General features: G+C 41.5%; 113 protein-coding genes and 6 tRNA genes (2 of these 119 running past the window's edge). 60 read left to right on the forward strand and 59 right to left on the reverse strand.

What is annotated here, in order from left to right; all coding sequences use genetic code 11:
* From KA713_11345 to solA, 3 genes are all read left to right on the forward strand, one after another.
* Positions 1-471, forward strand: the 3' portion of a protein-coding gene (locus KA713_11345) for a gluconate 2-dehydrogenase subunit 3 family protein (protein UXE65093.1). 186 nt of this gene lie to the left of the window's left edge; only the last 471 of its 657 coding nucleotides appear in the window; the start codon falls outside the window, past its left edge; the stop codon is at positions 469-471.
* 166 nt (positions 472-637) lie between these two features.
* Positions 638-2,074: a Gfo/Idh/MocA family oxidoreductase gene (locus KA713_11350; protein UXE65094.1), complete on the forward strand. Its 1,437-nt coding sequence runs from the start codon at positions 638-640 to the stop codon at positions 2,072-2,074.
* 404 nt (positions 2,075-2,478) lie between these two features.
* Entirely contained in the window at positions 2,479-3,642 is a 1,164-nt protein-coding gene (gene solA, locus KA713_11355; GenBank protein UXE65095.1) for an N-methyl-L-tryptophan oxidase, read from the forward strand.
* A 35-nt stretch (positions 3,643-3,677) separates the two neighbouring features.
* Here the strand turns inward: solA and KA713_11360 are convergent, their stop codons facing one another.
* From KA713_11360 to KA713_11400, 9 genes are all read right to left on the reverse strand, one after another.
* Positions 3,678-4,685 (reverse strand): alpha/beta fold hydrolase, encoded by a 1,008-nt coding sequence (locus KA713_11360; protein ID UXE65096.1) that lies wholly within the window; start codon positions 4,683-4,685, stop codon positions 3,678-3,680.
* A gap of 9 nt (positions 4,686-4,694) precedes the next feature.
* A complete protein-coding gene (locus KA713_11365) occupies positions 4,695-4,976 on the reverse strand; it encodes an N-acetyltransferase (GenBank protein ID UXE65097.1) in 282 nt (93 codons plus the stop codon).
* Between the two features lie 12 nt (positions 4,977-4,988).
* The gene (locus tag KA713_11370) at positions 4,989-6,116 is read right to left on the reverse strand and encodes an MFS transporter (protein ID UXE65098.1); all 1,128 of its coding nucleotides are present in this window, start codon (positions 6,114-6,116) and stop codon (positions 4,989-4,991) included.
* Between the two features lie 127 nt (positions 6,117-6,243).
* Entirely contained in the window at positions 6,244-6,765 is a 522-nt protein-coding gene (locus KA713_11375; GenBank protein ID UXE65099.1) for a GNAT family N-acetyltransferase, read from the reverse strand.
* 148 nt (positions 6,766-6,913) lie between these two features.
* The gene (locus KA713_11380; protein ID UXE65100.1) at positions 6,914-7,711 is read right to left on the reverse strand and encodes an energy transducer TonB; all 798 of its coding nucleotides are present in this window, start codon (positions 7,709-7,711) and stop codon (positions 6,914-6,916) included.
* A gap of 85 nt (positions 7,712-7,796) precedes the next feature.
* Positions 7,797-9,368: a ribonuclease Y gene (rny, locus tag KA713_11385; protein UXE65101.1), complete on the reverse strand. Its 1,572-nt coding sequence runs from the start codon at positions 9,366-9,368 to the stop codon at positions 7,797-7,799.
* A 119-nt stretch (positions 9,369-9,487) separates the two neighbouring features.
* A complete protein-coding gene (locus tag KA713_11390) occupies positions 9,488-9,772 on the reverse strand; it encodes a cell division protein ZapA (GenBank protein UXE65102.1) in 285 nt (94 codons plus the stop codon).
* 14 nt (positions 9,773-9,786) lie between these two features.
* On the reverse strand, positions 9,787-10,083 hold the full coding sequence (locus KA713_11395) for a hypothetical protein (GenBank protein ID UXE65103.1): 297 nt from the start codon (positions 10,081-10,083) through the stop codon (positions 9,787-9,789).
* Positions 10,084-10,142: 59 nt separating this feature from the next.
* Positions 10,143-12,599: a phenylalanine--tRNA ligase subunit beta gene (locus tag KA713_11400; GenBank protein UXE65104.1), complete on the reverse strand. Its 2,457-nt coding sequence runs from the start codon at positions 12,597-12,599 to the stop codon at positions 10,143-10,145.
* Positions 12,600-12,686: 87 nt separating this feature from the next.
* Between KA713_11400 and KA713_11405 the strand changes: the two genes are divergently transcribed.
* Genes KA713_11405 through KA713_11415 form a run of 3 tightly spaced genes read left to right on the forward strand, consistent with a single transcriptional unit; the run spans position 12,687 to position 15,296 of the window.
* Positions 12,687-13,982 (forward strand): aminopeptidase P family protein, encoded by a 1,296-nt coding sequence (locus tag KA713_11405; protein ID UXE65105.1) that lies wholly within the window; start codon positions 12,687-12,689, stop codon positions 13,980-13,982.
* 52 nt (positions 13,983-14,034) lie between these two features.
* On the forward strand, positions 14,035-14,829 hold the full coding sequence (locus tag KA713_11410) for a DUF4198 domain-containing protein (protein ID UXE65106.1): 795 nt from the start codon (positions 14,035-14,037) through the stop codon (positions 14,827-14,829).
* A 44-nt stretch (positions 14,830-14,873) separates the two neighbouring features.
* Complete coding sequence (locus KA713_11415; GenBank protein ID UXE65107.1) at positions 14,874-15,296, forward strand: RidA family protein; 423 nt, start codon at positions 14,874-14,876, stop codon at positions 15,294-15,296.
* Here the strand turns inward: KA713_11415 and KA713_11420 are convergent.
* Positions 15,293-15,619 (reverse strand): iron-sulfur cluster assembly accessory protein, encoded by a 327-nt coding sequence (locus KA713_11420; GenBank protein ID UXE65108.1) that lies wholly within the window; start codon positions 15,617-15,619, stop codon positions 15,293-15,295. The genes KA713_11415 and KA713_11420 overlap by 4 nt on opposite strands.
* 12 nt (positions 15,620-15,631) lie before the next feature.
* Positions 15,632-16,054 (reverse strand): hypothetical protein, encoded by a 423-nt coding sequence (locus tag KA713_11425; protein UXE65109.1) that lies wholly within the window; start codon positions 16,052-16,054, stop codon positions 15,632-15,634.
* A 157-nt stretch (positions 16,055-16,211) separates the two neighbouring features.
* Between KA713_11425 and KA713_11430 the strand changes: the two genes are divergently transcribed.
* Entirely contained in the window at positions 16,212-17,222 is a 1,011-nt protein-coding gene (locus KA713_11430; GenBank protein ID UXE65110.1) for an NAD(P)/FAD-dependent oxidoreductase, read from the forward strand.
* Between the two features lie 57 nt (positions 17,223-17,279).
* Positions 17,280-17,600, forward strand: coding sequence for a 2Fe-2S iron-sulfur cluster binding domain-containing protein (locus tag KA713_11435; protein ID UXE65111.1), 321 nt, complete (start codon positions 17,280-17,282; stop codon positions 17,598-17,600).
* Positions 17,601-17,655: 55 nt separating this feature from the next.
* On the opposite strand, the gene KA713_11440 is transcribed toward KA713_11435, so the two are convergent.
* The 3 genes from KA713_11440 to KA713_11450 form a co-directional block, all read right to left on the reverse strand.
* Positions 17,656-17,729, reverse strand: a tRNA-Ala gene (locus KA713_11440).
* 46 nt (positions 17,730-17,775) lie between these two features.
* Positions 17,776-18,597 carry a maleylpyruvate isomerase N-terminal domain-containing protein gene (locus KA713_11445; GenBank protein UXE65112.1) on the reverse strand — a complete coding sequence of 274 codons (822 nt, stop codon included), beginning with the start codon at positions 18,595-18,597 and terminating at the stop codon, positions 17,776-17,778.
* A 37-nt stretch (positions 18,598-18,634) separates the two neighbouring features.
* Positions 18,635-19,561 (reverse strand): trypsin-like peptidase domain-containing protein, encoded by a 927-nt coding sequence (locus tag KA713_11450; protein ID UXE65113.1) that lies wholly within the window; start codon positions 19,559-19,561, stop codon positions 18,635-18,637.
* Positions 19,562-19,700: 139 nt separating this feature from the next.
* Between KA713_11450 and KA713_11455 the strand changes: the two genes are divergently transcribed.
* On the forward strand, positions 19,701-21,155 hold the full coding sequence (locus KA713_11455) for a hypothetical protein (GenBank protein ID UXE65114.1): 1,455 nt from the start codon (positions 19,701-19,703) through the stop codon (positions 21,153-21,155).
* 52 nt (positions 21,156-21,207) lie between these two features.
* Here the strand turns inward: KA713_11455 and KA713_11460 are convergent, their stop codons facing one another.
* A complete protein-coding gene (locus tag KA713_11460) occupies positions 21,208-21,615 on the reverse strand; it encodes a response regulator (GenBank protein UXE65115.1) in 408 nt (135 codons plus the stop codon).
* A gap of 55 nt (positions 21,616-21,670) precedes the next feature.
* Positions 21,671-23,212 carry an aldehyde dehydrogenase family protein gene (locus KA713_11465; protein UXE65116.1) on the reverse strand — a complete coding sequence of 514 codons (1,542 nt, stop codon included), beginning with the start codon at positions 23,210-23,212 and terminating at the stop codon, positions 21,671-21,673.
* A gap of 346 nt (positions 23,213-23,558) precedes the next feature.
* Between KA713_11465 and KA713_11470 the strand changes: the two genes are divergently transcribed.
* Complete coding sequence (locus KA713_11470; GenBank protein ID UXE65117.1) at positions 23,559-23,738, forward strand: hypothetical protein; 180 nt, start codon at positions 23,559-23,561, stop codon at positions 23,736-23,738.
* Between the two features lie 37 nt (positions 23,739-23,775).
* Here KA713_11470 and KA713_11475 read toward each other — a convergent pair whose 3' ends face one another.
* The 3 genes from KA713_11475 to KA713_11485 all read right to left on the reverse strand — a co-directional run bounded on the left by KA713_11475 (position 23,776) and on the right by KA713_11485 (position 26,450).
* The gene (locus KA713_11475; protein UXE65118.1) at positions 23,776-25,206 is read right to left on the reverse strand and encodes a trypsin-like peptidase domain-containing protein; all 1,431 of its coding nucleotides are present in this window, start codon (positions 25,204-25,206) and stop codon (positions 23,776-23,778) included.
* A 194-nt stretch (positions 25,207-25,400) separates the two neighbouring features.
* Positions 25,401-25,829, reverse strand: coding sequence for an Hsp20/alpha crystallin family protein (locus tag KA713_11480; protein ID UXE65119.1), 429 nt, complete (start codon positions 25,827-25,829; stop codon positions 25,401-25,403).
* Positions 25,830-25,988: 159 nt separating this feature from the next.
* On the reverse strand, positions 25,989-26,450 hold the full coding sequence (locus KA713_11485) for an ATP-binding cassette domain-containing protein (protein ID UXE65120.1): 462 nt from the start codon (positions 26,448-26,450) through the stop codon (positions 25,989-25,991).
* Between the two features lie 157 nt (positions 26,451-26,607).
* Here KA713_11485 and KA713_11490 point away from each other — a divergent pair, with 157 nt between their 5' ends.
* On the forward strand, positions 26,608-26,790 hold the full coding sequence (locus KA713_11490) for a sodium-dependent bicarbonate transport family permease (protein UXE65121.1): 183 nt from the start codon (positions 26,608-26,610) through the stop codon (positions 26,788-26,790).
* Between the two features lie 273 nt (positions 26,791-27,063).
* Here the strand turns inward: KA713_11490 and KA713_11495 are convergent.
* Positions 27,064-27,135: transfer RNA gene (locus tag KA713_11495), tRNA-Glu, on the reverse strand.
* Positions 27,136-27,284: 149 nt separating this feature from the next.
* Here KA713_11495 and gap point away from each other — a divergent pair.
* Positions 27,285-28,283 carry a type I glyceraldehyde-3-phosphate dehydrogenase gene (gap, locus tag KA713_11500; protein ID UXE65122.1) on the forward strand — a complete coding sequence of 333 codons (999 nt, stop codon included), beginning with the start codon at positions 27,285-27,287 and terminating at the stop codon, positions 28,281-28,283.
* Positions 28,284-28,590: 307 nt separating this feature from the next.
* On the opposite strand, the gene KA713_11505 is transcribed toward gap, so the two are convergent.
* Positions 28,591-28,812, reverse strand: a complete 222-nt coding sequence (locus tag KA713_11505) for a hypothetical protein (protein ID UXE65123.1) — start codon at positions 28,810-28,812, stop codon at positions 28,591-28,593.
* A gap of 139 nt (positions 28,813-28,951) precedes the next feature.
* On the opposite strand from KA713_11505, the gene KA713_11510 reads away from it, so the two are divergent.
* The 6 genes from KA713_11510 to KA713_11535 all read left to right on the forward strand — a co-directional run bounded on the left by KA713_11510 (position 28,952) and on the right by KA713_11535 (position 33,254).
* Positions 28,952-29,371 carry a hypothetical protein gene (locus KA713_11510; GenBank protein ID UXE65124.1) on the forward strand — a complete coding sequence of 140 codons (420 nt, stop codon included), beginning with the start codon at positions 28,952-28,954 and terminating at the stop codon, positions 29,369-29,371.
* Positions 29,372-29,857: 486 nt separating this feature from the next.
* Positions 29,858-31,039: an aspartate aminotransferase family protein gene (locus KA713_11515; GenBank protein UXE65125.1), complete on the forward strand. Its 1,182-nt coding sequence runs from the start codon at positions 29,858-29,860 to the stop codon at positions 31,037-31,039.
* Positions 31,040-31,080: 41 nt separating this feature from the next.
* Complete coding sequence (locus KA713_11520; GenBank protein ID UXE65126.1) at positions 31,081-32,040, forward strand: N(4)-(beta-N-acetylglucosaminyl)-L-asparaginase; 960 nt, start codon at positions 31,081-31,083, stop codon at positions 32,038-32,040.
* Between the two features lie 9 nt (positions 32,041-32,049).
* A complete protein-coding gene (locus tag KA713_11525) occupies positions 32,050-32,247 on the forward strand; it encodes a hypothetical protein (GenBank protein ID UXE65127.1) in 198 nt (65 codons plus the stop codon).
* Positions 32,244-32,510: a type II toxin-antitoxin system RelE/ParE family toxin gene (locus KA713_11530; GenBank protein UXE65128.1), complete on the forward strand. Its 267-nt coding sequence runs from the start codon at positions 32,244-32,246 to the stop codon at positions 32,508-32,510. The genes KA713_11525 and KA713_11530 overlap by 4 nt, the downstream gene beginning before the upstream one ends.
* Positions 32,511-33,254: a copper homeostasis protein CutC gene (locus tag KA713_11535; protein ID UXE65129.1), complete on the forward strand. Its 744-nt coding sequence runs from the start codon at positions 32,511-32,513 to the stop codon at positions 33,252-33,254. It abuts the gene before it with no gap.
* Here KA713_11535 and KA713_11540 read toward each other — a convergent pair.
* The 4 genes from KA713_11540 to KA713_11555 form a co-directional block, all read right to left on the reverse strand.
* Positions 33,238-33,381: a hypothetical protein gene (locus tag KA713_11540; GenBank protein ID UXE65130.1), complete on the reverse strand. Its 144-nt coding sequence runs from the start codon at positions 33,379-33,381 to the stop codon at positions 33,238-33,240. The genes KA713_11535 and KA713_11540 overlap by 17 nt on opposite strands.
* A 79-nt stretch (positions 33,382-33,460) precedes the next feature.
* Positions 33,461-33,739: a GIY-YIG nuclease family protein gene (locus tag KA713_11545; GenBank protein UXE65131.1), complete on the reverse strand. Its 279-nt coding sequence runs from the start codon at positions 33,737-33,739 to the stop codon at positions 33,461-33,463.
* Positions 33,740-33,775: 36 nt separating this feature from the next.
* A tRNA-Pro gene (locus KA713_11550) sits at positions 33,776-33,850 on the reverse strand.
* Between the two features lie 572 nt (positions 33,851-34,422).
* Positions 34,423-35,040, reverse strand: coding sequence for a carboxypeptidase-like regulatory domain-containing protein (locus tag KA713_11555; GenBank protein UXE65132.1), 618 nt, complete (start codon positions 35,038-35,040; stop codon positions 34,423-34,425).
* Positions 35,041-35,207: 167 nt separating this feature from the next.
* On the opposite strand from KA713_11555, the gene KA713_11560 reads away from it, so the two are divergent.
* Entirely contained in the window at positions 35,208-35,600 is a 393-nt protein-coding gene (locus tag KA713_11560) for a hypothetical protein (protein ID UXE65133.1), read from the forward strand.
* 110 nt (positions 35,601-35,710) lie between these two features.
* On the opposite strand, the gene KA713_11565 is transcribed toward KA713_11560, so the two are convergent.
* Positions 35,711-36,151: a cytochrome B gene (locus tag KA713_11565; GenBank protein UXE65134.1), complete on the reverse strand. Its 441-nt coding sequence runs from the start codon at positions 36,149-36,151 to the stop codon at positions 35,711-35,713.
* 102 nt (positions 36,152-36,253) lie between these two features.
* On the opposite strand from KA713_11565, the gene KA713_11570 reads away from it, so the two are divergent.
* Genes KA713_11570 through KA713_11585 form a run of 4 tightly spaced genes read left to right on the forward strand, consistent with a single transcriptional unit; the run spans position 36,254 to position 39,378 of the window.
* On the forward strand, positions 36,254-37,201 hold the full coding sequence (locus tag KA713_11570) for a hypothetical protein (GenBank protein ID UXE69107.1): 948 nt from the start codon (positions 36,254-36,256) through the stop codon (positions 37,199-37,201).
* A gap of 3 nt (positions 37,202-37,204) precedes the next feature.
* Positions 37,205-38,452 carry a competence/damage-inducible protein A gene (locus tag KA713_11575; protein UXE65135.1) on the forward strand — a complete coding sequence of 416 codons (1,248 nt, stop codon included), beginning with the start codon at positions 37,205-37,207 and terminating at the stop codon, positions 38,450-38,452.
* 25 nt (positions 38,453-38,477) lie between these two features.
* A complete protein-coding gene (locus tag KA713_11580; protein ID UXE65136.1) occupies positions 38,478-38,963 on the forward strand; it encodes a hypothetical protein in 486 nt (161 codons plus the stop codon).
* On the forward strand, positions 38,872-39,378 hold the full coding sequence (locus tag KA713_11585) for a hypothetical protein (GenBank protein UXE65137.1): 507 nt from the start codon (positions 38,872-38,874) through the stop codon (positions 39,376-39,378). Before KA713_11580 ends, KA713_11585 begins: the two co-directional genes overlap by 92 nt.
* A gap of 402 nt (positions 39,379-39,780) precedes the next feature.
* On the opposite strand, the gene KA713_11590 is transcribed toward KA713_11585, so the two are convergent.
* Positions 39,781-41,175, reverse strand: a complete 1,395-nt coding sequence (locus KA713_11590) for a Gfo/Idh/MocA family oxidoreductase (GenBank protein UXE65138.1) — start codon at positions 41,173-41,175, stop codon at positions 39,781-39,783.
* A 214-nt stretch (positions 41,176-41,389) separates the two neighbouring features.
* On the opposite strand from KA713_11590, the gene KA713_11595 reads away from it, so the two are divergent.
* From KA713_11595 to KA713_11610, 4 genes are all read left to right on the forward strand, one after another.
* On the forward strand, positions 41,390-44,617 hold the full coding sequence (locus tag KA713_11595; protein UXE65139.1) for a TonB-dependent receptor: 3,228 nt from the start codon (positions 41,390-41,392) through the stop codon (positions 44,615-44,617).
* Between the two features lie 18 nt (positions 44,618-44,635).
* Positions 44,636-46,399 carry a RagB/SusD family nutrient uptake outer membrane protein gene (locus tag KA713_11600; protein UXE65140.1) on the forward strand — a complete coding sequence of 588 codons (1,764 nt, stop codon included), beginning with the start codon at positions 44,636-44,638 and terminating at the stop codon, positions 46,397-46,399.
* A gap of 132 nt (positions 46,400-46,531) precedes the next feature.
* Complete coding sequence (locus KA713_11605; GenBank protein ID UXE65141.1) at positions 46,532-50,050, forward strand: VCBS repeat-containing protein; 3,519 nt, start codon at positions 46,532-46,534, stop codon at positions 50,048-50,050.
* A gap of 139 nt (positions 50,051-50,189) precedes the next feature.
* Positions 50,190-52,493 (forward strand): acyl-CoA dehydrogenase family protein, encoded by a 2,304-nt coding sequence (locus KA713_11610; GenBank protein UXE65142.1) that lies wholly within the window; start codon positions 50,190-50,192, stop codon positions 52,491-52,493.
* A gap of 47 nt (positions 52,494-52,540) precedes the next feature.
* Here KA713_11610 and KA713_11615 read toward each other — a convergent pair whose 3' ends face one another.
* Genes KA713_11615 through gldA form a run of 4 tightly spaced genes read right to left on the reverse strand, consistent with a single transcriptional unit; the run spans position 52,541 to position 56,797 of the window.
* On the reverse strand, positions 52,541-53,464 hold the full coding sequence (locus tag KA713_11615) for a DUF4340 domain-containing protein (GenBank protein ID UXE65143.1): 924 nt from the start codon (positions 53,462-53,464) through the stop codon (positions 52,541-52,543).
* 2 nt (positions 53,465-53,466) lie between these two features.
* Entirely contained in the window at positions 53,467-55,155 is a 1,689-nt protein-coding gene (gene gldG / locus KA713_11620) for a gliding motility-associated ABC transporter substrate-binding protein GldG (GenBank protein UXE69108.1), read from the reverse strand.
* A 5-nt stretch (positions 55,156-55,160) separates the two neighbouring features.
* Positions 55,161-55,883: a gliding motility-associated ABC transporter permease subunit GldF gene (gldF, locus tag KA713_11625; protein UXE65144.1), complete on the reverse strand. Its 723-nt coding sequence runs from the start codon at positions 55,881-55,883 to the stop codon at positions 55,161-55,163.
* The gene (gene gldA, locus KA713_11630; GenBank protein ID UXE65145.1) at positions 55,880-56,797 is read right to left on the reverse strand and encodes a gliding motility-associated ABC transporter ATP-binding subunit GldA; all 918 of its coding nucleotides are present in this window, start codon (positions 56,795-56,797) and stop codon (positions 55,880-55,882) included. Before gldA ends, gldF begins: the two co-directional genes overlap by 4 nt.
* A gap of 318 nt (positions 56,798-57,115) precedes the next feature.
* Between gldA and KA713_11635 the strand changes: the two genes are divergently transcribed.
* The 4 genes from KA713_11635 to KA713_11650 all read left to right on the forward strand — a co-directional run bounded on the left by KA713_11635 (position 57,116) and on the right by KA713_11650 (position 60,259).
* Entirely contained in the window at positions 57,116-57,391 is a 276-nt protein-coding gene (locus KA713_11635; protein UXE65146.1) for a hypothetical protein, read from the forward strand.
* A 70-nt stretch (positions 57,392-57,461) separates the two neighbouring features.
* A complete protein-coding gene (locus KA713_11640; protein ID UXE65147.1) occupies positions 57,462-57,956 on the forward strand; it encodes a Uma2 family endonuclease in 495 nt (164 codons plus the stop codon).
* A 6-nt stretch (positions 57,957-57,962) separates the two neighbouring features.
* Positions 57,963-58,724, forward strand: a complete 762-nt coding sequence (locus KA713_11645) for an MBL fold metallo-hydrolase (GenBank protein ID UXE65148.1) — start codon at positions 57,963-57,965, stop codon at positions 58,722-58,724.
* A complete protein-coding gene (locus KA713_11650; GenBank protein ID UXE65149.1) occupies positions 58,724-60,259 on the forward strand; it encodes a DUF814 domain-containing protein in 1,536 nt (511 codons plus the stop codon). Before KA713_11645 ends, KA713_11650 begins: the two co-directional genes overlap by 1 nt.
* 200 nt (positions 60,260-60,459) lie before the next feature.
* On the opposite strand, the gene KA713_11655 is transcribed toward KA713_11650, so the two are convergent.
* From KA713_11655 to KA713_11675, 5 genes are all read right to left on the reverse strand, one after another.
* Entirely contained in the window at positions 60,460-61,119 is a 660-nt protein-coding gene (locus tag KA713_11655) for a hypothetical protein (GenBank protein ID UXE65150.1), read from the reverse strand.
* Positions 61,116-62,183 carry a hypothetical protein gene (locus KA713_11660; GenBank protein UXE65151.1) on the reverse strand — a complete coding sequence of 356 codons (1,068 nt, stop codon included), beginning with the start codon at positions 62,181-62,183 and terminating at the stop codon, positions 61,116-61,118. The genes KA713_11655 and KA713_11660 overlap by 4 nt, the downstream gene beginning before the upstream one ends.
* Positions 62,183-64,771: an N-6 DNA methylase gene (locus tag KA713_11665; GenBank protein ID UXE65152.1), complete on the reverse strand. Its 2,589-nt coding sequence runs from the start codon at positions 64,769-64,771 to the stop codon at positions 62,183-62,185. Before KA713_11665 ends, KA713_11660 begins: the two co-directional genes overlap by 1 nt.
* A gap of 142 nt (positions 64,772-64,913) precedes the next feature.
* Entirely contained in the window at positions 64,914-66,254 is a 1,341-nt protein-coding gene (locus KA713_11670) for a putative DNA binding domain-containing protein (GenBank protein ID UXE65153.1), read from the reverse strand.
* Positions 66,254-68,824 carry a DEAD/DEAH box helicase family protein gene (locus tag KA713_11675; GenBank protein UXE65154.1) on the reverse strand — a complete coding sequence of 857 codons (2,571 nt, stop codon included), beginning with the start codon at positions 68,822-68,824 and terminating at the stop codon, positions 66,254-66,256. Before KA713_11675 ends, KA713_11670 begins: the two co-directional genes overlap by 1 nt.
* Before the next feature lie 647 nt (positions 68,825-69,471).
* Here KA713_11675 and KA713_11680 point away from each other — a divergent pair.
* Positions 69,472-72,156, forward strand: coding sequence for a valine--tRNA ligase (locus KA713_11680; protein UXE65155.1), 2,685 nt, complete (start codon positions 69,472-69,474; stop codon positions 72,154-72,156).
* A 95-nt stretch (positions 72,157-72,251) separates the two neighbouring features.
* Here the strand turns inward: KA713_11680 and KA713_11685 are convergent, their stop codons facing one another.
* From KA713_11685 to recF, 8 genes are all read right to left on the reverse strand, one after another.
* A complete protein-coding gene (locus KA713_11685; GenBank protein ID UXE65156.1) occupies positions 72,252-72,515 on the reverse strand; it encodes a transposase in 264 nt (87 codons plus the stop codon).
* Positions 72,516-72,710: 195 nt separating this feature from the next.
* A complete protein-coding gene (locus KA713_11690; GenBank protein ID UXE65157.1) occupies positions 72,711-73,244 on the reverse strand; it encodes a hypothetical protein in 534 nt (177 codons plus the stop codon).
* Positions 73,245-73,416: 172 nt separating this feature from the next.
* Entirely contained in the window at positions 73,417-74,604 is a 1,188-nt protein-coding gene (tuf, locus tag KA713_11695; protein UXE65158.1) for an elongation factor Tu, read from the reverse strand.
* Between the two features lie 248 nt (positions 74,605-74,852).
* A tRNA-Thr gene (locus tag KA713_11700) sits at positions 74,853-74,924 on the reverse strand.
* 214 nt (positions 74,925-75,138) lie between these two features.
* Positions 75,139-75,211 (reverse strand) — tRNA-Gly (locus KA713_11705).
* Positions 75,212-75,301: 90 nt separating this feature from the next.
* Positions 75,302-75,384 (reverse strand) — tRNA-Tyr (locus KA713_11710).
* Positions 75,385-75,647: 263 nt separating this feature from the next.
* Positions 75,648-75,953 (reverse strand): DUF721 domain-containing protein, encoded by a 306-nt coding sequence (locus KA713_11715; GenBank protein ID UXE65159.1) that lies wholly within the window; start codon positions 75,951-75,953, stop codon positions 75,648-75,650.
* On the reverse strand, positions 75,946-77,133 hold the full coding sequence (gene recF, locus KA713_11720) for a DNA replication and repair protein RecF (GenBank protein ID UXE69109.1): 1,188 nt from the start codon (positions 77,131-77,133) through the stop codon (positions 75,946-75,948). The genes KA713_11715 and recF overlap by 8 nt, the downstream gene beginning before the upstream one ends.
* Before the next feature lie 303 nt (positions 77,134-77,436).
* Here recF and pdhA point away from each other — a divergent pair, with 303 nt between their 5' ends.
* Positions 77,437-78,459 carry a pyruvate dehydrogenase (acetyl-transferring) E1 component subunit alpha gene (gene pdhA / locus KA713_11725; protein ID UXE65160.1) on the forward strand — a complete coding sequence of 341 codons (1,023 nt, stop codon included), beginning with the start codon at positions 77,437-77,439 and terminating at the stop codon, positions 78,457-78,459.
* Between the two features lie 128 nt (positions 78,460-78,587).
* Here pdhA and KA713_11730 read toward each other — a convergent pair whose 3' ends face one another.
* The gene (locus tag KA713_11730; protein UXE65161.1) at positions 78,588-79,232 is read right to left on the reverse strand and encodes a hypothetical protein; all 645 of its coding nucleotides are present in this window, start codon (positions 79,230-79,232) and stop codon (positions 78,588-78,590) included.
* A gap of 138 nt (positions 79,233-79,370) precedes the next feature.
* Here KA713_11730 and KA713_11735 point away from each other — a divergent pair, with 138 nt between their 5' ends.
* Positions 79,371-80,111 carry a LytTR family transcriptional regulator DNA-binding domain-containing protein gene (locus tag KA713_11735; protein UXE65162.1) on the forward strand — a complete coding sequence of 247 codons (741 nt, stop codon included), beginning with the start codon at positions 79,371-79,373 and terminating at the stop codon, positions 80,109-80,111.
* Between the two features lie 74 nt (positions 80,112-80,185).
* On the opposite strand, the gene KA713_11740 is transcribed toward KA713_11735, so the two are convergent.
* Positions 80,186-81,811: a S41 family peptidase gene (locus KA713_11740; GenBank protein ID UXE65163.1), complete on the reverse strand. Its 1,626-nt coding sequence runs from the start codon at positions 81,809-81,811 to the stop codon at positions 80,186-80,188.
* 134 nt (positions 81,812-81,945) lie between these two features.
* Between KA713_11740 and KA713_11745 the strand changes: the two genes are divergently transcribed.
* On the forward strand, positions 81,946-83,562 hold the full coding sequence (locus KA713_11745) for a D-aminoacylase (GenBank protein UXE65164.1): 1,617 nt from the start codon (positions 81,946-81,948) through the stop codon (positions 83,560-83,562).
* A 10-nt stretch (positions 83,563-83,572) separates the two neighbouring features.
* Here KA713_11745 and KA713_11750 read toward each other — a convergent pair whose 3' ends face one another.
* Positions 83,573-85,093: a hypothetical protein gene (locus tag KA713_11750; GenBank protein ID UXE65165.1), complete on the reverse strand. Its 1,521-nt coding sequence runs from the start codon at positions 85,091-85,093 to the stop codon at positions 83,573-83,575.
* 201 nt (positions 85,094-85,294) lie between these two features.
* Between KA713_11750 and KA713_11755 the strand changes: the two genes are divergently transcribed.
* From KA713_11755 to KA713_11765, 3 genes are all read left to right on the forward strand, one after another.
* The gene (locus KA713_11755) at positions 85,295-85,444 is read left to right on the forward strand and encodes a hypothetical protein (GenBank protein UXE65166.1); all 150 of its coding nucleotides are present in this window, start codon (positions 85,295-85,297) and stop codon (positions 85,442-85,444) included.
* Positions 85,445-85,559: 115 nt separating this feature from the next.
* A complete protein-coding gene (locus tag KA713_11760) occupies positions 85,560-86,078 on the forward strand; it encodes a GNAT family N-acetyltransferase (protein UXE65167.1) in 519 nt (172 codons plus the stop codon).
* 72 nt (positions 86,079-86,150) lie between these two features.
* Complete coding sequence (locus KA713_11765; GenBank protein ID UXE65168.1) at positions 86,151-87,608, forward strand: aminopeptidase P family protein; 1,458 nt, start codon at positions 86,151-86,153, stop codon at positions 87,606-87,608.
* Between the two features lie 218 nt (positions 87,609-87,826).
* Here the strand turns inward: KA713_11765 and KA713_11770 are convergent, their stop codons facing one another.
* Positions 87,827-88,486: a response regulator transcription factor gene (locus KA713_11770; protein ID UXE65169.1), complete on the reverse strand. Its 660-nt coding sequence runs from the start codon at positions 88,484-88,486 to the stop codon at positions 87,827-87,829.
* A 119-nt stretch (positions 88,487-88,605) separates the two neighbouring features.
* On the opposite strand from KA713_11770, the gene KA713_11775 reads away from it, so the two are divergent.
* The 9 genes from KA713_11775 to KA713_11815 all read left to right on the forward strand — a co-directional run bounded on the left by KA713_11775 (position 88,606) and on the right by KA713_11815 (position 94,477).
* Positions 88,606-88,749 (forward strand): hypothetical protein, encoded by a 144-nt coding sequence (locus tag KA713_11775; protein UXE65170.1) that lies wholly within the window; start codon positions 88,606-88,608, stop codon positions 88,747-88,749.
* Between the two features lie 11 nt (positions 88,750-88,760).
* Complete coding sequence (locus KA713_11780; protein ID UXE65171.1) at positions 88,761-89,537, forward strand: hypothetical protein; 777 nt, start codon at positions 88,761-88,763, stop codon at positions 89,535-89,537.
* A gap of 55 nt (positions 89,538-89,592) precedes the next feature.
* A complete protein-coding gene (locus KA713_11785; protein UXE65172.1) occupies positions 89,593-89,886 on the forward strand; it encodes a hypothetical protein in 294 nt (97 codons plus the stop codon).
* 10 nt (positions 89,887-89,896) lie between these two features.
* On the forward strand, positions 89,897-90,055 hold the full coding sequence (locus tag KA713_11790) for a hypothetical protein (GenBank protein ID UXE65173.1): 159 nt from the start codon (positions 89,897-89,899) through the stop codon (positions 90,053-90,055).
* Positions 90,056-90,133: 78 nt separating this feature from the next.
* Positions 90,134-90,832, forward strand: coding sequence for an ATP-binding cassette domain-containing protein (locus tag KA713_11795; GenBank protein ID UXE65174.1), 699 nt, complete (start codon positions 90,134-90,136; stop codon positions 90,830-90,832).
* Between the two features lie 6 nt (positions 90,833-90,838).
* Complete coding sequence (locus KA713_11800; protein UXE65175.1) at positions 90,839-91,612, forward strand: ABC transporter permease; 774 nt, start codon at positions 90,839-90,841, stop codon at positions 91,610-91,612.
* A 5-nt stretch (positions 91,613-91,617) separates the two neighbouring features.
* Positions 91,618-92,403 (forward strand): ABC transporter permease, encoded by a 786-nt coding sequence (locus KA713_11805; protein ID UXE65176.1) that lies wholly within the window; start codon positions 91,618-91,620, stop codon positions 92,401-92,403.
* 229 nt (positions 92,404-92,632) lie between these two features.
* The gene (locus KA713_11810; GenBank protein UXE65177.1) at positions 92,633-93,481 is read left to right on the forward strand and encodes an ATP-binding cassette domain-containing protein; all 849 of its coding nucleotides are present in this window, start codon (positions 92,633-92,635) and stop codon (positions 93,479-93,481) included.
* A gap of 138 nt (positions 93,482-93,619) precedes the next feature.
* Positions 93,620-94,477 (forward strand): bile acid:sodium symporter family protein, encoded by an 858-nt coding sequence (locus KA713_11815; GenBank protein UXE65178.1) that lies wholly within the window; start codon positions 93,620-93,622, stop codon positions 94,475-94,477.
* Positions 94,478-94,553: 76 nt separating this feature from the next.
* Here KA713_11815 and KA713_11820 read toward each other — a convergent pair whose 3' ends face one another.
* Complete coding sequence (locus KA713_11820; GenBank protein UXE65179.1) at positions 94,554-95,249, reverse strand: hypothetical protein; 696 nt, start codon at positions 95,247-95,249, stop codon at positions 94,554-94,556.
* A gap of 41 nt (positions 95,250-95,290) precedes the next feature.
* On the opposite strand from KA713_11820, the gene KA713_11825 reads away from it, so the two are divergent.
* Both KA713_11825 and KA713_11830 read left to right on the forward strand, forming a co-directional pair.
* Entirely contained in the window at positions 95,291-95,551 is a 261-nt protein-coding gene (locus KA713_11825) for a hypothetical protein (GenBank protein ID UXE65180.1), read from the forward strand.
* A 97-nt stretch (positions 95,552-95,648) separates the two neighbouring features.
* Positions 95,649-96,518: a hypothetical protein gene (locus KA713_11830; protein ID UXE65181.1), complete on the forward strand. Its 870-nt coding sequence runs from the start codon at positions 95,649-95,651 to the stop codon at positions 96,516-96,518.
* Between the two features lie 41 nt (positions 96,519-96,559).
* On the opposite strand, the gene KA713_11835 is transcribed toward KA713_11830, so the two are convergent.
* From KA713_11835 to KA713_11850, 4 genes are all read right to left on the reverse strand, one after another.
* Complete coding sequence (locus tag KA713_11835) at positions 96,560-96,979, reverse strand: DUF1223 domain-containing protein (protein UXE65182.1); 420 nt, start codon at positions 96,977-96,979, stop codon at positions 96,560-96,562.
* Entirely contained in the window at positions 96,957-97,283 is a 327-nt protein-coding gene (locus tag KA713_11840; protein UXE65183.1) for a DUF1223 domain-containing protein, read from the reverse strand. The genes KA713_11835 and KA713_11840 overlap by 23 nt, the downstream gene beginning before the upstream one ends.
* Before the next feature lie 69 nt (positions 97,284-97,352).
* A complete protein-coding gene (locus KA713_11845; protein UXE65184.1) occupies positions 97,353-98,768 on the reverse strand; it encodes a glucosylceramidase in 1,416 nt (471 codons plus the stop codon).
* Between the two features lie 16 nt (positions 98,769-98,784).
* Entirely contained in the window at positions 98,785-99,978 is a 1,194-nt protein-coding gene (locus tag KA713_11850; GenBank protein UXE65185.1) for a homogentisate 1,2-dioxygenase, read from the reverse strand.
* A gap of 152 nt (positions 99,979-100,130) precedes the next feature.
* On the opposite strand from KA713_11850, the gene KA713_11855 reads away from it, so the two are divergent.
* A complete protein-coding gene (locus KA713_11855) occupies positions 100,131-100,745 on the forward strand; it encodes a hypothetical protein (GenBank protein ID UXE65186.1) in 615 nt (204 codons plus the stop codon).
* A gap of 197 nt (positions 100,746-100,942) precedes the next feature.
* Here KA713_11855 and KA713_11860 read toward each other — a convergent pair whose 3' ends face one another.
* The 4 genes from KA713_11860 to KA713_11875 form a co-directional block, all read right to left on the reverse strand.
* Positions 100,943-101,290, reverse strand: coding sequence for a hypothetical protein (locus tag KA713_11860; protein ID UXE65187.1), 348 nt, complete (start codon positions 101,288-101,290; stop codon positions 100,943-100,945).
* Between the two features lie 3 nt (positions 101,291-101,293).
* Positions 101,294-101,743: a DUF1569 domain-containing protein gene (locus KA713_11865; protein ID UXE65188.1), complete on the reverse strand. Its 450-nt coding sequence runs from the start codon at positions 101,741-101,743 to the stop codon at positions 101,294-101,296.
* Positions 101,744-101,857: 114 nt separating this feature from the next.
* Positions 101,858-102,670, reverse strand: coding sequence for an SDR family oxidoreductase (locus KA713_11870; protein UXE65189.1), 813 nt, complete (start codon positions 102,668-102,670; stop codon positions 101,858-101,860).
* A 52-nt stretch (positions 102,671-102,722) separates the two neighbouring features.
* Positions 102,723-103,298, reverse strand: coding sequence for a TetR/AcrR family transcriptional regulator (locus KA713_11875; protein UXE65190.1), 576 nt, complete (start codon positions 103,296-103,298; stop codon positions 102,723-102,725).
* Positions 103,299-103,759: 461 nt separating this feature from the next.
* Here KA713_11875 and KA713_11880 point away from each other — a divergent pair, with 461 nt between their 5' ends.
* A complete protein-coding gene (locus tag KA713_11880; GenBank protein ID UXE69110.1) occupies positions 103,760-104,782 on the forward strand; it encodes a porin in 1,023 nt (340 codons plus the stop codon).
* Here the strand turns inward: KA713_11880 and KA713_11885 are convergent.
* Positions 104,766-105,707: an exopolyphosphatase gene (locus KA713_11885; protein UXE65191.1), complete on the reverse strand. Its 942-nt coding sequence runs from the start codon at positions 105,705-105,707 to the stop codon at positions 104,766-104,768. The two genes, KA713_11880 and KA713_11885, sit on opposite strands and share 17 nt — an antisense overlap.
* A gap of 68 nt (positions 105,708-105,775) precedes the next feature.
* On the opposite strand from KA713_11885, the gene KA713_11890 reads away from it, so the two are divergent.
* The 6 genes from KA713_11890 (at position 105,776) to KA713_11915 (ending at position 111,761) form a co-directional block, all read left to right on the forward strand.
* Complete coding sequence (locus KA713_11890) at positions 105,776-107,344, forward strand: acyl-CoA carboxylase subunit beta (protein UXE65192.1); 1,569 nt, start codon at positions 105,776-105,778, stop codon at positions 107,342-107,344.
* Positions 107,345-107,453: 109 nt separating this feature from the next.
* Positions 107,454-108,563, forward strand: a complete 1,110-nt coding sequence (locus KA713_11895; GenBank protein UXE65193.1) for a Fic family protein — start codon at positions 107,454-107,456, stop codon at positions 108,561-108,563.
* 53 nt (positions 108,564-108,616) lie between these two features.
* On the forward strand, positions 108,617-109,687 hold the full coding sequence (locus KA713_11900; GenBank protein ID UXE65194.1) for a M42 family metallopeptidase: 1,071 nt from the start codon (positions 108,617-108,619) through the stop codon (positions 109,685-109,687).
* A gap of 155 nt (positions 109,688-109,842) precedes the next feature.
* Positions 109,843-110,367, forward strand: a complete 525-nt coding sequence (locus KA713_11905; GenBank protein UXE65195.1) for a YfiR family protein — start codon at positions 109,843-109,845, stop codon at positions 110,365-110,367.
* Positions 110,368-110,534: 167 nt separating this feature from the next.
* Positions 110,535-110,975, forward strand: a complete 441-nt coding sequence (locus KA713_11910; protein ID UXE65196.1) for a YfiR family protein — start codon at positions 110,535-110,537, stop codon at positions 110,973-110,975.
* A gap of 75 nt (positions 110,976-111,050) precedes the next feature.
* Positions 111,051-111,761: an ABC transporter substrate-binding protein gene (locus KA713_11915; GenBank protein UXE69111.1), complete on the forward strand. Its 711-nt coding sequence runs from the start codon at positions 111,051-111,053 to the stop codon at positions 111,759-111,761.
* Between the two features lie 25 nt (positions 111,762-111,786).
* On the opposite strand, the gene KA713_11920 is transcribed toward KA713_11915, so the two are convergent.
* A complete protein-coding gene (locus KA713_11920) occupies positions 111,787-112,233 on the reverse strand; it encodes a hypothetical protein (protein UXE65197.1) in 447 nt (148 codons plus the stop codon).
* Positions 112,234-112,574: 341 nt separating this feature from the next.
* On the opposite strand from KA713_11920, the gene KA713_11925 reads away from it, so the two are divergent.
* The 3 genes from KA713_11925 to KA713_11935 all read left to right on the forward strand — a co-directional run.
* Entirely contained in the window at positions 112,575-113,411 is an 837-nt protein-coding gene (locus tag KA713_11925) for a prephenate dehydratase (protein UXE65198.1), read from the forward strand.
* Positions 113,412-113,589: 178 nt separating this feature from the next.
* The gene (locus tag KA713_11930; GenBank protein UXE65199.1) at positions 113,590-114,804 is read left to right on the forward strand and encodes an aminotransferase class I/II-fold pyridoxal phosphate-dependent enzyme; all 1,215 of its coding nucleotides are present in this window, start codon (positions 113,590-113,592) and stop codon (positions 114,802-114,804) included.
* A 1-nt stretch (position 114,805) separates the two neighbouring features.
* Positions 114,806-115,343: the 5' portion of a prephenate dehydrogenase gene (locus KA713_11935; GenBank protein UXE65200.1), read on the forward strand. It continues 305 nt past the right edge of the window; the window shows 538 of its 843 coding nt (coding positions 1-538); the start codon lies at positions 114,806-114,808; its stop codon lies beyond the right edge, outside the window.

The following is a 115,343-nucleotide window of genomic DNA, read 5'->3' on the forward strand; positions in this document are numbered from 1 at the left end:
GAGCATGAGATGAAAACCATTACCATTTTGGTGGCCATCATCATCCCAAAAGATGATGTTTCGGGTAGTGCCACCGAAGCAGGTGTTCCTGACTTCATCGAGTTCATCGTGAAAGACATGCCGCGACATCAGACCCCCATGCGTGGTGGTTTGAAGTGGTTGGACATTCAGTGCATGAAGCTTTACACAAAAGCATTTAGTGATTGCACACCAACTCAACAAATAGAAATGGTAGATGAGATCGCCTTCCCTGAAAAAGCAAAACCTGACATGACGCAAGGCGTGGCCTTCTTCAATTTACTTCGTGATTTAACGGCTACCGGATTTTACACGAGCAAAATCGGATTGGCTGATATGGGCTATGTAGGTAATAAGCCCAATCAGTGGGATGGCGTTCCGCAAGAGGTACTGGATCAATACGGGTTGAAGTACGATGAACGGACGTTAGCGGAGAGTGTGAAGTTTAGTTAGGTAATTTGGGGCTTAGGGTTTAAGGGGAAATTGGGAATTAGTGGTTGGTAAGTGTTACTTGATTTTAAGTCTTACAACTACTATCTCCTACTTCCTAGAATGTCAGACGTTAAAGTTCAGAGTCAAAATTGTAAATCTAAAATTGTAATTCGTAAATCCTTTAATTATGAGCAACTCATCTTCACAAAGTCGCAGGGCATTCTTAAAGTCGTTAGGCCTAGCAGGTGCAGCCTTTACCATATTGCCACGTCACGTATTGGGTGGTAATGGTTTTGTAGCTCCCAGCGATACGCTGTACATAGCTGGCATTGGAGCTGGCGGCAAAGGGTATTCAGACTTAACCGGTTTTGCGGCCAACCCAAAAGCAAAAATTGCCCTTCTTTGTGATGTGGACGATCGCATGGCCGTAAAAGCCCGTGAGAAATTTCCCGAGGCAAAATATTACCGCGATTTTCGCGAGATGCTCGACAAAGAAAAAGGCATCGATGCCGTATCCATATCCACACCCGACCACACGCACGCAGTGGCTACCATGGCGGCCATCAATCGTGGCAAACATGTGTACGTACAAAAACCACTGACGCATACCATCTATGAAGCGCGCATGCTATCTGAAGCGGCTAGAAAAAATAAAGTAGTCACTCAAATGGGAAATCAGTTTTCTTCTCATGAAGATGTGCGCAAAATGAAAGAGATGGTCGATGCCGGATTAATTGGAAAAGTGAAAAGCGCTGTTGCGTGGACCAATCGACCAGTATGGCCACAAGGCATCCCCACTCCCAGTGGCAAGCATGAAGTGCCGAAAGAACTGGATTGGGATTTATGGCTCGGCCCTTCAAAATTTATTGATTTCAATCCAGCTTATGTACCCTTTAATTGGCGCGGTTGGTGGCAATTTGGAACAGGCGCATTAGGCGATATGGCTTGCCACGTGTTAGATCCATTTTTCAGGATTTTACCTGTTGATTTCGCCAATGAGGTAGAGTGCAGCGCCACTACCAATTGGGAGGGAATTTTTAAAGAAGCCAACTATTCAGACTGCGCCCCTTCTTCGTCTATCATCCATTTTAAGTTTCCTAAAAGGGAGGGCAAAGGTGATATCAAATTAACCTGGCTTGATGGTGGTCTGCTGCCCGAGCGACCCGAAGAGTTATTGCCCAACGAACCAATGGGAGATGGAAGCAATGGCATTATTTTAGAAGGAACAAAAGGCAAATTAATGGCTGGCTGTTACGGACTAAAGCCTACACTGCTCCCCACCAAGCGAATGACTGAGGTGACCATGCCAAAGGCGAAATTACCGCGCGTACCGGGCAATGAAGCCGGGCACTACACGCAATGGGTAGATGCCTGCTTGAAGGGTTATGGCCAAATGGAATTGAGCTCTGCCTTCGATTATGCTGGCCCGCTTACCGAAGCCATATTGATGGGTAACCTCGCCATCCGCAGTTATAATCAGCGTAAGATGAATGCCGATGGAAAGGGCTATACTTTCCCTGGTCGTAAAAAACTTTTGTGGGATGCAAAGAATATGAAGATTACCAACTTTGATGAAGCCAACGCCTTTGTAAAAAGTGAATATAGAAGTGGGTGGAGCTTGTAAAAGAGTTTCATGGTGATAATGTCAACGGATTGTTTTACCCGATTGATAGGCTTGTTTTTTTTCAACGTTTCGGTTCACAATATTCTGGATGTCTTCGCGGGTTAAGTTGTTTCCATCATAAAGCAGTTCACGGATTTTGCGGATGATGGAGTCCATTTGGTTGGTCGATAGGGTTAGGGCATCGAACAGTTATTTGTTCTTCCACCGAAGTGACTTCTTTACTAAAGCAAAATCAATCCAGCGCCCAACACATTCAAGGGGTTTAATATGTGAAGGGAAATCGATGGCAAGTCCACAAACGCTTCTTCCAATAAAAAAAAGAGAATTGCGCAGAATGCAAATAGTGCAACCTGAATTCCTATGAGAAACCAATTACCGAACGAAGCAATAATTTAGAATCCATAATGAAAACCAAATATGATGTAATCGTACTCGGAGTGGGCACCATGGGCGCGGCCGCTTGTTATTACCTAAGCAAGCAAGGCGTTTCTGTTTTGGGCATTGAGCAATTTGAAATTCCACACGACCAAGGCTCGCATGCAGGGCAAAGCCGCATTGTCCGCAAAGCATATTTTGAGCATCCCGACTATGTACCACTCTTGCACCAAGCCTATCACAACTGGCAAGCATTGGAAAAAGAAACAGACGTTCAACTGTATTATCAAACAGGTTTGTATTATGCGGGTGCTTCGCAAAATGAATTGATCAAAGGGACGAAACTTGCTGCGCAACTTCATCACATTCCGTTAATTGATATTCTTCATCATCCGGAACAAAAGCACTCTACGTTTCAAGTCCCTCATTACTACGAGCAATGGCTAGAACCCGAAGCAGGTTTTCTTATTCCCGAACGAGCCCTCTCGCTGTTTGCAGAACAAGCCATTCAGCAAGGTGCAACATTACTTACCCGTCAGCGCGTAAAAGAATGGAAAAAAGTGGGTGATGAAATTCACGTTTTCACGGATAAGGAAAAATACGTTGGCAAGAAATTAATCATTTGTGGAGGTGCATGGAATGGACAGCTCATTCCTAACTTATCATCACATTTAAAAGTAACCCGACAAGTAATTGTTTGGCTACAGCCGAAGAGGTGGCAAGATTTCACGTTGGGAAACTTTCCGTGTTGGTTGATTGCCGATGAGAACATGCCCGGTTCGATTTATGGTTTTCCTATTGTGCCTGCCAGCAAATTGGGAGGACCTTTGGGATTAAAGGTTGCCTACCATCATCCTGGACTTCCCTCCAACCCCGATCATGTAAATCGCTTAGATACTGAGACGGAAGTGAATCAATTATTAACAACCGTGCAAAAATATCTACCCTCTGCCATCGGTAATGTGCTAAGTGTAAAAACCTGTCTGTACACTTATTCTCCCGATGAGCATTTCATCATCGACCAATTGCCTGAATACAACAACCAAGTTACTGTTGCAGCGGGCTTTAGCGGACACGGATTTAAATTTGCTTCGGTGGTGGGCGAAGTTTTAAGTGAGCTTTCGCTGGAAGGAAGAACAAAGCAGCCCATCGATTTTTTACGCATGAACCGATTTAAAAAGAACAATTCATGAGTGCAACATTTCACTTATACGATCTAAGGTTGAAGTCATGAAGGCGAAAAGCCTTTTGTTTGCAGCCACCAGTTAGGCGATGAACCCACAGAAATAAACTCAAACGCCCTCACCTCCATCCAATTTTCTTCTTTTCCGGCTAATGAAAACCCTGTGTGGCCTCCGTGTGCGGGCGTTTCTAAGTATACAAAAGGGTGATTTCTAACCATCTCGTAGGGGTAGCATGCATCGGGCAGAAAGGGGTCGTTAAATGCGTTTGCAATCAACACCGGTATAGATATTAAAGGAATGAAATTAAGTGCGGAAGTACGCGTGTAAAAATCTTGGGCATCCGCAAAACCATGCAGCGGTGCCGTGTAACGATCATCGAACTGCCGGAAACTTTTGATTTCATCAAATCCCGCATGGCTTACCTTTTGAGGATAGACCTTTGATTTTGCTTCAATCTTTTTGCTAAGTTTTTTTAAGAAACGTTGTAAATAGAATTTTTTGTTCGGCTTATCGAGTTCAGCAGCACTCGAACCCAAATCGCACGGCACCGAAAAAGTTGCAGCTTTTTTTATGGATGGATGTAGGTTAGTTGCATTCTCGCCCAAATATTTCAGCGTCATGCTGCCGCCCATGCTAATGCCAACCAACGAAACCGTGGTGTATCCACCCAATCGAATGGCATGATCGATAACTGCATTTAAATCTTCGGTAGCACCATGATGATAAAATCGAGGCAACCGATTCATCTCACCACTGCATCCCCGGCAATTCCACGCAAGTGCATCCCAACCCTGTTGAAAAAAATACTTCGCCATACCCTTAGCATAGTGCCGCTCGCTATTGCCTTCCAATCCATGCGAAATGATGACAAGTTTATCACTTTTGCTTTTCAACCAATCCAAATCCAAAAAATCACCATCGTTCAGCTCCAACCGCTCGCGCTGATAGGTTACACCTTTTATTTTTCTGAACGCACTAGGCACAATGGTTTCCCAATGGCCATTGAAAAGATAAAATGGTTTTTGATAGGACGAATGTTGGAGGAAGGGCATAGTCCAAAACTACGAAAGCACATCGGCAATTTCGGGTGTTTTGTCAAACACCGAACGTGCAAACGGACAGAGTGGTAAAATTTTAATTCCTTTGGCACGCGCATATTCCACGGCTTTCATCACCAATTGTTTGCCCGCGCCTTGGCCGCGCAGTTTATCCGACACATCGGTATGGTCAATGATGATGAGCTTATCTCCCGCTTTGGAATACGTCATCTCCGCCAATGGTTCGTTGTTCTCTTCTATAAAAAACGAACCTTTGGAGTTGGTCTCAACTTGTTTTATTTCCATTCTCAAAAATAGTTACTTCGCCTGATATCGCGTGCTCAAATAAGTCATCACCACAAACAGAATGGCCACAAACAATAAAGCAATTCGCAATGTTTGCCAATTGGCAAGCAGTCCAATGATGGGCGGCCCAAACAAAAAACCAGAATAGCCAACTGTGGTAACCATGGCGAGGCCAACTCCCGGTGGCAAATCTTTGGTATTGCCTGCAATGCTATAGGCAATAGGCACAATAGAAGAAAGACCAATGCCGATAATGAACAAACCGAAAATAACGGAGTAGGGATTATTGAATGAAAGCATCAACGCAATGCCCGCAATGGAAATGAGGCCGCAAATAACCATCAATTTTCGATCGCCAAACTTGAGGCGCGCACTGTCGCCAAAAAACCGACCGAGCGTCATCGCCAACGCAAAAGCAGACAAACCAATCGGAGCCAAGGAGTCGCCCGAGATTGCAATGTTTTTCATATAGTTGGTGCTCCAATCGGCCATGGCACCTTCGCCCAACATGCAACAAAAAGCAATCACACCAATACTGACCATGGCCGCATTGGGCAAACGAAAGGCGGGGCCATCTACTTCTTTCTCTTTTGGTTTATCGTGAATAAGATGGTAACGCGCCCATGCGGCACCCATCACACTTAGTGTAACAATAATACTTAAGTGAACAAACAACGTTGTCTCTAGTTTTATAAACAAGGAACCACAACTAGCGCCCGCCACCATTCCAATACTAAAAATAGCGTGGAAGGATGTCATGATGGGCTTTCCTTGGTTTTGCTCCACCATTACCGCTTGCGAGTTCATGGAAACATCGAGCATGCCTGCTGTTAGTCCCATAATAAAAAACAAAACTACCAGGGCAGTCAGGTTGGGCGCAACGGGAATGAGTGGCACAAAAATGCAATACAAGAATACGGAGAAGATGGTGATGCGCCTGCTGCCATTGCGGATGATGAGCCAACCCGTGAAAGGCATGGCAAGCAACGCGCCAACCGAAGAGGAAAGCAAGACAAAACCAAGCGTACCGTCATTGATGGAAAATATTTCTTGCATGCGCGGAAAGCGAGAAGCCATGTTAGCATGAATAAATCCATTGATGAAGAAGATAAGCTTGACGGCAATGCGAGAGGGATGCACGGAAGAATGGATATGGTCGTGTGAAGTAAGGTGTTAACCAACTACGATGGGATGATTTTGACAAAATAATTTACGGAATCGATTGCAGAGTTCGTTTTTATTGTGAAAAGCCAAGTGGGTTACTTACCTAAACTTTGTTGACCCGGAAAATGTACACCTCATTGCCTTTGTACATTGTTTGCTTATCGATGGTCATCCCGTTCTTAATCGCCACTTTTTGTGATGGCAAATTGGAAAGACTGATGATGGAAATAAGCGAGGTAGCCAGATTATTTTCAAAGGCATGGTCCTTGCATTTTTGGGCGGCCTCTATGGCATAGCCCTTGCCCCAAAACTTTGGCAGCAATGAATAACCAATTTCCAATTCTTGAATGTTATCTACCGATTGTACCAATAGCCCCGCGTGGCCTACCAATAACCCATTAGATTTTTCAATCAACGCATTCATGCCGCCTAAATTAATTTGATAACGCTCGTGCTGGCGGGCATACCACTTCTCGCAAGCTATTGTTGGAGATTCTTTTTCTTCTACCCAATGCTTGGAAGTTTCGGGGTCTTCAAAGAAAGGTAGCCACGAATCAAAATCGATTAAGGAGATTTTGCGAAAGAGGAGGCGAGGGGATTGGTGGTTGTTGAGGAGGTAGGACATTAGTCACTTTGAAAGATACTTGTTGTTGAGATCCTTTAAGAATTTATTTCGATTGAAGTTTTCTACAAATCCACTTTTTTCGCCAATTTCTAGAGCTTTCTCAATTAAACTTTTACGTGAGTAATTCCTTGTGGATGAAATCATAATCCTATAATTTAAACATTATTGGTAAAGTAAATTGTACGGCTACTGGTTCACCTTGCTCCTTTCCTGGTATCCATTTGGGCATCGAACTAATCACTCTTAATACCTCAATATCAAAATTTTTTGATTCTCGGACAGATCTAACAATTTTAGGATTGATAATGCTTCCATCAATATCAATGGTGAAAGAAACAAATACTCTTCCTTCAATTTTGTTATTCTTTTCAAAATCTGGGTATTTAATGCTTTCGTTTATATATTTCATCAAAGCTCCAATACCTCCAACGAATTCGGGCATTACCTCTGCAAAAATTCTAATACCATCTGATTGTTGGGTTGAATCAGATCGGTAGTCTATCATAATGTCACCGAGAATTATATCTTCGATGCCAAGAGTATCATTACTACATTTAACATCTATTTTTGTAGCCGAAGTTTCTTTAGTCAGATGAATTGCTGAATCAAGTTTTGTTAGTCTGTGGTCATCATAAGAGCAACTTGTTAGCATTAACGTACCAATTGTCAATAGATAAAATGCAAAATTTGAGTTCTTGTTCTTCTCAATATATGCATTGATTACCACAAGCATCTCATTATACTTGTAGTCCAGCTGAGACTTCTTGATTCGCCCACATACCTTAGAATTTCTATGTGCCAATAAGAATTGGATAACTTCATCTTTGGCCATCAATGTGAAATCTTGAACGTCTCTTTGGCAATTTTCGCAATGTCTAGATATAAGACCTACCTTCATGGTTTCCCATTTCATTGGGCAATTGAAGGTAACTTTTGGATTTATCATGAAGGTGGTAATTTTATTTTAAAATCCCATCAAACATATAAAGTCACATATTTTTATTGCTAATGCTGTATTTTATTTCAGAAATCTACTTCGCATACGCCACACTTCTCATCTCCCGAATCACCGTCACTTTTATCTGCCCAGGATACTGCATGTCTTTTTCAATTTTTTGAGAAATGTCAAAGCTCAATTGGGCTGCGCGCTCGTCCGTTGCTTTTTCGGCATCTACCATCACGCGTAACTCGCGGCCGGCCTGAATGGCATAGCACTTTTCTACACCCTCAAAGCTCAAACCCACTTGTTCCAATTCCTTTAAGCGCTTGATGTATTGCTCCATCACCTCGCGTCTTGCACCAGGGCGCGCACCTGAAATGGCATCGCATGCTTGCACAATGGGCGAAATAATGCTGGTCATTTCAATCTCATCGTGGTGGGCACCAATGGCATTGCAAATAATCGGATGCTCTTTGTACTTCTGAGCCAACTCCATACCCACAATGGCGTGTGGCTTCTCTAATTCTTCTGGCCACACTTTACCAATATCATGTAGCAACCCTGCGCGCTTTGCTTGCTTTACGTTCAGGCCAAGCTCGGCAGCCATAATCGCACACAGGTTGGCTACTTCACGCGAGTGTTGTAACAAATTTTGTCCATACGATGAACGATAACGCATGCGGCCCACCATTTTAATCAGTTCAGGCGCAAGACCGTGAATGCCCAAGTCAATGACGGTGCGCTCGCCAATCTCTACTACTTCGTCTTCGATGTTCTTCGTAGTCTTGGCTACAATTTCTTCAATACGGGCCGGGTGTATGCGTCCGTCCTGCACCAAGCGGTGCAACGATAGTCGTGCAATCTCTCTGCGCACGGGGTCAAAGCCCGAAATGATAATGGCCTCAGGCGTATCATCCACAATAAATTCAACTCCTGTTGCCGCCTCTAACGTGCGGATGTTCCTCCCTTCCCTTCCAATGATTTTTCCTTTGATATCGTCACTTTCAATATTGAAAATCGAAACGCAGTTTTCTACAGCATGCTCAGTGGCCGTTCGCTGAATAGTTTCCACCACAATCTTTTTGGCATCTTTGGTAGCCGTGAGCTTGGCCTGCTCCATAATGTCTTTGATGTATGAGCTGGCCTTGGTTTGCGCTTCTTCCTTTAATGATTCAATCAACTGATCGCGGGCTTGGTCAGCAGTTAATTTGCTGATACCTTCTAAGATGGCCACTTTCTGCGTATTGAATTTATCCAGTTCTTCTTTTCGGCTCTTCACCAATTCATGCTGGCGTGCCAAGCTTTGGCGCTCTTCGTCCACTTCGCCTTCTTTACGCTTCAAGGTTTCGAGTTCTTTGGAAAGCTGGGCTTCGCGTTGCTTTATTTTTTGCTCGTTGGCGATGATTTGGTTTTTCTTGCGGTTGGCTTCTTCTTCAAACTCTTGTTTCATTTTAAAGAGTTTGTCTTTGGCCTCAATAATCTTGTCTTTCTTCAAGTTCTCGGCCTGCAACTCGGCCTCTTTAAGAATCAGCTTTGCTTTTTCGTTGGCCGATTGTTCGTTCTTTTTGATCCTTCTTTTGTATAAAAACGAGCCGAGTAACATGCTCAACAATACGGTAGCCACTAGGGCGATAAGGGCTATAATTGTTATTTGTGCTTCCATGGGTGAAAAAATTTATGGTTAACACCCGCTCAACTGCGAGAATTGGGCAGCAACCGTTGCCAAGGCAATCATTGCTACACAACGAAGCGAAAAAGAATGGAGAAAAAAGGACGATGGATTTAGAGTGCTTGCGAAACCAACTGATTTAAGTGGTTGACCTTCTCGGCCACCGTTTCATCAATTTCTTGTAGGCTTTCTTCTTCTGCGAGTTTATCTACTAAACAGTCGAAGGCCACCATGGCGAGAAGGTCTTGTTTGTCGTCAATACCAAATTGCTCGCGGTAACGCTTTATTTTTTCGTTGATGAGCTTGCCGGCCGCACGCACCTTTTCTTCTTCTTGGCGCTTTACCTTCATGGGGTATTCGCGGTCAGCAATTTTTATCTTTACGGATAGTTCGTCCATCAACTTTTACCGGGTTATCTGCTCAAGTGAGCTATGCACTTATCGATTTCTCGGATATACTCGTCCACTTTTCTTTTCAACTCCGAAACACTTCCGTCTTCCGGGTTTATATGGTCTACAATTTTAGTGATTTTAATCTGATTTTTAAAATTATGGAGCTGATCATCGCGCCTGCTCAGGTCTGTTTTCAGCTCATAGTTCTCTAATTTGAGTCGCTTTACCTCGTCTTTGGTGGCCTTGTGCTCATTCAGCAAAACCAAAATCTTGCGTTCTAGGCCGTTGAGGTTGGTTTTTAATGCTTCTTGGTCCATGCGGGGTGGTTCAAAGTTCTATCAGCAAATTCTATATTCTTACTCCTAAATTCTGACTCCTATTTTCGGATAACCGCCCCCATCTTTCCTTCAAAAGCACTCATCAAGCTGGTCATCGTCTTTTCAATCTCCTCGTCCGTCAAGGTTTTGGTTTCATCCAACAACGTAAAGCCCAGTGCGTATGCTTTTTTTCCTTGCGGGATTTTGTCGCCCTCGTACACATCAAACGCGATGATGTCTTTTATCAATCGCTTCTCCGTCTCCAAAACCAACTGCTTTATTTCTGCGAAAGTAACCTGCTTATCCAATACCAACGACAAATCGCGCCTTACTTCGGGGAACTTGGGTACTTCTGCCACAACGAACTTAGGGTTTGCTGAATTGAAAAGCAAATGGGTTGACAAATCAGCATAAAAAATTTCTTGCTTGACGCCAAAATCTTTTGCCAACGCGGTTTTTACCTTGCCCACCTTCCCAATTTCTTTATTGCCCTTCAAAATCTTTACTCCATAATCAAACAAAGGATCTCTCAAATACTCTTGCTTCACGTTTTCGATATTTGATTTTTTGAGTATATGCGCCACGTGCTGGGCAATATCAAAATAGGTTATCGATTGTGTTTTGCGCTGCCAGCTTTCGGTCTCCTGGTTTCCTGTAAGGTAAACAGCCAGTCGCTCTTCCTCTTGGTATTTTCCTTCTTTGCTGGGTGCAGATGAATTCTTCCAATACACTTTTCCAAACTCAAACAACTTTAAATCTTTTTGCTTGCGATTAATATTGTGTGCCAATACTTCCAATCCGGTAAACAACATCGTTTGCCGCAAAATGCCTTGCTCTTCGCTTAGCTTGTTGAGCATTTCAATTGGCTCACCCCCAAAAGTCAATTGATGTTTTTGTTGATAGGCTAAATTGGTGAGTGAGTTGGTCAAGATTTCGTAAAACCCATTGCCCACCAACAATTCGCCAATCGATTTTTTAAATTTATTGATATCCTTTTCAGGGAAACTGGCAAAAAAATCAGTGCCGGCAATCTCCGTCAACTCAATTTTATTAAAGCCGTAAATGCGCAGCACTTCTTCTACTACATCCGCTTCTTGCAATACATCTACCCGATAAGGCGGAACCGAAACGGTAAATCCTGCCTGTCCGGCAGGCAGGCGATCTTCTTTCTTATCGATTACTGATATGTCCAAACTTTCGAGAATAGAAAATACCTCCTCGCGCGAAAGCGTTTTGCCAATCAACCGATTGATGTTTTTGTCTTTTACTTCAATGGTTTTGTTTTCGATTTTCGTTGGGTAAATATCGACCACCTCCGAAGCGATCTGACCACCTGCTAATTCTTTAATCAACATCGCGGCACGCTTCACGGCATATACGGTTCCATTCGGGTCGGTGCCACGCTCAAACCGAAATGAAGCATCGGTTTTCAATCCATGGAACATGCCTGTTTTGCGAATGGAACTTGGTTGCCAATAAGCGCCTTCCAAAAATACGTCAGTGGTTTTTTCAGTAATGCCAGAATTGATGCCACCAAAAATACCTGCAATGCACATGCCTTGCCCTTCCCCATCACACACCATCAAATCGGTGGCCGACAAGGTTCTTTCTTTTCCATCCAGCGTTTTGAATTTCGTTCCTGCAGGAAGCGTCTTCACCATTATTTTTTTCCCGGTTATCTCGGCCACGTCATAGGCATGCAGCGGTTGACCCAACTCATGACAAACAAAATTGGTGATGTCCACCACATTGTTGATGGGCGTCAATCCAATCGACTTCAATCGGCTCTGGAGCCAATCGGGTGATTCTTTTACTTGCACATTTGAAATAGTGACACCCGAAAAGCGTGGGCACATTTCTTTTTCTTCCACCGTTACCGGAATGGTCAGGTTGGTATTCTCAACTTTGAAATTTTCTACCGATGGCAATTTCAAGTCTCTTTTTTTCGCGGCTTTGATGTCGCGCGCAACGCCAACATGCGAGGCAGCATCGGCACGATTGGGTGTGAGGCCAATTTCCAATACATAGTCAGATTTCACGTTGAAATATTCCGTAGCAAGAGTTCCGTTGGCCACGGTAGTGTTGAGCACTATAATGCCCGCATGGCTTTCGCCCAAGCCAATTTCATCTTCGGCACAAATCATTCCTTCCGATTGCTCGCCACGGATTTTAGCACTTTTAATTAAAAAGGGCTCGCCTTTGGTAGGATGAACCGTGGTGCCTACTGGAGCCACCACAACTTTTTGTCCGGCTGCCACATTGGGTGCGCCACAAACGATTTGCAAATTCGTCAAGCCTCCAATGTTAACTTTTGTGATGGAGAGCTTGTCTGCGTTTGGGTGCTTTGAGCAAGTAATTACTTCGCCAATTACCAAACCCTTCAGTCCGCCTTTTACGGTCTCAAACGGTTCTACACTTTCTACTTCCAGGCCCGTATCGGTAAGTACTTTACCAATTTCCTCAGCCGTTTCGGGAATATCGATGTATTGGGTAAGCCAATTGTATGAGATTTTCATTTTTGCGTAAAATCAAACCTCAAATGTAGTGGTTTAAATTATGTTGGAAAACATAGATTTTTGATAGGAGTTCTTAATTTTGAAGGTATGCGCTACCAATCCATCAGTCCTCAATTATTTATTAACAACCGCAAAAGATTAATACCAGAGCTAAAATCAAATTCGCTTGTTCTCTTCAATGCCAACGACACGATGCCTACCAATGCAGATGGCTCACTGGCCTTCCGGCAAAACAACGATTTGTTTTATTTGACAGGCGTTGACCAAGAAGAATCAATTTTAATTTTGTGCCCTAATTTTCCCGATGAAAAATGGCGGGAGATTCTGTTCCTGAAAGAAACCAGTGAACATATTGCCATTTGGGAAGGGCACAAACTCACCAAAGAAGAAGCCAAACATCGAACAGGCATTGAAACGATCTTATGGTTAAGTGAATTCCCGCGCGTATTTCGCCACCTGATGACCATGGGTAATGTGGAAAATGTATACCTAAACACAAATGAACATTACCGTGCCGAAATCACTGTGCAGACGCGCGATGCACGTTTTATTGAATGGTGCAAGGCAAGTTATCCGCTCCACAACTACCAACGCATCGCACCGATCATCAGCAAATTGCGCAGTGTAAAATCGCAAGAAGAAATTGCTTTGATGCAAGAGGCTTGCAACATTACTGAAACAGCTTTTAGGCGCGTATTGAAATTTGTAAAACCTGGAGTGAAAGAATACGAAATCGAGGCCGAGTTTATTCATGAATTCACGCGGAAAGGTTCCACGGGTTTTGCTTATACACCTATCATCGCAGCGGGCAGCAACTCGTGTGTGTTGCACTACATTGAAAATGACCAAGTTTGCAAAGAGGGTGACGTTTTATTATTGGATGTAGGGGCTGCCTATGCGAACTACAATGCTGATATGACTCGTACTATTCCAGTAAACGGAAAATTTACAACTCGACAAAAAGAAGTTTACAACGCAGTACTGCGAGTGCAAAGGACGGCCATGCAACTATTGAGGCCGGGTGTAGTGTATTTCGATTACCACAAAGAGATAAAGAAAATAATGGAACGCGAATTAATCGATTTGAAATTGCTGAAAAAAGAAGAAGTGGAGAAACAAGACCCCGATAAACCATTGCTGCTAAAATACTTTATGCACGGCACCTCTCATATGCTCGGTTTGGATGTGCACGATGTTGGCAACATGCATGCAAAAGTAGAAGTAGGACAAGTTTGGACGATTGAACCAGGCATTTACATTCGGGAAGAAAACGTGGGCGTCCGGCTGGAGAACAACGTGGTCATTGGTGAAAAAGAAAATTTTGATTTGATGAAAAACATTCCGATTGAGGTGGAGGAGATTGAGGAGTTGATGAACAGCTAATTTGAAAAACTTGTTGATTCCGTAATTTGAAAATGAAGGTAATGATAAATTTATGAAACGATTGAGATGGATTCTGCTGTTAACTTTAATCTCAGTATTGGCCTCCGCGCATGAATTTTGGCTGCAGCCGAGAAAGTACCGATTGGCAATTGGCGAAGAATTGAAATTCAATTTTAAGGTAGGCGAAAATTTTGATGGCGAAGAGTGGGATTTAAAAAAACACAAAGTAGAAAAGCTGGATTGGCACACCAGCACCAAAATCACCGACTTAAAAAAACTAGTGAAAGCAGACGGTCGTGACCGGGTGGCTTTGAAAATGACGGAGGAAGGCACTCAACTAATTGCGATGCAAAGCAATTATGCCTTTATTGAATTGGATGCTGCTAAATTCAACGATTATTTAAAAGAAGATGGCCTTGAAGACATCCATGCACTGCGAACAAAAAATAATACATTAGATAAACCTGCCAAAGAATTTTACGGTCGTTTTGTGAAGCTGCTCGTGCAAGTAGGGAATAAAAAGACAGATTCATTTAAAAAACAGCTAGGGACACCCGTAGAAATTATACCGCTGCAAAATCCTTACACATTGAAATCTGGTGACTACCTAGAATGTAAAGTCCTTTTCCAGGGCAAACCACTTATTGAACAAATGGTAAAGGTTTGGTACAAAATCAACACCACTACTTTTTTGCAAAATATGTACACCGAAAAAGATGGAACAGTAAAGTTTCCACTTAGTAGCACTGGCCCTTGGATGGTGAGCATGGTAAAAATGATACCTTCAGAAAAAGAAGGAGCCGATTACCAAAGTATGTGGAGCAGTTTGGTTTTTGAAGTTGAGTGAGGTTAGCCACAGAATCACAAATTGAATGCAATATATTTTGAAAAATGGACAATACTTTCTCTTCTGATAAAGCTCCCGAACCAGTTGGTGCATACCCGCATGCGCGCAAAGTGGGTAGTCTATTATTTCTATCCGGTGTAGGCCCAAGGCAACGAGGCTCAAAAGAAATTCCGGGCGTAACGTTAGATGCGCAAGGAAATATTATTGCTTATGACATTGCAACCCAGTGCCATTCTGTTTTCAATAATGTAAAACTGATATTGGAATCATCCGGCTCGCGTTGGGAAAACTTGGTAGACGTAACCGTTTTTCTCACCAACATGAAAAGCGACTTCAAAACCTTCAATAAGATTTACGCAGAGTACTTTAAAGAAAACCAACCATGCCGAACCACGGTAGAAGTGAATGCATTGCCAACTCCGATTGCCATTGAACTAAAATGCATTGCAACCGTTGAACCGAGCTAAACAGAAAAACTTTCGCCACACCCGCAGGTGCGAGATGCGTTGGGATTAATGAATTGAAAACCCTTGCCGTTCAACCCATCCGAAAAATCCAGCGTGGTTCCCAACAGATAAAGAAGGCTCTTTTTATCCACCAATATTTTGATTCCTTTGTCTTCGAATACTTGGTCTACTGGTTTGATCTCGGCATCAAAACCCAAATCGTACATCAGGCCAGAGCAGCCACCGCCCTTTACAGAAACGCGAATGTTTTCGTTATCACCACGTTTTTCTTCTTGACGAAGGAGGGTAATGCGTTCTTTGGCTTTATCGGTTACACTAATCATAATTCAAATTTTTTAAGATACGGGATTCAATACAACACTAAATACAGTAATTGTGTTCCTATCTCTGCCATAATATAATTTTTCGAGTACTTCTAAGATATTACTCGCCCTAAAGTACGAAGTATACAACTCGCTATCATTTTTGGTTACCCATTGGATCGTGTAAGAGTTTTCTTTCTCCTTGTAGTTCTGCACATACGCCAACATTTTACGCAAAGCATCCACTTTATCGGCACCTGTTTCAGAGTGAAATAAGAATGACTGGCTATGGCGCGGGTTAATGGTAATCAAGTCCAGTTTTGCCTTTCCTTCTACGTTACTGAACTCAAAAATCAAATCGCTGGTGCGCAAACCTAAATAGTCTTTGATTTGCTGCTGCACTTTAGCAGCCTCTACGTGTGCATCGCTGGTCGTTTCAGTTACTATTTTGGGCATTTTGTAGGTAAACCTTTATGGTTTGACCAGTAAAATTAATAGGTAAGGCATCCTAAACCAAATGACCCAAAAATGGTTAAAAAGGGACTAGTTTGAGCCCAATGATGCTAACATGTAGCATCGGTATTATTTGATTATTTTTGCGCTCCTTTTTACTATGATCCAAACAGATATTATCATCATAGGTGCTGGCCCGGTTGGGTTGTTCACTGTTTTTGAAGCAGGTTTGCTAAAACTCCGTTGTCATTTGATTGACTCTTTGCCTTTGCCAGGCGGCCAATTAACTGAAATCTACCCCAAGAAGCCCATTTATGATATCCCTGGTTTCCCTATCGTAAATGCGGGCGATTTGGTAGACAATCTGATGAAACAGATAGAAGTGTTTAAACCAGAGTTTACGTTAGGTGAAAGTGCTGTCAGTCTAGAGGAAACCCCTGAAAATCATTTCATCGTAACCACTAACAAAGGCACTCAACACAAAGCACCGGTGGTGATTATTGCGGGTGGATTGGGCGTATTTGAACCACGGAAACCACCGATTGAAAACTTGGCCGAATACGAAGACAAAGGAGTGGAATACATCATCCGCGATCCCAAATTTTATCAAGGAAAAAAAGTAGTGATTTCGGGCGGTGGCGATTCTGCGTTGGATTGGTCGATTTATTTAGTTGAGAACAACATTGCAAGCGAACTGGCTTTGGTTCACAGAAGAACTTCTTTCCGTGGTCATTTAGATTCGGTACAAAAAGTAATGAACATGGCCGATCAGGGAAAAATAAAATTGATTACCGATGCGGAGGTGGTGGGTATCACGGGCAATGGCAAGGTAGAATCGGTAACTATTAATCACGCTACACTAGGCAATATTGAAAAACCCACTGACCACTTTGTGCCTTTGTTTGGTTTAACACCAAGTCTTGGCCCTATTGCTGATTGGGGCTTGGAAATTGAAAAGAACGCAGTGAAAGTCAATACCTTTGATTACTCCACCAATCGCAAAGGCATCTTCGCTGTAGGCGACATCAATACCTACCCGGGCAAATTGAAATTGATTTTGTGTGGATTTCACGAGGGTACGCTTGCTGTTCAATCGGCATTTACAAAAATATACCCAAACAAAAAGAACGTGCTAAAGTACACTACTGTAAATGGGGTGAACGGATTTTGAGTTTGGCTTCAAGCCACCAGCTTCAGGTCGCAGTCTTGTTGCCTTTAATCAGAGAATATGGAGAACATGATCAAAGTGAACATCATCGACCGCGAAGGTCAAACCCATGCGCTGGATGCCCCCACCGACATGAACATGAACATCATGGAAATCTGTAAATCATACGAATTGCCTGTGGAAGGAACGTGTGGGGGAATGGCTTTGTGCGCTTCCTGCCAAGTGTATTTAGAATCTGATCATGAGTTGCCTGAGCAAAGCGATGCCGAGCTTGCCATGCTCGATCAAGCCTTTCACGTAAAAGATAATAGCCGGTTGGGTTGCCAGATTCGACTTACCGAAGAAATCGATGGAATTACATTACGGCTTGCACCAAGATAATTCTTTCACCGAGATGGGAGGAAAACAAAAAAATCCACTTACGCGGATTTTTTTGTGGAGAATATCGGATTCGAACCGATGACCTCTTCCATGCCATGGAAGCGCTCTAGCCAGCTGAGCTAATCCCCCAATTGAGGTGCAAATATATTTTAAAATCCAATGCGTCCAAATTGAACTAGGCCATTACCGTCACCATTTTTAGGGCGTATGCAGCCAAGGCGTTATCACCTGATATGCTCACTTCTTTCAATGCCTCTTCAGGGGTGATTCCTTTTGTAAAAATTTTCCACGCATCGGTGCCGCCAATTTCAATCTGAGCTTTGGGTGAATCAGAAAGGGGACAGTGCCTCCAATGTTGTTGCAAAAATTGAATCGACCATTTACCTCCTCCCTCTCCAGTAATGCTTACTTGTACTACATCATTTTCTTCAACACACACCGATTGATACGCATGGGGCAATGCCATCATAAATGTTTGCAAAACCGGGTGATAAAGTTCTGATGAAAGAAGGCCATTTGCTCCCACTGCTTCGCGTATTTGCATTTGATGATGCCATTTCTCAGTGTATTCTCGGGCAATATGAAACCAATTTTTTGAAACTTCCTCACCAGCCCATGCAACCGAAAAAGTCGCTGGAGCCATTGGGTCAAGTTGTTTTAAGTACTCATAATATTCTTTTCCTGATGACTCAAGTTCCTCAATTAGCACCTTGGGGCTAATACGTTTGGCGGCTTTTACCCAACTCTCGTTTAAGTCATTCAAAAAACTTACAATGCCTGGAAAAGATGTATCAGCAAGATGTTCGCCAAAGTAGCCATCACGCAACATTGAAAGTGTGCGGAGGTTGCCATCCCACAAATGGGCTGCAACATCTTTTACACACCATCTCCTTGCCAGCGTAGGCTTCGCCCAATCTTCGGGTTTCAGCGATCGTAGCAAATCAATCAAGGCCGCATCGAGTGTTGGAAAAAGATAAATTGTTTCAATGGGGACCATATTCCAAAGAAAAGAACAGAATCACCTAAATGCAACACTAATTGGGCCGCTGAGTAGGAAAAATATTCACGGTCAAAAGTTCGGTGAACCTCACGATCGATACATCAATCATGGACAGGATCTCTTTTTTCGTCAGTTCTTTGAAAAGTTGATTGAGCGTATTCACCGGTTTGTTGTTGAACGATACAATCAAATCACCTTCTTTTATTTGCGATCTTGAGGCTGGCGAATCTTTTTCAATCCCTACCACAAACAACGCCTTTTCGTTTGGCAAATGGTAATGCCTCTTAATTTTGTTATTGATCGGCACTTCTTGCAACTGAAATCCCAAATACGCCTTAAAGACTTTTCCCGATTGTATCAACTGGCTCGCCACTTCTTTGGCCGTATTAATGTCTACCGAAAAACTCAACCCATTTGCCCCTTGAATAATGGCGGTGTTTACACCCACTACTTCCCCATCGGTAGAAATCAATGGCCCACCCGAATTGCCAGGGTTAAGGGCCGCATCGGACTGAATCACATTATCGACCAACATTCCATTTTGTGAGCGAAGCGTTCTGCCCAGAGCACTCACTACTCCAGTAGTTACAGTGTGTTGATATCCCAGCGGATTCCCAATAGCAATCACAAACTGACCGATTTGGAGCTGAGAGGCATCGCCAAGCTTCGAAACGGAGTAGCCATCCGTAAATATTTTCAACACCGCCAAGTCGGTATCCGGATCTTGGCCGATCAGCGTGGCTTCTATTTCGTTTTCGTTCAGAAGCGAGACCATGATTTTGTCCGCCTTATTCACCACATGGCAATTGGTGAATATCAACCCATCTGATGAAAACACAAATCCAGAGCCCGATCCTGCCCGAGCAAGTTTGCCTTTGTCCTTTTTATACACATCAATCTTCACCACCGCATTCTTTACAAGAGCAACAGCATCAATGATCATCTGCGAAAATGTATCCATATCAAAAATTTCCTCACCTTGCCCAAAAACTATTCCCTAGGCCAATTCGGTAAAAATGTCTTTTGCCACCTGTCAAAGTGTAGGTAATAATATTGCTTGATTTTGTTATTTTCGTAATTTTAAAGAACATACTGTCTATATGGCTAAACTGAAGAACATTGTAAAGCAACTTTCGGAAAAGGATTTCAAGGAGATTCATGACTCCCTGATGGAGGGAAATGCAGAGAAATCGGCCTATTTGCTGAAGGCACTACGCGAACGCCAGCTTTCGGATAGTAAGATCATGGTTGAGTTGGAAGTAAACGCCAACGCTTACTATACGCTACGTTCGCGATTAAACCAAAAGATAGAAGAGCATCTGTTGCAGCAGATGGAAAGCCCGCGCACAGATATTTTGCGCAAAGTGGCTAACCTAAACGAAGTTTTGTTCACCAAAAAGCGAACCATCTCCATTACCACACTTAAAAAACTTGAAAAAGAATTATTGGATTATGATTTGGCCAGCGAACTGACGGTAGTGTACAAATCACTGAAGAAGTTACACGCTCACTCGCCAGATTATTTCACTTACTCTCAACTCTACAACCGCCATGTGGCCTATATGTTGGCCGTTGATAAAGCAGAAGATTTGCTAGCCGATTACTTTAAAAAGTACGGTAACTATTATCTGACAGGCGATGCCACCGAAAAACTTGGCCTCACTTTGTTGATGAAAGAAATGCAGAACGTGGCCAAGTTGTACAAATCGCACCGGCTTTACATTTACCAAAGCTGCATGGGTATTTTTCATAAGTTGTTTGTAGAACCCGATGACAACCTGCAACAAGATGGCGAATCAATTGAAGATATTTTTGCGCACGTACAAAAAATATTTGACACTTATAATCTAGATCCACTTTACTTCCACTTGAATTTAGTGTTTGAATTTTTGCATTTGGAATACTACAATCACTACAAAGTATACCGGCAAGCCGAAAAGTATTATGAAGAAGTAAACGATGCTGCCGGCAGTTTGCTGGTGAACTATCCTACCTACACTTTCCCCGCTCAGTTTTTTGTTTCACGATTGGAAAGAAGTTTACGATTGGGGACGGGAAAAGAACTGATGGCCGATAACGAAAGAGTGTTTGCGGATATTGAGCCCGATCAACAAGATGTGCCCAAGCATTTGATCATTACTATTTATAGGGCGATGAGCTTCTATTGTTCTGATAAATACGAAGAAGCCGCCAAACTCATCAATCATTTGCTCAACGAAGTGAGTTTAAAAAAATATCCATTCTTGCAAATGGAAGTGAAGACTCTATTGGCTTTGTTGTATTGCTTGATGCATGAATTTGATTTGTTTAATCAACATTCTAACAGCATTCAGCGGCAAATACGCTTGTTTGGTAAAGATGAGTGCGAAAATATATTGCACTTTTTGAAAATATTAAAGATTGCCACCAGCGAAGCAAAGAAGGATAAACCAAAAAAGATTGCGGCCATTATACCGAAATACAAAGAAATAAAGGTGAACTACTTCTCCCCCACTTCCTTCATTAAAATGGATGAACAGTTTATAAAGAAACTGGTGGCCTTGGAATCCGATTAAGTAGAAATAGAATCGAAGCTTTGGTGGTAGAAGTAAACCGTTGTAACTATGTCTATACCTCCAACTTGATAATGCTATCGTGCGAAAGTGGCTTGTTCAAATACAATTTTACGTTTGGATATTTCTTTGATCGGCTAAAGTCTTGCGGATTGATGGAAGAAGTTAGCATTACAATACGGCTCTTCTTTTTGGTGAGCTTGGTCAATTTTTCAAACTCATCCAAAAATTGAAAGCCATCCATCAAGGGCATATCAATATCCAAAAATATGATGTCAGGTAGCACTTTATCTGCTACATCCATCTTTTCCATGTTCTTTAAAAACTCAATGGCACTTTTTGCTCCCGTATGGGTATAAATATTCTCGGCAACAGCTGCCGCCTCAATCATTTTTTGGTTAATGAGGTTGTCGATTTCATTATCATCGATCAACATTACGGTTTTGTATTTTTTAGCAGACATACCTTTTGATTAGAAGGTTCAAAGTAACTCTATTGATTTAGTTTTCCAAGGAAATTTAAATATCAAACTTTATTCCCTGTGCCAACGGCAACGAGCTACCAAAATTGATGGTATTGGTTTGCCTTCGCATGTACACTTTCCAGCTATCAGAACCCGACTCACGACCGCCTCCAGTCTCCTTCTCTCCACCAAAAGCTCCGCCTATCTCGGCACCAGACGTGCCAATGTTTACATTAGCAATACCGCAATCTGAACCCGCATGAGACAAAAACTTTTCAGCTTCTTGTAAGTTCGAAGTCATGACGGCTGACGATAGCCCTTGCTTAACTCCATTCTGCAAAGCGATGGCTTCTTCAATGGACTTATATTTTAGTAAGTACAAAATCGGGGCAAATGTTTCTTGCTGCACAATTTCAAAATGATTTTTCACTTCAGCCACCGCTGGCTTTACATAGCAGCCCGATTGAAAACCTTTGCCTTTTAACACGCCACCACTCACTACCATCTTTCCACCCTCTTGCCTAACTTTTCTCAGCGCATTACTGTATGCTTTCACGGCAAGTTTATCAATCAAAGGCCCTACGTGGTTAGTTTGGTCAAGTGGATTGCCGATGTTTAAATTACTATATGCTTTTTTCAATCTGCTCTTCACTTCTTCATACACACTTTCGTGGATGATGAGCCTGCGCGTGGTGGTGCACCGTTGACCGGCTGTACCTACTGCACCAAATAAGGCACCACGAATGGCCATATCTAAATTTGCATTTTCAGAAATGATAATGGCGTTGTTACCTCCAAGCTCTAGTAATGCTCTGCCCAATCGTTCGCTTACCGTTTTGCCCACGGCCTTGCCCATGCGCACCGATCCTGTAGCCGACACCAAAGGAACATTTTCGTTCTCGCACATCAATTGGCCAACTCTATAATCTCCATTCACGATGCACGAAACACCTTCGGGCACATTATTCTTGGCAAAAACTTTCATCACAATATTTTGGCAAGCAATGCTGCACAACGGTGTTTTTTCCGAAGGCTTCCATATACACACATCACCACACACCCACGCGAGCATTGAGTTCCAACTCCAGACCGCCACGGGAAAATTGAAAGCAGAAATAATCCCCACTACCCCTAGCGGATGATATTGCTCATACATGCGATGGGACGGCCGTTCGGAATGCATAGTCATTCCATTCAATTGTCTAGACAACCCCACTGCAAAATCGCAGATATCTATCATCTCTTGCACCTCGCCAAGCCCTTCTTGGTACGATTTGCCCATTTCGTAACTCACCAACTTACCCAATGGCTCTTTATACTTGCGCAACGCCTCCCCAATTTGGCGCACAACCTCACCGCGCTTTGGCGCAGGCAATAAGCGCCATTCCAAAAATGCTCTTTGCGCTTGGTCAATTACTTTTGTGAATGCCTTCTCATCAGTGCTTTGCACTCGACCAATCACTTTTCCGTCTGCAGGCGAATAGCTGGTGATGGATTTGCCCGTAGACCGCAACCATTTTTTTCCAGTTGAAGTGCCCATGTTGCTGCTTTTGATGCCGAGGGTTTTGAGTGCCTCTTTAATTCCGAAGTTTTGCATAAGTATAAGTTAGAAAAGTGGTGCAAAGCTAGTGAAATTGTCACAAGCATATTGTGGCTTTTTCGCAAATCATGCATTCCAAAAGAAAATTAAAAAATGATACCTGTTTTTAAACTTAACCATGCTGTTTTTGATTCCAATGTATGCACATGCGCAAACCACGAGAAAATGTTGTGACAGAGGAACATAGAGACGATTCGAATCCGATTCAACCGTTTATGTTTCCATCATTGCTGATAAATCTCCTTACCCGAAAAATGGATTCTCAGCTTACTACAACTGGATATCAAATAATCTGAATAAAGACTTCAAGTCAGAAAAAGGCACTAAGAAGAAAAGAGTATTTGTGAATTTTATTGTTCACGAAAATGGAACAATAAATGGTTTCTCCGTAATTGAAGGCATTGCAAACAGAGAGAATGAGGAAGCACTCAGGCTAGTGAGAGAAAATCCAGAACCTTGGGTAGCAGGCGAATGCTGTGGAAAAAAAGTAAAATGTATGAATATGGTGGTAGTCTATTTCTAAAGAGCAGAAATCAGATCACGATCTTGCTTGCGCGATTTCACTCTATCTCCACTCCAAACACTCCCATCTCACCACTTTCAAAAATGCCTTCCACTAATACGCCTCCCTTTTTCATTTCCATGATGCGATTAAAATCAGATACATTATCAACTGGAATTTTATCGATATGGGTAATGATGAAATTTTCTTTCAGTCCAGATTTTTTCCAATGGCTTTCCGTCAAACTTTTTACGCGCACTGCTCCATCCAAACTTAGCTTATTCAATTCTCCATACGATAAATCTTCTACCTCAAGACCCGAAACAATCGGGTAATCCATTTTTTTCAATTCGTTGGTGCCATCCAATTTTCTTAGCACCGCCTTTACTTGATGATCTTTACCAGACCTTCGATACGTAACATGAATTACCTGACCCGGCCGATTACGCGCCACCCATTCTTGCATTTCAGAAACGCCCGAAACATGATGTTGATTAATCTCTGTAATTACATCGCCTGTTTCAATACCGGCTTGCTCGGCTGCGCTGCCTTTGTTAACCGAGCGGATGAACACACCCTGCACGACATCCAGTTTTTCTTCGTCTGCCAACGCGGCTGTTACATCTGCAATTTGTACACCCAACAGCCCTCGCTGCACTTCGCCATACTCCAGCAAATCGTCCATGATCTTTTTTACCAAGCTAACGGGTATCGCAAATGAATAACCAGAATAACTTCCGGTTGCTGTGGCAATGGCAGAATTAATACCGATCAGCTCACCTTCTAAATTAACCAATGCACCACCACTGTTGCCCGGATTGACGGCAGCATCCGTCTGAATGAAAGACTCTATTTGGAGGTTATTTTTATCACGCAAGATTCCGATGTTTCTTGCGCGCGCACTTACAATACCTGCGGTTACAGTAGAATTGAGATCGAACGGATTGCCGATGGCCAACACCCATTCGCCCATGGTTACGTTATCTGAATTGCCATACTTTACAAAAGGCAAATTTTTCGCCTTTACCTTTATCAATGCCAAATCGGTGCTGGGATCTCTACCTATTACTTTGGCAAAAAATCGTTGGTTGTTATTCATTACCACTTCAATGGAAGTGGCATCTTCTATTACGTGATGGTTAGTAACAATGTATCCGTCATCAGAAATTACCACACCCGATCCAGAGGATTGTGCATGTGGATTTAAATAATTATCCAGCGCATTCAAACTAAAATTGCCCAAGCCATACACGGTGCGAATATGCACGACAGCAGGCGTAACCATTTTTGCTGCTGCTTCAAAATTTAAACCTGACGGAATGCGGAACGAAGTGTCTCTTAAAAAATTGGCAGTCTGTAGGTTTTGTCTTTCCTCAATCGAATGATAGCTCGGTCGGTCAGCAAAGTATTTTAAGGTAAGCAACGTGCCAAACATAGCGCCAATCAACGCAGACACAATTACCAATGCAAACAATAGCCAACGCTTCATTTTGTTTCAGTTGAGGATGTAAGGTAGGAAAAAAGAAGATAGAAGCTCGGGATTTGATGTCTGAGGATGGATGCCCGAAGTTCGAGTTCAGAATAGATTCTTTCTATTGATATGCTGAAAAGTTCAAAAACAAAAAGCGCCCCGGCTTTCACCGAGACGCTTACCCACACACCTAAACCAAATTTTAAAATTTCTTAGCTTACTTTGATCGTTTGCTTCAAGGCTTTCTTTTCATCTTTTGGCAATGTCAATTCCAAAATGCCGTTGGTGTATTTCGCTTGTGTCTTATCGGCATTCACATTTTCGGGCAACGAGAACGATCGGCTGAATGAACCATAGTTGGTTTCAATCGAGTGGAAGTTTTTGTCTTTTTTCTCGTTGGAGAACTTACGCTCACCACTTACAGTCAAATAATTGTCTTTGATTTCAATGCTGAAATCATCTTTGTTCAGTCCTGGCACGGCAAAGTGAATTTCAAAAGCGTTTTCATTTTCGATGATGTCCACTTTGGGTACAAACTGGCTACCTCCAGAACGTGCAACAGATTCATTGAAGAATCGGTCTACTAAATTGCTGAATGTGGTTGGCACAAAGTCAGCGGGGTTATAACGAATGATGCTCATAGAATTGGTTGTTTATTGATTGAACATGTTTTTTAAAATTACGATTAACACCTTAGGAAAAAATGTGCCGATTCAGTTTAGGGGTAATTTTAAGACATAATGACTGAATTATTGTAAGAAATGGCAAAAAATAAGACTTTTTGTCTTTTTTAAAGCTATTCAGCAGGTCAGAAGTGAAAAGTATCCCGCGTCATGTGTTACCAACAGATTGGTGCGGGGCTGTAGTTTTTGCAGTTGCACTATCTCTTGGTGGATTTCGCTGTGGGTAATTGAATCGAGTGCGCCAAAAGGTTCATCCATTAACGACAGCGTTGGATTTAATACAAAGCACGACAAATGGCCACACGCTGCTGGAAACAAACCACTGCCTTGCACCATAAAATCACAACGCAACCGAACCGTTTGAATGGCTTGGTAGTTCAATCGTTGGCCAAAGACTTGCACTTCTCCTGGTGTAGGTCTCTCTAATCCAATGATCGGCTGGAGCAAGTTGCTTTTGCCGCTACCGCTTTTACCAACGATGGCGGTTGTTTTGTTTTCCGTCACTTCAATGTAGCATACACGAATAGTTAACTGATTACCATATTGCAAACTTGTATTTCGAAAAGAAACGATTGGCACAAAATTTTATTTTCGTATTTATTTCAGGCTAATTCAGTACAATCGCAAGAGCCAACCATACAAAAGTTTTTTTGTTGGTGATTAAAATAAAACTACTTTTCGCTCGAAAATCGAATTCACCAAAAATTGAATTATTCTAACCAGTTTATTGTCGGCCATGGTGCTGGCCTTTTTGTTGGGCATTGTAGCGGCCCGGCTCAAAAGGGATTTAAAATTCCCAGAAGGTTTATTCACATCGTTCACCATTTATTTACCAGTAGCTATTGGCATGAAGGGTGGCTGCAAACTTTCACTCGCTTCGTTTGACGAAGTCATTTACCCAGCCATTGCTGCAGTGTAGTTGTGTTGCGTGATTCCTCTATGGACTTATGAAGAAAAATGTTTGAAAATTATTCAACACTTGAAAGGAAAGTATTTAGAAAAGTATGAGATGATTACATCCTTCCATCTGGTAACGGTGTTACGGATGCAACATTTTTATTGATTGGAACTTATTTCTAATTGAATTTTGAACGCGGTTGAATTTAGTCATTCTTTGCCTTCGTTCACGGCAAACACAAATTCATTAAAACAAAAAAAAACCATCACTTTTACTGATGGCTTTAGTTTTCTGTAGTCCGTACGGGAATCGAACCCGTGTTACCAGAATGAAAATCTGGTGTCCTAACCCCTAGACGAACGGACCGTCTTTCTGTAAAGAGGGCGCAAAGATAGATTCCTGAATTTGATTTGCAAACCGTAGCGGTAAAAAAGTTGGCTAACCTTTACACTTTTCGTTGGTTTTGGCCTTTGAGAACCATATTTTTGACTTCTTAAAATCTAAAACTCAATCGCATGACAAAAGTAGGTATAAACGGTTTTGGGCGCATCGGCCGCCTAGCCTTTCGCGCTGCCATCCATCGCAAAGACATCGAGATTGTGGGCATCAATGATTTGGTTGATCCCGACTATATGGCCTATATGCTGAAGTATGACTCCACTCACGGCAAATTTGAAGGAACGGTAGAAGTAAAAGACAAGCATTTAGTGGTGAATGGAAAAACCATTCGTGTAACCGCAGAAAAGGATCCTGCAAATCTTAAGTGGAATGAAGTAGGTGCAGAAATCATTATCGAATCCACCGGATTGTTTTTGACTATTGCCGATTGCCAAAAGCATATTACTGCTGGCGCAAAGAAAGTAGTCATGTCGGCTCCTGCCAAAGATGACACCCCCACTTTTGTAATGGGTGTAAACCATAAAAAATTAACATCCGCCCACACCATTGTCTCAAACGCATCGTGTACAACCAATTGCTTGGCACCTATCGCCAAAGTATTGAACGATAAGTTTGGTATTGTAGAAGGTTTGATGAGTACGGTGCATGCTGTTACTGCTACCCAAAAAACAGTGGACGGCCCATCGGCCAAAGATTGGAGAGGTGGCCGTGGAGGTTTCTCTAATATTATTCCATCCTCAACGGGTGCTGCCAAAGCGGTTGGCTTGGTATTACCTGAATTGAAAGGAAAATTAACGGGCATGTCGTTCCGAGTACCAGTAGCAGATGTATCGGTAGTCGACTTAACTGTTCGTTTGGAAAAAGCAGCAACCTACGAACAAGTGAAGGCTGCCATGAAAGAAGCCAGTGAAGGCGAACTGAAAGGCATTTTAGGCTACACCGAAGACGATGTAGTATCGCAAGATTTCTTGGGCGATGAGCGTACCTCTATCTTCGATGCGAAAGCAGGCATTGCACTGAACGACCATTTTGTGAAAGTAGTAAGCTGGTATGATAATGAGTGGGGCTATTCCAACAAACTTATCGACTTGGTTTCTGAATTAGCTAAAGTGTAGCTCTTTTTTTGTAAAAGCAGTAAAAGCCATCTGTTAGTAGCAGGTGGCTTTTTTATTTGGCGTGCCCTTGCTTCTACCCCAAGATTGCACGCTTGGGTCGCCTGTCCGATAGGCAGGGCTGTTTGCTAGCATATCTCAAAAAAAAATCTTTATAATAGCTATGTCCCTAGATAGCCCCAACTTAAAATAGCCTTTGCCTTGTGGCTGTGGCCAACCTCCACCCGCTATGCCCGCGGTGGAAATAAAACCAAAATCAAACTAACACCGCCACTTTTCCAGCAATTTATTTTCATATCTAAACAGTTTATTAAACACTTCTAAAATGATCCATTATGGTTTGCTTTTCCCCAATCTTTAGGCTCAAAAATGCGAGTGGCCCTTTATTCACAAGTACTCCATTGCTGTCTTTGATTAGCAATTTACCTGTGGCCAATACGTTGATCGCTTCCTGCCGAACGACCGCATCGCGCACATCTACCCCAATACATGATATGCAAAAAACCAGTGGAAACATTAAAGCCTTCTTCATATTCAATAGTTTTGCCAAAAATCATTAAAAAAAATCCAAACCGCAGTCGGCTGCCCGACAACTCTGGCTAATGTTCACTGAAAAAAGTCTCTTGCAAGAATGAGCGTTTTACGCTGAACTTGCGTACTTTGGTAACCGCATGGAAAATCTACAGTTAATCAAAAAAAGCTATTTCAATTTGCTGGCCATTTTCTTTGAACGCGAAAACATTACTGGCCATCATGTTCGTTGCTTGTTTAAGTGGGGCAGCCACTTAGGCATTAGCAGCCACGATATAGAGAATATTGGTAAAAACCTGACGCAGCAAAAATTTGAGGAACCTGCCGATGAAATTGAAAAACTAGAGTGGGTGTACCATTTGGTACAAATGATTTATCTGGATCATGTGGTGGAAGACGAAGAGTTGGAGGTGGCTACCATTTTTGCTGAACGGTTAGGGTTTCAAAAATCATTGGTCGCAGACCTTTTCAAATCTATTGCCACTGCAGAATTCGACAAACGCCCCGCTGCCGATGTAAGAAAAGAAGTAATGGATTTGTTAAAAGTCCAAAAAAGTTAATCTGACCCATCAAAATTATTTTTGATGAGAGGCCATCACTAGCCTTTTTAGTGCATATCTGAGTGTTTGCAGTTTACTTTACGGATGTACCGTTTGCTTTATTTATGATCAAATAATGCGCTTGAACTGTCGCATTTTTAGATCACTAAAAACAACCATAATGGAAGCTCAAAAGGGATTGGCGAACATCAAAGCAACCATAAATTTAAAAAGTAGGTTAAAGCAAATAGTAATATTGTTCATCATGATTCTTTTTGTCATGACGATTTCACAATCACTTCACGCATAAAACTTCCATCAATCAAAAAGCAAGCATTTTAAAGGCAAATACAAATTACAAATCAAACCGTGATAGCCATCGCGGGATAACAAAAAGGAATCCAAGAAAGACATTAAAGATAGGGTGTTTGGTAAAGTCTCGGCATGTAACGTGCCGGGGCTTTCTTTTTTTTAGCAAACCTTTTTACTTTTTGTACCTTCACGGGAATGACTTCGGAACAAATCTTCCTTCAATACCTCGCACCCACTTCGCCTCATCCGTTTTTGATCGAGGTAGAAAAAGCAGAAGGCGTTTATCTCTATAGCCCCAACGGAAAAAAATACATCGATATGATTTCAGGCATTGCCGTGAGCAACGTGGGCCATCGGCATCCAACCGTAATTCAGGCCATCAAAACACAGTTAGACAAGCACCTGCACGTGATGGTGTATGGCGAATATATTCAATCCGCTTCCAATCAGTTGGCCACGAAACTTGCAAGCCTCCTCCCGCCATCACTCTCTTGCAGTTATTTTGTTAACTCAGGAACCGAAGCCAACGAGGCGGCACTCAAACTGGCGAAGCGAATCACCGGCCGAACCGAAATCATCTCCTGCAAAAAATCATATCACGGAAGTACGCACGGCTCACTCAGTGTTTCCGGCAATGAGAAAAAAAAGCAAGCTTTTCTGCCGTTGTTGCCGGATGTGCGATTCATTGAATTTAACAACGAAGGCGAACTGGAGCAAATCACAACGCGCACAGCCTGTGTGATCATGGAAACCATTCAAGGCGATGCGGGCGTGCGAGTGCCCACTAAAAAATATTTGCAAGCCGTTCGTCAGCGCTGCACCGAAGTGGGTGCCATTTTGATTTTCGATGAAATACAATGTGGCGTGGGGCGCACGGGCAAGTTATTCGCTTTCGAGCATTTTGGTGTGGCTCCTGATATCCTCACCATCGCAAAAGCTTTTGGTGGCGGCTTGCCCATCGGGGCGTTTATTTCCAGTTATGAAAATATGCAGTTGCTTACACACAACCCCATGCTGGGCCACATCACTACATTTGGTGGCAATCCGGTTTGCTGTGCTTCTGCATTGGCAACATTGCAAGTGATAGAAGAGGAGAATTTATTGATGGACGTTGAACTCAAGGGAAAATTGATTGAAGAATTGCTCCGTCATCCAAAAATAAAAGAAGTAAGGCGCATCGGATTGATGTTTGCATTTGATTTTGATACGGAGGAACGCGTGAACAATATCGTGCAATACTGCAAAGAGCATGGCGTGATTTGCTATTGGTTTCTTTCGCACCCCAATAGTTTTCGCATTGCCCCTCCACTCACCATCACGAAAGAAGAAATTAAACTGGCCTGTGCAGTGATAAAAGAAGCAATTGAAAAAAGTTAATCAAACCAAACTTCCCAAGTCCTAAGCCCCAATTCCCAAATATGAAAACAACCCGAAGGAAATTTATCAAACTTGGTGCAGCGGCTGCCTCGTTGCCAATTGCATCTGCCTTTGCGAAAAGCAAAATGGTTACAAAGCCCGTTGTCATTTCAACCTGGAACTTCGGGCTGCAAGCAAATGAAGCTGCGTGGGCGATTCTCTCGAAAGGTGGCAAAGCATTAGATGCAGTAGAAGCTGGTGCGCGCGTGCCTGAAGGCGACCCGAAAGAAACTTCAGTTGGGTTAGGCGGATTGCCCGACCGTGAAGGGCATGTTACGCTGGATGCGTGCATCATGGATGAAAATGGAAACATCGGCTCGGTGGCATTTTTGGAACACATCGTTCATCCCGTGTCGGTGGCAAGGAAGGTGATGGAAAAAACGCCACACGTCATGTTGGTGGGCGAAGGGGCTCTTCAATTTGCGTTGGCCAATGGATTTAAAAAAGAAAAATTGCTAACAAAAGAATCAGAACAAGCGTGGAAAGAATGGCTGAAAGAAAAAAAATACAAGCCCATTGCCAACATCGAAAATCATGATACGATTGGGATTTTAGCGTTGGATACAAACGGAAATCTTTCGGGAGCATGCACCACCAGTGGCATGGCATACAAAATGCGCGGCCGCGTGGGCGATTCGCCCATTATTGGTGCTGGCTTGTATGTGGACAATGAAATTGGAGCCGCTACTTCCACTGGTGTGGGCGAAGAAGTAATAAGGATTGTAGGCTGCCATTTAGTGGTAGAGTTGATGCGCCAAGGCAATTCACCCGAAGTAGCTTGCAAACTTGCCGTAGAACGGATCATCCAAAAAAACCCAGACAAAGCTAAAACCATACAGGTAGGGTTTTTGGCATTGAACAAGAATGGCGAATACGGAGCCTACTGTCTGCAAAAAGGTTTTACGTTTGCCGTCTACCAGCCAACTGGAAATACACTTACTGAATCTAAAAGTATTTTTTAAATTTGAGATATGAAATCTATATTAATAAATACGAAAAGCAAAAAAGAGCTTGATTTCGTTTCGGAGCTTCTAACCAAACTAAAAATATCCTCGAGAACACTCAATTTCGAAGACATTGAAGATATAGGGATGGGCGAGTTAATGAAAGAAGCCGATCGAACCAAAACTATCTCGAGGGATGTCATTATGAAAAAATTGACCAAGTGAGAGTTGAGTTCTTATCTAAATTCAATGATGACTTAGATAGTATTTCCCAATTATCTGTAAAAATTGCAATCAAAAAGGTAATTGAGTCGATTGAAGCATCAGAATCTATTCGTCAGATTCAAAATGCTAAAAAGTTAGTTGGCTATAAAAACGCGTATCGAGTTAGAGTGGGCAACTATCGGATTGGTTTTTACCTTGAAAATAATCTAGTTCAATTGGCAAGGGTTAAAAACAGAAAAGATATTTACAAGTTATTTCCATAGATGCTTCTAGAAGTTGTTGTTTACAACATTGAATCAGCCTTGCGCGCGCAGCAAGGTGGGGCCGACCGCATTGAATTATGCGACAACCCAGCCGAAGGTGGAACCACTCCTTCGTATGGAATCATTGAAGCCGTGCGGCAAAACATCAGTATGGATGTGTACGTGATGATGCGCCCGCGTGGCGGAGACTTCCTGTATTCCAACTACGAATTCCACAGCATGAAGCGGGACATCTATCAATGCCAGAAACTGAGCGTTGATGGAATTGTATTGGGCATCTTAACACCCGAAGGCCGCATCGACAAAAAGAGATGCAAAGAACTGATCGACATTGCACGACCATTGAAAGTAACTTGTCATCGTGCGTTTGATATGGCGCGCGACCCGTTTGAAGCATTGGAAGATTGCATTGAAATAGGCTTTCATAGAATACTAACTTCGGGTCGGCAGCCACAGGCATTGGCCGGGGCAGAGTTGATTGGCGAATTAATCAACAAAGCAAACGGACGAATTGCCATCATGCCTGGATCAGGCGTAAATGAAAACACCGTTCAAGAAATCGTTCGAAAGACAAATTGCAAAGAAATCCATTTTTCAGCCACCGCTTTCCGCGAAGGCGGAATGATTTACAAAAACGAATCGATAGCGGGCATGGGTTCGGATGAAGGGAGTGAATACAAATTGAGGACGGTGGATGTGGAACGAGTGAAGAGGATGAGGGAGTTGGCTAGTTTATCAAAATAGCTTCTCCAGAAGTGTTGTCATAAATTTGTATCCGGAGTTCCCGATTTATTTCGAGTAAATCTTTCATCAACTTCTCTTTATCTGAACGAGAGATGAACGCAATCTTTTCACCCGATCTTAGTTTCAAGAAAGAATCAAAAACAAATTCATTATGATTTTTGTCAAAAATTGGCGGCCTCCACCTCCATATTCCCGCAATCGCAGGACTAATCCTCATCGATACGCGGCACCTCAATTTTAATTTCAACCCCAGCGTCAATCAGATAGCGAGAAATGCCTCGCTTTTTTATTTTACGCTCTAAAGCCAATGCCTCCGTTCTAGTAGCAATATTTAATGTCCATATCTTTATCCATGGCGAGCCGTTTTTTGTGGACTTAACCATGCCTGCATTATGCCTTGAGATGCGCAGTTCAAAATCATCTGTTTGACCACAGTAAAATTTTTGAGTGGATTTGCTAAATAGAACGTAAACAGTAAACGCCATATAACGACAAAGCCTCACTTAACTTGTGAGGCTTTGTCGAGGTGAGAGGATTCGAACCTCCGGCCTCCACGTCCCTAACGTGATGCGCTAACCGGGCTGCGCTACACCTCGATTTATTCTTCGTGATGCGCTAATCCCGCTATTAGCGGGACGCTACACCTCGATTTATTCTTCGTGATGCGCTAATCCCGCTATTAGCGGGACGCTACACCTCGATTTATTCTTCGTGATGCGCTAATCCCGCTATTAGCGGGACGCTACACCTCGATTTATTCTTCGTGATGCGCTAATCCTCCCGCGCTTCGCGGGACGGGACGCTACACCTCGATTTATTTTTCGTGATGCGCTAATCCTCCCGCGCTTCGCGGGACGGGACGCTACACCTCGATTTATTCTTCGTGATGCGCTAATCCTCCCGCGCTTCGCGGGACGGGACGCTACACCTCGATTTATTCTTCGTGATGCGCTAATCCTCCCGCGCTTCGCGGGACGGGACGCTACACCTCGATTTATTCTTCGTGATGCGCTAATCCCGCTATTAGCGGGACGCTACACCTCGATTTATTTTTCCTGATGCGCTAATCCTCCCGCGCTTCGCGGGACGGGACGCTACACCTCGAAAATCAAAATTTCAGGCCGCAATAATAGCAAAACCTTGTAAATACTAACCAAAAAAGTTGGTGTTATTTCTTCTTCTTTTTGTTGGAGAAGCTCTTGATGAACCTGGCCCAATTCAACGGATCTAAGAACGGATTGTAAACCGGTCGGAAGGTATTGCCCGCGGAATTAGACCATTGATCGATATAGTATTTATAATTGGCATTGCCATCCATGGGCGTGGCACGCGCCATCAAGGCAATCAGCTCAGCATTCAATGCTTTTTGATCTAGCCCACGGTTGTCCGATGGAATATTCATGGCCAATATGGCCTCTTTGAACAGTTCTTCCGTAGGGAAACCTACAATTACATTGTTGAGCATGGTTACATCCTGCGTCAGTTCAATTAATATCGTTAATTGCTCAGAAGGTGCATCTGGCACTATGTAACTCGCACGGTGATAGCCCACCATACTAATCACCACACTGTCACCTACCAAAACTGGAATGCTAAAAAAACCCAGGTGATTGGTTACATCGCCTCGGCCAGCTTTGGGTACATATACGTGAGCTCCAATCAATTGCTCTGTAGAATCGCTAACTACCCCCGATAGCTGAATAATTCTTCTTTTGGTTTGCGAAAAACCCTCGGTCGCCATGACCAATGCTGCTACAACAAATAAAAACTTAATTATCGCCCTCATAAAGTCTGGTAAATGTACGGAAATATTATAGATGAAATGGGCAACCTTTTAGGCTTAAAATAACTAAAACTTTACTTCTTTTTTGTTCGGCTGGCGGCCTACTTGCCTACAGGCACGAAGGTTCGCTCCATTCTGGTTTTCAAACAACTATTCGCTACATTTCCCACATGGAGGCCTCCGAAAAAATAGTCGTATTTCAGGCATACGATACTGTAATGCAAGCCAACTTGGCAAAAACCAAACTCGATGCCTACGGAATTCCCTGTTTTTTAACAGAAGAAAATTTCACCGCCCTCTACCCGTTGCGCAACGATATTTTTCCAGGTGTGCGGCTTCATATTTTTGAGAAAGATGCGCTGGAAGTCAAAAACATTCTGAACGATCAACCTTTTGAAACATTCATTCAATGCCCACATTGCAATTCAAAATCTTGGGAAAAAGTAATGAAGCCTACGAATAAAACCCTTTTCGTTTTCCTATTCTCATTGTTCAATTTAAGTCGACCCCTTGTTGAGGAAGAATATCGATGTAAAAATTGCTGTAGGAGATTTGAAATATAAATTCCATACATTTTCAACACCGTAAACTCCACCTGCCTGTTTGTCCATTGGCCTTTGTCATCTGATGTAGACATCCAAATACCACCGTACTGGGTGGTTAGGTTTTGGTATCACATATTGATTGAAAAGAACCCACGTTTTGCTTGAGCAATCATAACTAAGATGATAATCAATGCAATCGTATTAAAAATAAACAAGCGCTTGTGCTTGGCTGCTCCATCGCTCAATTTTTTCATGGTGATTCTGCCCATGGTAATCAAAACAATGGCGATAATCATGCCTGTATTGTGTTCTACCAACCAATAACGTGCCTCAGGATTTGCCATGGATGCTTTGCTAAAAATCACTACTGGGCTCACAAAAAATAAAATAATGCCCAACAAAAGCTGGGTATGGGTAAACATAAACAACCAAAGGCTCAATTGTTCATCGCGCTTGGTAAAATCCGATTTGCTATTCCATCCCATAAACGAGCGAACGATAACCAAAATCAAAAAAATCAGAAGGAAATAGCGCACAAGAGAGTGCGTCATCAATAAAATAGAATGCATAACCAGAATAGTTTAAATTTGAAGTTGAAAATTACACTTTTTTAAAGAAACTTGGCAGAAAACTATTCGGCAGCCCTGCTGGATGATCTTTACGGTGCACCTATGAAAAAAAATCTCTTCGCTGTCGCCATTCTATTTCTGTTGATAGGCAGGTTGTATGCTCAACCCGATACGGTGCGTGCAGGCGCGTACGTAATCAGTGTGCATGACATCAATTTTCACAATAAAGATTACACTGCCCGTTTTTGGGTATGGTTTGTGTACAGCAATCCAAAATTAGATTTTACCCAACAGTTGGATATACCCAATTCTAAAAGTGTGGAGCAGGCCTTTCCTATCAAAGATAGCATTGAAGGCAAGGCATGGGTGATGATGAAGATGAAGGCAGTAATGAAAGAAAAATGGATTGTTTCTGATTTTCCGTTTGATGAACAGCACTTGAATTTGCAAATTGAAAATTCACAGTTTGATACCTCCCATTTGGTTTTCAAACCCGACTTAAAAGGAAGTCGCTTTGATCCAGAAGAAGCCATCGATGGATGGAACATCAAGAATTTTCGAGTTTACACCAAGCTGAAAACATACGAAACTGGTTTTGGTGATTCCAGACCCGGAAGAAATAGCCAGACCTTTTCATCTTTTAATATTGAGATGGATTTGCAGCGCGAGGCACTCGGTCTTTTCATGAAAATTTTTGTGGCAATGTATATTTCCTTTTTGATAGCGTTCTTGAGCTTTGCCCTTAAGCCACACGAGTTATATCCTCGCTTTGGTTTACCAGTGGGCGGTTTGCTTGCTGTAGTAGGTAATAAATACATCATCGATTCTATTTTACCCGAATCTTCCACATTTACCTTGGTCGACACATTGCACACGCTCACTTTCTTGGCGATTTTTTGCATGCTGGTGATTTCTGCTATCTGCATTCGCCTGCATGATAGAGGCAGAATAGGTGCCTCTATGAAACTTAACAAGAGAGGTTTTGGTGCCATTTTGATTTTCTATTTACTGACCAATATATTCTTTGTTTCAATTGCTGTCTTAAACTAACGAATGAAAATTATTACTGCTGAACTACTCACCATTGGTGACGAAATTTTATACGGTCAAATTGTGGACACCAACGCGCAATGGATGAGCGTGGAGTTAGACAAAGTTGGGATTAAAGTCATTCGTAAAACCAGTGTGGGCGATCAAGAGCAAGAAATATTGACCGCTTTCGCGGAAGCTGAAAAGCGTGCTGATATAATTTTGATTACCGGAGGCCTTGGCCCTACCAGCGATGATTTGACCAAACCGTTGCTCGCGAAATATTTTAACTGCGAGTTGGTGATGAATGAAGAAGCCTTGGCGGAGGTAACGGCTTTCTTTAAAAGTCGTGGCCGAGAGATGACAGAGATGAATCGCCAACAGGCCGCCCTGCCGAGTGCCTGTACCAAAATAACCAACCCCATTGGCACCGCGCCTGGCATGTGGTTCGATCGAAAAGGAAAGATTTTTATGTCGATGCCAGGAGTGCCGCACGAGATGAAGAAGATGATGACCGAGCGCGTGATTCCAAAACTGAGAGAAACGTTTCGCATGCCGGTGATCCAACACAAAGTGATTCGCACCATTGGCATTGGTGAATCTTTTTTAGCTGATAAAATTTCTGTTTGGGAAAAATCGCTGCCCACGCACATCAAACTTGCTTACTTGCCAAGTTTGGGTGAAGTAAAGTTGCGATTAACAGGTTTTGGTGAAGATGCGGCATCATTAGAAAAAGAAATCAATATACTCGCAGAAAAGATATTGTCACTAGCAAGTGAATATGTTTATGGCTTTGGTGACGAACCGATTGAAGTAGTCATTGGCAAAATGTTGCGCGACCGAAAGCTTACTTTATCGATGGCAGAAAGTTGCACGGGTGGTTATCTATCGCATCTGATTACCAGTGTGCCGGGCTGCTCAGATTACTTTTTAGGAAGCATGGTGCCGTATGCCTACGAAATAAAAATGCGGCAACTCGGTGTGAAACCTGAAGTGCTGGAAAAATATGGAGCCGTGAGTGAGCAAACCATTATTGAAATGGCCAACATCGTGCGTGCCAAATTCAACACCGATATTGGTGTGGCTACTAGCGGCATTGCCGGGCCAGGCGGAGCCACTCCCGAAAAACCAGTGGGCATGGTATGGATTGCTTACTCGGACAAACACCAAACTGTGACTAAGAAATTACAAATCTCGCAAGACAGAGCCATCAACATCCGCATGGCCAGCATGGCGGTGTTAAATTTGATTCGGATGAGCCTGCCAAAATAGGTAGCTACAAAAAAAATACTTTAAGATGAAAACGACCATTTTTGCAACAATTCTAGTGTTTGTGAACATTGTTATTTTATTTGGCCAAGAAGAAACCCAAAAACAAGATACCACTTACGCCACATTTGAGTTTACATTAAAGGATGGAACCAAACTGGTTGGCCAGCTCATGGACCAAAACAAAGAGTTTTATCTTATCAAAACGGCAAACTTTGGAACCATGAAGGTGGGTGTTGTTCAAGTAGTAAGTATTGTTTTGCTAGGGCAAAAAATTGAAACCATTCTACCAAAAGATAAATCAACAATTTACTACGACAATCAATTTGGATTTAAATATTTCCTAATTAATACAGCGATTCCAGCCGAACCAAAAAAGTGGTACTACACCAATCAGTATGTTGCTTTCAGTAGTTTTACTTATGGCATTAGTAAGCACGTCAGCACGGGCATTTCTTTTTTTCACATTTGTGCCCACCACCTACTTTTCGCCAAATTTAAAAATTACAATTAATCCGGAAAGCAAATTAAAATTTGCGATTAATGGGCAATACTATGCTCTTAATAGCAGTGGTCGCAACACTAATTTTGGCATTGTTCAAGGCTTGCTCACAAGTGGAGATTCTCAAAATAATTTTACGTTTGGATTGAGTAAAATTATTTCGGGCCGTGGTGTTGATGACGGAGCAATCGTAACTTTTGGCTTCGTTAAAAAGGCCTCGCCAAAACTAAGTGTGATTTCAGAAAATCATGTGATTATTCCGTCTAGCACATCTTCCAGCAACGCGGTAGGCTTTCTTTCAGCTGGTTTGCGTTTTGACAGGCTTATGCATGCTTTTGACTTAGGCATCTATGTGCCAACTTCTGGTTTAGAACGAAATGTGAGTGTCATTCCTTACCTTGGCTTTAACGTAAAAATGAACAAATAACATTTTGCTGATATTGATTTAGCCAATCATTCCAGTAGATTTCCTCTATGAACCGAAGGGAATTTATTCAAACAACCAGCCTTGCTGCTGCAGCAACTTTTGTGAGCCCTTCATTTTTCAATTGGCAAAAAAGCCAAATCAATAATTGTAATCGGAGCCGGCTTTTCGGGATTGCCGCAGCGTATCCTATGCTTGCTCAATTATTTTTATCATGATATAAAAATCAAACTTCCGATAGAGGCGTATTGATTTTATACACGATAGGCGACAAAGCAGATGTGATGTTTAGTCAATCGAATGAAGAAAAACTAAAACTGGCACAGCTATCGGTGAAGAGGTTGTTAAGGCTATGGCGTAATTTTTTTGGTTACACATAGAAGTAATGTAATCTCAAAATACCAATCAAATTACTTTCGCATTCAAAGGATCCCAATTAATAATCCGTTTCTCAAAGTAACTTTTATTTGTTGCCAATGCAGGCCCTGCTGCTTGCATCCCAAATAAAGCATCTTCTTTAATGGCGGCTCGCTCTCGAATACCCCGATAGAAATTCAAATGATGGTCAAAGTTCGCGCTATAATTTTCGGGAGCTACAAATTCAACTCCTTTGCTAATCACAGATGGCTTCGATGGGGGGTATTTGGCTTTGTACCATTTTTCATATTCCTTTTGTTGGCTTTCACTAAATGTATCAAATGAATCCCAACCACCATAACCCGGTTCCTTGTCTAATTTATGAGGTACAACTTTCACATAATCCCAACCAAAATCGATGTATCCATCAGTGCCGATTAGCCTCAACCCTTCACCATTTTCTGATCCATCCACAAAGTTTACCCGCATCTGTAAATTGAATGCACTGTGCTTAGGTGCTTGGGGGTAATCGTAAACGCCCATGATAACATCGGGCACGTCTCGTCCATCTTTCCAGTAGCGCAATCCACCAGTAGCCAAAATTCGTTCAGGTCCAGCCGAACTGGTCACTGTGTGAAGAGCCGAAAAAAGATGAACAAATAAATCACCGGCTACTCCCGTACCATAGTCTTGATAATTTCTCCACCGAAAAAAACGTACCGGGTCATACGGCATCTTGGGTGCATCGCCAATAAACTTATCCCAATCTACTGTACCACCATTTGCATCCGTAGGAATAGAGTATTGCCAAGCGCCATTGGCACTGTGCCGATCCATCCACGTTTCCACCAAAATCAAATCTCCTATTGCCCCCGAATCAAACAGGTCGCGCGCCTTTTCTGTAACAATTGAGCTCACGCGCTGACTGCCCACTTGAAATACTTTACCTGTTTTCTTTTGTGTGGCAATCACTTCTGCGCCTTCTTCCAATTTATGAACCATGGGCTTTTCACAATACACATGCTTGCCTTTGTTCATGGCTTCGATAGAGATACGATCGTGCCAATGATCGGAGGTGGCGATGATTACTGCATCAACATCTTTTCGATCCAACAATTCTTGGTAGTTTTTAGTGACGTGCAGTTCTTTACCGAATTTTTCCTTTGCATGATCTAGCCGACCTGTATATAAATCGCAAACCGCCACCAGTTTTACTCCTGGCACCTTCAGCGACCAGAACGCATTACTAAACCCCATGATGCCCATACCAATGATGGCGATATTCACCTGATCGTTCGCTGAGAATTGTCGGCCACGGTTAGACTCTAATATTTGTTTGTAAGAATCAAGATTAGCCAAGGAAGAACTTGCAACACCTGTGGCTAGGGCAGTGCATGTTACCCTCTTTATAAAATCTCTGCGAGAGGTTGTTAATGCTTTCATGGAGTTGTTTTCTGTTAAAATTACAACCTTACATTAAATTTTGCAGAAGTTAAAATCACAAAATTTAATTCCATAACCTATCGTTTGTTAGCTACTTTATCGTTTGCGCAATCGATTTTTTCAGAATTTTTGCTTTTATATATCCATAATGTTACCTAATTTTCAACCTCATGTTAACCAATCAATTTTTTCACTTAAACCAATTCAGAAGAAAATGAGAAAATTCTACAAGCCATGGAACGTGTCATTGGTCGTTATGCTGATGATCGTTTCTTCTCAGTTGTTCGCCCAATCCTTGCGGATTAGCGGCTCAGTAAAAGATGAAAGTGGGCAGCCAGTGCCGGGCGTCAACATTCTGGAAAAAGGCACAACCAACGGCACAGTAGCCGATGTAGAGGGAAATTATACCATCAATGTTTCTCAGCCATCGGCAACTCTTGTCTTTTCGTTTATAGGCTACAAAACATTGGAAGTACCTGTGGATAGCCGTTCGCAGATTGATGCTTTAATGGTAACAGATGTTACCTCGCTAGAAGAAGTGGTGGTAACAGGTTACTCCACAGAAAAGAAAGGCGATATCATAGGCTCTGTTGCATCAGTGAAAACGTCCGATCTGTTGGCAACGCCTTCTGCTAATTTGCAGGCTCAATTGCAAGGAAGAGCTGCAGGGGTAACCGTCAGCGGTAGTGGTGAACCTGGCGCTGGTGCCAAAGTGAGGATCAGAGGATTTGCCTCATTTGGCAACAATGACCCCCTTTATGTTGTGGACGGCACTCCGACCGAAAATCCATCCTATATTAACCCCCAAGATATTGAATCATTACAAGTATTAAAGGATGCTACGGCAGCCTCCATATACGGATCGAGAGCAGCAAATGGCGTAGTTATCATCACTACTAAAAAGGGAAAGGCTGGAAGTACTAAAGTAACGGTCGATTCTTACTATGGATCGCAATTCATTCCGGAAAGCACCTTTCCTAAAATGGCCAATCCTCAGCAATACGGAGATTATCTTAGAAGATCATGGCAAAACTCAGGGGTTACAACAATTCCTACAGACAAAGTATATGGAAGCGTAGATAACCCTACATTACCAGAATATGTCGCAGTGAATGCTTCAGGAACTGTATTTAGGGGGATAGAAAGCGATCCTGCTATGAACCCAAGTTTATACAACGTAAATCCTAATGCGCCAAGGGGTGGAGCTAATTTTTATCAGATTGCGAGATTGCCACAAGGTCAAGGTACAAACTGGTTCAAAGAAGTTACTCAAGCGGCACCCATCCAAAGTCATCAACTTACCGTTGCTGGTGGAACCGATAAGGGAAACTATTCTGTCGGGTTAAATTATTTTGATCAAGATGGAACTATAAAATACAACAGCTTCAAGCGGTATACCCTCCGTGTAAATACGATGTTTAAACCACGTGAATTCCTCCGTTTTGGTGAAAACATACAGATTAGCTTTGAAGATAGAGTGGGTGGTGATCAAAAAGGTGAAGGGGGGGGGTGGGCTCAATCATACAGAGTACCCTCTTATATACCTGTTTATGATATCAGAGGAAATTTTGCGGGTAGTAGGATTTCGGGTGGAAATGGAAGCAACCCATTAGCTAATCTTTTTCGCGGTAAAGATAATATAAACAATACTTACCGAATTTTCGGAAATGCTTTTGGTGAAGTGGATATTCTCAAGTCTTTGACTTTCCGTACCTCCTTCGGTATTGATTACCGAGACAACCCTTTAAGGTCCTTTGCTTATCAGTTTTATGAAAATCAAGAGGGTGGTGATGGAAACAGCTATACAGAGAGAAATGAAAGAGACTTAACTTGGACTTGGACTAATACGCTTCAATTTAACAAGACCTTCGCAGAGATTCACCAAGTCAAAGTCCTCGCAGGATCAGAAGCTATATCATATGATGGTTCGATGATGAGTGTATTTAGAACCAACTATGATTTCAATGATCCTAAGTTTATGTCTCTAAGAACATCTAATAACCCCACCCCTATTGTGGACAGTTATCAAAACAACTCAACCCTTTACTCACTTTTTACGCGTATTGACTATTCATTAATGGACAAATATCTATTTAATGCTACGGTTAGGCGAGACGTATCATCCAAGTTCGGCCCAAATGCTCGTGTTGCTACTTTTCCTGCGGTCGGTTTCGGTTGGAGGTTATCCAAAGAGAAATTCTTAAGTAATGTTAGTTGGATCAGCGATTTGAAACTGCGTGGTGGTTGGGGGCAAATGGGCAGCCAAAAAAATGTGGATGCGCAAAACCAATATACTGTTTACGGATCTGTTAATGGAACATCGTGGTATGGTTTGAATGGAAGTGCACCAAGCGTTGGCTACAGATTATTGCGCGAGGGGAACTTAAACACAAGATGGGAAACCACAGAGACCACGAATTTTGGCTTAGATGCAAGTTTGTTTGATGGCAAAATAGACTTCACAGTAGAATATTTCAATACGGAAACAAAGGACTTGCTAGTAGACCAACCAATAATTGGAGCGATACAACCATTGCGCACCTTACCGAAAGTGAATATTGGAACTATGCGTAATAGAGGAATTGATCTAACTTTGACCAATCGAGGTGAGTTTGGTAATGGTATCCGCTACAATGCGACTGCCACCTTTACTCATTATACCAATGAACTTACTAAGTTTAATGGTGTGGAAGGTGCATTCATAAGTAGAGGGGCTGGTAGGCTAAATGATGTCGCCCGCGTACAAGTCGGCAATCCGTTATCTTCCTTCTTTGGTTACCAACGAGATGGTTTCTTTCAATCAACTGGAGAGCTCAGCGCGGGTCCTACGCAGCCATATGCGACAGTTGGTTCTTGGAGGTTCAAAGATGTAAGTGGACCTAACGGAGTACCTGACGGAAGGATAGACGACAAAGACCGTACTTATTTGGGTAGCCCAATTCCTGTATTTCAAATGGGGATTAACTTGAGCTTGGCCTACAAGAACTTTGATTTTACTGCCTTCTTTTTTTGGAACTATGGAAACAAAATTTACAACTACACCAAATGGTGGACTGACCTAAGAGGTTTTGTTGGTGGTATCAGCGAACGCGTAGTCACAGATTCTTGGACACCCGAAAACAGAAATGCTACGTTGCCAATCTTAAATAACCTGGACAGCTACGCAGCCTCGGTTTCTAGCGACTTCTATATAGAATCTGGATCGTATTTCAGGGCTAGAACTGTTCAATTAGGCTATAAGTTACCACAAAGCTTTTTGAGTAAGTACAAGATAGAAGGCTTGCGGATATACGCACAAGGTCAGAACTTGTTTACCATTACCAAATACTCTGGACCTGATCCAGATATCAACATTCAAGGTGATGACTTGTCCATGGGTATTGATTCCAGTGGATTCCCTAATTCAAGACAATTTATTTTTGGTCTTAACCTAACTTTCTAATCACCATAATTAAATTATATGAAAATAAAACTTAAAAGATTGTCCATCACTACGAGCTCCCTGTTAGTAGCGGTGATGGTCGTGCTCTCCTGTAATGACAAATTCCAAGAGCGCGCTCCACAAGGTGTCTACAGTTCTTCCTCACTTGCTAGTGCTGGGGGCGTGGAAGGTTCATTAGTTAATGCCTATGCTTCACTGCGTTATTGTTGCGATTGGTACTCAACTCCTAATAATTGGCTTTGGGGCAGCATCCTAGGTGCCGATGCATACAAAGGATCAGAGCAGACCGATCAAAACGCGCTGAACCCCATTGTTATCTATAAGCCAAATCCAGGTGATGGCCCTGTAGGATCAAAATGGAGAATTAGCTACGATGGCGTGGGGCAAGCTAATGCTGTATTAAGAGCCTTAGTCACAGCAAAAGACATTCCCGATGCAGATAGGACCAGAATTGCTAGTGAAGCAAGATTTATAAGGGGTTTATATCATTTTGAATTAAAAAAAGTATTCAACAACGTTCCGTATGTGGATGAGAACGTAACGGATTTCCGCATCTCAAATGATCAGGACATTTGGCCACAAATAGAAGCGGATTTTAAGTTCGCCTATGATAATCTTGGGCCTACCGCATCGAGCGTGGGTAGGGCTAACAAATGGGCCGCAGGTGCTTATTTGGCAAAAGCATATATGTTTCGAAAAAAATTTACCGATGCGCTTCCACTACTTCAACAAATTTATAGTCAGGGAACAACGGCAAGTGGAGTAAAGTATGGTCTAATGGAAAAGTACCATGACAATTTCCGTATCGCTACTAAGAATAATAAAGAGACTGTTTTTGCTATTCAGTACACCGTACGTGATGGTGCAAATGGAAATAACGGAAACTATGAAAACGTGTTGAACTACCCGTTTGGAGGAGGCCCTGGAGGCTGCTGTGGTTTCTTTCAGCCCTCACAGACTTTTGTTAATTCATTCAAGACAGGTTCGGATGGTTTGCCTTTGTTTGACACATTTAATGCTAGCGATGTGACCAGCGATGAAGCTTTTGCATCTGCTAATAGAACCTTTGTTCCGTATCAAGGCACCTTGGATCCACGACTTGATTGGTCAGTTGGTAGAAGAGAGATTCCATATTTAGATTGGGGCTTTCACCCAGGTGTTGCCTGGATACGTAAGGTTGACTACGGTGGCCCCTTTAGCCCAATCAAAAATGTTTATTATAAGGCCGAGGAAAGTTCTGGTGCAGAGAATGGCAGCTGGGGTCAGAAATTCAATGCCAATAACTATAATTTGATACGTTTCGCAGATGTTATTTTGTGGTTAGCAGAAGCAGAAGCAGAGGCAGGTTCTCCTGCAAGGGCACGCGATCTTGTAAATGAGATACGCAGAAGAGCCGCCAATCCAGATGGCTTTGTGAAGGGAAGATTTTCAGGGTATAATGCTTCAGGAGAGAAAATCATGGATCTGACGCAACCTGCTGCAAACTATGTAATTAATGAATATACCAATGCCTGGGACAAAACCTTTGCTTTAAAGGCCATCCGCTTTGAGCGAAAACTTGAGCTTGGAATGGAAGGACATCGCTTCTTTGACTTGGTGAGATGGGGAACGGCAAGCGATGAGCTTACTGCCTATATCGCAAAGGAGTCAGTTAAACGTTCTGTTATGGCGGGTGGTGCATTTGTTGTCGGCAAGAGTGAGTATATGCCTATACCAGACTTTGCCATCATTCAAAGTAATAAAGATGGTAAACCAACACTTGCCCAGAACCCTGGTTATTGATTTTTGAGCAATTGCTAGATTGAAAGAGGCTGCCTTAAAAAGCAGTCTCTTTTTTTTGATCGATATTTGATTTTTAAAGAATCGTAATTAATTGGAATTGAATTGTAAGCCTTTGTCAATAAATTTAGAGTTATGAAAAAACAAGTCTTCTATTGTTTGTGTGTACAGTTATCTTTTGCCTGCGGAGAATCTGATACGGCTAAAACATTATTCAAAAAAGTAAGCGTAGAGCATCATCACATTAATTTTGAAAACTCTATTACAGAAAGTGACTCCGCTAATATTCTAACTACCGAATATATCTATAATGGTGGAGGAACGGGTATTGCAGATTTCAACAATGATGGCAAACAAGACATTTTCTTCAGTGGTAATCAAGTACCCAATAGGCTTTATTTAAACCAAGGAAATTTTGAATTTAAAGACATCACAGAAATTGCTAACATAAATGTTTTGGGCAGATGGAACTCTGGCGTTACCGTAGTGGATATCAATAACGATGGATGGATGGATGTTTACGTATGCGCCACCATGAGGCCAGACTCAGTCAATCGTAGAAATATGCTTTTCATCAACAATGGATTGAACAAAAATGGATTGCCCACCTTTTCTGAAAAGGCGGCCGAATATAAATTAGATGATGCCGGATACAGTGTCAATGCTGCTTTTCTTGATTTTGATAATGATGGTGACTTAGATTTATATGTACTTACCAACGAAAGATTAAAAAATTCTCCAACTAATTATCGCCCTAAGATTATTGATGGTTCATCCCCTAACAATGATCGTTTGTATAGAAACAACGGTGATGGAACATTTACAAATGTTTCAAAAGAAGCGGGCATTTCAATTGAAGGATTTGGGCTTGGTCTGGCTATTGCAGATTTTAATGCAGACGGCTGGCCCGATATCTATGTCTCGAATGATTATCTCTCCAACGATGTTTTGTACATCAACAAGAATGGTAAATTCACTAATCGCATTGCAGATTTCATTGGTCACCAAAGTCAGTTTTCGATGGGCAATGATGCTGCCGATGTTAACAACGATGGGCTGCCTGATATTATCACTCTGGATATGCTTCCAGAAGTTAATGCTAGAAAGAAAACCACCATTTCTAACAAGAGCTACCTTACCTACGTGAATAATGAAAAATTTGGCTATGAATATCAGTACATCAGAAATATGCTTCACCTAAACAATGGCCTTAGTCAAGGCATTAAGTTCAGTGAGATTGGTCAATTGGCTGGTATATATCAAACAGAGTGGAGTTGGTCTCCTTTATTTGCAGATTTTGATAATGATGGCTATAAAGATCTGTTCATTACAAATGGATTTCCAAAAGATATTACTGACAGAGACTTTGCCATTTTTAGAGCAGACAAAGAAAATATTGCTGGAATACGTTATCTGCTTGACTCAATACCTGTAATTAAGGTTTCTAATTATGCCTACAAAAACAATGGGGACTTAACTTTTCTTGATGTTACCAAAGATTGGGGGTTGGAAGTACCTTCCTTTTCCAATGGAGCTGCATTCTCCGATCTTGATAATGATGGAGATTTGGACTTCGTGGTCAACAACATAAACGATGTCGCTTTTGTTTATGAAAATAAGAAGCGTAAACTAAACCAAGAAGGTAATGAAACTAGCAATTTCTTGAGAATGCAACTTAATGGACCATCTCAAAATAAAAATGGAATTGGTTCTAAAATCACTTTGAAGCACAATGGTACAATCCAATTCCTTGAGAATTATACATCGAGAGGTTTTTTATCATCCGTAGAACCTTTAGCCCATTTTGGCATAGGCAATAGTAAGGAGATTGATACTGTTATCATTCAATGGCCAGATAAAAAAACGCAAACACTTTTTAAAGTGAATGGTAACCAGTTGTTGAAAGTCGATTACTCGAACGCACGTGCCGTTTCGAATCCAATTTCTATTCCTGCTCAAAAACTTTTCACAGCATGCAATACTATCCCTTCCTTCAAACCAACAGAGAATGACGTAATTGATTTTAACCTGCAACGCACCTTGCCTCATAAATTTTCGCAGGCTGGCCCCGGAATAGCGGTTGGCGATATTAACGGAGATGAACTGGAAGATTTTGTTGTAGGTGGTGGATCGGGATATCCCACAACCTTGTTCTTGCAACGGCCTGATGGCGAATTTTTAAAAAAGAACTTACAATCCGAAGCAGAACTTAAAACCAAAATAGAAGAAGACGAAGGCCTGCTGCTGTTTGATGCAGACAATGACAAAGATCTTGATTTATACATTGTCAGCGGCTCCATCGAGCCTGCAAGTACCATTGATCTTTTTCAGGATCGATTGTATTTGAATGACGGCAAGGGAAACTTAACGATTAACAAAGAAGCTTTACCCAATACAAGAACCAGTGGGTCTTGCGTGCGGGCAGCCGATTGGGATGCAGACGGTGACTTAGATTTATTTATAGGTGGCCGAGTAAATGCAGGAAAATATCCATTGCCTGCTACGTCTTACCTACTTCAAAACACGCAAGGAAAATTCACAGACGAAACAGAAAAAATTGCTCCTAAACTACAATCTATTGGAATGGTTACTGACGCACTCTGGACGGATTTTAATACTGATGGACTAGTGGATTTATTGGTTGTTGGTGAATTCATGCCCATTCAGTTTTTTAAAAACACGGGAAAAAATTTGCAACTGCTGACGCAAACAGGAATAGAAAGCTATGTGGGCTGGTGGAACAGCATAGCGCCTGGTGACTATGATCAAGATGGAGATATTGATTATGTGGTGGGAAATTTGGGTCAGAATAATAATTATGGAGTTGATCGGGAACATCCACTAACTATATATGCCAAAGATTTTGATGGCAATGGTAGCATTGATCCGGTATTGGCATGTTACATGAAAGAAAGTATGAATAGTCCAATCCGCAAACTTTACCCCGTCCATTTCTGGGATGAATTAAATTCACAAAGTCCAAAATTCAGAAATAAATTTTCGCACTATCGCGAGTATGGTAAGACCACCATTGAGAAACTTTTTACCCCAGATGAACTAAATGGTGCCTTAATCATGCGATGCAACTATCTGTTAACAAGTTATATTGAGAATGTTGGAAACAATAAGTTTTCGATCAAAGCACTTGATCAGCTCGCACAGGTTGCGCCTGTGAATGGAATGACAGTAGGAGACTTTAATGGTGATTCTTATTTAGACATTGCCATGACTGGAAATGACTATGGAAACGAAGTGTTTGCGGGTCGGTACGATGCCTTTACGGGATTAGTACTACTCGGGGATGGGACTGGAAAATTCAATCTAGTACCTTCTTCTAGAAGTGGTTTTTACATTCCGGGCGATGGCAAGGCGTTGGCCTCTATTCACACGAAAAAGCATCGCTTCATCATTGGTACTCAAAATCAAGACAGTTTAAAGATATTTTCAAATAATGAACAGAATCAAAATTCGTTCTCACCAACGAATGGAGATTCGTACGCGGTGATGATTAAAAAAGATGGCAAGAAAGAACGGGTAGAATTTTATTATGGATCAGGATATCTTTCTCAATCCTCAAGAAAGCTTAAAATAGCAGATGTTATAACCGCATTTACCATTTATGATTCAAAAGGGAAAAGCAAAAAGATAAAGTAGAAATCGGTAAAATGAGGCTTCTTACAAGTAACCATATATTACCTTCCATTTTTAGGATGAGTAGTTGTTTCTTGTAGATACAAGAAGCCTACAAAAAATTTCGTTTTGTGTTGTTTGATGTTTTCTAACCTATACAGCCATGCTACACTCACCTCAACTCAAATCCAACCCTTCCCTATTCGTATTTCTTCCACTGTTTTACACTGTGTGGTCAGATGCTATTCTCACACCAAGTGAAATGGCCACCATTGAAGGATTGATTAATAGTCAGCAGTGGCTGAGCAAAGACGAGCATGATTTTTTGATTGACCAACTCAACCCTGCCAATCCACCCACAGCCGATGATTTGATGGATTGGAAAGAAGAAATAAAAAATGGGGCCGACCTTACCGATGGAAAAAGTTTGGTAGACATTGGTATTAAATTGATTGAACTGCACCATGGCGAGGTATCGGTAGAAGTATTAAAAGCAAAACCTTCGCTGGCAAACATAGAAGCCACGCTTGGCTTTATTAGTCACGAGGCAGCCTTTAATTTTCAATCGGGCAATCGCGCCACCGTTACACAACAACAAACTACACTGCGGACGTTTGATGTGGCGGCCATGACTAAATTATTAGATGGAAACGATGCAGCCATTATCAATAAAGTAAAAACAGTTCTTTCCGATCCTGAATTTCGGTATGTGGATCCCAGCAATCTTTCTGCTTATCGCGAGCGGGTGTTGAGCTGGTGCCGACTGTTGGCCGAGCAGGGCTTTGGTTCCATGGCCTTTCCAAAAGAATACGGTGGCCAATTTGATATGGCTGCGTACTTCGCCATTATGGAAACCATTAGTTATCACGATTTGAGTATGGTGATCAAATTTGGTGTACAGTTTGGGCTGTGGGGAATGAGCGTTTATTTTTTAGGAACGGAAAAGCACCACAAAAAATATTTAAAAGACATTGGCACACTTGAGTTGCCCGGCTGCTTTGCCATGACGGAGACACACCACGGCTCCAATGTAAAAGGCATTGAGACAACCGCCACGTATCAGCCTGCCACCAAAACCTTACTCATTCATACCCCACATGCTTTTGCCAAAAAAGAATACATCGGCAATGCGGCCGTGCACGGACAAATGGCCACGGTTTTTGTGAAGTTGATTATCGATGGAAAAGATTATGGCGTGAGTGCTGTGGTCGTTCCTTTACGGGATAAAAAAGGAAACACCTTGCCGGGCATTACCATTGAAGACTGCGGACGAAAAATGGGATTGAATGGTGTGGACAATGGCAAGATTGAATTTAAAAATGTAGTGGTACCGGTAGAAAATCTCTTAGATAGGTTTGCAGGAATTACCGAAGACGGAAAATTCACCAGCCCCATTGCCAGTGACAACCGCAGATTTTTTACCATGCTCGGCACGTTGGTAGGCGGACGTATTGGCATTCCACGTTCGGGATTGAGTGCAGCAAAATCCGGTTTGACCATCACCATCAAATACAGCGATCAGCGAAAACAATTTGGACCAGAAGGTGCGCCAGAAGTGCCCATTTTAAATTATCGCACCCATCAGCGCAGGCTGATGCCACTGCTAGCGAATGTGTATGCGTTGCATTTTTCACTTCGTTATTTAACAGACCGATTTATCAATCGCAAAGAAGAAGAAGTGCAAGAGATTGAAGCGTTGGCCGCTGGACTCAAAGCCTTTGCTACCTGGAACACCACGGCCACGTTACAAGAGTGCCGCGAAAGTTGTGGCGGCAAAGGGTTTCTCTCCGAAAACAGAATCGATGATTTAAAAAACGATACCGACATCTACACCACGTTTGAAGGAGACAACACCGTGCTGATGCAATTGGTGGCGAAGAGTCGACTGACAGAATTTAAGCAAGAGTTTGCACGCATGGATTTCTTCGGCATACTTGGCTACGTGGCCGACCAAGCGAAAACATCCATTGCTGAATTGAACCCACTCATTGTGCGTAACACCGATGAAGAACACTTACTAGATCCAGAATTTCAATTAGATGCCTTCAAATATCGCGAGCGCGACATTTTAACTTCTGCTGCCAAGCGCTTGAAGCGCCACATTGGCGAAGGTATGGACTCATTCGATGCCTTCAACGTAGCGCAACACCACCTGGTGCAAGTGGGCTTTGCCTACATCGAGCGCATGGTGCTGGAAAAATTTATTGAACAAGTAAATGCCACGCCAGATGCTGGCTGCAAAGCCATCCTTAAAAAACTCTGCGACCTATTTGCCCTTTCGCAAATCGACAAAAACAAAGGCTGGTACTTAGAGCAAGGGTACATGGAAGGAGTAAAAACAAAAGCCATCCGCAAACTCATGAACCAATTGTGCTGGGACGTTCGCCAAGAGGCCGTGCCATTGGTAGATGTTTTCGCCATACCCGATAGTTGCTTGGCTGCACCGATTGTGGTGAAGAGTACCTGATTTTATTTACTGAACAATAGGCCCATTGATTCTCATTGGATCGAGACTCAGTTCAAAACAAAATACTCCCTCTTTCTCATGACAGCAGCAGCCTGTGGCGGAAGCAAAATAGCTTCCTCTTTCGTTCTAGCAACCAATCGACTATTTTTTCCTGGCGATGAATAAATCTTCAAGGCAAAAGTTTTAGTAGCAATGTCTTGAATTTCAATTTGCAGAAATGGTTCGGCTGCCAACAGGCTATCATATTTTGTTGCTTCTTCAGGAGTCAGGATTTTTTCGGCTTGTAAATTAAAAATCGCCTCCAAATAATTGCTCAACTTGGTGGTGTCTGCCACGGCTACTTCTTCAATGCCAAAAAGTTTGTTGGCAAATGATATGGTAAAATCTTGTGTCGGTTGCTGTGGAAAATGAGCTTTCAAACTTTTAAAATTCTGCCAATTGAAATTAAAGACCCGTTTGTCGCGCCAATCGTTTTCGGTCAAGTCAAAAATAGAAGCCACATACACACGATAACCAGGAATGGCAACCACATACCATTCGTTGCCATCAAACGAAAAATATGTTTCTGATTTTGCGGGATTGCCTGCTACATAAAACTCTTTTGCCACTTGGTCGCCCATCCATAGGGTTAGTTTTGTTCTTTGCGCAAATTGCTTTTTCAACGAATCGAGAGGTGAATTAGAAATTTTTCGTTTGGGCTCGGCTTGCAGGATGGTGGCAAAAAAAACTTTTATCAACTGTCGATCGGCTTCTTTGTCGCTTACCCACCACTTGGTGCCGCTAAATTTCAATTCTAGCTTTCGGTTACCTGATTCAAAAACCACCTTATCAATTTGTGTTTGATCGGCTACTTTAAACAATTCCTTATCTATTTGATGGGTGGTTTTTTGCCCTAGCCACGAAATCAAGAATACACTCGCTGTCAATACTACAAGCGAAATCAATAACCGAATGTTGCGTTTCTGTTGCATCTTCAATTGCTGATTTTAAATTTAGCGTACTTGGCTTTTCGTAGGTATACCCACATCAAACCAAACAATAGTAAGAGCACCAAGGGCAATACCAAATTTATCATTTGCCAATAGGTTCGTTCGCTTTGAATTTTTTGTTTATCCAGCGGGCGGATTTTCACTTCTTTATTGCGGGCGGCTATCAATCCATTTTCGTTGGTCAAGTAAGCTACCATGTTGAGCAGCAAATCTTGGTTGGCAAAGGTGTATTTGGTAAACGGGTCATATCCCAAACTCTGCGGAGTGTTTTGCCGTGGGTTCACATCGTTACGGGCCATGTCACCATCTGCCACAACCATTATTTTGGTGGATGAACTATTCGCTTTAAATCCGAGCGTGTCCACACCGCTTGGCGCAAAACGATTTTTATAAAGCGAAGTAAAATTTCCTTCGAGTAAATAAGCAATAGGAATAGGCCCAGCATTGAAACTACCCTCCTTCAATTGTTTGCGCAAATCATTTACACCCACTTTTACAGGTGCCGTTAGCTTTCGCGAATAGGGAGAAGAAAATAGCAATGGCGTTTTCTTAACCCCAATGGCTTTTACCGTGTCGATACTACTGATAAATTTTGTTAGTGATGCATCTAAGTTTCTGGTGATAGGATGATCGGCATACTGATTGATCAACGGAAAGAACGGCCAATCCAACTGCATCAACCGAGGCTTGCCACCTTCGTTGCCCACCACAATCGGATACTTTCCGCTTACGCGATCTTGCACCAAATCGGCATTGATCCGAACTCCATACCGAAACAACTGATCATCTAAATTTAAGTTGTACGGAAATGCAAAGTAGTTCTCGCTGCTTGCGCTGTCCATATTGGCATCCAACCAATCGAGCAACAATAATAATTTACCACCACGCATCAGATACTGGTCGAGTTTGTATTTCTCCTGCTCCGAAAATTCCGTTCTGGGTTTTGCGACAATCAGAGCCTCGTAATCACCAATGGCAGCTTTTCGATTAATGTCAACCTGAAAAATATCATACTGCTCCAGTAAGGCATTGTTAAAACTTGCAATCTGCAAACTATCCAGTTCACCATGGCCACGCACCATTCCGATTTTTTTCCGATTGGAATTGGTCAATTTGTAAATCGTATTGGCCAATTCAAATTCCACATTCTCAATTGACTGGTTAAGTGCCTCTTGCGAACCTTGTGTCCGGCTTCCCTTCAACAACATCACCCCTGTTTCAAATCCACCCACCGACACCAATGCTCCCGGGAACACAAATTTCTCCACGCGCTGTCCGTCTTTGTTTTCAATCACATTGGTGGGACTAATTCCTTTCGAGGCCAACTCGCTCATGAATTCGTTGCGGGCTTTTTCACCCATCGCCAGCGTGGGGTCGGTAAAAATAAAATTCACCTTGTTATTAGAATAAATCCGAAACTCGCCCAGCATTTCGCGAATGGATTTTTGAAACCGTTTAAACCCGGAATTCAAATCTCCCTCCAAAAAAACTTCCACAAAAACTTCTTCTTCTAAATTCGAGAGTAACTCTTTGGTTTGCGGCTTGATGGTGTAGCGCTTTTCTTCCGTTAAGTCGAAACGGAAAAAATAAAACGAAGCCAGTAAATTCAACAATACCAACAGCACCAAACTATTAGCCAATAGCAATACATCACCCGTCTTTCTCCGCTTCATCCAATTTACCATAGCCTGCTTTTTAAAACAACCATTGTGGACAAAACAAAAAATCCGGTAATGCTTACCGCATACACTACATCGCGGCTGTCAATCAAGCCTTTGCTCAACGACTCGTAGTGATAAAGAATGCCGCATTGCTTGATCAATAACACATTACTTCCTGCAAAGGCAGAAAGTGAATCAAAACCCGTGTAAAAAATAAAACATAAAAAAGCTGCCACAATAAACGCCACAATTTGATTGGTGGTGAGTGCCGAGGCCAGCACACCGATGGAGCAAAAAATAGCAGCCAATAAAATCAAACCAATGTAAGAGCCGATCACGGCTGCCGTGTCGATGTTGCCCGCTGGATTGCCCAACGAAGAAATCGAAAAATAATAAATGATGGTAGGCAGCAACGCCACCAGCACCAAGGCAAAGGCCGCGAAAAACTTGCCCAGCACCACATCGCTATCCGACAATGGCTTTGTCAACAATAATTCCAGTGTGCCCATTTTCTTTTCTTCCGCAAAACTTTTCATGGTAATGGCAGGGATCAAAAAAATAAAAACATACGGAGCCATCGAGAAAAGCGTATCCAAATCGGCATAGCCGTAATCAAGCACCGAAGTCTCAGGAAACACCCACGTGAGCAACCCGATTCCCGTAAGGAAAACGCCTATCACCATGTAGGCAATGAGTGAACTTAAATACCCACGAAACTCTCGTTTAAAAACCTGGATCATACCGCACCATTGGTTAGTGAACGAAAAATCTCTTCCAACGAATTTTGCTCTTCTTTTAAACTCAAAATCGAGATCTTCTTTTCAGTAGCATAACGAAAAAGTTCTGCGCGCACATCTACCCCTTCATCTGAAAAAAATTTATAGTGTGCACCTTCCTTGATCACGTTCCTAACACCTTTTAGCTGCTTCAACTCTTCCGTGGAAATTTCTCCCTGAAACTCCACTACCAGAATAGATGCGTTCGCATTTCCCTTCATTAAATTACTGAGTTGGTCATCGGCCACAATTTTTCCTTTATTAATCACAATCACGCGGTTGCACAAGGCTTGTACCTCTTGCATGATGTGCGTAGAAAAAATCACTGTTTTGTTTTGGCTGATTTGCCTAATCAATTTTCTGATTTCCAGAATTTGGTTGGGATCCAGCCCCGAAGTGGGTTCATCTAAAATCAACACATCAGGATTATGGATTAGCGCTTGCGCCAACCCTACCCGCTGCCGATAACCTTTCGATAGCGCTTCAATGGGTTTATTTTGTTCGCGCTCAAGTCCACACATTTCCACCACTTCACCCACACGCTTTTTCAAATGATCTGAATCAAGTTTATAAACACCTCCAATAAAGCGAAGGTATTCGTGCACATACATGTCCAAGTAAAGCGGATTGTGCTCGGGCAAGTAGCCGATGGTTTTCCGGATTTTTAGCGGCTCCTCTTCCACATTCATGCCGTTCACCAACACACTACCCTCTGTGGGAGGTAAGTAGGTAGTGGCAATTTTCATGGTGGTCGATTTACCCGCACCGTTAGGGCCTAGAAATCCGACAATCTCACCTTTTTCAACAGCAAATGAAACGTCATCAACCGCCCGTTGGCGGCCATACATTTTGGTGAGATGGTTTACGTGTAATGACATTTTTTTTGTGCGTGCAAAAATAGGCAATCCCATCACTATTTTCAGAGCGATCGAAAATAAAAGACGGATAAAAAAACATAGGCTTGCACAATAAACACAAAATCAATTATGGGCGTGCCCCTCGTCCCCTCCCGCAAAGCCCACGCACACTCGGGTCGGGCTGTACGCTGCAAGCCCCCTCGCTTCGAGCGCTTACCCCGAGCGCAGCTTCAGGAGGCTTTCCACTTCCATCCCTCACGCTCACCACTTCGCAACCAATTAATCCATAAAAACCGAAACCTTTTCTGTATCTTGCAACCACAAAAACAACCACTAAAAATGATTAAGTACACCAATCAATTTTTAACCAAGCTCGAAGATTTGATTGCCGAATCGGACTATGTGCTGCGCTACGAAAAAGGGAATTTCAAATCAGGCTATTGCTTGCTCAAAGAGCAGAAAATTATGATCATCAATAAGTTTTTCACCACCGAAGGAAAAATCAATGCCGTGCTGGACATTTTGAAAAACGTAGAACTGGACGGTAGCAAATTCACCGAAAAGAGCCAGAAACTTTATGAGGAATTGACCCAAGCAGAAGCAAAGGCGGCTTAATAAATTTTTTAAAGTTAAACGAACGCAGGAACGCATGGTCAGTCTAATTGAAAAACCCCCACGCACCACTATGGAAGTATTTAAAATGCTTCCGGAAGGGACTCGTTGTGAGTTAATTGATAATACTTTATATATGTCTCCTGCCCCTACCACATCACACCAAGGATTGATTAGCACACTTGCTGGCTTATTTTTTAACTACCAAAATAAATCGAAGAAAGGTATCTACTATGTTTCCCCAATCGATGTTTACCTTGATTCAAAAAATGCCTACCAACCTGATTTAGTTTTTATTTTAAATGAGAACGTGGCTGTTATTCACGAAGACGGAATCTATGGAGCACCAGACCTTATCGTTGAGGTATTGTCGAAAGGGACGAAAGACTTCGACCTCACCAAAAAGAAAAAAGTCTACGAAAAATCGGGAGTGAAAGAATATTGGGTAGTCGATACCCAAACAAAAATTTGTACAGGCTTTCAATTGGTTAACAAAAAATTTGTAGAGTTCAAAAAAGAGAAAAGCAAAATCACCTCTGCGCTTCTACGTCACACCTTCAAAATTTAATTTCTTTTGAAAGTCACCTTACTTGGAACGGGAACATCACAAGGGGTGCCTGTCATTGCCTGCGATTGTGCCGTATGCAGGTCACTCGACTACCGCGACAAGCGACTGCGTGTATCGGTTCTAATTCAAGTAAATGAAAAAATGCTCGTCATAGATACGGGGCCAGACTTTCGGCAGCAAATGTTACGCGAGCAAGTGAAACAGTTGGATGCCGTTTTACTCACGCACAGTCATAAAGACCACATTGCCGGATTGGATGACGTGCGCGCTTTCAATTATTTGCAAAAGCGAGACATGCCAGTTTATGGAACAATGCCCACCTTAGCGCAAGTACAAACTGAATTTTACTACGCCTTTGAGGCAGAAAAATATCCGGGTACGCCACAAATTAAACTACATACTATAGATGATAGTGTTTTTGATGTTGAGGGTCTGACCATCACCCCATTACTTGTAAGGCACCTCCACATGCCCGTATTGGGATTTCGCATTGGCAATTTTAGTTACATCACCGATGCCAATCATATTCCAGAATCTACCTATCAAAAACTAAAAGGCACAGAGGTGTTGGTGTTAAACGCTCTTCAGAAAGAAAGCCATCCATCACACTTTACATTGGCCGAAGCAATAGAGGTTGCCAAGCAAGTTGAAGCCAACCAAACTTACTTCACACATATCAGCCATAAAATGGGCACCCAGAAATCCATTGAAAAAGAATTGCCAGAATCAATAGCTTTGGGCTACGATGGGCTTTCATTCAATTTGTAGTGCACAATAATTATTTCTTTTTAAAACAACTCAGTAGTAGTCTCCAAAAAAAACTGGCTGGCTTTACACTTGTTTCTTGCTTTAGCCAAAATAAGGAAGAGTTAATCATTGAATTCAACAATTCCATCGAATCATTCTTCATCAAAGCCAGTTTGCAGCCTTCGCTTTGTTGCCTTTCATTTCCCAACAATTTTAATCGTGCCAAAAAAAATAGTGTTGATTTATTCACTGAGCTCACTTTAAAAAAAGTGATGGAGATAACGCAATATGAAAACGAGCGGAGCTTTTCGTTGGCATTGGAAGATGACTACCATTTGCTTTTCAAAATGCATGGCAGCCAGTCCAACATTGTTTTATTGCATAAAGAAAGCGTGAAAGCAATTTTTCGAAATCAATTTCAAACCGATTGGGAAATCGAGCTTTCAAAACTAAATCGAAGCATCGATTGGAGTAAAGAAAGTTTTATTCAATCAATTCATGAATTATCAAAAACCTATTTTACGCTCGGCAAAGAATTTTGGAGCTATCTCTTATTACAAAACTTTGAAAGTCAACCAACAGAAGAAAAATGGAAGCTATTTTCAGATGCATTGGCGCTGCTCAAAGAGCCAATCTTTTATGTCAACAAAACGAAAGGCAACGTTTTCTTTAGTTTATTGCCATCGGAGGCTGGCATACAATTATCTACCAATCCAATAGAAGCCATTACCGAATTCTTTTATCAATCTACGGTAGCCAACGCTCAGCAATCAGAAAAAACGGTAGCGTTGCGCCACTGGCACGAGCAACTCAAAAGCAAGAAAAACTACATTCTCAAAAATAGAACGAAGCTAAACGAATTGATAAACGACCAGCATTATCAACTGTGGGGAGATTTGCTGATGGCCAACATGCATCTGGTGAAGCAAGGAATGGAGAAAGTGACATTGGAAAGTTTCTACGACCAACAACCAATAGAAATAAAACTAAAGAAAGAACTGAATGCCCAGCGCAACGCAGAGATTTTTTATCGCAAAGCCAAAAACCAGCAGATTGAAATCAACAAATTGAAAGAATCCTTTGCCCAAAAAGAAAAAGAGATAGAGTCGATTAACAAAACCATTCAAGAAATTGAGAGCAACGCTAGCACAAAACATAAGTTACCGAGTAACCCTTCAGTTCTTAGTTCAAAAAAAGAACTGTCGCTTCCCTATCGCGAAGCAGAATTTAAAGGTTATAAAATTTGGATTGGAAAAAGTGCTGAATCGAATGATGAACTAACGCTGAAGCATTCTTTCAAAGAAGACCTATGGCTGCACGCCAAAGATGTGGCAGGGTCGCATGTGCTGATCAAGCACCAAGCCAATAAAAATTTTCCCAAAGATGTGATTGAACGCGCAGCACAATTGGCTGCCCATTACTCCAAACGGAAAAACGAAAGTCTTTGCCCGGTAACTGTTACGCCCAAAAAATTTGTTCGCAAACGCAAAGGCGACCCAGCGGGAATGGTGGTGGTGGAAAAAGAAACGGTAGTGTTGGTAGAGCCGAGGGGATAGGGATTCGGGTAATCAGCGGAGAAAAAATAGCCTAGTGATAAGTTAAATGTATTATGACGTCATTTAAAAAGTAGGCAGTAGGCAGTCACCAGTAGGCAGTCACCGCTAGTCCTATAATGCACACTGTATCCTGCCCACTGCCGACTTTATAGCCCCGTACGCCAAAGTACATTGCAAATGTGCTTACACCTGTACGATGACTATTTACAACACACCTTAACAAAAATTCGTTTTATAATTCCGTTTTGCTCAACCGCCTTAACTACGAGCTTTAGTAAGCTGCCTTTTTGCTTATAGAAAACTCTTGAATGAATTTTCTTGATGTAACCTACATCTTTGGCCCCTTTAAAAACTTTTACAGCCTTATCATCAAACTCATTATCGGATTCCAATTTATAAGTCAAAATATCTCCAGCCTTAACACTGTCTGCCGACAATTTAAGTGTACTTAAACTAGCTAAATCGGTAAGAAAACGTAAACTTTTACTCGGGTTGTAATCAGCCAAAAATTCAAAATTATCGGTAGGGTTCAAACCTTGCGTATGAGCCAACAAATAAAATTTATCCTCTTTAAATTTTGTGTCAATCTCCCAAAAATCATAAAAATCTGAAATGTCTGAACGTTCAGATTTCATGATTCTTTGGCCAAAAACTTCTAATACGCTTTCAGTATATTCTTTAGTAACATCAGGAAATTCAGTGTATGGTGAAAATCCATCCTTCTTAGCTACTTCAACACCTTTTTTAATGTAGGAAAAACGAATGCCAAGTGTAGCGTTTTTTTTCAAAATACCCACGATATGCCTTCTTTTACCAAGACCCTCTCTCCAACTTAGGTATATATGTCCTATCTCTTTCATTTGTATTGAGAATAAATTTCTCTCAATTTATTTAGCCGCAAAGTTAGCAATTTCAAAACCAATTCTTTCCTTTCTCTTGGTAGGAAGTTACTATTTCCTAATTCAATTATTGATTTATCTACATTTAACACAATCTGCTCAATCTTTTTGTAGTCAAACTGCTCTATGATTCTTTTCAAGGAATCAAGTATGAAACCTTTAAATCCCTCACTTTCCAGTAGCTTAATTGTTAACTCAAAATGATTTATTTTGTTGCTTCCCCAATGAATTTCCGCCAGCCCTTTTGCAACATACTTTTGAATTTCATCTTCGTTTGATAGCATAAAATTCACTCGTTCGTCTTCTAACTCACGACCAAAACTGCAACCACTATCGTAAATCGGAGCAAATCTAGTTTGTTCCGGCAACATCAATCTTGCAGTTTGAAGTTCAGGCCGTATTTTGCCTCCAACAGTATATACAGCCTTAAGTATTTTTTTAAATAATTTAGGCATTTTATCAATTTCTCCGGTTTCTAAGCTTCTTTCAATTTGATGTATACCAACAGTAAATTTAGTATTTACATTAATAATAGCCCAATTTTCTTGATGTCTGTCACTATTTCCTATCAATGCATCGAAAACAATAGTTTCAACAAGTTCTTTTAAGTGCTTTTTTTTGTTAAAAGATTCAAGTGCATTCAAAATCAAATCAAAATTGTACTGATTGCGAAGTTTAGTATTTTCTGGATTAAACGCATTATCAAACGCTTGCAAATATTTTCCACCTTCTATTAAATCTTCTGATGCTTGATTAATCATTGATTTAGAAATACACCCAACAATATTGCCTCTTATGGCAATATGATAAGATAAAATATCGAAACCTAAAAGTTGTCCAACTTCTGATGCTATAATTTCGGACCAAAATTCATGTTTGTAATCGCGTTGACCTTTTTTAAAGGATTGTTTAAAATAATACAACTCGCCATCCTCGGGATTTAAATAAATTTTTTTATCCCGAGTACCACCTGTGTTCCACCACGATTGTTCATTCCAATCCGATATGTTGAATAGTTTTGCCATTATCCTAATTCCACTTCCTCCTTTCTTTCGACAGGCTCAGAAACAACACCCCACACCTCAGAAATTTTTGTTTTTATTTTTTGCTCAAACATTGCTATTAAGCGTTTGTTGGCATTTACTAATTGTAGTTCTTCTTCTATTGATTTTACGATGGTTTGTTGTTCTTCAAGTGATGGCAAAGGAACTTTAATATCTTTTACATAATCTCTTGTAACGCCTTTTACTGTTGCACCGTGACCGTCATTTTCAATTTTGTGGGCTATTGAAAGCATAAAGAAATATCCGTAACGCTTGTTTATTTTTTCTTCATCAAAAAGCAAAGCAGTTAAGTCTTGATTTAGTGCTGTTGGTTTACTAACAAACGCCATTTTGCCAAGTGAAACTCTAGTTACTAATACCAAAGTATCTTTTGGAACAATGCTCGTTGAATTTTCTTTGACTGCTTTTTCAGTAATCTTTCTGATAGAATCTTCAATATACATTGGGCTATTTGAAAAATCAGAACAAGTAATCCAATCTACATTTCCATTTTCCCAGTACGATGAATTTTCTTTTGATGGTGTGCTTCCTCCAACCAATTTTACCAATGTTCCCAACTCCACCATTTCCCAATCAGGGTTGATGTTAATGGCAGGTTTGTAGTTGCTTACAATTTGTTTGGCTCCGTCTATTATTTTTTGGTAGCCTTCTATTTCGGCTACTATTTGTTGTTGTATTTCAAGCGGTGGGAGAGGGATTTCAAAATCTTTAATTTGTTCAAGCGAAAGATTGAATTGTGCAACACCTGTTTTTAGATTTTCAATTTTATCAGTCACAATATGACTTCTTAAAATGCTTGCAACATAGAAAGGGTTGTGTCCTTCTTTTAATCTAATAATGGATAGTGCCTGATTTGTATTTGCTGGCAAATATTTCTTATTAATTACTGTTACTCTTCCTAATGCACCAGCGATTGAGAACAAAACGTCATTTTCGTTTAGTGAAGAACGTTTCAATGATTTATGACATTCTTCATTGATAAAGGCAAACTTTTCAGGAATGATAAATCCTTCTGGAGTTATTGACTCAATTTTGATAAAGTTAATTCCGCTTTCTTGGAAATTAAACCCAACAGAAGTTGGAGTTGTTCCCTTCGTAATTACCTCCGTAATATCGCCTAGTCTAACTTTTTCAAATTCTGAAATAATTATTTTCTCCTCAAAATATCTTTCTGCACTTAAAATTGTATCTCTATTTTCTAGTATGACTGACTTTTCAACTAAAGTTGCCAAACTCGGAAAATCTTTAAAAACCACGTCATTGCTCAAACATTCCTTGTATGCTTCCAAAGTTTGCAAAGCCACAGGCAAATCGTTTTTGTCAATTTCTCTGCGTTGTGCTCCTAAATCAAAACCATCATTTTCAATTTTCAAAAACAAAATATGTTGGCTTTTTTTCGCCAATCGTTTGTCTAAAATTAGTACCGATGTTTTTACTCCGCTGTAAGGCTGAAACACTCCTGCCGGTAAACTAATTACGGCTATCAAACTATCTTGCACCAGCATTTTTCGCAATTGCTTGTAAGCGGTTTGGCTTGTTGCCACAATGCCGTTGGGTACTACAATTCCTGCTCGTCCGTTGCTGTTTAAGTGTTCGGCAATGTAATCGGTAAACAATACTTCGGCTTTGTTGGCTTGTACACCAAATTTTTTGTGTGGTCTGATGCCGCCTTTTGGTGTCATAAATGGCGGGTTTGCCAATATCACATCAAAGGTTTCTTGCCAACGGTCTTCGCTACTCAAACTATCGTACTCGTGAATGAGTGGCGTAGCAAAGCCGTGTAAATACATATTCGCTAAACTCAAGCGTACCATATCGGGGCTAATGTCGTAACCCACAAAATTGGCGGCAAGTTTTTTTCTATCGTCTGGGGTAAATGTCGGAATCAGGATTTTCTGGATTATAGGATTTCCAAGATTATCGTTTGTTTTGATTTCTGTTTCCTTGCTGTTTTGATTGCGGATATGTTTAAATGCACTAAGTAGGAATCCTGCAGTACCACAGGCAGGATCTAAAATGGTTTCGTTTTTCTGTGGGTTTACACAAGCCGTTACAAAATCAATAATGTGTCGGGGTGTTCTAAACTGCCCTGCATCGCCTTGGCTTCCCATTACACTCAACAGGTATTCAAAAGCATCGCCCAACTTTTCGCTGTGGCTGTATTCAAACTCGTTAATGTGTTTTAAAAACAGTTTTAAGGTGCTTGGGTCACGGTAAGGCAAATAAGCATTTTTAAAAATATTACGGAACAGTTCAGGAATATTGGGATTGGTGTTCAATTTTTCCAATGCTTCACTGTACAATGCCAGCATATCTTGTCCGCTTAGCGATGGGTCAAATAATTTGCGCCAACCGTATTTGGCATAAATGCCTGTAAAGAATTTTGCTTTGCCTTTAAATTTCTCAACGGCTTCTTTATCCATATCGTCCATAAACTTATAGATAAGAGCCAATGTAATTTGTTCAATTTGGCTTTTCGGGTCGGGCACTTTACCTACCAACACATCACGGCAATCGTCAATATTTTTTTTGGTTATGTTGTCTAGCATTTAGTTCTTTTATGATTTACTCCTCAATCAACACTTAATCCTGCATTTATTCCTTCACTTATTCCTTCATTTAATCCTTCATTTATTCCTTCATTTAATCCTTCATTTATCCCTTCATTTATTCCTTCATTTAATCCTTCATTTATTCCTTCGATGCATTAATTATCCATGCTCCTTCTTTCTTACTTCCATCTCTATAAATGATATTTTTTAGTTGAAGATTTTTTAATATTCTTTCGATAGTACTTTCCGAAACCTTTAATTTAATAGCCAGCTCATTGATGGTAATTTTTACATTACTTTCAATTAATTGCAATACTTTATCGGCATTAGTACCCGATAATTTGATAGCTACAGGAGATTGTAGTTGTTTAGTATTTTTTAGTTTAAACGTAACGGTAAAGTCAGAATCTTGAAAATTAAAGTTGGGTACTGACAGTTTAGCTTTTTTACATTCATTTAAAATTTTAAGCGTGCCAAGTCCCCACGATTCTATAAGTCCTGCTCTAAAAAAACAATTGGCAATATCGGGGTTATAAGGTTTAGAAGGATGTTTTTCAGATAAATGAGCTATTGTCCAGTTTTCTGGCAGTTGGCCTTGATTCCATATTATTAATTTTTGCTGATATACACTTATTTGAATGGGAATACCGCAGCTATAATCTTTGTGTACAATAGCATTTAGTAAGGCTTCGCGAAGTGCTGGTTCGGGTATCGGAAATTGCTCAATTCTATGTAATCCTTGATATGAAATAGTTGCTTTAAGATACTTGGTGGTTAGCAATTGAATTGTTTGTTCTGCTTGTTCAAATAAATTTCCATGTATTTCATCTTGAAAAGCTAAATCATCATCATCATAAAAATAGCCAATTTTAATATAGGCTCCTGTGATGTATTTTTCAGGGTCTTTGTGAAACAGCAATACCGCTGCTCGTTTCAACTGGTTGTCATCGCTTTTTAATCGTAAATTATCTATGAGTAGTTCGTTTTTAAGCTTTAATGCGTCTGCATTCATTCTCCCAGTTTGTGAAGCTTTTTGCTTAAAATGAGTAATAGTAGTGGCATTTAATTCGCTAAGTTTTGCTTTATGAAGAGGAACGCCATCCCATCGCTGCCCTTGTTTTTTAAGTAAAAATTTATCGAGGGCAACTCCTCTTAAAGTTTGTTTTGTAGTCCCTGCTCTAAAATGATATTCACCTGCATAACTAATAGGATTGGGATAAGGCTCAACTATTATTTCTAAATATGATTTTTTTGCCTTGGTTTTCAAATTCACATCTACCAATATGCCCAAATGGTTTTTAGCTTTATTAGGAATATCTTCAAGCAATTTTTTAGCATCGGGTAATCCGAGTACTTCGCCTTTATCGTTAATACCAATATAAATTTTCCCGCCTTGCGCATTGGCAAATCCGCAAATCCATTTTAGGTATTCATCTCGCCATGTTTCTTTCCATTCTATATTTTGGCTTTCGGCTTTCATTAGCTCACAAATTTATTCAGTTGCACATACGTTTTAATATAATAAGGCAATTTGCTTTTCATTTCATCATCAACTCGGTTAAAGTCTTCTACATTAAAACTTGGGTTGTGGTAAAGTTCTGTAAAATCTTGTTGGTCTATGATATGACGCACGCTTGGGTCAGTGATATAAGCATCAAAAAAATAGCGCAAGCCTATCAAATCGTCAATATTAGATACATTGTTGGTGCTGATAAACTTTTCAAATTCATCATTCAATAAATCGTCTTTGCCTTTTATTTGGTTTCCGAAATAAATAAGTTCTAATAATTCACGCCAACCAATTTTGCGGTCAATTTTTAAGGACTTGCGTAGTTTTTCCAAGTCAAAATATTCTTCAGGTTTGTTGTCGTATTTTTCTTTGACTCTTGCTGTGGCTACTTCCACATCACCAGCCTCCATCAGTTGTTTTATTTCATCATCGGTTTTTACCTTTTCTTCAAACTGCTGGAAAAACATTCGGTCAACTTTCATTCCTAAAAAGTCAACTTGTTGTTCGTGCAAAGAATGAATTCTATCATCTTCTTTGTATTCGTATCCTTCTCGTTTTGGTTTGATGGTGTTGTCGTCCACCGTTGGCATATCGTCACCTTTGTCGAAGTTTACAGGCAGTTTTAAAACTTGGTCGTACTGATATTTTTCTTCAAAGTATTCGCAAGTAGCAAAGAAATCAAAGAGTTTAAATGCTGCTTTGTCAATGGAGATTGTTTCTTCTTCGCCAAGGTCGTTTTTAAATTTATGTTCAAACTTGTGAATACGAGTACCTCTTCCTTTTATCTGAATAAATTCGGTTGGCGAAAAAATGGGTCGCATTAAACCAAGGTTCAAAATATTGGGGCAATCCCAACCAGTGGTCATCATTCCAACGGTTACACAAACTCTTGCTTTACTTGTTTTGTAGGATTCTAAAATTTCATTGTTTTTTGCGAATTGACTTCTTCCCAACAAACTATCTTTTTCACCAAAATCAATTGTCATTTGTTGTGCACCTTTCACATTGGAAGTTACCTGCACAGCAAAGTCGCTTTGATACTTGCCAGGGAATATTTGGTGTGCATATTCATTGAGCAATTGAGCCAATTTTGCAGCGTGGTTTTGCGAAACAGCAAAGACCAAGCTCTTTCCAAACTCTCCGTTAATGGGGTCTTTCAGCCCGTTTTCAATAAATGTTTTGCAAAACACACGGTTGGTTTCTTCGCTGAAAAATTTCCGTTCAAAATGATTTTGCTTATAATTTACTTCTTCTAAAATGTCTTCTTGTTCGCTGCTGGCAACCGTTACCAAAATGCCATAACCTTGCTCCGATAAAAGTTTGGTGGTAACATCAGTTCTTGCATCAACAACAATCGGCTGACGCAAATAACCATCTTTAGCACCGTCCACAAGCGTGTAACGATACGTTGGAATGCCACTCTCACAACCGAAGGTTGTGTAAGTGTCAAGCAACATTCTTCGTTCCAATTCTCTTGGGTCGTCAATGTTGTCGGTGTCTAAATGTTTTAAATAGTCTTTTGGTGTTGCTGTTAAGCCTAATTTGTAACCTAAGAAATATTCAAACAACGCTCTGCTGTTTCCGCCACCTAAAAGTCGGTGCGATTCATCAGAAATAATCAAATCAAAGTCGGTTGGTGAGAAAAGTGTTTTGTATTTATTGTTTACCATCAACGATTGAATGGTTGTAACCACAATGTCCGCTTTTCGCCAATCGTTTTTCTTTTCTTTGTAAACAACGGTTGTTATGTCGTTTTTTAAATAGTTGGTAAAATCTTTTCTTGCTTGTTCTTCCAATTCCAAGCGGTCAACCAAAAATAAAATACGTCTTGCGTTTCCAGTTCTGTAAAAGAGTTTGATTAAAGCGGCAGCAGTCAAAGTTTTTCCTGTGCCTGTTGCCATTTCCAATAAGAAACGCTTTTTACCTTCGCTTACCCATTGCTGAACGGCTTTGATTGCTTCCACTTGATAATAGCGAAGAAAACGAAGTTTCAAATTGAAGATTAGTCCGATAACTATCGGACTCTTTTTTTGGTCGTCTTGAAACTCAGGTATTTGTTTATAGTTCGGAAGTTGAGTTAAAACAACATAGTCATCATTTACTTGTTCGCTAACTAATTTGCTTGGTTCTGGATTAAATAGATAATACTGTTTAATGGATTCCAATGTAGGAAACACTTGAATTTGTTCAGGGTTTCCAGTTTCGATATTCCATAAATAGTGAAGCGTTCCGTTTGAAAGAATGATGAATTTAACCTTTTGGGATTTGGCATAATTTCTTGCTTGTTCTTTTCCAACAAGCGGATTCAAACTTTCTTTCTTCGCTTCTAAAACAAGTATTGGGTTTTGGTTCTCGTCAACCAGTAAAAAGTCAATGAAACCGTTTTTTGAATGTTCAAAGTCTTCGCCTAAATCGTCCATTTTGATGGAAGATTCAAGTTTAATAGTCGCTTTACCTTTGTCTGTGTCAAAGAAGCTCCACCCTGATTCCTCAAGGAGTTTATTAATTTTTATTCTTGCTTTAGCTTCTTTTTCTGCCATCTAATTCAGTTCAATTTTTTGTCGGTCAAGATACGATTTTTCGCCTTTAAAACGGTCATTGTCGTGATGTGGCGGGTGGGAGAATTGGCTCTTTTGCAAGCTTGGGTTTGTGTGTCGGCTTGTGCGGCTTGCAAATGTGCCAATTGTGCGTAGGCAGAATTTCAATTTTTTTTGTGCGGTGGGGAAAAAATAAAAAACATAGCGTTGGTCAGCGTGTCGGTTTAGAAGCTGTCTAGTTGCAATATGGTCTGTATGTTTTTGGTCACTTGTCAAAATGGTTTGTCTTTGTTTTAATGTTTAAAAATTGGTCGGTCAGTCGTCTTGTGAACGGTCGTCCTACCATTGGCTATAACTCTCAAATATACTCAACTCTCAATACACAAACTCGCGCCAATCGTTCCAAAATAGCTGGCTTTGCGCAACTGTTTAACGCACCATTTTTTTGCGTGAAAGCTAATCTACGTACTGGCATCGGCCAGCGATAGTAGTGGAAATCCTTTTTGCCTCTAAGCCAAAGAGGCATAGGCAAAAAGATTGAAACGGATAGCGCGTTGCCACTGCCTCGCGTGGCAGGCCGCCAAGAATTCAAAATACCCATCGCACGTCCAATGATATTTCTTATTTTTGCCCTCTTATTTTAATTGTCAATGGCACTTGCAACCAAATACAGCCCCGCTGATGTAGAAGACAAATGGTATCAGTACTGGATGGACAAGGGTTTCTTTAATTCGGAGCCCAACCCCAATAAAGAACCGTACTCGATCGTGATTCCGCCCCCCAACGTAACGGGTGTGCTGCACATGGGCCACATGCTCAACAACACCATTCAGGATGTGCTGATTCGCAAGGCGCGCATGGAGGGCAAAGAGGCTTGCTGGGTGCCGGGCACTGACCACGCTTCGATTGCTACAGAGGCGCGCGTGGTGGCAATGCTCAAAGAAAAAGGAATCAAAAAATCGGACATCGGGCGAGAGGAGTTTTTGAAATACGCCTGGGAGTGGAAAGAAAAATATGGCGGCATCATTTTAGAGCAGCTAAAAAAACTCGGTGCCTCGTGCGATTGGGAGCGCACCAAGTTCACGATGGATCCGCCCATGACGGATGCCGTGATTGACGTGTTCATTGACTTGTATAAAAAAGGGTACATCTACCGTGGGCTGCGTATGGTGAACTGGGACCCCGCAGGAAAAACGGCTGTGTCGGACGATGAGGTGAACTACAAAGATGTCAACTCGAAGTTGTATTACATCAACTACGCCATTGAGGGCAGTAGCGATTTTGTAACGATCGCCACCACACGGCCTGAGACCATTATGGCGGATAGTGCTGTGTGCATTAACCCGAACGATGCACGATACAAACACCTGAAAGGAAAGAAAGTATTGATTCCGTTGATCAACCGTGCGATACCGATTATTGAAGACGAATATGTAGCCATGGATTTCGGTACGGGCTGTTTGAAAGTAACGCCTGCACATGACCTGAATGACTATGAGTTAGGTTTGAAACACAAGCTGGAAGTCATCGATATTTTGAATGACGATGGAACGCTGAATGCGCTGGCAAAAATTTATGTAGGCGAAGATCGCTTTATTGCGCGCAAGAAAATTGGCAAGGAGCTGGAAGAGAAAGGTCTGTTAAGCAAGGTAGAAGACTACAAAAGCAATGTTGGTCACTCGGAGCGCACCGATGCGGTGATTGAACCACGCTTGTCGTTGCAATGGTTTGTGAAGATGAAAGACATCACCAAACCTGCGCTGGAGAATGTGATGAACGACACCATTCAATTGATTCCACCGAAATTTAAAAACACGTACAAACATTGGATGGAGAACGTGCGCGACTGGTGTATCTCGCGGCAGTTGTGGTGGGGACAACGGATACCGGCTTGGTACGCACCGGATGGAAGTTTTGTAGTGGCGAAAACGAAAGAAGAGGCAGTAGCAATGTTTCGAAGTCTACAGTCGGCAGTCGGCAGTCAGCAGTCAGCAGTAGACAGCGAGCAAATTAAGCAAGACGAAGACGTGCTCGACACCTGGTTCTCTAGCTGGCTGTGGCCGATCTCTGTTTTTGACCCGACTATTTTTGGTGATCCTAAGAACAAGGGCCTGCCTGCCGGCAAGGCAGGAAATGCTGATTTGAATTACTACTACCCTACCAACGACTTGATCACCGCTCCTGAGATTTTGTTCTTCTGGGTGGCACGTATGGTGATGGCGGGCTATGAATATCGTGGTGAGATGCCTTTCAAAAATGTATATCTCACTGGCATTGTTCGCGACAAGCAAGGAAGAAAGATGTCGAAAAGTTTGGGCAACTCGCCTGACCCGCTCGACTTAATTAAAACATACGGTGCTGATGGTGTGCGCACGGGGATGCTATTTAGTTCGCCTGCCGGTAATGATTTGTTGTTTGACGAAAAGTTGTGTGAACAGGGAAGAAATTTTTCGAATAAGATTTGGAATGCGTTTCGGTTGGTGAAAGGATGGGAAGTGGTGAAGATGGAGCAACCGCAAGAAAATAAAATCGCCATTGAGTGGTTTGAGGCAAAGATGAACCAATCGCTGGTAGAATTAGAAGATCACTATTCGAAATTCAGAATATCGGATGCGCTGCACGCCACGTATAAATTGGTGTGGGATGATTTCTGTGCGTGGTATTTAGAAATTGTGAAGCCCGAGTTTGGAAAACCAATTGATGAAACGACCTATCACAAAACGATTTCTTATTTCGAGAATCTATTGAAAATACTTCATCCCTTTATGCCCTTCATAACGGAAGAACTTTGGCATGAACTGAATGAAAGAAAAGAGAAGGAGTGCATCATTGTGGAGGCGTGGCCGAAGGCAGGTGCTATTCACGATGTCATCACGAAAGACGCATTGGTAGCTTTTGAGGTAGTGGCGCAAGTACGCAACATACGCAATGCGAAAGGTATTTCTCCAAAAGAAGCATTGAAGTTAATCGGCAACGTAGCCAGTAAGAAGCAGATCGATTCGTTTGGCGTAGTGATAAAAAAAATAGCCAACTTAAGCGAGTTGAGTTTTGTGAATGACAAAGTGGTGAATGCCACTAACTTCTTAGTTGGTACGTTGGAGTTTTATATTCCGATGGAAGGCAAGATCGATGCTGCAAAAGAGCGTGAGTCTATTCTAAAGGAAATTGAATACCAAAAAGGATTCATTGTTGTCCTTGACAAAAAACTATTGAACGAAAAGTTTATTGCCAGCGCCAAGCCAGAAGTAGTTGCTTTGGAACGGAAGAAAAAGGCGGATGCAGAGGCGAAGATTAAATCGCTGGAGGAGAGTTTGAGGCATGGAAATCGCTTTTAACGTTTTGGCACCAAACTTCTGTAATCATCATCTAGTGCAGCGGTCAACCGTTTTGATCGTTTGGTCATTGGTGGATTTCTCTTTCTCCAAAAAAACTAAGGCGATCTTTTACTAATTGAGAAATTGATAGCCGAGTTTCCGAATTTCTTTAGCAGAGTATCTTCGTTGAAAAGCACGTCCAATGACCAGTGCAGGTTGTTTTCGATAGCCCAATGTTGCCTGATCTTGGTATTGAACTTTACGGCATCTCCACGCGAATAAGAAGCATAATAGCGGATCTTCTGCGTGATCTTTCCGGTTTTCTTTTTTTGTCTGACCTTACCCGATACTTTGTAGCCCCGGCCTATGAAAGCGGTCATCTAAAAAACTCAACTCACTGATCACATCACATTCCCTTTTTTCCCAACTTTCGAACTCTTACCACTATATGGAGAGAGTGCGAAAGTAAGGTGTTGGCGGCACCCACAGCTTTCTGTTTCTTCATAAGTTCTCAAACGATCCAATCAACGTCAATGATTACAAATAACGATTATGTTTGATTGGGCAATACTACTTTAAAATTTATAACCTACTCTAAGGTGGAAATTCAAATCAAGGTCGTCATAGCCACCTGGCGCATGGTAATAACCGATGCCAACACCCGCCTCGTAGTTAAAATGGTTGCCGAGATATCTTCTAATACCCCACGAAGGAACTATAGAAATACTTCTCGACTTGAAGCTGGAATTGAAGGCAAAATCAGAATCATCGGCAGCTCGATGCACGTCATGATGATAACTTGTTCTAATCGAAAAGAAATTACCACTATTTCCCGATGTTCTTTTTGATTCGTTTACCCTTTTGGTTAAATTGTAATACCACCTAGGCTCGGCAGTAATTACAGGCTGTAAAAAAACAGCTGCACCTGCTATCCCAGCATTAACGCCTATCTCACTTCTAAATACAAGTTGGTTGGTCACTCTCGCTTCATTATGGGCCCAGATACCCAAAAAACCTGTTTGGATTCCGAATACTGACTTTTCAACGCTTGCGCTTTGCGACCTAGCTGTTAAAGCGAGACCGATTAAAACAAATGTTAGGATTTTCATTGTTAATTGTTCTTATTAAAATAGTAGCATTACTTTATTTTTCGAATGTAAAACTACCTTCCCGTAAGTCAAATCAAAAAACGCGAAAATATTACTTGAGTGCCTTTTAAATAAAAATCGCTCACCGGTTTCCCGGTGAGCGATTTTTAATTTAATTGGATGAATTTTGTTCTTAATCTACGATTTCAGTTACCTGACCAGAACCTACTGTGCGGCCACCTTCGCGGATAGCGAAACGAAGACCTTTTTCCATCGCGATCTTGTTGATCAATTCTACTTCGATGGTTACGTTATCACCAGGCATTACCATTTCAATACCAGCAGGCAATTTGATTTCGCCAGTAACATCGGTAGTGCGGAAATAGAATTGAGGACGGTATTTGTTGAAGAATGGCGTATGACGACCACCTTCTTCTTTGCTCAACACGTACACTTCAGCTTTGAATTTAGCATGAGGTGTAACAGTGCCTGGCTTACAGATTACCATTCCGCGTGTAATTTGTTCTTTCTCCACACCGCGCAACAATAAACCTACGTTGTCACCCGCTTCGCCTCTGTCAAGGATTTTGCGGAACATCTCCACACCCGTGATGGTTGAAGTCAAGTTCTCGGCACCCATTCCAAGGATTTGAACTGGATCACCCGTTTTGATGATACCGCGCTCGATACGACCCGTAGCAACAGTACCACGACCAGTGATCGAGAACACGTCTTCTACAGGCATCAAGAAATCTTTGTCAATCAAACGAACTGGAAGAGGAATGTACTCATCTACCGCCTTCATCAATTCTTCCACCTTTTCAACCCACTTTGCTTCGCCATTCAATGCACCCAATGCAGAACCACGAATCACTGGCATGGTATCGCCAGGGAATTGATAAGAAGATAACAACTCACGAACTTCCATTTCTACTAGGTCTAACAATTCTGCGTCATCAACCAAGTCAACTTTGTTCATGAACACCACCAGTGCAGGTACACCTACCTGACGAGCCAAAAGAATGTGCTCGCGCGTTTGAGGCATAGGGCCGTCAGTAGCAGCCACTACTAGAATAGCACCGTCCATTTGGGCAGCACCTGTAACCATGTTTTTCACATAGTCAGCGTGACCCGGACAGTCTACGTGTGCGTAGTGTCTTTTTTCAGTAGCATATTCTACGTGTGATGTATTGATGGTGATACCCCTTTCTTTTTCTTCAGGAGCATTATCAATAGATGAGAAATCTCTCATTGAGGCCAAGCCTTTGGAAGCAAGTACTTTTGTAATTGCAGCTGTAAGGGTGGTTTTACCGTGGTCAACGTGGCCGATAGTACCAACGTTAACGTGGGGTTTGGAGCGGTCAAAATTTTCTTTTGCCATAATCTGTATTCGAATTTAAAGTGTTAAAAAGTGTATAATTTATTAAAGTAAGTTACTCTCATAAGCTTCTCCGCCTGAGAAGCATACACCCTAAACATTTTAAGCCTTTCGAATAAGGGTTATTCGGCATTTGATTTCCATTTTCACCTATTTTGATGGTCGCTACCCATCAGTAAAAATTGATTTCAAGTTTTAATCATTTCAAAGTCTCAAATTCAAAATAGATCTTGAATTTGTTTTCCTCAGAGAGCTGTTGAAGGGAATTGAACCCTCGACCTCTTCCTTACCAAGGAAGTGCTCTACCCCTGAGCTACAACAGCAGCCTTTCAATCTTTCAATAATCCAATCCAAGGGAATTGAACCCTCGACTTCTTCCTTACCACGTCCCGCATGTGCGGGATACCCCTGAGCTACAACAGCAGCCTTTCAATCTTTCAATAATCCAATCCAAGGGAATTGAACCCTCGACTTCTTACTTACCAAGTCCCGCATGTGTGGGATACCCCTGAGCTACAACAGCTTTTAACTGTCTTGAGCGGGAAACGAGGCTCGAACTCGCGACCTATAGCTTGGAAGGCTATCGCTCTACCAACTGAGCTACTCCCGCTTGTCCTCCGTAGCCTTGGCGATGAAGGACTAGCTCCAATCGCAAAACTTTGGCGGAAGCCATCCTTCGCTTAAGCTAATGGATGGCAAGTGGGGAGAACAGGATTCGAACCTGTGAAGACATAAGTCAACAGATTTACAGTCTGTCCTCGTTGGCCGCTTGAGTATCTCCCCTCTACGTTATTCAAATTGTCTAAGAACTCTGCAAAACCTTGATTTTTAGATAGAATCAGCTTTTGCTCCGCTTTTGACTCCCATCAAAAAAACGGGAACGCAAAATTATACGGTTTTTTGGTTTAGACAAACCGTTGGGGGAGTTTATGTTTGAAAATGTAGGACAGTTGAAAGGTAATTCTGAAAGGTTGCAGGCCTCAAGCTGTCCGTTTCCAGAAATAGCTTGTGGCTGAGGGGTGTGGTCTGAGGCAATGTACTCAAACTCACATAATCACAATCTCCTTAACCACCTCTTTGCCAAACTCTTTTTGCAGCATTTCTATGATTTGGGGTTTGTGATAGTTGAGGTCGTTTTTCATGGAAGGCGAATCAAGTTCTACAAAAAGCACTTTGCCCCGCATAAATAATTTTTTTGTTCGTTTGGCTACAGGCTTGCCAGCCAGTCGCTCCCAAGAGGCTAGTAGATTGGCCTCGTCAAATTTCGATTTTAAGTGATAGCTCGATAAGAGCTGCTTGATGGCATCACCAATATGCTGAGTGTTTCCCTCTTGATTGAATTTTTTAGCCATTGGTAAAAGTGCCGTTTTCTACCCTAAAGATACTAGCATTTAAGTTAGCAGAGTGAATGATTTGCTGAGTGCGATCGGCACGAGCATCGGTAATGAACAACTGGCCAAAGGTGCCTCGCGCCACCAAGTGCATTAGTTGGTGAATGCGCTCGTCATCGAGTTTATCAAAAATATCATCCAGCAACAAAATGGGTTTAAACTTTTTCTTTTCAGCAATGACTTGAAACTCTGCCAACTTCAGGGCTATCAAAAAAGATTTTTGTTGGCCTTGCGAGCCGTGGCGCTTTAACTCAAAACCGTTGATTTTAAAATCAAAATCATCGCGATGGATGCCGGTGCTGGTGCGCTGCAAAACAATATCTCGCTGCAGGTTTTGGGAAAGCAAAGCCGAGAAATTTGCTCCTGACAAATCGGATTCATAGTGAATACTTATTTGTTCGTTTGATTGACCAACCAAGTAATTATAGTGTTGCTGAAAGAACGGGAAGAATTCGATAAGAAATTCCTTCCGCTTTGTAAAAAGGTAATTGGCTGCAGGCACTAACTTTTGGTCGTAGCTGGCCAACAAATCGTGGTCGGTTTTTCCGCTTTCCACGAAAGCGCGCAAGAGACTGTTGCGTTGCTTGAGTTGGTTGGTGTAGATGATGAGGTTTTCCAAATAGGTTTTATCCAACTGCGAAATCACACTATCGAAAAACTTTCTTCGCATTTCGCTGCCGTCCCATATCAATTCAATGTCTTGCGGGGCTATAAGCACCACGGGGTATTTGCCCACATGCTCGGAAAATTTGGTGTAATCTTGGCCGTCTTCGCTGATGATTTTTTTTTGACCTTGGGTGTAGGTGCAGGTGATTTGCCGCCTCACCCCGTCCCTCTCTCCCGCTAAAAAGCGGGACAGGCCCAGAGAGGGTGACTTAGTCTGAGAGCTTAGCTCGTTATCATCCAACTTCGACATTTCAAAATGGCCTTTTATTAAAAACTGAGGTTGCCCATCTTTTACATTTTGTGAATCGGAAGGATTGACTGCGCTTTTGGTAAAGGATAGATAGTGGATGGCATCCAGCAAACTGGTTTTGCCGCTTCCGTTTTTGCCGAGCAGGCAAACGATTTTGGTGGAAAACTCCAATTGCGTTTCGGCAATGTTTCGGAAATTGTAAAGACGGAGTTTTTGGAGGAACACTTTTTTAGAAAGTTGAATGCAAAGTTGCTTTTTTCGAGTTAAGGCGCAAAGAGATGGACGGGCGATGGCCATGCGAGGCGCTTGGCAGGCCATGCGAAATGCGTGGCGGGCAAAGGATAGGAGCGGATACCTCGCAGCAGGGTAGGATGTGCGTTGAGCGAGGAGTAGGAGCGGATAGCCTGGTGCCCCGCGTCTGGCGGGGCATGCCTCCAAAAAATTTTAGAAAAGTGTTGGACACCCTAACGTTTGGCAGTTGGCGTGTTGTAGTGTATTTTCGCATCTAAATCTTTACTGAAAACGACTATGGCCGCTACCACTGCTACCAAAAGCAAAGCAAAAACTGAGTATTCGAAAGAGACGTACTTGTTTTGGTATGAATCGATGCAACTGATGCGCAAGTTCGAAGAAAAAGCAGGGCAGCTCTATGGCATGCAGAAAATACGTGGCTTTTGCCATTTATACATAGGTCAGGAGGCCTGCGCCTCGGGTGCAGTTTCTGCTTTGCGAAGAGGGGATAAATACATTACGGCTTATCGCGACCACGCTCACCCATTGGCATTGGGCACTAGCCCCAATGCGGTGATGGCCGAGCTGTATGCCAAAGAAACTGGTGTGAGCAAAGGCAAGGGCGGCTCCATGCACATCTTTGATAAAGCGAATCATTTTTATGGTGGGCACGGCATTGTAGGCGGACAGATTCCATTGGGTGCGGGCATCGCTTTCGCAGAAAAATATAATGAGACAGGCAACTTGTGCATTTGCTACATGGGCGATGGTGCCGTGCGGCAAGGCGCCTTGCACGAAGCATTCAACTTGGCTATGCTGTGGAAGCTGCCTGTGATTTTTGCGATTGAAAACAACGGCTACGCCATGGGTACCTCGGTAAAACGCTCATCGAACGTAACGGAGCTCTATACTTTAGGCGAATCGTATGACATGCCCTCTGAACCAGTGGATGCCATGAATGTAGAAGCGGTGCATGAAGCGGTGGCCCGTGCGGCCGAGCGAGCGCGTGCTGGTGAAGGCCCGACTTTATTGGAGTTAAGAACCTATCGCTACAAAGGCCACTCTATGAGTGACCCACAAAAATACCGTAGCAAAGAAGAGGTGGAAGAGTACAAACACCGCGACCCGATTGAAGGTGTGCGCAAATCGATATTGGATAAAAAGGTAGCTACCGAAAAAGAACTGGAGGCCATTGACCAAAAAGTAAATGCCCAAGTAGAAGAGAGCGTTAAGTTTGCAGAAGAATCGAACTATCCAGATCCATCGGAAGCGATGAAGGATATTTATGAGCAGCAAGATTATCCGTTTGTGTTGGATTGAGTTTGTAAAGTAATTCACGGATAACGTGGATGAACATAGATTTACAATGATTTTATCAAGCTTATTCAAAATTCCATCGTAGAAATAAGATGGATATAACTTCGCCCCTTCTGTGCGGATAATTTCCTCTAAACTTCCTTTATTTGATTTTGCCTACTTTCCACTTTTTTGTAGATAAAATATCCAACCATCACCGTACAAAATGCACTCGGCAGAATCTGGCTGTAAGGATGAAAATCTCTCAGCACATTCCCTGAAAAGGCCGAGAGCAATGCACTAAAGGCGGAAATCATTTTGTAGATGTGTTCGTACAGCCACCACTTTTTTAGATTGTTGTGGAGGAAAAGGAATTTTATCAAATCATAAGAGGTAACTAAGCCCAAAGCACCAAAGGTTGAGGACATTACTGAAACATTCCAATGGGCTTGGCTATTGGCAAGCTTCCACAGATAAACGGCAGCTATTATCAAAGACCCTAATGCGACAACGGCATCCCAGATAGTACTTCGATTTTCACGCAGTTTGATATTGCGAAAGCCCGCAAAGCCAACATAGGTAGCAATAAGGGTTAGCATCAATAAAAATGGGTCTTGCCTGAAAAAGAAAAAGCCGATAAAGCCAGTGCCGACCACCACAGTTAATAGATACAAAAAATATCTTCCCAACTTTTTGTGAACAGTCACATTACGGTTGTAGATAATGGCGAATAAGCCGATGACCATTGCAATGGTGCCCAGCACGGCATGAATGGCAATGTTAACTTGGTGAATCATAGTTTTTGTTTAAATCTCTCCGCAAAAGAGTTTCTTTCGATTAATTGAGAAAGTAAAAAGTGGCGAAAGCAGTTGGCCATTGACGAAAGCACTTCGTCACATGGCTAAAATGCATGGCAAAGACTTATTTTTGCAACTATGGTTAAGGTTTTGTTGGAATCGGTAGTGTGGAGAAACATGTTAGGAGCTATAGCATTGCTGATTGCTTACTATGTTCCTGATAGGATTTCGTTAGATGATCGTGTTGGCGTCAACAAATTTTTGCCCTACCTATTTCTATTATTAATGTACGGATGGATTGTATTCCACAATCGAATACTATTTGAAGGCCTCTATCTTAACAACCGAACACGAACTTACTTTCTCAGGACTTTAAGCGGTATGGTGTTAAGTTCTACCATTATGCACATAGTCCTAGTCTATCGATTTAACCAATCAGAAACGCTTTCAAAAATTCTCACTTTTTGGGTATTCACCATTACGGGGCTGGGAATTTATGTGATGTTTAAGTTTCTGCACGTTATCCAAAACAAATCGAAAAACCCTGCCGTTAGGCCAGCCGAAACTACTGAATTTTTTATCTTTTTTGCTGAAGGATCAGAGAAGCAACTCCTGCTTAGCGATATTCTTTATTTGGAAAGCCTAGAAAACTATGTGAAGGTATTTACGAAACAGAAATCCCATATTGTACGGCAATCATTAAAAGAAGCAGAACAAAAACTTCCCAAGTATTTTTTGCGAATCAGTCGCTCCCACATCGTAAACACTCGCTTTATTGAATCCGCCAAGGCCGAAAGTTTAACAATAAACGGAGCGTTGTTTAAGATTGGCAAGGTTTATAAAAGATATGTGGAGGAACAGTTAAATCAAAATATCTAAATCCGTTGCGAGAGATGAAAGATATTTATGAGTAGAAAGGTTATCCGTTTGTGTTAGGTTAATCTCAATCGTAATCACATCTTCCCTTTATCCAAATCTGGAATCCGATCAAACAACTTAATAGCTTGTTGAAGCACTTCGTTTGTTTCGTTGTAGATAGGGTAAAATGCTTCGTTGCCCCAAACCCTTCTGGCAATCTCGGCCTTTAAATACACTTGAAACAATTTTTTGTTCTTTTTCAAATCCGCGTAATCGGGTTCGATCTTGCTTTTTTTGCCCATCACCGTCAATTGATTAAGTATCGCGTCACCTACTTGAAAATCGCGCTGATACGCTGCAAAATTCATTTTCTTAAGTGAAGCGTTGTTTTGTTCGGCATAATTAAAGGCAAACTCGCGCAAGATGTTGGCATACGAAAGTTCATTAAAGTATTTACTAATGAGTGTGGTATCTAACGGTACAAAATAATCAGGCATGATGCCTCCACCTCCGTAAACGGTGCGGCCATTTAATGTTTTGTATTTAAGCGAATCATTAAAATGAATGCTATCCGCTGTAAAAAACTCACCGTGTTTGTAGCGCTTCACAATGTCTTTATCGTATTCGTCTAGGTTCTCATAGGGCTTTTGAACCGTGCGACCGCTCGGAGTGTAATATCGAGAAATGGTTAACCGAACTTCCGATCCATCGCTCAAATTAAACGGACGCTGCACCAATCCTTTTCCGTACGAACGCCTGCCCACCACCAGCGCTCGGTCGTTATCTTGCAAGGCACCACTCACAATTTCAGAAGCAGATGCACTGCCTTCGTTGACCAACACAATTAAATCACCTTTTTCAAAATCGCCTTTGTCGGTGGCCATGGCATCCTCGTCATACTTTTTTTCTTGGCCCTTGGTGAATACGATCTTTTCGCCCTTGGGCAAAAATTCATCGGCAATGGAAATCGCTTGATCCATGTAGCCACCAGGATTTCCCTGAAGATCCAACACTAACTTTTTCATGCCTTCCCTGCGCAACTTGGTCAACGCATCGTGCACTTCTTGATACGTGTTTTGCGAAAAGCGATTTACTTTCACATAACCAATTTCTGGCGTAACCAAATAAGCGGCATCCACCGAGAACTGAGGGATTTTATCGCGGATGATTGTGAAGGTGATCGGCTCTTTCTTGTTCTTGCGAACAACTTCTATTTTTACTTCGGTGCCCTTAGGGCCCTTCAAGTAACGCATCACATCTAGATTGGTGAGCTTGGTATTGGCAATGAGTTTTTCATTTACCTTCACAATGCGATCGCCCGGGCGCACACCCACTGCCTCAGAAGGGCCACCGCTGATGGCGTGCACTACGGTGAGTGTGTCGTTGAATATGCTGAACTCTATTCCGATGCCTTCAAAGTTTCCTTGCAAATCTTCGTTGGCAGAAATGCGATCTTTACTGGATATATAAGCCGAGTGAGGATCTAGTTTACCGAGCATGTGCACAATGGCTTCTTCTACTAAATCGTCTGTTTTGGTATCGTCCACATATTCTGACTTAACCAAACTCAACACCTCACGCAGTTTTTGCACATCGCGGTTTACCTCCGTGCCTCCCGATTTATTGGTCAGGCCTGCACCCAGCAAAACACCACCTGCCAGCCCAATACAAAGCACAAATGGCAAACTGATTTGAAAATTAGAATTCTTATTCTCGCTCATTGAATCGATATTATGTAAACCTTAACGTATGGTTTTACCACAAGGTTATTGCAAAAATGGTGGAAAAAATGATCTTTGTCTATATCATTTTTGTTATGCTTAAAAATTGTTTCTTATCCCTCTCTCCTACTCATATGATCAACCGGAAATTATTTTTTTTCTCTTTTCTTATTTTTTGCTGTTCGTCAAAAAAACCAATAACCTACGACACCATCATCCGCAATGGAACTGTTTATGACGGACGTGGGGGCAATCCCTATTTAGCAGATTTGGGTATCAATGCCGATACCATTGCAGCCATTGGTGATTTGTCGGGTGACGTAGGCAAAACAGAAATGGATGCAAAAGGCAAAGCCGTTTCACCCGGATTTATCAACATGCTGAGTTGGGCCGATGGCTCGTTGCTAAAAGATGGTCGCTCGATGAGTGATGTTAAACAAGGCGTTACGCTCGAGATTTTTGGTGAGGGTTGGAGCCCTGGACCGAGAAAGAAAAAAAATGAACGCGATTCGTTGTGGGGTTCGTTGGGAGAGTACTTTACCTATCTGCAAAAGAAAGGATCGAGCCCAAACTTTGCTTCGTTTGTGGGTGCAACTTCGGTGCGCAACTATGTGCTGGGTTACGAAAACCGGAAGCCAACGCCAGAAGAGATGGAGCAAATGAAAACGCTAGTACGCGAAGCCATGCAAGAAGGTGCTTTGGGCTTGGGCTCATCGTTGATTTACGCTCCTGCGGATTATGCTTCCACCGAAGAGTTGATCGAGTTGTGCAAAGTGGTGGCTGAATTTAAAGGAATCTACATCACACACATGCGCAGTGAAAGCGATAAAATTTATGCTGCCCTCAACGAGGTTTTTCGAATCGCCAAAGAAGCCAATGTGCCAGCCGAGATTTATCATCTAAAAATCAACAACACGTGGAACTGGAATAAGATTGATACGGTGATTGCCAAAATCGATAGCGCACAGAAGGCTGGTTTAAAAATTTCAGCCGACATGTACACCTACAATGCCAGTGGCACCAGTATGACGGCTCGCTTGCCCACATGGGTGCAAGAAGGTGGCGCAGGTGAAATGCGCAAGCGATTGAAGAATCCTGTTCTTCGAAAACGAGTTTTAAAAGAATTGGAAATGGGTATTCCTTCACGCCTATCAGACCCCAAAGATGTAATGATTTTAGGATTTAGAAGTGAAGAACTGAACAAACTCTACAGAGGCAAACGATTGAGTGAAATTGCAACCCACCGCAAAAAGAGTGCTAATGAAACCATGCTTGATTTAATTGTGGAAGATCGCTCAACTATTCCCTGCATTTTCTTTTTGATGAAGGAAGAAAACGTAAAGCGAATGTTGCAATTGCCGTTTGTTAGTATTTGTTCCGATGCAGGATCAATCGCAAACGAACCTCCTTACAACCAAGGCAACCTTCACCCACGAGCTTACGGAAGTTTTGTTCGCTTGCTTGGAAGATATTCACGCGATGAAAAACTAATGCCCTTGGAAGAAGCTGTCAGGCGAATGACATCATTGCCGGCTTCCAACCTAAAATTAAAAAAGAGGGGATCTCTCGCAGTTGGTCATTTTGCCGATGTAGTTGTTTTTGATCCCTTGACGGTAAAGGACAATGCCACCTTCGAGAAGCCCCATCAATATGCTACTGGGGTTGAACATGTTTTCGTAAATGGCCTCCAGGTTTTGAAAGATGGCGAACATACAGGGATGATGCCTGGGAGGGTGGTAAAGTTGAATTAGTTAGTTACTGTTACTTACTAGAAAAATTCGTTAGCAGCTTTTTCGATTGTTCAACCCAGTCTTCCCCAGTTTCGGCTTTTACCTTCGGTGGAATACCGATTTTTTCATATGGAAACCTGTTTCGAGTTCGCTGGGTGGCACTTTGCAATACAAAACCAGAAGGTGTATTAGTCAACCGAACATCTCCAAAAGCAATATAGCCTCCTGAGTTTTCTCCAAAAGTTAAAACTTTCTTACTGTTCATGGCGCTAAGTATTAGACCCTCCGCTGAGCTTGCTGTATTTCTATTATATACTACAATTATCTTTTCAGGATACTTATAGACTTTTTTTTGTTTGTAACTCGTGCTATTCACAAAAGGCCGCGCCCACCACGGAATAATTTCCTTAAAAGTCAAATACGTGCCCGCTTTTGCTTTTCGAATTTTTCGAAGCTTAATTTTAGAAAAGGCAATCGCTCCCCAGCCATATTCCTTTCTATTCCTTTTCATCTCGCTTAGGTATTCTTCATTTCTTTTGATGATCTCAGGTGAGCAATAATATTCCGTTACGCCATATTCATAAGGTTGTGTGTAAATATACTTTTCTAACAATTCCCAGCATTGGTCACTCCCACCGCCATTATTACGGATGTCGATTATAAGATTAGGTCGCTTTGCAAAGATTGGTATAGCTTTTATTAGAGCTGAGTCAATTTTTCTTTTCAGTGAACCATGAAAGCTTTTGATGTGAAGGTATGAAGTGCTGCTATCCAATACCTTAAATTGAAACCAATTTCCATCTGGTGGCAAGCTAAAGTCCTTTCTATCGGTCTTTTTAATTACCATTTCGACTGGGTATATCTTCTTTACATCTAAGATTCCAAAAACTGGATTGATGGCATCAACCGTTTTTACTTCGATAGAGTGATTTCGCATGAACAATATTGTTTGAAACCCTGAAATGGATACTCGTTTAATTTCAAACTTAACTTGACCTGCATCCCACAACTGTGTTTTACTATTAGTGATATAGCCATAGTAATCCCTAAAATCTGATTGATTGTCTTTGACTACAGCTACTTGGTATACATCGTTTTCATAAATGCCCTCAATTGGATCCAATGATAGCTCGAGGTATCTCCATGTTTTAATCGAATCATTGAGAATTCTTTCTCTACTCTTAAAAATAGAACTCTCTCTAAATTTGTTCACCTCTATTTCAGATTTCTCATCAACAGCTTTTGTGTCTTTGAAACGAATTTGTAAATGATTGTCTCGAAAGAAATTCAAATACTTCTTTAGCAAAAGAAAGCATTGCGTTTCGGGCAGATTGTTGGTTGCCTGTCCATTAAGTTCATTCTTAAGCGAATTGTATGCATCGATATTCCTATCAGTCACATTGTCTTGAAATCCAGCATAATGATTTTCAAGGTAATTAGCTGTAAAGGCCAAATCTTTTTGGCACTCACAGGTAGCATTCTGTTGTGCTCCACAAAAAAGTGAGATAGCCAATAATAAAACAGAAAAACCATATCGCACAGTATTTTTCAAATAGTTGATATTGTTAACAAAAGTAACCAACAAACGATAGCTACCAAACACTTGTCAGCACAAACTTTTTCAAAGTTTCATTTCTGTTGTATAGAAGTTGTTTCATCATCGTGATTGTATTTAAAAGGTGATCATTTCATCTTTGTGAAGGCCGCCCCGTACTGAAAATGTCAGCACGGGACGATTTTGTTTTAAGGATACGTGAGCGAACTAACGATTTTTGTAAAAGTGATGAACGAAAATCCAAAAACAATTTTTGAAAAAATCTGGGACAGCCATGTGGTAAAACGTCACGGCCAGCAGTATGATGCCTTGATGCACGTTCGTCTCAATTTTTCGGTTGTTGGCTAAAAAAAAAGCGAAAGAAAGATCGCCTGCACAATTCCCACAAAAATAAAGATAGCGAACAGGTCGATTTTATAAAACATTCATTGGGGCAGAAAGTGCAAAGTAATATATTTGAACTATGTCATCACAAATTTCAACTGCAACATTGGCCGATGCAACTGCCATCAACCTACTCGTTAACTCCGCTTATCGCGGAGAAGATTCCAAACAAGGCTGGACTACCGAGGCGGATTTACTCGATGGCACTCGTATTGATGAGGTGGCCGTTGCAGAATTAATCAGCAAGTCGGACACAATAATCTTGAAGTACTCTGAAGAAGGTAAAATACTTGGTTGCGTGGAGTTGCGAAAGGAAAAAGGCAAGCTGTATTTGGGAATGTTGTCGGTAGCACCCAACACGCAAGGCAAAGGCATTGGCAAGAAATTATTAGTGGCTGGGGAAAATCACGCAAAATTACTTGGAGTAGACACGATAATAATGACCGTGATTTCCGTTCGAAAAGAGTTAATCGATTGGTACATGCGGCATGGCTACCAACTAACGGGCGAGCGAAAGCCTTTTGTGGTTCCCGATACGAGGTGGGGCATTCCGAAGCAAGAATTGGAGTTTGTGGTGCTGGAGAAAAAAATAAATTGATTCAGTCTATCAAACTTCTTCATAAAAGTTTAATTCATTTAAGTACTTTTAAACACTAAATCAATATTTAAGATGAAATACCTTTCGATTGCCCTCACGCTATTGGTTTCGCTTTCAGGCATAGCCCAAAATTCTGATTTCCCGTCTGATTTCCTTTCCAAAGATTTCCATAAAGACCGCAGAGAAAAGCTGCGCGAAAAGTTGCCACTCAATTCAGTGGCGGTATTTTTTGCCAACCCAGTGCGCAATCGTGCTAACGATGTAGACTACGTCTATCACCAAGATCCTGACTTTTTCTACCTAACCGGCTACCGCGAACCCAACGCGGTGCTTTTTGTTTTTAAAGACAACCAAACCGCTAACAACGGAGTGGAGTACAACGAAATTGTTTTTGTACAACCTCGCAACGAAATGCGCGAGATGTGGACAGGCAGGCGGTTGGGCGATAAAGGTGTGAAAGATGTATTGGGTTTTAACCAAGCCTTTAACAACACCGATTTCAAAAAATACAATGTAAACTTTACGAAGTTCGACAAAGTATTGTTCTACGATTTCTTCAACGATGTGCGTGACGATGACCGCGACAGTGCTGACATGTACGATTTACAAGCGCAGTTTAAAGCCAAGGTAAACTTCAATCAAAAAGACAAAACAACTTTAAGTGTAGAGCCGCTCAAAAACAACATCGATCTAAAAGGATTAGAGAGCATTATGGACGACCTGCGCGGAATAAAAACAAAAGAAGAAATCGAGCTAGTCAAACGTGCTGTCCAGATTTCATGTGCCGGCCAATTGGAGGTGATGAAGGCCATGAAGCCAGGCATGAGCGAGCGTGAGGTGCAAGGCATTCATGAATTTGTATTTAAAAAATACCAAGCCGAAGATTTGGGATATCCCTCCATTGTTGGTGCGGGGCACAACGGTTGTATTCTTCACTATATAGACAACTATAAACCCAACATCAGCAATAAAGAATTAATCTTAATGGACTTGGGTGCTGAGTTCCGCGGCTACACGGCCGATATTACACGCACTATTCCTGTGAACGGAAAATTCTCCCCTGAGCAAAAACAGATTTATGAATTGGTGTTGAAAGCACAAGAAGAAGCGATGAAAATTTGCAAGCCCGGCACCACCTTCCGCGATTTAACATTGGCCACCCGCAGAATCGTAAACCAAGGGTTGTTTGAATTGGGTATCATCAAAACAGTAGACGAACGCAATTTGTATTATCCTCACGGTTGCTGCCACCATATTGGGCTAGACGTACACGACAAAGGGACGTACGATAAACTCCAAGAAAATATGATTATCACCATTGAGCCAGGTATCTACATTCCCGAAGGTGCACCCTGCGATAAAAAATGGTGGGGCATTGCAGTACGAATAGAAGATGATTATTTGATTACCAAAGATGGCTACGATCATCTATCCATACTCGCACCCCGCACCGTAAAGGATATTGAAGCAGCTATGAAATTGCCCAGTCCGTTGGATAATTTTGTATTGCCGGAGTTAAATAAAAAGTAAATTTTAATCGACAAGGTTACACAGTAACCCAATGGAGCTTACAATCTATTCTATTGGTGTATTGCTATTGCTGGTTATTGGTGAGCTTATTGGCTATTCATTTAGAAGTTTCAATCAAGTTTAAAATCAATGGAGCAACGAGCAAAATCTATCAATGCAAATTTTTATACTGCCTTTGCTATCGAAAAAGGCATGGTGGTGCTAGTGGATCTGCCGCTTCACAAAATGCCATTACGCAATAGATAAGCAATCATTTCAGCACTGCTCTTTGTTTGTGTTTTTGCAAGCAGGTCTTTCTTATAAGCATCCACGGTGTTTTTAGACAGCTTTAATTGATCACCTATTTCTTTTGCCGAAAAACCTTGACTGATTAAAAGAGCAATTTCACGCTCGCGTATAGCCAAATGCGTGGTGGGGGGCTTTTTATTTGTAAACAACTTTTCTTTTAGGGCCAATTCTTCTGGAGAAAAAAATTGCTTTCCATTTAGCACCTGCGCCAAGCAATCATCTAATTTTGGTTTGCGCAGCGAAGCTTTTGATAAAAACCCCACAACACCAGCCATCAAAAATTCTGCGATGGTGGCTTCTTCATTATAACTGCTGATGCCCACCACTTTTATGGCGGGGTAATTTTTTTTCATTACTTTAACTAGGTCGATACCACTCCCTGGCGGAAGGCGCGCATCTACCAATGCAACAGAAAGGCTATACGCTTTGCAAATGGAAAGAGCTTGTTCTTCCGAGTAGGCTGCATACACGTGCATGGAAGGAGATTCCATTAATTGAACAATAGCATCACATATCATCGGATGGTCATCTACCACCATTGCCAACACCTTTTTGCCGCCCATAAAAATATTTTTCTCAAAATTACCCATTTATGGGGGGACTTTGGTATATTTAATTGGTTGTTCTAAATGTTTTAATGCCTAAGTCGGCAGGCAAAAAAAAACAACCGTGCCAGACGGATTCTGGGAAAAACCAAAACAACACGATTATGAAAAAGCTAGAGGTTGAAAAAATGGAAGAGCTTAATGGGGGCTGGGCCTTAGTTTGCGATTTAAACTGGGGTTTGGAAGTAAGTTGGGGTGATTCTTTTTATGGATACTATTCAGTATCGAATTGCAAGTTCTATTTCTAACCTAATTTAAAGTGGCTTGGGCAAACTTAAATTGGTTTGTTCAAGCCTTTTTTTCTATGAAAATTGAAATTGTTGGAATCATTTGTTTCAGTATCGCCAGAGTTGCTTTTTGTCAAGAAATTATCATTGACAGAAAACAAGATGTCGAAAATATTATCAATAGGGATTCATTGGGAAATCTTCTTACCTTAAAACAAGTTCATGAATTACTTAAAACAGGTAAGTATATTTCCGTTCCTAGTTTGAATAGTTCAAGCCAGATTGAACGCATAATTCGGAAACCACGAAAGGAAGATGGAAATAGATACAAAACTTATGCTTATGACGATAAAATAATCTCTACAACTGGTCTTGATGCTAAGACTAAGCTTGGCCTAGGTGATTCGTTACCTCCCTTTAAAGTAAACTGCAAAGCGGGTGCATTGAAGACGCTTGAAGAATTGAAAAATGAATTTTCATTGCTCATGATAAGAGATGAATCTCAAACTACGTGGAAGGGTTCTTCACCTCACATTGAACTTTTGATTGATGATTATCCTAATGTGAACTACATCTTTTGCAATCATAATGAATCAAAAAAATTGGAATTCTATTTTTCAAGTAAATTTCAGAGGGCTCATCAAAATATTTATACAGCTGATTTCGATATCTCAAAAAATTTTCAAGGGGCGCCTTGGTATGTTTTGATAAATAAAAAAAGAAGAATTGAGATATTTATTCCGCCCTTGCCCAATGAAACAATTGCCATTCAGGCAATTAAAAAAATGCTTGATAGAACAAACCAATAGTATATCGCTGGGGTTAATCCATCGATGAGATTTCATCTGTTAATGGATTGAAGGGATGCTTCAAAAAAAGCATGAGCAAAAATGGCTTTTACAAGCAATATTTCTTTTAATATATGCCTTCAAGTTGCTACTTACAACCCTTGCGTTTTCCACAGCATTTTTTGCATGGAATAAACCAATCGATTTTATACTACTTTTCAAAGCATGCATTTTGGCGGAGGGTATTTTTCTTTTTAAAATTGTTATCAAAATTATTTGGTTTTCCTTGATTGGTTGTTTTAAATGTTTTAATGCCTTAGCCGGCAGGCAGATTAAAACAACCGCTCCAGACGGATTCTGGGAAAAATAAATAAAATTTTATGAAAAGTTTGAATGTTGAAAAAATGGAACAAATTGAAAGAGGTTGCGGCTGCTCTGGTGCAGGTATTTGCTGTGAACACTGGAATCTTGGCCGTTGGGGTGATTGGGCTGTTTGCTTTGGTTGCGATGGCACTTTCCAATACGCGGAGCCATGGTAGTACTGGTTATAGCAATAGTAATGTCTTTATAAGGTCATTACTATTGCTTAAACTGTATATTTGAACTTAACTAACTGAATGATTCAAATTGATCACATATCGTATGCATATAAAAAGACGGAAGTCCTCAAGAACGTTACATTTGATATTCCAAAAAAATCAATTTTTGGCCTTTTGGGAAAAAATGGGGCGGGGAAATCAACCCTTATTAAAATAATTCTAGGAATAATTATTCCTGACTCAGGAACTGTGAAAATAAATCAGCAACTTATTAACCAATTTAATAGGCTTCTCCTATCGCAAAAAATTGGCTCTTTAATTGAAAACGCCTCTTTATATGACTTCTTAAGCCCAATTGAAAATTTGGAATTAGCACGAAGAATTTACGGTACTGAAAAAGAGTACCTTAAGAAGTTGCTATCGGTTGTTGGTTTGGAAAACGTTTCGCGGGATAAGGTTAGTACTTTTTCGCTCGGTATGAGGCAAAGATTAGGTATCGCGCTCGCAATGATTGGTAAACCAGAGATTGTTATCCTGGATGAGCCTACTAATGGTCTTGATCCTAATGGCCTTAATGAGTTTCGGGAATTGATCCTTAAATTAAACAAGGAAAATGATACTACATTTTTGATATCAAGTCATCACCTTTCTGAATTAGAAAAGATAGCAACACACGTAGGCATAATACACAATGGTACTGCGGTACACACTTCAGAGTTGAAGGGCACTTCGGCAGGAACTCTTGATAAAATATATTTTGATTTGGTAAAGGGATAAATTTAGATGCTACTATTTATTGCTCTCAAAAATGAATTTACCAAGTGCGCTAAATCTCCCTTTTCATTTTTATTAATTTTTAGTTTGGCAGTCCCATCATTCATAGTATTTGCATTCATCTACATAATGCCGTATGACGAATTTCTCCAGCGCATTCAAAGCGCGGGTAATGATCCTAACCCGTATAACTATATTTATAAATGGTTTCAGATTCTTTTTAAATTTCTTTTAGTGCCATACTATTCAATTTTTCTAGTCTGGTTTTTTGAAATTGAAAGGAAAGCAAAAGGATGGAAATTCCTTAACACACTACCTTTAAGGTTTTCCGATTTAATCTACTCAAAACTAATCCTAGTAATTTCCTATTTATTTTTATCCATATTAATTTCTGCGTTTTCCCTATTCCTTGTGAGTCTGGTTTTAGGGAATTTAAAAACGGATTGGCCTTTTTCTCACTATCAGATGTTTGATTTGAAAACTCTGTCTATAGTTTTCGGGGGAGTGTTTTTGCTATCAATTCCATTGATAATTGTTTTATTTATGATTGTCCTATTAGTTGATAGCCCAGGCCTTATAATAATTGGGGCAATTTCAATAGGATCTATAATTATTCCCTATAACCCCTTTCAGTATTATAGCTATGGAGTTAAATCATATTGGTCTTTGCAATTAGGAACTGGTGTTGATCTAACTATTTACCTTCAATCAATAATAATTTCCCTTGTATTACTATTAGGTTTAAAATTCTACAATAATAAAATATATCAGGCCTTAAATTAGTTCGCATGAAGCTTCTTTGGTTAATACAGAATGATTTATTCAAAATCAGCAAGCAAAAGAAGTTCATTTACCTATTAATTTCAATTATTCTTTCTCTACTCCTATCATGGCTAATTCTTTCAAAAAAGTATGTTCTTCTTCAGTTTAGTAAAGCAGCTAATGAAAGCAATTTGTTTACGTCATTTTATGTTGGGAAATATCTATTTGTCTGTTCCATTGGATTGATTGGTTTAAACTTGGCCTTGGTTTTTTTATATCAACTGGAGAAGAAAAATAATACCTGGAAATACTTACTCACGTTACCTGTTCCTTACCATTTCCACATAATGTCGAAATTGTTTTCATCCTTTGTGATAAACCTTATTGTTGTAATGGCTATCTTTTTAATTGCGGCATTGGAAGCATTAATACTTCCATTATCTGTAAATTCTACTGAGTACATGAGTGCACTTTTAGTGTTACTTTGTTTTATGTGTAAGTTTTTTCTTCTTTCTTTATCTGCGTCCGCCTTTCATTTAATGCTGCATTTTTTTAGTAGCAATCAAGCACTATTAATTTTAATAAGTGTAATTATGCCAATTGCCTGTCTATTTGACTTTTTGAGTTTTTTGCCTTACGGTTGGCCTAATGAAAATTTTTGGCTAAGTATTAAAGTTAAATATAATCATGGTATTTGGGGACCAATCGTTGGGGAATATGAGAAGTTAAGTATGCTTGTAGTTCTTGTAACTATTACTTTGGTCTATTATTTAAGGCATACGATCTTTGTGTACTCGAAATTCTACAAGTAATATGGAATCAGCTGAATTAACTCAATCTAACAATCATCTGTGGGAAAAAATTTTAATAGTAATCCTATTTTTATCTTGTAATTGCTTTTGTGAGCAATGAACTAATACTTACAGAGGAAATGTATTTCGATTTTTATGATGGTCAGATAGAGGCAGATAAAGTAGATTCAGTTATTCATAAAACGCGGGGTTCTAATATAATAACTACAAAAAACTGACCATTGGAGAGTTGGTTGCTTTGTTGGGGATTGCGGGCAATATCATTCCTTCTGTTAACCGCTTGGTTGTTTCCAACATACAAATCCAAGAAGCTCTGGTAGCGTTTGATCGGATGTTTGAGTTTACAGCTATGGAGAGGCAAAGCACTACCGGGGAATTTTTGGAAATTCAATTGGAAGAATTATCGATTGACCATGTATCATTTCGTTTCCCCGGAAGGAAACAGATATTGAAAGCTGTCTCATTGAAAATCAAAAAAGGAGAAATGGTTGCTTTACTGGGCGAAAGCGGTGGAGGTAAAAGCACGATGATGCAAATTGTTCAAAAATTCTATGCACCAGAAGCGGGCACGATCAAAGTAAACGAGCAAAGTCTAGAATCTATCGACACCTTTGCTTGGCGTTCGGGCATCGGTTGCGTACCACAAGAAATCAAAATTTTCAATGGCAACTTACTTTACAACATTACGATTAGCGATCAGCCTGAGGATTATCAGCGTGCAGTTCAATTCTGCCAAGAAAAAGGTTTTTTGAAATTCTTCAGCGAATTTCCACAGGGCTACATGACTTTATTGGGCGAAGAGGGCATCAACATTTCGGGTGGACAAAAACAGTTGGTGGCATTGGCAAGAGCATTGTTTAAAAAACCACAGTTGCTTTTACTTGATGAGGCCACTGCCGCCATGGACAAAGAAACCGAGTCGTTCATTCTATCCATCCTGCAAAAAGAAAAAACAGCCATGGCTATATTGATGGTAACACACAGGCATAAAACAGCCGAGGTTTGTGATCGGGTATTTCGATTGGAGAAAGGGGAAATTATAACGCATAAAGTTTTATCAACCAGCACAGATTCTTAAACGCTCAATGATTCTAATATCTGCAATATCTTATAATCCGCCCCCAGAACCTTGTATGCCATCCTTGCTTTAGTCTGTCAAAATGATAATTTTGTATTGTCGGTTTTAGGCAAAGAGAAAAAGAACTAAGCTAGTTTTATGCAGTCTAATTTTTTAACCACTGCCCTATTGCCCATAGCGCTTGGCATCATCATGCTGGGGTTAGGGCTAACACTTTCACTAAGCGATTTCAAAAGAATTATCAAGTATCCGAAGGCTGTAACCATTGCGTTGGCTTGCCAAATGGTTTTGCTACCGGCCATCTGTTTTTTTGTGGCAAAAATTTTTGGTTTAGAGCCAGCCCTTGCGGTTGGATTGATGTTGTTGGCAGCATCTCCGGGTGGAGCAACTGCTAACTTATACAGCCATCTCTCGGATGGTGATGTAGCACTTAATATTACACTCACCGCAGTCAATAGTTTGCTTACATTATTCACCTTACCTTTGGTTGTTAATTTTTCACTCGCACACTTCATGACATCCGATCAATATGTGCCGATGCAATTTGCGAAAATAGTGGAAGTATTTATGATCGTGTTATTGCCTGTAACAGTGGGCATGCTTGTAAAAAGTAAAGCGCCTTCTTTTGCCACAAAAATGGATAAGCCCGTAAAAATTCTATCGGCTGTGTTTTTGGTGTTGATAATTGTGGTGGCTGTCTATCGCGAGCGCGCTATCCTCATTACCCATTTTGGCGAGATTGGATTTCCAGTATTAGTATTCAATCTGTTGAGCATGGGTTTGGGCTATTATTTACCGCAAGTGTGGCGCGTAGAAAAGAAACAAGCCGTTGCCATTGGCATGGAAATCGGGATTCATAACGGCACATTGGCCATCTTCATTGCACTCAGTGTATTAAATAATTCATTAATGAGTGTACCCGCAGCACTCTATAGCATCCTTATGTTTTTCACGGCTGCACTATTTGGATACCTAGTGAAACGCAACAAATTTTGATGTTATTCATTATGGAGACAGCTTCATAAAATATGGAAGCTGCGCCTAGCATCGTGCCTTCATTACATTGGATACATCACCAAACAAAAGTACCCACTGCGGAAGCGGGCAATTCAGTGGATGCGGTTTTTCCTGCAAATCGGATTGAAAATTTTTGTGCTTGGTCGGTATCGTTTAAAACAATCAAAACTTTTTGGCCATTGGTTGTTTGGAATGCTACGTTTGGCAAACTAGTTAGAGAAGTAGATTCAATGCGCACCGAGTTAGGGCTCACGAACTTTGAAGCGTGGCCAATGATGTAATACGAAACATTTCTTTTGATGGAATCACCAATCGTTAATGCCCCTAAGCATTCCGTGCAGCCACCGGCATCGGTATGGGGATTTTGATTTTCGTCAGCAGCCAAATTCCATTCCAACACATTCCGGCTCCAGTTGCGGGTGGCACCAATAATCAAATTTTTGGTGTGCCAACGAAGATCACTTCCAAACTCTCCCTTCGACCAAGTCCACTGCTCGGTAAAATAAATGTTACGATCAGGATGCGCCACCTGCACTTGTGAAAGCACATCGATGTTCCCCAGATAAAGGTGAAAGGCCGATCCGTCAATAAACTTCTTTGCTTCAGAGTCATTCAGAATCGATATTGGATAATTGGGATGGTCGCAATTGTGGTCGAAGATTACAATCTTGGTTTTTATTCCATTGGTTTGAAAAGCAGGACCGAGATGTTTTTTTACAAAGATCTTTTGCTCCTCCGCGGTCATCACCATGCTCGGATTGTTATTTGGATTTTCGGGCTCGTTCTGAATTCTTGAACAACAAACCTATTACGATAGCTTTAATTGGTAGGTCATATTCAATCACAGATCAGCAAATTTCTGATGTCGATTTGACTAAATTAGTTGATGACACCGGATCTTTTACAATAAGTAGAGCTGATTTACAAAGGTTTCCATCTGACTGTAGTTTTGATATAATCTTAGCAAGAGGAAATCAGCAGGTTATCAATAATAATACTGTGGTTTCTCTTTACAATTCTGATTTGGTTTCTTCACGAATGGCGATTGAATAGATTTGATTTTAAAACTAAAAAAAGGCTGCCGATTCTGGCTGCCTTTTTTTGTAGTTTTAGGTCAAAATTTTTTCCTCGCATTTTCTATTTTTAGATGATGAAAACAAACAAAGTTCTTTACGCTATTTTATTATGCTTATCGTGCCTTAAATCTTTTTCTCAGCAAAATGATGTTCAAGCTGCATTGTTTAACGTTGGCACTGGAGGGCTCATCGGTGGAATAGGTTCGATGATTAACAAAAAACCAAATGAGAAACTTACAAAGCTTTTCCTCCGTGGATTTGCAAAGGGGGCTACTGGTGGATTATTGGTCTATGGAAGCAAGAAGCTAATCTATCAGTACGGTGATATTGAAAACCCATCAATTGCGTGGGGATCAAAGCTGATGAATGCCGCAGGTATGTCAATTATCGAAAATGCAGCAAGTAATAATAAATTTTTAAAAACTTGGCACTTAAACTTCGGGTTCAATAGATTGGAAATTGATATTGAAACCCGGGTTAAATTTCGATACAAAGTAATGCCTTATGCGTTATATGGATTTATTTATTGCTTTTCTCGAGGGAATCTGAGTTTTTCTGAAACGTTTAAATTGGGGCACCCAATTTTCTTTACTGATTCACTAAAGATAAATACCTATTCAAGCGAACTTGCTGGTACAACTTTGACAAATTCAATACTAATGAGCGATAAGTATTATAGCTCTAAACAAATTTCACACGAAATCATACATGTATTACAGTTTGAAGCGTTTGGATCATTGAATACCTTTTTTGACAAACCTCGGAATGAACTTTTTATGAAAGAATATAAGGTGATTAAATTTTACAAAAAATGGATCTACACCGATGCAACAAATTCCATTTTTAGTGGCCTTTATTTGTTAAATGTTGATAACTCCTGTTTTTTAAATAATTCATTTGAAGCCGAAGCCAATTTCTATTCATTTAAGTGGAAATGCAATTGATGTTATAGAAACAAAGTCTGTTTTACCAAGCCCAATAATTACTATTCTTGTATCGAAGCCACTCCCAACACCTTCCAATCACTGTTTTGGATATAAACTACCAGTACATACTTCTTTTCATTCCAATGCGAGACTGCGATTTCCAATTCGCCTTTTTCCTTTAGCGGAAAGCTGCTAAACCATTTCACCACATTGTCATGATGAAGTTTGCGCCATGAATTTTCACCGCGGGGAACATAATTCTCAAGTGATTTTTCTACGATGGCAAGATTGATTACATCACCTTTTTCAATCTTGGAGTGAGGAGCAATGGAATAGTTCACTTTCAATTTTCCATTGGCATACGAACGTCCACCGATTGCTATTTGATACTCGGAAGGTTGGTTCAATGCTTTGGTAATCGCACGCTCCGAAGCATTTTTATTGGCGCCCACAAATTCATCTGTTCCGTTCACGATCATTTGGGGGGTATAGATAGACGACAAATCCTAGTTGCTCCGAATATTTTCGCTGCTGCTCCGTAAATGCTTTGCTGCTATAAGTATCTTTCCAGCCAATGTAATTCCAATAATCAACATGAAAAGACAGACCGTATACAGGCTGCCCTTCTTTAGCTGCTTTTTGCAATATTTCAGTCAGGTTTTTATCGGCTGCGGGGCAACTGGAACAGCCTTGCGAAGTAAATAATTCAATGATGACCGGATTTTGTTGCGCCCTAAGCGTGGTGCTCGCCAAAATCATAGCGAATAGAAGTTTCTTTGTCATGCTTGGTAAACGAAGATCGTGGACACTCAGTTTGTCAACGAGGCGACAACACTACTATTTCAAACTTACTCACCAAATAAAAGTACCCACAGCAGAGGCGGGCAGTTCAGTGGATGCGGTTTTTCCTGCAAATCGGATTGAAAATTTTTGTGCTTGGTCGGTATCGTTTAAAACAATCAAAACTTTTTGGCCATTGGTTGTTTGGAATGCTACGTTTGGCAAACTAGTTAGAGAAGTAGATTCAATGCGCACCGAGTTAGGGCTCACGAACTTTGAAGCGTGGCCAATGATGTAATACGAAACATTTCTTTTGATGGAATCACCAATCGTTAATGCCCCTAAGCATTCCGTACAGCCACCGGCATCGGTATGGGGATTTTGATTTTCATCAGCAGCCAAATTCCATTCCAACATATTCCGGCTCCAGTTGCGGGTGGCACCAATAATCAAATTTTTGGTGTGCCATCTAAGATCACCTCCAAACTCTCCTTTCGACCAAGTCCACTGCTCGGTAAAATAAATGTTACGATCAGGATGCGCCACCTGTACTTGTGAAAGCACATCGATGTTCCCCAAATAAAGGTGAAAGGCCGATCCGTCAATAAACTTCTTTGCTTCAGAGTCATTCAGAATCGATATTGGATAATTGGGATGGTCGCAATTGTGGTCGAAGATTACAATCTTGGTTTTTATTCCATTAGTTTGAAAAGCGGGTCCGAGATGTTTTTTTACAAAGATCTTTTGCTCCTCCGCGGTCATCACCATGCTCGGATTGTTATTTGGATTTTCGGGTTCGTTCTGAATTGTTATAGCATCTATGATGATGCCCTCCTTCGCCATACCCTGAAGGTACCTTACAAAGTACTGCGCATATACTTCATAGTAGGCAGTTGCAAGGCTTCCGCCCTTCAAGCTTTGGTTGGTCTTCATCCAAGCTGGTGCCGACCACGGGCTAGCCATTATTTCTATTGCCGGGTTAATGGCAATTATTTGCTTTAACAATGGAATCAGGTTCTTTCTATCTTCCTCAAGACTAAACTGATTCAGCTGGATATCAACTTTGCCTGTTGGCATATCATTGTAGGTAAACACATGTTCATCTAAATCGGATGAGCCAATACTTATTCTGATATAGCTAACGCCTATTCCGGTTCCCTCCTTTAGAAACAACTCCTTCAACAACTCTTCCCTTTTGGCTGGGGAAAGTTTTTGGTTGATTAAATAGGCGCTGCCACCCGTAAGGGCAAATCCAAACCCGTCAATGGATTGAAACCGTTGAGCGGTATCCACCTCAATGACTTCGGTGAAAACAGAATCGGAATCAAACGAAAGGGGAATTGATTGTTTGGTCAACAAAGATTTTTGATCCCTGGTGGTGATCCATGCTGAAACTTCTCCCCCATCCGATATTGCTTGCCGCTCCTTCAAAGGACTGCAAGACAAACCGTATACCAACAGGAATGCAAGTAAAGATAAATTTTTCACAGTAAGATTTATCAAATTAGGGCGTATTCACCTCATGAAATCCTCCCTCAGCATTATCCGTCCAACTCATGGGATAATTTGAATCCACAAATGCCAACGAATCTTCTGTTAAATACAACGGGCGAAAGGTGTCCACCATCACAGCCAACTCGTGTGTCTCCTTTGCGCCAATACTTTTTTCTACCGTACCAGGGTGTGGGCCATGGGGTAATCCTCCCGGATGCAACGTGAACGAGCCGCGCTCGATCCCTCTCCTACTCATAAAATTTCCTTCGGCATAGTAGAGCACCTCATCGCTATCGATGTTACTGTGATTGTACGGAGCAGGAATCGCCAACGGATGATAATCAAACAACCGCGGCACAAACGAGCAGATTACAAAATTGTGCGATTGAAACGTTTGGTGTACTGGCGGTGGCTGGTGCAAACGACCGGTGATGGGTTCAAAATCATGAATGGAAAAAGCATACGGCCAAAGAAAACCATCCCATCCTACTAAATCGAGCGGGCTATAATCATACACGTATTGATGCAAGTAGCCTTGCTTTTTTATCTTCATCAAAAACTCTCCGCGCGAGCTATCGGTAATCAATTCATGTGGGGGGCGAATGTCGCGCTCACAGTAAGGTGAATGCTCCAGTAACTGACCCAGTTGATTGCGATAGCGCTTTACCGTTTCCAAAGGAGAAGCGGATTCAATAATCAACAAACGTAATGGCCCTTCTTCAAATTCCAGTTTATAAATCACCGTGCGCGGGATCACCACATAATCCCCTTTGCGTATTTCCAATTTTCCAAACTGCGAGAACAACACCCCATTGCCATCGTGAATAAACAGCACTTCGTCACCTTCTGCATTTTTATAGAAGTAGTCCATTTTGCGTTGCTGGGGCGAGCAAATGGAAATCGAGCAATCGGCATTGGCCAACAATACTTTGCGCGCTTCTAAAAAGTCATTGCCCGTGGTGGTTACTTTTGAGGTGTTCAGATGCGTTTGCCGAAGCGAATAATCTTTGATGATTTGTGGGCCATACTTCACCGGTTCCTTCACCGTCTTGATTCGCGTTGGCGGATAGATATGATACAACGTAGAGTAAATGCTGGAAAAGCCTTCAGAGCTGACCAACTCTTCTTTGTACAAACTCCCATCGGGTTGACGAAATTGTATATGGCGCTTGGGGGGTATTTTACCTAGTCGGTGGTAGTACATATCGTTTCAAAAATTTTTCGCAACGAAATTACTGATTAATACTTGAAGTTAGAAGCGAAAACAAACTGATATTGATAATCTCTAAATGGCTTACTTTAACATTGGTTTAACAACTCGTTTGAAAGACGTTAACAAGCTAAATGGTTTAGTGGGTGAATCTTTGTAAAAGTTATACCTATGAAACGTTGCACGCCTCGTGCATGTGCGCTATGTCGCAAATCGATTTTAAGCAGCGACCTGATTTTGTTTATAACGACCGCGTGACTGATTTGGACAAGGCCATCAGCAGTCGCCACTTGCCCGTTGAGCATCTAATAAAATTGACAGCCGAATACGACAAAGAAAACAAAACCTACCGACAGCCTACGTTTGGAAATTCCTATTTCACGGAGTTCAAACAGCGTGGCACACCCTTGCATCTGGTCGTGAAAAACTACAGTAAGTGCTCGCTAGAGATACTGACGCTCCAACGAGATAGCATCCTTCATCACCTCGTAGACAAAAAAGTTTCACCGGGTATCATTAACTCGGCTGTGTACGATTGCATTCGTGAAAAGCAATTTCAGAATGCTGTACAATGGGCTCAGATACTCAATGTATACGCTACTGGAGAAAACAGCTTCATCGACACATTGGGAGAAGCGTACTTCCGCGCAGGCGATACCTTGGTGGCCAAATACTACAGTAACCTTTTGGCGCAACGCGATGCCAAAGCGTTTCCCGATGCATTGAAGACATGGGAGAAGAATAAGGCGAATGAAGATTGACAAGATTAACACTTTGTCCAAATGTCAATAAAATATTGTCGGGAAATAATCCCACTTTATGCATTAGAGAATTTCAATCATCGTATAAATTGATGAAAATGAGCACCTTGCAACAAGTTTTATTCCAAACCTTTCTAATGCTATGCATGGTGAACTAAGTTATTGATTCTGTTGAAGAAAAAAGCTATCAACAGAGTCTAATGCATAATTTGGATTAAATCAATTGCTCCGCAAATGGCCGCCCCGCTAATGATTGTCCATGAAATCCAGTCTTTAAATTCGTTTTTTTGATGAGTTAAGAACAGGAGGTGCAGCCCTAGGTGAATCACAAGGAAAATATCAAAGCCTCTGCGAAAAGCACCATCGCCCTGTGCGATTAGTATCCACACGAATAATGGAATATGCAAAACCATGAAGGCCAGAAACCCAGTGCTATTCTTGAGTAAGGACAGACCTGGAAAAATTCTCCATTCATGACAGCGCACCGCGTCCATCTCGTGGAGAAGGATAAATGAAATGCCAAGGTAAAATACAAAACTAGTCATAGGCTATTGCGAAAACTGTTTCAAGTGATGGTTGATGTGCTTATAAACAAGTCGGCCCCACTCTTTTTTGCGAATTGCTCCAAAGAATGGATGCGGCATGAGTTGGGATGCCGACTTCGTGCGAGCTAAGTAATCGAGCAATTCTTTCTTTTCGTTTTCAATATCTGTGACCGTGAAACTATTCATGTGCACATTCATTTCATTCGGTGTGTCCGTGCCCCTCGGCCAAGTAAAATTAGAGAAAGCAATCCACTTACCCAAAGCCGTGCGCATCATAAACGAACCTTGGGGCGCAGCCGTGATTTCACCCAATGCTATTTTCAATTGAGCTGTGCAATGCACCAGCATCTGTGGCAAATCCATCTTACCCCATTGGCGGATATTGGCTGTTGAGAGCAACTTCACCCGATTTACAATTTCTTCATAATCGGATGGTTTGTTGATGTTTTTCATTTTTTATGTTATTTCCATTATTTTTTCCATCATTTCTATACCATGTCATCCCTGCCGGTCCGGTCAGGCGGGCTTTCGGGATTCAATTTACTTGTCAATTGCCGAATGTCTACTCTATATTTTATACGACTGTCTCACCGCCCAAAAGAAAAATCGCTCAGGCACCAATCGCTTTAGTGGCAACAGCACATTGGCTGGATACGCAATCGGGTAGCGCATTTTGGTGGATGAATCGTTGGCTGCTTTGAAAATTACTTTGGCCACTGCCTCGGGCGAAGCGCCTTTTTCGCCCGCATCCATGCTAACAGCTTCGCACTTCTTTACAAACTCGTTGTAGTCGGTGGTATAATCCGGTTTCATAAACGCACGGCTTCTCCCATAGAATTCTGTTTTGATAGCACCCGGTTCAATCAATTTCAGTTTGATGTTGAACGGAGCGACTTCGTATTGCAATGATTCCGTAAAACCTTCTACCGCCCACTTGGTGCCATGATAAATGGAATACAGCGGAAACGCCACACGGCCACCTACACTCGCAATCTGCACAATGGTGCCGCCTTTCTGCGTGCGCATGATTTTCACTGCTTCGCGCGTTACGCGCATGAGTCCAAACACATTGGTGTCAAACTGCTTTTGAATGAACTCATCATCCATCGACTCAAACACGCCATCGGCCCCGAAGCCAGCGTTGTTTACTACTACATCGATTTTTGAAAAATCTTTTTGAATGTTTTTCAATGCTTGCTCAATGCTGGAAGTACTGGTCACATCCAATCCATATAGCTTTACATTTGGGAGTTTGTTCAACTCCGTTTCTTTTTCAGGCGATCGCACGGTGGCAGCCACGTTCCAACCTTGCTGTTGAAAATAAATGGCTGCAGCTTTGCCAATGCCAGACGAACTACCTGTGATGACGACTGTTTTCATAGTAAGGTAAATTTAGTAGGTGAATTTTGATTCATTTATCGGTTAAATTTTTTTATGCTTTAATGCTATTCCATGCCATCTGAAAAAGTTCTTCCTTTAGTGATGGCGTAATCTTCAGCGTTTGATCGTAGTGTAACTTCACCGTTTCGTTAATAGGGCCAAGCAGTTGACTGAGCAGCAATTCCACAGGCAATTTCTTCACCAAACCTTGCTTGATTCCGATCGATAAAAAATCCTCCAAGGGCTTTAGCAATTGGTCGCTTTGTTGTTTTGTCTTTTTCGTGAGATAACTGGTATGGGTAAACTGCTCGATAAACTGCATCCGCTCAGGCTCGGCCAAACTAATGGTTAGATAATTGAACCAAAGTTTTTTGAAGGCGTCCGAAAAAGAGTCGTTGGGATCGAATACCTCCAACATTTTAGCCGTTTTGCTTTTCTTCAAATGAAAATACAGTTCGTTGATAAGTACCTCTTTGTTTTTGAAGTATATATAGAGAGTGCCCGTGGCCAATTTGGCTGCTTTTGCCACATCAGCCATTTTCAACCCGTTAAAACCGGTTTTCAATACCAACCGCAAGGTTGCTTCGTAGATCGCTTCAATCTTATTCTCATCACGTGGTCGTGCCATGACGCAAATGTAAGTGAATAATTATTCATTTATATGATAAATATAATCATTTTAAACAAGTTAAGTCTGGTTATAAAAACGAGAGGCAGAGTCAAATTGAGCTTTTCCTATGTAGCTATTTCCTATTTGAGTAAGCCCGTAACCATACACTCCTTCTCAATAAAGACTAAGGTTTGGTTACATACCTAAAAAGACAGCCTCAGCAAATTAATTTAATTGTACTTACTCAGCATAGCTGTTTATAGATGCAATAGGTTTTGTCTATTTTTGGATTTATACAACGGAAATAATATTAAACAAAAAGGGATATTTATGTGGTAGTATGGTCTCTGGTGGCGGTACTTCGTCATGTTTTCCAATTGGTTATCTTTGATTTTTAAGTCCGAATGAAACACGCAATACTTGGGCTATTGACGTTGGTATTCCACCAAACAGCCTCTCAAATAGTGAACACTGGTACCATGGATACACTTGAAACCACCACCATAGGGCACTTGGCGGTTGGTGGGTACATGGATAGTTACTACGGATATAGTTTTAACAGACCTGCTTCAGGCACCATACCCTATTTCGTTTCTTCCAATCGGCCCGATGAAATGAACATCAATCTTGCTTACATCGATTTGCGCTACAAGGCAACTAATTTTCGCGCTCGGTTTGTGCCTGGTTACGGCACCTACATGAATGCCAACTATGCCAATGAAATAGGGACATTGAAAAATATTGTAGAGGCAACGGCTGGTATTCGCCTCTCAGGAAAACGAAATATTTGGGTAGATGTTGGAGTGTTCACCTCGCCCTATACCAACGAAAGCCCCATTTCAAAAGATCACCTTATGTACACCCGATCGTTCGCGCCAGAAAATGTTCCGTATTATTTGTCGGGTATTAAAGTTTCCGTTCCCGTCAATAAAAAATGGAATACCTATTTGTATTTGCTCAATGGCTGGCAGGTTATCCAAGACAATAACAAAAATAAATCCATTGGAACGCAAGTAGAATTTCGCCCTAACAATAAAATGCTTTTTAACTGGGACACCTACATCGGCAATAACAATACCACCCAAAATCCAGCATGGAGAATGCGGTACTTCACAGACCTCTATTGGATCTACAAAGCGAGTGAAAAATTTGACGCCACTTCTTGCGCTTATATCGGATTTCAAGAGCGAACAAATGCCAACACCTTAAATTGGTGGCAAGCTAATTTTATAGGACGGTATCACTTCACCAATTTAGTATCCCTTTCGGGAAGAGTTGAATACTACAGCGATGGTGGAATTCATCAATTTCCAATTACTGGCATTGGTAGCCTCAATACCTATAGCACTGGGCTTTGCTTGAATTACAAAGCCAACCACAATGCATTGCTTCGCATTGAAGGCCGGCACTTTTTCTCTTCCGATTTGGTCTATGAAGATGAAAAATCAAACCCAGTTAACACCAGTACATGGCTAGTAACAAGCCTCACGGCTTGGTTTTAATCTGCTGATTAAATAGTTGGAGAACCCCTTCTTTCAACGAGTAGGAAGAAACACGAATATTCTCGAATCGATGCCTTTTCAATACAAAATCTACTAAACAACACGCCACCACAATCATCTCCACCCGCAACTCAATCATGCCAGGTATTTGCATGCGCTCTGCTCGGTTTTTGATGAGCAGTTCTTCAAAGATTTCATCAAAAGCAATGAGCGAGAAAGGCATTTCGGCCTTTTGCTCTTGTAGAATATTGTTTTTATAACAATAGATTTCACTTAGGGTATCAAACGTTCCGGATGACCCAACCAACGTTTTTGGTCTATGCTGATGAAGCGCCAGCCAAAGGGGTGCAAGGCTTTGTTCTAAGTATAGATTTAATTTTTCGATTTCTTCTTTTAGAATCGGGTCATGCTTCTGAAATTTTTCCAGCAACCGTTGCCCACCTATCTCAAAACTCTGTTTCCAAAAAATCTCCTGATCGTTTCCAATAATGAATTCAACGCTGCCACCGCCAATGTCAACAATCAACGATTTTTGCACTCCCAATTTAACGGCCTCTCGCACACCACGATAAATGTATTCAGCCTCTTCTTCGCCCGAAATAATCTTTACCTCAATGCCCGTCTCTTGCTTAATTTTTTCAATCACCTCCGTGCGATTAGAGGCATTGCGCAACGCGCTGGTACCAAAAGCCCTCACCTGCTCAATACCCATTTCCTTGAGCGTTTGCCGATAACTTTGCAAAACGACAACCGAGCGCTGTATGGCCTCGAGCGTGATGATGGATTGGTTGATTCCGCCCGCCCCAATTTTTGCCGGTAGTTTCTCTTGATAGGTAATGGCATACTGATTTTCTTTCCACTCTGCAACTAGTAAGTGAAAGGTGTTTGTGCCTAAATCAATGATGGCGAGTTTCTCCATTACCATTCGGATATAACAATGCAATCTACAATTGCGATATTAACTATATTTCGGATCATTTAGTTTAGAAAAATATGGCCACCAAAAATACCAATCACCCTTTGCAAGATAAGTTCAATGAACTAAACCGTAAAAATGCTGAAGCTTTATTAGGTGGTGGCGAAAAAAGGATCGAACAACAACATGCCAAAGGAAAGCTTTCGGCTAGGGAACGTGTATTGCTTTTGTTGGACGAAGGTTCGTTTGAGGAATTAGGGAAATTTGTGATGCACCGAAGCAAAGATTTTGGCCTCGATAAAGAACATTACTTAGGCGATGGTGTAGTCACAGGCTATGGAACAATTCACCAAAGATTGGTGTATGTCTTCTCACAAGATTTCACCGTTTTTGGGGGGTCGCTTTCCGAGACGCACGCAGAAAAAATTGTAAAGGTGATGGACTTGGCAATGAAGAATGGTGCGCCTGTGATTGGGCTAAATGATTCGGGTGGAGCACGTATTCAAGAAGGGGTTGTTTCACTAGGCGGCTATGCCGATATTTTTTATCGAAACGTAATGGCCAGCGGGGTGGTGCCACAGATTTCTGCCATTATGGGGCCCTGCGCAGGCGGTGCGGTATACTCACCTGCCATGACGGATTTTATTTTTATGGTAGAGAATACTTCGTTTATGTTTGTGACCGGACCAAACGTGGTAAAGACCGTAACGCATGAAAACGTAACGGCTGAAGAATTAGGAGGAGCCACCACGCACAGTACCAAAAGTGGCGTTACTCATTTTGCTTGCCCTAATGAGGTGGAGTGCCTCCATCAAATCAAACAATTGTTTAGCTATATCCCACAAAATTGTGAAGACGATGCACCACGATTGCCTTACGAATTTGGGAACGAATTACGGCCAGCCCTTAACGATATCATTCCGGCCAATCCCAACCAACCCTATGACATGCGTGATGTCATTCATGGTGTGGTAGATGAAAACACATTTTTTGAAGTTCATAAAAATTTCGCAGAAAACATGGTGGTAGGCTTTGCCCGATTGGCGGGGAGAAGTATTGGCATTGTGGGCAATCAACCCGCATCATTGGCAGGCGTGTTGGATATTGACTCCAGCGTAAAGGCGGCACGATTCGTTCGCTTCTGTGATTCGTTCAACATTCCCTTGTTAGTATTGGAAGATGTGCCAGGCTTTCTTCCAGGCACTGATCAAGAATGGAATGCTATCATCACCAACGGAGCAAAATTGTTGTACGCCTTTAGTGAAGCCACCGTGCCCCGCGTAACGGTGATCACTCGCAAAGCTTATGGAGGAGCGTATGATGTGATGAACAGCAAACACATCGGTGCCGACATGAACTATGCTTGGCCCACAGCCGAGATTGCGGTGATGGGCGCAAAGGGTGCATCTGAAATCATTTTCAAAAAAGAAATTTCAGAAGCGGTCGATAAAGAAGCCAAGCTAACCGAGAAGGTGGATGAGTACACCAAAAAATTTGCAAATCCGTACCGAGCCGCCCACCGTGGTTATATTGATGAAGTGATTATGCCCGACCAAACTCGCGAGAAATTGATTCGGGCATTTCAAATGTTGGAAAACAAAGTGGCGGTGCTGCCGAAAAAGAAGCACGGGAATATTCCGTTGTAATTGCTCTCCCAACATGCGGGGAATAACCCTATAATATCCGCAAAATATGCGGAGATTAATTTGCTAATCTCCGCACGTGCTTTTATATTTACCGCATAATTTGCGGAGAATGTCTAAATACATTCATTTACTGAAGAACTGGCCTGAGTTTACTTGGGATCATGAAAAGCTGGTGCATCCACTTGCTACCGTGCGTCATCAGCAAGGTCGGTTGTTGGGCAAACTGGAAGGATTAGGTTTTCAATTGCAGTCCGAAGCATCGTTGGGCAATTTAATATTGGACGTAATGAAGTCGAGCGAGATAGAAGGCGAGGAGTTGCCAATGGATCAAGTGCGCTCCTCCATCGCACGAAAACTGGGCATGAAAGTGCCAGGCTTGGTCGTGGCTAGCAGAGATGTAGATGGTGTGGTTGAGATGATGCTCGATGCTACACAAAAGCATGCCAAGCCTCTAACCAAAGAACGCTTATTCGCTTGGCACGGAGCATTGTTCCCCACGGGCCGAAGCGGCTTGCACAAAATACAAGTTGCCGCTTGGCGCGATGCCGAAGGCGATCCCATGCAAGTGGTATCAGGCGCAATGGGCAAAGAGCGCGTACACTTTGAGGCACCCGAAGCCGCGCGACTGGAGCACGAGATGAATTTTTTTTTAAAGTGGTTTAATCAATCCGAAGAACTGGACTCCCTATTAAAAGCAGCCATCGCGCACTTGTGGTTCGTTACCATACATCCGTTCGATGATGGCAACGGCCGTATCGCTCGTGCCATAGCCGATATGCAACTCTCGCGCTCCGACCAATCGAGCCAGCGCTTCTACAGCATGTCGGCACAGATTCAACAAGAGCGTAAGATGTATTACGATTGTTTGGAGAAAACTCAACGCGGCACATTAGATATAACAGGTTGGTTGTTATGGTTCCTCAATTGCTTCGGGCGCGCGTTATCAGCCTCTACCAACAACGTGGCAAGCGTAATGAACAAGGCAACCTTTTGGGAGAAGAATCGCACCGTTGCCCTGAACGACCGCCAACGTAAGATGCTCAACAAACTCATGGACGGCTTGGAAGGCAAGCTCACCTCTTCCAAATGGGCGAAGATGACCAAAAGCTCGCCCGACACTGCTCTGCGCGACATACAGAATCTGATCGAAAAAGGTATGTTGGAAAAGGAGGAAGGCGGAGGTAGGAGTACGAGTTATAAAATCAAATATTTGGCATAGAACTCGAAACAAGCCAAATTTCTATAAATTTACCAATGAATTAAAAATTAGTCATGGACAAAAAAAGTAAAAAATTCCTCTTCGATTATTTGAACAATGCATCGCCCACAGGCTTTGAATCATCGGGCCAACAAATTTGGCTGGATTACTTAAAGCCCTACATCGATGATTATATGATAGACGTGTATGGCACGGCTGTGGGCATTGTCAACCCCAAAGCCAAATACAAAGTAGTGATTGAAGCCCATGCCGATGAAATCAGTTGGTTTGTAAACTACATCACCGATGACGGTTATATCTACGTGCGCAGAAACGGGGGCTCAGATCATCAGATCGCGCCAAGCATGCGCGTGAACATCCATACTGAAAAAGGATTGGTGAAAGGCGTGTTCGGCTGGCCGGCCATTCACGTGCGGGACGCAGGCAAAGAAGAAGCACCTAGTTTAAAAAACATCTTCATCGATATTGGCGCAGAGTCGAAGAAAGAAGTCGAGGCCATGGGCGTGCATGTAGGTTGTGTGGCCGTATTTGAAGACGAACTCATCGAACTCAATAAAAACTACTTGGTTGGCCGCGCGCTCGATAACCGGATGGGTGGCTACATGATTGCCGAAGTTACGCGTAGGCTGCATGAAACCAAAAAGAATCTGCCCTTTGGCTTATATATAGTCAACTCAGTGCAAGAAGAAATCGGATTGCGGGGTGCAGAGATGATTTCACGCAGAATCAAACCTGATTTGGCAATCTGTACAGACGTGACCCACGATACCCAATCGCCCATGTATAATAAAAAGGAGAGTGGCAATCTAAAATGTGGATTAGGCCCTGTAGTTTGCTATGGCCCTGCTGTACAGAACAATGTATTGAAAATGGTCATCGAAACAGCCCAAAAGAAAAAAATACCCTTCCAACGACAAGCCGTTAGCCGTTCGACAGGTACAGACACCGATTCATTTGCCTATTCGGCTGAAGGTGTTGCCTCTGCTTTGATCTCATTACCGCTTAAATACATGCACACTACCGTAGAGACAGTCCACAAAGAAGACGTGGAAAATGTAATTAACTTGATATATGAGGTTTTGATGCAGGTAAAACCAGGCCATGATTTTCGGTACATCAAATAAAAAACCATTAGAAATCGGTTCATTTTACCAATTGCATCGCAATTGGTAAAAATCAAAAAAACTTACATCTGATAGTTCTCTTTACAAGATAGCCCTTCCAGCAATCTGGAGGGGCTTACTTTTGCATTATCAAACTCGGAAAAAAAGCAACAATTATGAAACACAGTAAAAAAATCATTTTCGCAATACTGGTGGTATTATTTAAACTTACTACGATGAAAACTTTTGCGCAAGAGCGTCCTCTGCACGAAGTTTATTCTATGATGGTTTTCAACTTCTCTAAGTATGTTCAATGGCCTGACAATGGGAACACCGAATTTGTAATTGGTGTGATTGGAAATGAAGAGGTTTTCAAAACCTTGAACTCTTGGTATGCAGGTAAGCCAAAAGGCAATAAGAAGTTTGTGATCAAAAATTTCAAAAATTCTGCTGAAGTGCAAGATTGCCAGATCCTATACATCGACCGTAGCAAAAGCGGAGAATTTGAAACAGCCAATGCAAAGGTAAAAGGCAAGGGAACATTAGTAGTTACCGATCGGAATGGATTAGGCTCTAAAGGTAGTTGCATTAACTTTAAAACAGTTGAAGATAAGTTGAAATTCGAACTTAACCAGACAGCGATTGAAGTCTCAAACTTAAAGGTATCCAGTGCCCTTACTTCGATGGCAATTCTAATTTAATAGCATTTGCCCCTCCGATTTAACCCGGAGCAATTTTTGGTTTTTTTTTGTGAACAAAACTTTAAAGTTAATTTGCGTAGCATTAGAACGTTATATATAAAAAAATTTGTTTTCCTCGGATTGTTTGTTCTCGCAGCTCATGCAGGATTTTCTAAGCAGAAAAACCAATGTATGAAATCCATGCCCAAATGATTTACAACTTCTTAAAATACGTTCAATGGCCCAATGATGCCGAAGGGGGAGAATTTGTGTTGGGCGTAATTGGGGAGGATGATGTGTATACCATATTAAAAACCTTCTATGAAGGCAAGCCAAAAGGTTCTAAGAAGTTTGCAATCAAAAAACTCTCTTCACCAGATGAAGCAGCCTACTGCTCGGTTGTGTACATCGGCAAAAACAAAGGAAGTCAATTTGATGCGGTAAGAAACGCTGCTTCTGGCAAACCCATTTTAACGATTACCGACAGCGCTAACCTTGGGAAAAAAGGAAGCTGTATCAATTTTAAAGTAATTGACGGGAAGTTGAAGTTTGAGTTAAACCAAGCATCGATTACCGCTTCTACCCTGAAAGTAGCAAGCCAATTGAGCAGCATGGCCATTTTGCTGTAAGCTCATTAAGCTGTGTTAAAGCATTTTACTGACCAACTCAACCGAACCATTTCCATTTACTATCCGCCAAGGCGGATGGTTTCATTAGTGCCCAGTCAAACAGAATTGCTTTTTGATTTAGGTCTAGAGGAACAGATTGTTGGCATTACCAAATTTTGTATTCACCCTTTCGGTAAAGTAAAAACCAAAACCAAGGTTGGCGGTACCAAAAACTTTCGGGTGGATATCATCCAAGATTTAAAACCTGATTTGATTATTGGCAACAAAGAAGAAAATGATGAAGAAGGCATTCGCTTGCTCGAAAAGGATTTCCCCGTGTGGATGTCGGATATCGTAACATTGCCAGATGCCTTTCAAATGATTTCATCCGTTGGTGAACTTACTGGAACGGAAATGTCTGCCAGTGGATTAGTAAATAAAATCAAAGATTCTTTCGCCACCATTCGTAAAGCAGCAACTACGAAAGTGCTTTACTTGATTTGGAAGAACCCGTGGATGGCCGCAGGTGGTGATACCTTTATTCATTCCATGTTGATTGAAATCGGCTTTACCAACGCGCTTAACCAAAGTCGATACCCTGTCCTAACAGATGAGCAACTCAAACAACTTGACGCTGAAGCAATTTTTCTTTCTTCAGAACCCTATCCTTTTAAGCCCACTCATATAGCTAAATTAAAAGAACTGTTGCCAAATAGCAATATTCAATTGGTTGACGGGGAAATGTTTTCGTGGTATGGGAGTAGGCTGCTCAAAGCAGCACATTATTTTAACACATTAAAATTATAGTGGCATACTGCTTACTACCACCTGCCTACTTTTTTACGATCTCCTTCGCCTTTTCAATCGACTCATTGAATAAATCCTTCAACTTCTTTACCTTTTCCATCTCCGACTCTAAATACTCACGAGCCTTCTCTTGGTCGGCTGAGTCGGGGAGCGGATTGTATTTGTGCATCCAGTCCATCATCGAATCGTTGGCCGAATCCAATTGAGCGATTACCATATCCATCTGTTTCTTTTTGTCCTCAATTAGGTTGGGCGTGGCCGCGATTTTGTCTTGCACTTCTCTTTTCAACTTAGCAAGCTCATCCATTTTGTCCATCAATTTCATGTGATCTTCGTCAAGTTGATTTTCCAGCGCTTTGGTCGGGCTGTTTTCGTCAGAAGCCTCATGATTTTGGTGCTCGCTGTGGTTGCCACCTTTACCACAAGCGCCAAGTGTTAATAATAGAGCAATCGCTATTGTTTGAACTTTCATAAATCGTAACTTTTTAATGGTTTCCCAAAGGTAACTTTTTGTTTATCTCCATACAATCGACCAACTAACAGCGGTTAGCTTATCCCTTTTACGCATAAAAATCTAGGTTAATTGTTGGTGGTGTAATTTTTTTCCCTTTCCTTCGCTTTGCAATCAAATGAAAACAACACGATTTTACTTTAGCTTTTACTTTTATCAATCCCATGCGGGGCTTGGTCGAGTACAGCTTTGTTAACAGATAGACAAACGAAACTCCGAAAAGTCCCGATGAAAATCGGGACTTTTTTATTTTATTAGGCATCCTATACGTTCAAGGTGTAGGTTGCCTTTAACAGAAACAAATGGCCAAAAAGAAGAAACTAAAAATCGCGATACAAGGCATTGCCACCAGCTTTCATGAAGTGGCTGCACTTACTTATTTCAATTCTGCCGTTGAATCGGTAGAATGTTTGTCGTTTCATACACTATGCGAAACCTTGGCCAACAAAAAATCTGACTTTGCCGTGATGGCCATTGAAAACTCAATTGCTGGAAGCATTTTGCCTAACTATTTTCTTTTGCAAGATTATCGCTTCTCCATTGTAGGCGAAGTGTACTTGCCTATTCACATGCACTTGTTGGCACTGCCGGGTGTGAAGTTAAGCGATATCAAAACCATTGAATCGCACCCCATGGCCATACGGCAGTGCAGCGATTTTTTATTTCGATTGAAAAACGTTGACATCCGCGAAAGCGATGACACAGCCGTTTCGGCAAAGCGCGTGAAGGAGTTGAACCTCACACAAACAGCAGCCATTGCCAACGAACTGGCTGCCAAAAAATTTGGATTGCAGATTTTAGAGAAACGCATCGAAACGCATAAAAAGAATTTTACCCGGTTTTTGGTTTTAGCCCGTGGCACGGAAAAAGTAGCCGATAGCAACAAAGCATCGATTTGCTTTGAAGTTGCTAACGAAGTGGGCAGTTTGGCCGATGCACTCACCACCTTCAAGGACAATAAAATCAACCTGACCAAAATTCAATCAATACCAATTATCGGAAGGCCAAGTGAGTATTCGATACACGTAGATTTGGAATGGAAAAAACGTAAAGACTACGATGCGGCCATGCAAAAAGCGATGAGGCAAGTGAGGAACTTGAATATTTTGGGAGAGTATAAGAAAGGAACAATTAGTTGAGTAGGCAGTTGGCAGTAGGCAAGGTAGAGTTGACAATTGACAATGGGCAATGTCAAAAATTAAGGAAATCGAGAATTAGCAATTAATGCAAATGAAGAAACAAGTTTTTTTTACCAAGAGATAATTGGAAGGTGGATTCTAACTTCTAACTCCAAATTCGATAATCTTTTAAATAGATATGAGCACAGAAACACAAATTCACATTCAACCCGCCAACCGCATCAAAGAGGTGGAGGAATATTACTTCAGCAAAAAATTGGCAGAGGTGCGTGGGTTGGATTTACCTGAGTGGCGTGTAATTAACTTGGGCATTGGCAGCCCCGACCAAATGCCATCTAAAAATGCGATTGATGCGTTGACAGAGTCGGCCAATAATCCGGCAAACCACGGCTATCAAAACTACAAGGGCATTACGCAACTGCGAAAAGCAATTGCTGATTTTTACCATCGCATTTATGCAGTCAAGATTAATGCTGAAACAGAAATCCTTCCGCTGATGGGTTCTAAAGAAGGCATCATGCACATTATGATGGCATTTGTAAATGAAGGTGATGAGGTGCTGATACCGAATCCTGGTTACCCTACGTATGCATCGGTGGCAAAATTAGTAGGAGCAAAAGCCAGAACATATTCTTTGCACGAAGATTCGAATTGGGGAATTAATTTAGATGAATTAAGAAATTCAGATTTATCGAAGGTAAAAGTAATGTGGGTAAATTTTCCGCACATGCCCACTGGGCGCATTGCTTCAAAAAAAGAAATGCAAGAGTTGGTTGACTTGGCCCACGAAAACAATTTTTTGATTGTGAACGACAATCCGTACAGTTTGATTTTGAACGAGCAGCCGTTATCTATTTTAAGTTGTGATGGCGCAAACGAAGTAGCGCTGGAATTAAACTCATTGAGCAAATCGCACAACATGGCGGGGTGGCGCATTGGCTGGGTGGCGGGTAATGCACAATATGTGGACGCTGTGGTGCGGGTAAAGAGCAATATGGACTCTGGAATGTTCCTTGGGTTACAGCATGCGGCTGTGGAAGCATTGCAAAACGATGCAAGTTGGTTTCAACAACTAAACGAAGTGTATGCTAAAAGAAAAAAAGTAGCATGCCAAATTTTAGACGTCCTCGGTTGTAAGTATTCCGATAAGCAATCTGGGTTGTTTGTATGGGCGAAGGCACCAGATGCCATTGCTGATGTAGAAAAGTGGATTGATGAAATTTTGTACGGAACTCGTGTGTTCATTACACCGGGTTTTATTTTTGGGGATGCGGGAGAAAGATACATACGCATTTCACTGTGTGCCACAGCGGAGAAGTTAAACGAGGCACTTGAGAGAATTGAAATCTTTTTGCTGCAACACAAAATCGTACATTCTAAATCTAAAATCTAAAATGCGTTTAACAGTAGTAGGTTTAGGATTAATTGGTGGCTCCATAGCCATTGACCTTCGCAAAAAAGGGTTGACAACTTCTGTGGTAGGTGTCGATGCAAATCCCGCGAACAGCAAATTAGCAGTGGAGCTTGGATTGGTAGACAAAGTATCATCGTTGGAAGAAGCAGTAAAAAATGCAGACGTGGTGGTGGTGTCAATACCCGTCAACTCCATACATTCGTTTTTACCAGGTTTGCTTGATATCATCGAACCAAAAACAATTGTGATTGACACGGGCTCCACCAAAAATGCCATTTGCAAATCGGTGGCCACGCACCACAAACGAAACCAATGGGTGGCTGCACATCAAATTGCCGGAACAGAAAATTCTGGTCCATCGGCCGCTTTTGCAGGATTGTTCGCAGGCAAAACCAACATCATCTGCGAAAAGCAGAAGTCATCAGAAACTGCTTTGTTAAAAGCTCAAGAGATTTTTGATGCCCTAGGATTGAACACGATTTTTATGGAGCCCGAAGAGCACGACAAACATGTGGCTT

The organism is Chryseotalea sp. WA131a (genome assembly GCA_025370075.1).
GTDB lineage: Bacteria > Bacteroidota > Bacteroidia > Cytophagales > Cyclobacteriaceae > ELB16-189.

Excerpts from the sequence above, each read along its gene's own strand:
- KA713_11350 (UXE65094.1), top strand. The coding sequence starts at position 638 with ATGAGCAACTCATCTTCACAAAGTCGCAGGGCATTCTTAAAGTCGTTA.
- solA (UXE65095.1), top strand. The coding sequence starts at position 2,479 with ATGAAAACCAAATATGATGTAATCGTACTCGGAGTGGGCACCATGGGC.
- KA713_11360 (UXE65096.1), bottom strand. The coding sequence starts at position 4,685 with ATGCCCTTCCTCCAACATTCGTCCTATCAAAAACCATTTTATCTTTTC.
- KA713_11365 (UXE65097.1), bottom strand. The coding sequence starts at position 4,976 with ATGGAAATAAAACAAGTTGAGACCAACTCCAAAGGTTCGTTTTTTATA.
- KA713_11375 (UXE65099.1), bottom strand. The coding sequence starts at position 6,765 with ATGTCCTACCTCCTCAACAACCACCAATCCCCTCGCCTCCTCTTTCGC.
- KA713_11380 (UXE65100.1), bottom strand. The coding sequence starts at position 7,711 with ATGATAAATCCAAAAGTTACCTTCAATTGCCCAATGAAATGGGAAACC.
- rny (UXE65101.1), bottom strand. The coding sequence starts at position 9,368 with ATGGAAGCACAAATAACAATTATAGCCCTTATCGCCCTAGTGGCTACC.
- KA713_11390 (UXE65102.1), bottom strand. The coding sequence starts at position 9,772 with ATGGACGAACTATCCGTAAAGATAAAAATTGCTGACCGCGAATACCCC.
- KA713_11395 (UXE65103.1), bottom strand. The coding sequence starts at position 10,083 with ATGGACCAAGAAGCATTAAAAACCAACCTCAACGGCCTAGAACGCAAG.
- KA713_11400 (UXE65104.1), bottom strand. The coding sequence starts at position 12,599 with ATGAAAATCTCATACAATTGGCTTACCCAATACATCGATATTCCCGAA.
- KA713_11405 (UXE65105.1), top strand. The coding sequence starts at position 12,687 with ATGCGCTACCAATCCATCAGTCCTCAATTATTTATTAACAACCGCAAA.
- KA713_11410 (UXE65106.1), top strand. The coding sequence starts at position 14,035 with ATGAAACGATTGAGATGGATTCTGCTGTTAACTTTAATCTCAGTATTG.
- KA713_11415 (UXE65107.1), top strand. The coding sequence starts at position 14,874 with ATGGACAATACTTTCTCTTCTGATAAAGCTCCCGAACCAGTTGGTGCA.
- KA713_11420 (UXE65108.1), bottom strand. The coding sequence starts at position 15,619 with ATGATTAGTGTAACCGATAAAGCCAAAGAACGCATTACCCTCCTTCGT.
- KA713_11425 (UXE65109.1), bottom strand. The coding sequence starts at position 16,054 with ATGCCCAAAATAGTAACTGAAACGACCAGCGATGCACACGTAGAGGCT.
- KA713_11430 (UXE65110.1), top strand. The coding sequence starts at position 16,212 with ATGATCCAAACAGATATTATCATCATAGGTGCTGGCCCGGTTGGGTTG.
- KA713_11435 (UXE65111.1), top strand. The coding sequence starts at position 17,280 with ATGGAGAACATGATCAAAGTGAACATCATCGACCGCGAAGGTCAAACC.
- KA713_11445 (UXE65112.1), bottom strand. The coding sequence starts at position 18,597 with ATGGTCCCCATTGAAACAATTTATCTTTTTCCAACACTCGATGCGGCC.
- KA713_11450 (UXE65113.1), bottom strand. The coding sequence starts at position 19,561 with ATGGATACATTTTCGCAGATGATCATTGATGCTGTTGCTCTTGTAAAG.
- KA713_11455 (UXE65114.1), top strand. The coding sequence starts at position 19,701 with ATGGCTAAACTGAAGAACATTGTAAAGCAACTTTCGGAAAAGGATTTC.
- KA713_11460 (UXE65115.1), bottom strand. The coding sequence starts at position 21,615 with ATGTCTGCTAAAAAATACAAAACCGTAATGTTGATCGATGATAATGAA.
- KA713_11465 (UXE65116.1), bottom strand. The coding sequence starts at position 23,212 with ATGCAAAACTTCGGAATTAAAGAGGCACTCAAAACCCTCGGCATCAAA.
- KA713_11475 (UXE65118.1), bottom strand. The coding sequence starts at position 25,206 with ATGAAGCGTTGGCTATTGTTTGCATTGGTAATTGTGTCTGCGTTGATT.
- KA713_11480 (UXE65119.1), bottom strand. The coding sequence starts at position 25,829 with ATGAGCATCATTCGTTATAACCCCGCTGACTTTGTGCCAACCACATTC.
- KA713_11490 (UXE65121.1), top strand. The coding sequence starts at position 26,608 with ATGGTGCTGGCCTTTTTGTTGGGCATTGTAGCGGCCCGGCTCAAAAGG.
- gap (UXE65122.1), top strand. The coding sequence starts at position 27,285 with ATGACAAAAGTAGGTATAAACGGTTTTGGGCGCATCGGCCGCCTAGCC.
- KA713_11505 (UXE65123.1), bottom strand. The coding sequence starts at position 28,812 with ATGAAGAAGGCTTTAATGTTTCCACTGGTTTTTTGCATATCATGTATT.
- KA713_11510 (UXE65124.1), top strand. The coding sequence starts at position 28,952 with ATGGAAAATCTACAGTTAATCAAAAAAAGCTATTTCAATTTGCTGGCC.
- KA713_11515 (UXE65125.1), top strand. The coding sequence starts at position 29,858 with ATGACTTCGGAACAAATCTTCCTTCAATACCTCGCACCCACTTCGCCT.
- KA713_11520 (UXE65126.1), top strand. The coding sequence starts at position 31,081 with ATGAAAACAACCCGAAGGAAATTTATCAAACTTGGTGCAGCGGCTGCC.
- KA713_11525 (UXE65127.1), top strand. The coding sequence starts at position 32,050 with ATGAAATCTATATTAATAAATACGAAAAGCAAAAAAGAGCTTGATTTC.
- KA713_11535 (UXE65129.1), top strand. The coding sequence starts at position 32,511 with ATGCTTCTAGAAGTTGTTGTTTACAACATTGAATCAGCCTTGCGCGCG.
- KA713_11545 (UXE65131.1), bottom strand. The coding sequence starts at position 33,739 with ATGGCGTTTACTGTTTACGTTCTATTTAGCAAATCCACTCAAAAATTT.
- KA713_11555 (UXE65132.1), bottom strand. The coding sequence starts at position 35,040 with ATGAGGGCGATAATTAAGTTTTTATTTGTTGTAGCAGCATTGGTCATG.
- KA713_11560 (UXE65133.1), top strand. The coding sequence starts at position 35,208 with ATGGAGGCCTCCGAAAAAATAGTCGTATTTCAGGCATACGATACTGTA.
- KA713_11565 (UXE65134.1), bottom strand. The coding sequence starts at position 36,151 with ATGCATTCTATTTTATTGATGACGCACTCTCTTGTGCGCTATTTCCTT.
- KA713_11570 (UXE69107.1), top strand. The coding sequence starts at position 36,254 with ATGAAAAAAAATCTCTTCGCTGTCGCCATTCTATTTCTGTTGATAGGC.
- KA713_11575 (UXE65135.1), top strand. The coding sequence starts at position 37,205 with ATGAAAATTATTACTGCTGAACTACTCACCATTGGTGACGAAATTTTA.
- KA713_11580 (UXE65136.1), top strand. The coding sequence starts at position 38,478 with ATGAAAACGACCATTTTTGCAACAATTCTAGTGTTTGTGAACATTGTT.
- KA713_11585 (UXE65137.1), top strand. The coding sequence starts at position 38,872 with ATGGCATTAGTAAGCACGTCAGCACGGGCATTTCTTTTTTTCACATTT.
- KA713_11590 (UXE65138.1), bottom strand. The coding sequence starts at position 41,175 with ATGAAAGCATTAACAACCTCTCGCAGAGATTTTATAAAGAGGGTAACA.
- KA713_11595 (UXE65139.1), top strand. The coding sequence starts at position 41,390 with ATGAGAAAATTCTACAAGCCATGGAACGTGTCATTGGTCGTTATGCTG.
- KA713_11600 (UXE65140.1), top strand. The coding sequence starts at position 44,636 with ATGAAAATAAAACTTAAAAGATTGTCCATCACTACGAGCTCCCTGTTA.
- KA713_11605 (UXE65141.1), top strand. The coding sequence starts at position 46,532 with ATGAAAAAACAAGTCTTCTATTGTTTGTGTGTACAGTTATCTTTTGCC.
- KA713_11610 (UXE65142.1), top strand. The coding sequence starts at position 50,190 with ATGCTACACTCACCTCAACTCAAATCCAACCCTTCCCTATTCGTATTT.
- KA713_11615 (UXE65143.1), bottom strand. The coding sequence starts at position 53,464 with ATGCAACAGAAACGCAACATTCGGTTATTGATTTCGCTTGTAGTATTG.
- gldG (UXE69108.1), bottom strand. The coding sequence starts at position 55,155 with ATGAAGCGGAGAAAGACGGGTGATGTATTGCTATTGGCTAATAGTTTG.
- gldF (UXE65144.1), bottom strand. The coding sequence starts at position 55,883 with ATGATCCAGGTTTTTAAACGAGAGTTTCGTGGGTATTTAAGTTCACTC.
- gldA (UXE65145.1), bottom strand. The coding sequence starts at position 56,797 with ATGTCATTACACGTAAACCATCTCACCAAAATGTATGGCCGCCAACGG.
- KA713_11635 (UXE65146.1), top strand. The coding sequence starts at position 57,116 with ATGATTAAGTACACCAATCAATTTTTAACCAAGCTCGAAGATTTGATT.
- KA713_11640 (UXE65147.1), top strand. The coding sequence starts at position 57,462 with ATGGAAGTATTTAAAATGCTTCCGGAAGGGACTCGTTGTGAGTTAATT.
- KA713_11655 (UXE65150.1), bottom strand. The coding sequence starts at position 61,119 with ATGAAAGAGATAGGACATATATACCTAAGTTGGAGAGAGGGTCTTGGT.
- KA713_11660 (UXE65151.1), bottom strand. The coding sequence starts at position 62,183 with ATGGCAAAACTATTCAACATATCGGATTGGAATGAACAATCGTGGTGG.
- KA713_11665 (UXE65152.1), bottom strand. The coding sequence starts at position 64,771 with ATGCTAGACAACATAACCAAAAAAAATATTGACGATTGCCGTGATGTG.
- KA713_11670 (UXE65153.1), bottom strand. The coding sequence starts at position 66,254 with ATGAAAGCCGAAAGCCAAAATATAGAATGGAAAGAAACATGGCGAGAT.
- KA713_11675 (UXE65154.1), bottom strand. The coding sequence starts at position 68,824 with ATGGCAGAAAAAGAAGCTAAAGCAAGAATAAAAATTAATAAACTCCTT.
- KA713_11680 (UXE65155.1), top strand. The coding sequence starts at position 69,472 with ATGGCACTTGCAACCAAATACAGCCCCGCTGATGTAGAAGACAAATGG.
- KA713_11685 (UXE65156.1), bottom strand. The coding sequence starts at position 72,515 with ATGACCGCTTTCATAGGCCGGGGCTACAAAGTATCGGGTAAGGTCAGA.
- KA713_11690 (UXE65157.1), bottom strand. The coding sequence starts at position 73,244 with ATGAAAATCCTAACATTTGTTTTAATCGGTCTCGCTTTAACAGCTAGG.
- tuf (UXE65158.1), bottom strand. The coding sequence starts at position 74,604 with ATGGCAAAAGAAAATTTTGACCGCTCCAAACCCCACGTTAACGTTGGT.
- KA713_11715 (UXE65159.1), bottom strand. The coding sequence starts at position 75,953 with ATGGCTAAAAAATTCAATCAAGAGGGAAACACTCAGCATATTGGTGAT.
- pdhA (UXE65160.1), top strand. The coding sequence starts at position 77,437 with ATGGCCGCTACCACTGCTACCAAAAGCAAAGCAAAAACTGAGTATTCG.
- KA713_11730 (UXE65161.1), bottom strand. The coding sequence starts at position 79,232 with ATGATTCACCAAGTTAACATTGCCATTCATGCCGTGCTGGGCACCATT.
- KA713_11735 (UXE65162.1), top strand. The coding sequence starts at position 79,371 with ATGGTTAAGGTTTTGTTGGAATCGGTAGTGTGGAGAAACATGTTAGGA.
- KA713_11740 (UXE65163.1), bottom strand. The coding sequence starts at position 81,811 with ATGAGCGAGAATAAGAATTCTAATTTTCAAATCAGTTTGCCATTTGTG.
- KA713_11745 (UXE65164.1), top strand. The coding sequence starts at position 81,946 with ATGATCAACCGGAAATTATTTTTTTTCTCTTTTCTTATTTTTTGCTGT.
- KA713_11760 (UXE65167.1), top strand. The coding sequence starts at position 85,560 with ATGTCATCACAAATTTCAACTGCAACATTGGCCGATGCAACTGCCATC.
- KA713_11765 (UXE65168.1), top strand. The coding sequence starts at position 86,151 with ATGAAATACCTTTCGATTGCCCTCACGCTATTGGTTTCGCTTTCAGGC.
- KA713_11770 (UXE65169.1), bottom strand. The coding sequence starts at position 88,486 with ATGGGTAATTTTGAGAAAAATATTTTTATGGGCGGCAAAAAGGTGTTG.
- KA713_11775 (UXE65170.1), top strand. The coding sequence starts at position 88,606 with ATGAAAAAGCTAGAGGTTGAAAAAATGGAAGAGCTTAATGGGGGCTGG.
- KA713_11785 (UXE65172.1), top strand. The coding sequence starts at position 89,593 with ATGCTTCAAAAAAAGCATGAGCAAAAATGGCTTTTACAAGCAATATTT.
- KA713_11790 (UXE65173.1), top strand. The coding sequence starts at position 89,897 with ATGAAAAGTTTGAATGTTGAAAAAATGGAACAAATTGAAAGAGGTTGC.
- KA713_11795 (UXE65174.1), top strand. The coding sequence starts at position 90,134 with ATGATTCAAATTGATCACATATCGTATGCATATAAAAAGACGGAAGTC.
- KA713_11800 (UXE65175.1), top strand. The coding sequence starts at position 90,839 with ATGCTACTATTTATTGCTCTCAAAAATGAATTTACCAAGTGCGCTAAA.
- KA713_11805 (UXE65176.1), top strand. The coding sequence starts at position 91,618 with ATGAAGCTTCTTTGGTTAATACAGAATGATTTATTCAAAATCAGCAAG.
- KA713_11815 (UXE65178.1), top strand. The coding sequence starts at position 93,620 with ATGCAGTCTAATTTTTTAACCACTGCCCTATTGCCCATAGCGCTTGGC.
- KA713_11820 (UXE65179.1), bottom strand. The coding sequence starts at position 95,249 with ATGGTGATGACCGCGGAGGAGCAAAAGATCTTTGTAAAAAAACATCTC.
- KA713_11830 (UXE65181.1), top strand. The coding sequence starts at position 95,649 with ATGAAAACAAACAAAGTTCTTTACGCTATTTTATTATGCTTATCGTGC.
- KA713_11835 (UXE65182.1), bottom strand. The coding sequence starts at position 96,979 with ATGATCGTGAACGGAACAGATGAATTTGTGGGCGCCAATAAAAATGCT.
- KA713_11840 (UXE65183.1), bottom strand. The coding sequence starts at position 97,283 with ATGACAAAGAAACTTCTATTCGCTATGATTTTGGCGAGCACCACGCTT.
- KA713_11850 (UXE65185.1), bottom strand. The coding sequence starts at position 99,978 with ATGTACTACCACCGACTAGGTAAAATACCCCCCAAGCGCCATATACAA.
- KA713_11860 (UXE65187.1), bottom strand. The coding sequence starts at position 101,290 with ATGACTAGTTTTGTATTTTACCTTGGCATTTCATTTATCCTTCTCCAC.
- KA713_11865 (UXE65188.1), bottom strand. The coding sequence starts at position 101,743 with ATGAAAAACATCAACAAACCATCCGATTATGAAGAAATTGTAAATCGG.
- KA713_11870 (UXE65189.1), bottom strand. The coding sequence starts at position 102,670 with ATGAAAACAGTCGTCATCACAGGTAGTTCGTCTGGCATTGGCAAAGCT.
- KA713_11875 (UXE65190.1), bottom strand. The coding sequence starts at position 103,298 with ATGGCACGACCACGTGATGAGAATAAGATTGAAGCGATCTACGAAGCA.
- KA713_11880 (UXE69110.1), top strand. The coding sequence starts at position 103,760 with ATGGATACACTTGAAACCACCACCATAGGGCACTTGGCGGTTGGTGGG.
- KA713_11885 (UXE65191.1), bottom strand. The coding sequence starts at position 105,707 with ATGGTAATGGAGAAACTCGCCATCATTGATTTAGGCACAAACACCTTT.
- KA713_11890 (UXE65192.1), top strand. The coding sequence starts at position 105,776 with ATGGCCACCAAAAATACCAATCACCCTTTGCAAGATAAGTTCAATGAA.
- KA713_11895 (UXE65193.1), top strand. The coding sequence starts at position 107,454 with ATGTCTAAATACATTCATTTACTGAAGAACTGGCCTGAGTTTACTTGG.
- KA713_11900 (UXE65194.1), top strand. The coding sequence starts at position 108,617 with ATGGACAAAAAAAGTAAAAAATTCCTCTTCGATTATTTGAACAATGCA.
- KA713_11905 (UXE65195.1), top strand. The coding sequence starts at position 109,843 with ATGAAACACAGTAAAAAAATCATTTTCGCAATACTGGTGGTATTATTT.
- KA713_11910 (UXE65196.1), top strand. The coding sequence starts at position 110,535 with ATGTATGAAATCCATGCCCAAATGATTTACAACTTCTTAAAATACGTT.
- KA713_11915 (UXE69111.1), top strand. The coding sequence starts at position 111,051 with ATGGTTTCATTAGTGCCCAGTCAAACAGAATTGCTTTTTGATTTAGGT.
- KA713_11920 (UXE65197.1), bottom strand. The coding sequence starts at position 112,233 with ATGAAAGTTCAAACAATAGCGATTGCTCTATTATTAACACTTGGCGCT.
- KA713_11925 (UXE65198.1), top strand. The coding sequence starts at position 112,575 with ATGGCCAAAAAGAAGAAACTAAAAATCGCGATACAAGGCATTGCCACC.
- KA713_11930 (UXE65199.1), top strand. The coding sequence starts at position 113,590 with ATGAGCACAGAAACACAAATTCACATTCAACCCGCCAACCGCATCAAA.